At 65.8% G+C, this 110,520-nt stretch carries 103 protein-coding genes, 1 tRNA gene, 1 other RNA gene and 1 pseudogene (1 of these 106 cut by a window edge); 50 read left to right on the top strand and 56 right to left on the bottom strand.

Annotated elements, in window-relative coordinates; genetic code table 11:
- On the top strand, window positions 1-158 hold a 158-nt coding region (locus AB0L58_RS25410), incomplete at its 5' end, for a DUF6879 family protein (protein WP_364390165.1).
- Window positions 139-975, top strand: coding sequence for a helix-turn-helix transcriptional regulator (locus AB0L58_RS25405; RefSeq protein ID WP_364390152.1), 837 nt, complete (start codon window positions 139-141; stop codon window positions 973-975). The genes AB0L58_RS25410 and AB0L58_RS25405, both read left to right, overlap by 20 nt.
- A 51-nt stretch (window positions 976-1,026) precedes the next feature.
- Here AB0L58_RS25405 and AB0L58_RS25400 read toward each other — a convergent pair whose 3' ends face one another.
- Entirely contained in the window at window positions 1,027-2,742 is a 1,716-nt protein-coding gene (locus AB0L58_RS25400; protein ID WP_364390151.1) for an FAD-dependent monooxygenase, read from the bottom strand.
- A 144-nt stretch (window positions 2,743-2,886) separates the two neighbouring features.
- On the opposite strand from AB0L58_RS25400, the gene AB0L58_RS25395 reads away from it, so the two are divergent.
- The 5 genes and pseudogenes from AB0L58_RS25395 to AB0L58_RS25375 all read left to right on the top strand — a co-directional run bounded on the left by AB0L58_RS25395 (window position 2,887) and on the right by AB0L58_RS25375 (window position 6,668).
- Complete coding sequence (locus AB0L58_RS25395) at window positions 2,887-3,519, top strand: helix-turn-helix domain-containing protein (RefSeq protein ID WP_364390150.1); 633 nt, start codon at window positions 2,887-2,889, stop codon at window positions 3,517-3,519.
- Between the two features lie 37 nt (window positions 3,520-3,556).
- Window positions 3,557-4,127, top strand: a pseudogene (locus tag AB0L58_RS25390) (LLM class flavin-dependent oxidoreductase); the annotation flags it as partial.
- A 497-nt stretch (window positions 4,128-4,624) separates the two neighbouring features.
- Window positions 4,625-5,068, top strand: a complete 444-nt coding sequence (locus tag AB0L58_RS25385; protein WP_364390149.1) for a nitroreductase/quinone reductase family protein — start codon at window positions 4,625-4,627, stop codon at window positions 5,066-5,068.
- An 89-nt stretch (window positions 5,069-5,157) separates the two neighbouring features.
- Window positions 5,158-5,649 (top strand): MarR family transcriptional regulator, encoded by a 492-nt coding sequence (locus AB0L58_RS25380; protein WP_364390147.1) that lies wholly within the window; start codon window positions 5,158-5,160, stop codon window positions 5,647-5,649.
- Between the two features lie 122 nt (window positions 5,650-5,771).
- On the top strand, window positions 5,772-6,668 hold the full coding sequence (locus AB0L58_RS25375) for an alpha/beta hydrolase (protein ID WP_364390163.1): 897 nt from the start codon (window positions 5,772-5,774) through the stop codon (window positions 6,666-6,668).
- 5 nt (window positions 6,669-6,673) lie between these two features.
- Here AB0L58_RS25375 and AB0L58_RS25370 read toward each other — a convergent pair whose 3' ends face one another.
- Genes AB0L58_RS25370 through AB0L58_RS25360 form a run of 3 tightly spaced genes read right to left on the bottom strand, consistent with a single transcriptional unit; the run spans window position 6,674 to window position 10,099 of the window.
- Complete coding sequence (locus AB0L58_RS25370) at window positions 6,674-7,573, bottom strand: hypothetical protein (protein ID WP_364390146.1); 900 nt, start codon at window positions 7,571-7,573, stop codon at window positions 6,674-6,676.
- Between the two features lie 28 nt (window positions 7,574-7,601).
- Entirely contained in the window at window positions 7,602-8,561 is a 960-nt protein-coding gene (locus AB0L58_RS25365) for a phosphotriesterase-related protein (protein WP_364390145.1), read from the bottom strand.
- Entirely contained in the window at window positions 8,558-10,099 is a 1,542-nt protein-coding gene (locus AB0L58_RS25360) for a long-chain fatty acid--CoA ligase (protein ID WP_364390144.1), read from the bottom strand. Before AB0L58_RS25360 ends, AB0L58_RS25365 begins: the two co-directional genes overlap by 4 nt.
- Before the next feature lie 199 nt (window positions 10,100-10,298).
- On the opposite strand from AB0L58_RS25360, the gene AB0L58_RS25355 reads away from it, so the two are divergent.
- The 5 genes from AB0L58_RS25355 to AB0L58_RS25335 all read left to right on the top strand — a co-directional run bounded on the left by AB0L58_RS25355 (window position 10,299) and on the right by AB0L58_RS25335 (window position 14,082).
- Complete coding sequence (locus AB0L58_RS25355; RefSeq protein ID WP_364390142.1) at window positions 10,299-10,940, top strand: TetR/AcrR family transcriptional regulator; 642 nt, start codon at window positions 10,299-10,301, stop codon at window positions 10,938-10,940.
- 147 nt (window positions 10,941-11,087) lie between these two features.
- Window positions 11,088-11,843 (top strand): SDR family oxidoreductase, encoded by a 756-nt coding sequence (locus AB0L58_RS25350; protein WP_364390141.1) that lies wholly within the window; start codon window positions 11,088-11,090, stop codon window positions 11,841-11,843.
- On the top strand, window positions 11,840-12,823 hold the full coding sequence (locus AB0L58_RS25345; RefSeq protein WP_364390139.1) for an NADPH:quinone oxidoreductase family protein: 984 nt from the start codon (window positions 11,840-11,842) through the stop codon (window positions 12,821-12,823). The genes AB0L58_RS25350 and AB0L58_RS25345 overlap by 4 nt, the downstream gene beginning before the upstream one ends.
- 35 nt (window positions 12,824-12,858) lie before the next feature.
- Window positions 12,859-13,620 carry a 3-oxoacyl-ACP reductase FabG gene (gene fabG, locus AB0L58_RS25340; RefSeq protein ID WP_364390137.1) on the top strand — a complete coding sequence of 254 codons (762 nt, stop codon included), beginning with the start codon at window positions 12,859-12,861 and terminating at the stop codon, window positions 13,618-13,620.
- 9 nt (window positions 13,621-13,629) lie between these two features.
- Window positions 13,630-14,082 carry a MaoC family dehydratase gene (locus tag AB0L58_RS25335; RefSeq protein ID WP_364390136.1) on the top strand — a complete coding sequence of 151 codons (453 nt, stop codon included), beginning with the start codon at window positions 13,630-13,632 and terminating at the stop codon, window positions 14,080-14,082.
- Window positions 14,083-14,182: 100 nt separating this feature from the next.
- Here AB0L58_RS25335 and AB0L58_RS25330 read toward each other — a convergent pair whose 3' ends face one another.
- The 16 genes from AB0L58_RS25330 to AB0L58_RS25255 form a co-directional block, all read right to left on the bottom strand.
- A complete protein-coding gene (locus AB0L58_RS25330; protein ID WP_364390135.1) occupies window positions 14,183-15,238 on the bottom strand; it encodes a phosphotransferase family protein in 1,056 nt (351 codons plus the stop codon).
- Between the two features lie 15 nt (window positions 15,239-15,253).
- Window positions 15,254-16,483: an acyl-CoA dehydrogenase family protein gene (locus tag AB0L58_RS25325; protein WP_364390133.1), complete on the bottom strand. Its 1,230-nt coding sequence runs from the start codon at window positions 16,481-16,483 to the stop codon at window positions 15,254-15,256.
- Window positions 16,484-16,542: 59 nt separating this feature from the next.
- Complete coding sequence (locus AB0L58_RS25320; protein ID WP_364390132.1) at window positions 16,543-17,193, bottom strand: HAD family phosphatase; 651 nt, start codon at window positions 17,191-17,193, stop codon at window positions 16,543-16,545.
- Entirely contained in the window at window positions 17,190-17,999 is an 810-nt protein-coding gene (locus tag AB0L58_RS25315; RefSeq protein WP_364390130.1) for an SDR family oxidoreductase, read from the bottom strand. Before AB0L58_RS25315 ends, AB0L58_RS25320 begins: the two co-directional genes overlap by 4 nt.
- Window positions 17,999-19,012, bottom strand: a complete 1,014-nt coding sequence (locus AB0L58_RS25310; RefSeq protein WP_364390128.1) for an NADP-dependent oxidoreductase — start codon at window positions 19,010-19,012, stop codon at window positions 17,999-18,001. Before AB0L58_RS25310 ends, AB0L58_RS25315 begins: the two co-directional genes overlap by 1 nt.
- 196 nt (window positions 19,013-19,208) lie before the next feature.
- The gene (locus tag AB0L58_RS25305; protein WP_364390127.1) at window positions 19,209-20,546 is read right to left on the bottom strand and encodes an aromatic acid/H+ symport family MFS transporter; all 1,338 of its coding nucleotides are present in this window, start codon (window positions 20,544-20,546) and stop codon (window positions 19,209-19,211) included.
- 137 nt (window positions 20,547-20,683) lie between these two features.
- A complete protein-coding gene (locus AB0L58_RS25300) occupies window positions 20,684-21,655 on the bottom strand; it encodes a VOC family protein (RefSeq protein WP_364390126.1) in 972 nt (323 codons plus the stop codon).
- 28 nt (window positions 21,656-21,683) lie between these two features.
- Window positions 21,684-22,757 (bottom strand): 4-oxalomesaconate tautomerase, encoded by a 1,074-nt coding sequence (locus tag AB0L58_RS25295; RefSeq protein ID WP_364390125.1) that lies wholly within the window; start codon window positions 22,755-22,757, stop codon window positions 21,684-21,686.
- Window positions 22,754-23,467: a 4-carboxy-4-hydroxy-2-oxoadipate aldolase/oxaloacetate decarboxylase gene (locus AB0L58_RS25290; protein WP_364390124.1), complete on the bottom strand. Its 714-nt coding sequence runs from the start codon at window positions 23,465-23,467 to the stop codon at window positions 22,754-22,756. The genes AB0L58_RS25295 and AB0L58_RS25290 overlap by 4 nt, the downstream gene beginning before the upstream one ends.
- Window positions 23,458-24,270, bottom strand: coding sequence for a DUF1932 domain-containing protein (locus AB0L58_RS25285; protein WP_364390123.1), 813 nt, complete (start codon window positions 24,268-24,270; stop codon window positions 23,458-23,460). The genes AB0L58_RS25290 and AB0L58_RS25285 overlap by 10 nt, the downstream gene beginning before the upstream one ends.
- Complete coding sequence (locus AB0L58_RS25280) at window positions 24,267-25,004, bottom strand: PIG-L deacetylase family protein (RefSeq protein WP_364390122.1); 738 nt, start codon at window positions 25,002-25,004, stop codon at window positions 24,267-24,269. The genes AB0L58_RS25285 and AB0L58_RS25280 overlap by 4 nt, the downstream gene beginning before the upstream one ends.
- A gap of 273 nt (window positions 25,005-25,277) precedes the next feature.
- On the bottom strand, window positions 25,278-25,943 hold the full coding sequence (locus tag AB0L58_RS25275; protein ID WP_364390121.1) for a GntR family transcriptional regulator: 666 nt from the start codon (window positions 25,941-25,943) through the stop codon (window positions 25,278-25,280).
- A gap of 76 nt (window positions 25,944-26,019) precedes the next feature.
- Complete coding sequence (gene yjfF, locus AB0L58_RS25270; RefSeq protein WP_364390120.1) at window positions 26,020-27,033, bottom strand: galactofuranose ABC transporter, permease protein YjfF; 1,014 nt, start codon at window positions 27,031-27,033, stop codon at window positions 26,020-26,022.
- Window positions 27,030-28,073: an ABC transporter permease gene (locus AB0L58_RS25265; protein ID WP_364390119.1), complete on the bottom strand. Its 1,044-nt coding sequence runs from the start codon at window positions 28,071-28,073 to the stop codon at window positions 27,030-27,032. The genes yjfF and AB0L58_RS25265 overlap by 4 nt, the downstream gene beginning before the upstream one ends.
- Window positions 28,070-29,602, bottom strand: coding sequence for a sugar ABC transporter ATP-binding protein (locus tag AB0L58_RS25260; RefSeq protein ID WP_364390118.1), 1,533 nt, complete (start codon window positions 29,600-29,602; stop codon window positions 28,070-28,072). The genes AB0L58_RS25265 and AB0L58_RS25260 overlap by 4 nt, the downstream gene beginning before the upstream one ends.
- A 13-nt stretch (window positions 29,603-29,615) precedes the next feature.
- The gene (locus tag AB0L58_RS25255; RefSeq protein WP_364390117.1) at window positions 29,616-30,575 is read right to left on the bottom strand and encodes an ABC transporter substrate-binding protein; all 960 of its coding nucleotides are present in this window, start codon (window positions 30,573-30,575) and stop codon (window positions 29,616-29,618) included.
- A gap of 239 nt (window positions 30,576-30,814) precedes the next feature.
- On the opposite strand from AB0L58_RS25255, the gene AB0L58_RS25250 reads away from it, so the two are divergent.
- Window positions 30,815-31,885, top strand: coding sequence for a LacI family DNA-binding transcriptional regulator (locus AB0L58_RS25250; RefSeq protein ID WP_364390116.1), 1,071 nt, complete (start codon window positions 30,815-30,817; stop codon window positions 31,883-31,885).
- A gap of 43 nt (window positions 31,886-31,928) precedes the next feature.
- On the opposite strand, the gene mmsB is transcribed toward AB0L58_RS25250, so the two are convergent.
- From mmsB to araB, 6 genes are all read right to left on the bottom strand, one after another.
- Window positions 31,929-33,251, bottom strand: coding sequence for a multiple monosaccharide ABC transporter permease (mmsB, locus tag AB0L58_RS25245; protein ID WP_364390115.1), 1,323 nt, complete (start codon window positions 33,249-33,251; stop codon window positions 31,929-31,931).
- Window positions 33,248-34,801 carry a multiple monosaccharide ABC transporter ATP-binding protein gene (mmsA, locus tag AB0L58_RS25240; protein WP_364390114.1) on the bottom strand — a complete coding sequence of 518 codons (1,554 nt, stop codon included), beginning with the start codon at window positions 34,799-34,801 and terminating at the stop codon, window positions 33,248-33,250. The genes mmsB and mmsA overlap by 4 nt, the downstream gene beginning before the upstream one ends.
- Before the next feature lie 98 nt (window positions 34,802-34,899).
- The gene (chvE, locus tag AB0L58_RS25235) at window positions 34,900-35,994 is read right to left on the bottom strand and encodes a multiple monosaccharide ABC transporter substrate-binding protein (protein WP_364390113.1); all 1,095 of its coding nucleotides are present in this window, start codon (window positions 35,992-35,994) and stop codon (window positions 34,900-34,902) included.
- A gap of 15 nt (window positions 35,995-36,009) precedes the next feature.
- A complete protein-coding gene (locus AB0L58_RS25230; RefSeq protein WP_364390112.1) occupies window positions 36,010-37,404 on the bottom strand; it encodes an L-fucose/L-arabinose isomerase family protein in 1,395 nt (464 codons plus the stop codon).
- Window positions 37,401-38,171 (bottom strand): L-ribulose-5-phosphate 4-epimerase, encoded by a 771-nt coding sequence (locus tag AB0L58_RS25225; RefSeq protein WP_364390111.1) that lies wholly within the window; start codon window positions 38,169-38,171, stop codon window positions 37,401-37,403. Before AB0L58_RS25225 ends, AB0L58_RS25230 begins: the two co-directional genes overlap by 4 nt.
- Window positions 38,168-39,838 (bottom strand): ribulokinase, encoded by a 1,671-nt coding sequence (gene araB / locus AB0L58_RS25220; RefSeq protein ID WP_364390109.1) that lies wholly within the window; start codon window positions 39,836-39,838, stop codon window positions 38,168-38,170. Before araB ends, AB0L58_RS25225 begins: the two co-directional genes overlap by 4 nt.
- Window positions 39,839-40,334: 496 nt before the next feature.
- Between araB and cutA the strand changes: the two genes are divergently transcribed.
- Window positions 40,335-40,643, top strand: coding sequence for a divalent-cation tolerance protein CutA (cutA, locus tag AB0L58_RS25215; protein ID WP_364390108.1), 309 nt, complete (start codon window positions 40,335-40,337; stop codon window positions 40,641-40,643).
- On the opposite strand, the gene AB0L58_RS25210 is transcribed toward cutA, so the two are convergent.
- Complete coding sequence (locus tag AB0L58_RS25210; RefSeq protein WP_364390107.1) at window positions 40,624-41,553, bottom strand: hypothetical protein; 930 nt, start codon at window positions 41,551-41,553, stop codon at window positions 40,624-40,626. The two genes, cutA and AB0L58_RS25210, sit on opposite strands and share 20 nt — an antisense overlap.
- A gap of 513 nt (window positions 41,554-42,066) precedes the next feature.
- Between AB0L58_RS25210 and AB0L58_RS25205 the strand changes: the two genes are divergently transcribed.
- Entirely contained in the window at window positions 42,067-42,330 is a 264-nt protein-coding gene (locus tag AB0L58_RS25205) for a hypothetical protein (RefSeq protein ID WP_364390105.1), read from the top strand.
- Window positions 42,327-42,551, top strand: coding sequence for a hypothetical protein (locus AB0L58_RS25200; protein ID WP_364390104.1), 225 nt, complete (start codon window positions 42,327-42,329; stop codon window positions 42,549-42,551). Before AB0L58_RS25205 ends, AB0L58_RS25200 begins: the two co-directional genes overlap by 4 nt.
- 436 nt (window positions 42,552-42,987) lie before the next feature.
- Here AB0L58_RS25200 and AB0L58_RS25195 read toward each other — a convergent pair whose 3' ends face one another.
- Window positions 42,988-43,830 carry an alpha/beta hydrolase gene (locus AB0L58_RS25195; protein WP_364390103.1) on the bottom strand — a complete coding sequence of 281 codons (843 nt, stop codon included), beginning with the start codon at window positions 43,828-43,830 and terminating at the stop codon, window positions 42,988-42,990.
- A gap of 86 nt (window positions 43,831-43,916) precedes the next feature.
- Here AB0L58_RS25195 and AB0L58_RS25190 point away from each other — a divergent pair, with 86 nt between their 5' ends.
- A complete protein-coding gene (locus AB0L58_RS25190; RefSeq protein ID WP_364390101.1) occupies window positions 43,917-44,525 on the top strand; it encodes a TetR/AcrR family transcriptional regulator in 609 nt (202 codons plus the stop codon).
- A gap of 134 nt (window positions 44,526-44,659) precedes the next feature.
- Here AB0L58_RS25190 and AB0L58_RS25185 read toward each other — a convergent pair whose 3' ends face one another.
- From AB0L58_RS25185 to AB0L58_RS25175, 3 genes are all read right to left on the bottom strand, one after another.
- Window positions 44,660-46,138 carry a glyceraldehyde-3-phosphate dehydrogenase gene (locus tag AB0L58_RS25185; RefSeq protein WP_364390099.1) on the bottom strand — a complete coding sequence of 493 codons (1,479 nt, stop codon included), beginning with the start codon at window positions 46,136-46,138 and terminating at the stop codon, window positions 44,660-44,662.
- 195 nt (window positions 46,139-46,333) lie between these two features.
- Window positions 46,334-47,785, bottom strand: coding sequence for a glycosyltransferase family 39 protein (locus AB0L58_RS25180; protein ID WP_364390098.1), 1,452 nt, complete (start codon window positions 47,783-47,785; stop codon window positions 46,334-46,336).
- A 441-nt stretch (window positions 47,786-48,226) separates the two neighbouring features.
- Complete coding sequence (locus AB0L58_RS25175; RefSeq protein WP_364390097.1) at window positions 48,227-48,964, bottom strand: nitroreductase; 738 nt, start codon at window positions 48,962-48,964, stop codon at window positions 48,227-48,229.
- A gap of 892 nt (window positions 48,965-49,856) precedes the next feature.
- Here AB0L58_RS25175 and AB0L58_RS25170 point away from each other — a divergent pair.
- On the top strand, window positions 49,857-50,771 hold the full coding sequence (locus AB0L58_RS25170; protein ID WP_364390096.1) for an MBL fold metallo-hydrolase: 915 nt from the start codon (window positions 49,857-49,859) through the stop codon (window positions 50,769-50,771).
- Window positions 50,772-50,777: 6 nt separating this feature from the next.
- Here AB0L58_RS25170 and AB0L58_RS25165 read toward each other — a convergent pair whose 3' ends face one another.
- Window positions 50,778-51,443 carry a nitroreductase gene (locus AB0L58_RS25165; RefSeq protein ID WP_364390161.1) on the bottom strand — a complete coding sequence of 222 codons (666 nt, stop codon included), beginning with the start codon at window positions 51,441-51,443 and terminating at the stop codon, window positions 50,778-50,780.
- 144 nt (window positions 51,444-51,587) lie between these two features.
- Here AB0L58_RS25165 and AB0L58_RS25160 point away from each other — a divergent pair, with 144 nt between their 5' ends.
- Entirely contained in the window at window positions 51,588-52,238 is a 651-nt protein-coding gene (locus tag AB0L58_RS25160; RefSeq protein ID WP_364390095.1) for an NAD(P)H-dependent oxidoreductase, read from the top strand.
- Between the two features lie 374 nt (window positions 52,239-52,612).
- Here the strand turns inward: AB0L58_RS25160 and AB0L58_RS25155 are convergent, their stop codons facing one another.
- Window positions 52,613-53,098 (bottom strand): MarR family winged helix-turn-helix transcriptional regulator, encoded by a 486-nt coding sequence (locus tag AB0L58_RS25155; protein WP_364390094.1) that lies wholly within the window; start codon window positions 53,096-53,098, stop codon window positions 52,613-52,615.
- A 422-nt stretch (window positions 53,099-53,520) separates the two neighbouring features.
- Between AB0L58_RS25155 and AB0L58_RS25150 the strand changes: the two genes are divergently transcribed.
- Together AB0L58_RS25150 and AB0L58_RS25145 are read left to right on the top strand one after the other, a co-directional pair.
- Entirely contained in the window at window positions 53,521-53,664 is a 144-nt protein-coding gene (locus tag AB0L58_RS25150; protein WP_364390093.1) for a hypothetical protein, read from the top strand.
- A 93-nt stretch (window positions 53,665-53,757) separates the two neighbouring features.
- Entirely contained in the window at window positions 53,758-54,426 is a 669-nt protein-coding gene (locus AB0L58_RS25145; RefSeq protein WP_364390091.1) for a class I SAM-dependent methyltransferase, read from the top strand.
- Between the two features lie 192 nt (window positions 54,427-54,618).
- Here AB0L58_RS25145 and AB0L58_RS25140 read toward each other — a convergent pair.
- The 4 genes from AB0L58_RS25140 to AB0L58_RS25125 all read right to left on the bottom strand — a co-directional run bounded on the left by AB0L58_RS25140 (window position 54,619) and on the right by AB0L58_RS25125 (window position 56,412).
- A tRNA-Val gene (locus tag AB0L58_RS25140) sits at window positions 54,619-54,690 on the bottom strand.
- Between the two features lie 32 nt (window positions 54,691-54,722).
- Window positions 54,723-55,202 (bottom strand): peroxiredoxin, encoded by a 480-nt coding sequence (locus AB0L58_RS25135; protein WP_364390160.1) that lies wholly within the window; start codon window positions 55,200-55,202, stop codon window positions 54,723-54,725.
- 71 nt (window positions 55,203-55,273) lie between these two features.
- Window positions 55,274-55,696, bottom strand: coding sequence for a DUF3052 domain-containing protein (locus AB0L58_RS25130; RefSeq protein ID WP_364390159.1), 423 nt, complete (start codon window positions 55,694-55,696; stop codon window positions 55,274-55,276).
- Window positions 55,697-55,854: 158 nt separating this feature from the next.
- Window positions 55,855-56,412: a hypothetical protein gene (locus AB0L58_RS25125; RefSeq protein WP_364390090.1), complete on the bottom strand. Its 558-nt coding sequence runs from the start codon at window positions 56,410-56,412 to the stop codon at window positions 55,855-55,857.
- A gap of 298 nt (window positions 56,413-56,710) precedes the next feature.
- Here AB0L58_RS25125 and aceE point away from each other — a divergent pair, with 298 nt between their 5' ends.
- From aceE to AB0L58_RS25085, 8 genes are all read left to right on the top strand, one after another.
- Window positions 56,711-59,530: a pyruvate dehydrogenase (acetyl-transferring), homodimeric type gene (gene aceE, locus AB0L58_RS25120; RefSeq protein ID WP_364390158.1), complete on the top strand. Its 2,820-nt coding sequence runs from the start codon at window positions 56,711-56,713 to the stop codon at window positions 59,528-59,530.
- A gap of 11 nt (window positions 59,531-59,541) precedes the next feature.
- Window positions 59,542-60,876 carry a helix-turn-helix domain-containing protein gene (locus tag AB0L58_RS25115; RefSeq protein WP_364390087.1) on the top strand — a complete coding sequence of 445 codons (1,335 nt, stop codon included), beginning with the start codon at window positions 59,542-59,544 and terminating at the stop codon, window positions 60,874-60,876.
- A gap of 126 nt (window positions 60,877-61,002) precedes the next feature.
- Window positions 61,003-61,917 carry an ACP S-malonyltransferase gene (locus AB0L58_RS25110; RefSeq protein ID WP_364390086.1) on the top strand — a complete coding sequence of 305 codons (915 nt, stop codon included), beginning with the start codon at window positions 61,003-61,005 and terminating at the stop codon, window positions 61,915-61,917.
- A gap of 123 nt (window positions 61,918-62,040) precedes the next feature.
- Window positions 62,041-62,340, top strand: coding sequence for a meromycolate extension acyl carrier protein AcpM (acpM, locus tag AB0L58_RS25105; RefSeq protein ID WP_014982996.1), 300 nt, complete (start codon window positions 62,041-62,043; stop codon window positions 62,338-62,340).
- 10 nt (window positions 62,341-62,350) lie between these two features.
- Window positions 62,351-63,601 (top strand): KasA/KasB family beta-ketoacyl-ACP synthase, encoded by a 1,251-nt coding sequence (locus AB0L58_RS25100; RefSeq protein ID WP_364390084.1) that lies wholly within the window; start codon window positions 62,351-62,353, stop codon window positions 63,599-63,601.
- Window positions 63,602-63,801: 200 nt separating this feature from the next.
- Window positions 63,802-65,235, top strand: a complete 1,434-nt coding sequence (locus AB0L58_RS25095) for a carboxyl transferase domain-containing protein (protein WP_364390083.1) — start codon at window positions 63,802-63,804, stop codon at window positions 65,233-65,235.
- A 159-nt stretch (window positions 65,236-65,394) separates the two neighbouring features.
- Window positions 65,395-66,795 carry a C4-dicarboxylate transporter DctA gene (dctA, locus tag AB0L58_RS25090; RefSeq protein ID WP_364390082.1) on the top strand — a complete coding sequence of 467 codons (1,401 nt, stop codon included), beginning with the start codon at window positions 65,395-65,397 and terminating at the stop codon, window positions 66,793-66,795.
- A gap of 60 nt (window positions 66,796-66,855) precedes the next feature.
- Window positions 66,856-67,326, top strand: a complete 471-nt coding sequence (locus tag AB0L58_RS25085) for a helix-turn-helix domain-containing protein (RefSeq protein WP_364390081.1) — start codon at window positions 66,856-66,858, stop codon at window positions 67,324-67,326.
- 203 nt (window positions 67,327-67,529) lie between these two features.
- Here AB0L58_RS25085 and AB0L58_RS25080 read toward each other — a convergent pair whose 3' ends face one another.
- The gene (locus tag AB0L58_RS25080; protein ID WP_364390080.1) at window positions 67,530-68,225 is read right to left on the bottom strand and encodes a nitroreductase; all 696 of its coding nucleotides are present in this window, start codon (window positions 68,223-68,225) and stop codon (window positions 67,530-67,532) included.
- A 163-nt stretch (window positions 68,226-68,388) separates the two neighbouring features.
- Here AB0L58_RS25080 and AB0L58_RS25075 point away from each other — a divergent pair, with 163 nt between their 5' ends.
- Window positions 68,389-70,224 (top strand): N-6 DNA methylase, encoded by a 1,836-nt coding sequence (locus tag AB0L58_RS25075; RefSeq protein ID WP_364390079.1) that lies wholly within the window; start codon window positions 68,389-68,391, stop codon window positions 70,222-70,224.
- 12 nt (window positions 70,225-70,236) lie between these two features.
- Here the strand turns inward: AB0L58_RS25075 and AB0L58_RS25070 are convergent, their stop codons facing one another.
- The 4 genes from AB0L58_RS25070 to AB0L58_RS25055 all read right to left on the bottom strand — a co-directional run bounded on the left by AB0L58_RS25070 (window position 70,237) and on the right by AB0L58_RS25055 (window position 72,880).
- A complete protein-coding gene (locus tag AB0L58_RS25070) occupies window positions 70,237-70,857 on the bottom strand; it encodes a TetR/AcrR family transcriptional regulator (RefSeq protein ID WP_364390077.1) in 621 nt (206 codons plus the stop codon).
- Window positions 70,858-71,003: 146 nt separating this feature from the next.
- On the bottom strand, window positions 71,004-71,189 hold the full coding sequence (locus AB0L58_RS25065; RefSeq protein ID WP_063040439.1) for a hypothetical protein: 186 nt from the start codon (window positions 71,187-71,189) through the stop codon (window positions 71,004-71,006).
- A gap of 167 nt (window positions 71,190-71,356) precedes the next feature.
- Window positions 71,357-71,872 (bottom strand): gamma carbonic anhydrase family protein, encoded by a 516-nt coding sequence (locus tag AB0L58_RS25060; RefSeq protein WP_364390076.1) that lies wholly within the window; start codon window positions 71,870-71,872, stop codon window positions 71,357-71,359.
- A 48-nt stretch (window positions 71,873-71,920) separates the two neighbouring features.
- Window positions 71,921-72,880 carry a helix-turn-helix domain-containing protein gene (locus tag AB0L58_RS25055; protein ID WP_364390075.1) on the bottom strand — a complete coding sequence of 320 codons (960 nt, stop codon included), beginning with the start codon at window positions 72,878-72,880 and terminating at the stop codon, window positions 71,921-71,923.
- Window positions 72,881-72,952: 72 nt separating this feature from the next.
- On the opposite strand from AB0L58_RS25055, the gene AB0L58_RS25050 reads away from it, so the two are divergent.
- The 3 genes from AB0L58_RS25050 to AB0L58_RS25040 all read left to right on the top strand — a co-directional run bounded on the left by AB0L58_RS25050 (window position 72,953) and on the right by AB0L58_RS25040 (window position 76,482).
- A complete protein-coding gene (locus AB0L58_RS25050; protein ID WP_364390074.1) occupies window positions 72,953-73,720 on the top strand; it encodes an MBL fold metallo-hydrolase in 768 nt (255 codons plus the stop codon).
- Window positions 73,721-73,796: 76 nt separating this feature from the next.
- Window positions 73,797-74,912: an alanine dehydrogenase gene (ald, locus tag AB0L58_RS25045; RefSeq protein ID WP_364390072.1), complete on the top strand. Its 1,116-nt coding sequence runs from the start codon at window positions 73,797-73,799 to the stop codon at window positions 74,910-74,912.
- 40 nt (window positions 74,913-74,952) lie between these two features.
- On the top strand, window positions 74,953-76,482 hold the full coding sequence (locus AB0L58_RS25040) for a serine hydrolase domain-containing protein (RefSeq protein WP_364390071.1): 1,530 nt from the start codon (window positions 74,953-74,955) through the stop codon (window positions 76,480-76,482).
- Between the two features lie 38 nt (window positions 76,483-76,520).
- On the opposite strand, the gene sigJ is transcribed toward AB0L58_RS25040, so the two are convergent.
- Entirely contained in the window at window positions 76,521-77,471 is a 951-nt protein-coding gene (gene sigJ / locus AB0L58_RS25035) for an RNA polymerase sigma factor SigJ (protein ID WP_364390069.1), read from the bottom strand.
- Between the two features lie 145 nt (window positions 77,472-77,616).
- Here sigJ and AB0L58_RS25030 point away from each other — a divergent pair, with 145 nt between their 5' ends.
- The gene (locus tag AB0L58_RS25030; RefSeq protein WP_364390067.1) at window positions 77,617-78,534 is read left to right on the top strand and encodes a cobalamin biosynthesis protein; all 918 of its coding nucleotides are present in this window, start codon (window positions 77,617-77,619) and stop codon (window positions 78,532-78,534) included.
- Window positions 78,535-78,728: 194 nt separating this feature from the next.
- Here AB0L58_RS25030 and AB0L58_RS25025 read toward each other — a convergent pair whose 3' ends face one another.
- Entirely contained in the window at window positions 78,729-79,589 is an 861-nt protein-coding gene (locus AB0L58_RS25025) for an SURF1 family protein (protein WP_364390066.1), read from the bottom strand.
- Complete coding sequence (locus AB0L58_RS25020) at window positions 79,589-80,089, bottom strand: low molecular weight protein-tyrosine-phosphatase (RefSeq protein ID WP_364390064.1); 501 nt, start codon at window positions 80,087-80,089, stop codon at window positions 79,589-79,591. The genes AB0L58_RS25025 and AB0L58_RS25020 overlap by 1 nt, the downstream gene beginning before the upstream one ends.
- A gap of 44 nt (window positions 80,090-80,133) precedes the next feature.
- Between AB0L58_RS25020 and cobC the strand changes: the two genes are divergently transcribed.
- The 7 genes from cobC to AB0L58_RS24985 all read left to right on the top strand — a co-directional run bounded on the left by cobC (window position 80,134) and on the right by AB0L58_RS24985 (window position 96,248).
- Window positions 80,134-81,171: an Rv2231c family pyridoxal phosphate-dependent protein CobC gene (cobC, locus tag AB0L58_RS25015; RefSeq protein ID WP_364390063.1), complete on the top strand. Its 1,038-nt coding sequence runs from the start codon at window positions 80,134-80,136 to the stop codon at window positions 81,169-81,171.
- Window positions 81,172-81,569: 398 nt separating this feature from the next.
- Window positions 81,570-82,691 carry a Nif3-like dinuclear metal center hexameric protein gene (locus AB0L58_RS25010; protein ID WP_364390062.1) on the top strand — a complete coding sequence of 374 codons (1,122 nt, stop codon included), beginning with the start codon at window positions 81,570-81,572 and terminating at the stop codon, window positions 82,689-82,691.
- A 264-nt stretch (window positions 82,692-82,955) separates the two neighbouring features.
- A complete protein-coding gene (locus AB0L58_RS25005) occupies window positions 82,956-83,600 on the top strand; it encodes a hypothetical protein (RefSeq protein ID WP_364390061.1) in 645 nt (214 codons plus the stop codon).
- A 275-nt stretch (window positions 83,601-83,875) separates the two neighbouring features.
- Window positions 83,876-84,613: a C4-type zinc ribbon domain-containing protein gene (locus AB0L58_RS25000; RefSeq protein WP_364390157.1), complete on the top strand. Its 738-nt coding sequence runs from the start codon at window positions 83,876-83,878 to the stop codon at window positions 84,611-84,613.
- An 82-nt stretch (window positions 84,614-84,695) separates the two neighbouring features.
- Window positions 84,696-85,985 (top strand): bifunctional RNase H/acid phosphatase, encoded by a 1,290-nt coding sequence (locus AB0L58_RS24995; protein ID WP_364390059.1) that lies wholly within the window; start codon window positions 84,696-84,698, stop codon window positions 85,983-85,985.
- Window positions 85,986-86,300: 315 nt separating this feature from the next.
- Entirely contained in the window at window positions 86,301-88,775 is a 2,475-nt protein-coding gene (locus AB0L58_RS24990; protein WP_364390058.1) for an FAD-dependent monooxygenase, read from the top strand.
- Window positions 88,776-88,985: 210 nt separating this feature from the next.
- A complete protein-coding gene (locus AB0L58_RS24985; RefSeq protein WP_364390057.1) occupies window positions 88,986-96,248 on the top strand; it encodes an amino acid adenylation domain-containing protein in 7,263 nt (2,420 codons plus the stop codon).
- Between the two features lie 286 nt (window positions 96,249-96,534).
- Here AB0L58_RS24985 and AB0L58_RS24980 read toward each other — a convergent pair whose 3' ends face one another.
- A complete protein-coding gene (locus AB0L58_RS24980) occupies window positions 96,535-96,942 on the bottom strand; it encodes a hypothetical protein (protein WP_364390056.1) in 408 nt (135 codons plus the stop codon).
- 235 nt (window positions 96,943-97,177) lie between these two features.
- Here AB0L58_RS24980 and AB0L58_RS24975 point away from each other — a divergent pair, with 235 nt between their 5' ends.
- Window positions 97,178-97,597, top strand: coding sequence for a pyridoxamine 5'-phosphate oxidase family protein (locus AB0L58_RS24975; protein ID WP_364390055.1), 420 nt, complete (start codon window positions 97,178-97,180; stop codon window positions 97,595-97,597).
- A gap of 4 nt (window positions 97,598-97,601) precedes the next feature.
- Here AB0L58_RS24975 and AB0L58_RS24970 read toward each other — a convergent pair whose 3' ends face one another.
- Both AB0L58_RS24970 and AB0L58_RS24965 read right to left on the bottom strand, forming a co-directional pair.
- Window positions 97,602-98,180, bottom strand: a complete 579-nt coding sequence (locus tag AB0L58_RS24970; protein ID WP_364390053.1) for an NUDIX domain-containing protein — start codon at window positions 98,178-98,180, stop codon at window positions 97,602-97,604.
- A gap of 47 nt (window positions 98,181-98,227) precedes the next feature.
- Complete coding sequence (locus tag AB0L58_RS24965) at window positions 98,228-98,512, bottom strand: hypothetical protein (RefSeq protein ID WP_364390052.1); 285 nt, start codon at window positions 98,510-98,512, stop codon at window positions 98,228-98,230.
- A 293-nt stretch (window positions 98,513-98,805) separates the two neighbouring features.
- On the opposite strand from AB0L58_RS24965, the gene AB0L58_RS24960 reads away from it, so the two are divergent.
- On the top strand, window positions 98,806-99,504 hold the full coding sequence (locus AB0L58_RS24960) for a recombinase family protein (RefSeq protein ID WP_364390051.1): 699 nt from the start codon (window positions 98,806-98,808) through the stop codon (window positions 99,502-99,504).
- Between the two features lie 89 nt (window positions 99,505-99,593).
- Here the strand turns inward: AB0L58_RS24960 and AB0L58_RS24955 are convergent, their stop codons facing one another.
- Both AB0L58_RS24955 and AB0L58_RS24950 read right to left on the bottom strand, forming a co-directional pair.
- Entirely contained in the window at window positions 99,594-100,439 is an 846-nt protein-coding gene (locus AB0L58_RS24955; protein ID WP_364390049.1) for a helix-turn-helix transcriptional regulator, read from the bottom strand.
- Entirely contained in the window at window positions 100,436-100,957 is a 522-nt protein-coding gene (locus AB0L58_RS24950; protein ID WP_364390047.1) for a DUF6879 family protein, read from the bottom strand. Before AB0L58_RS24950 ends, AB0L58_RS24955 begins: the two co-directional genes overlap by 4 nt.
- A gap of 389 nt (window positions 100,958-101,346) precedes the next feature.
- On the opposite strand from AB0L58_RS24950, the gene AB0L58_RS24945 reads away from it, so the two are divergent.
- The 3 genes from AB0L58_RS24945 (at window position 101,347) to AB0L58_RS24935 (ending at window position 102,428) form a co-directional block, all read left to right on the top strand.
- A complete protein-coding gene (locus AB0L58_RS24945; RefSeq protein WP_364390046.1) occupies window positions 101,347-101,580 on the top strand; it encodes a hypothetical protein in 234 nt (77 codons plus the stop codon).
- Window positions 101,581-101,582: 2 nt separating this feature from the next.
- Complete coding sequence (locus AB0L58_RS24940; RefSeq protein ID WP_364390045.1) at window positions 101,583-101,747, top strand: hypothetical protein; 165 nt, start codon at window positions 101,583-101,585, stop codon at window positions 101,745-101,747.
- A gap of 324 nt (window positions 101,748-102,071) precedes the next feature.
- Window positions 102,072-102,428, top strand: a complete 357-nt coding sequence (locus AB0L58_RS24935; protein ID WP_364390044.1) for a hypothetical protein — start codon at window positions 102,072-102,074, stop codon at window positions 102,426-102,428.
- Between the two features lie 153 nt (window positions 102,429-102,581).
- Here the strand turns inward: AB0L58_RS24935 and AB0L58_RS24930 are convergent, their stop codons facing one another.
- Together AB0L58_RS24930 and AB0L58_RS24925 are read right to left on the bottom strand one after the other, a co-directional pair.
- Window positions 102,582-102,674, bottom strand: a complete 93-nt coding sequence (locus AB0L58_RS24930) for a hypothetical protein (protein ID WP_364390156.1) — start codon at window positions 102,672-102,674, stop codon at window positions 102,582-102,584.
- A gap of 11 nt (window positions 102,675-102,685) precedes the next feature.
- Entirely contained in the window at window positions 102,686-102,934 is a 249-nt protein-coding gene (locus AB0L58_RS24925; RefSeq protein WP_364390043.1) for a hypothetical protein, read from the bottom strand.
- Window positions 102,935-103,358: 424 nt separating this feature from the next.
- Here AB0L58_RS24925 and AB0L58_RS24920 point away from each other — a divergent pair, with 424 nt between their 5' ends.
- A complete protein-coding gene (locus AB0L58_RS24920; protein WP_364390042.1) occupies window positions 103,359-104,594 on the top strand; it encodes an erythromycin esterase family protein in 1,236 nt (411 codons plus the stop codon).
- Window positions 104,595-104,801: 207 nt separating this feature from the next.
- On the opposite strand, the gene AB0L58_RS24915 is transcribed toward AB0L58_RS24920, so the two are convergent.
- Together AB0L58_RS24915 and AB0L58_RS24910 are read right to left on the bottom strand one after the other, a co-directional pair.
- Window positions 104,802-106,523: an RNB domain-containing ribonuclease gene (locus tag AB0L58_RS24915; protein ID WP_364390041.1), complete on the bottom strand. Its 1,722-nt coding sequence runs from the start codon at window positions 106,521-106,523 to the stop codon at window positions 104,802-104,804.
- A gap of 17 nt (window positions 106,524-106,540) precedes the next feature.
- The gene (locus AB0L58_RS24910; protein WP_364390039.1) at window positions 106,541-106,873 is read right to left on the bottom strand and encodes a hypothetical protein; all 333 of its coding nucleotides are present in this window, start codon (window positions 106,871-106,873) and stop codon (window positions 106,541-106,543) included.
- Window positions 106,874-107,303: 430 nt separating this feature from the next.
- Between AB0L58_RS24910 and AB0L58_RS24905 the strand changes: the two genes are divergently transcribed.
- Complete coding sequence (locus tag AB0L58_RS24905; protein WP_364390038.1) at window positions 107,304-107,684, top strand: hypothetical protein; 381 nt, start codon at window positions 107,304-107,306, stop codon at window positions 107,682-107,684.
- A 226-nt stretch (window positions 107,685-107,910) separates the two neighbouring features.
- On the opposite strand, the gene AB0L58_RS24900 is transcribed toward AB0L58_RS24905, so the two are convergent.
- Together AB0L58_RS24900 and rnpB are read right to left on the bottom strand one after the other, a co-directional pair.
- On the bottom strand, window positions 107,911-108,837 hold the full coding sequence (locus AB0L58_RS24900; protein ID WP_364390037.1) for a slipin family protein: 927 nt from the start codon (window positions 108,835-108,837) through the stop codon (window positions 107,911-107,913).
- 93 nt (window positions 108,838-108,930) lie between these two features.
- Window positions 108,931-109,346, bottom strand: an RNA gene (rnpB, locus tag AB0L58_RS24895) — RNase P RNA component class A.
- 106 nt (window positions 109,347-109,452) lie between these two features.
- Between rnpB and AB0L58_RS24890 the strand changes: the two genes are divergently transcribed.
- Window positions 109,453-110,340, top strand: coding sequence for an alpha/beta fold hydrolase (locus AB0L58_RS24890; protein ID WP_364390035.1), 888 nt, complete (start codon window positions 109,453-109,455; stop codon window positions 110,338-110,340).
- 162 nt (window positions 110,341-110,502) lie between these two features.
- Window positions 110,503-110,520 carry the beginning of a TrmH family RNA methyltransferase gene (locus tag AB0L58_RS24885; protein ID WP_364390034.1) on the top strand. Its footprint extends 501 nt past the window's final position, so 18 of the gene's 519 nt are visible here — the first part of the coding sequence; it begins with the start codon at window positions 110,503-110,505; its stop codon lies beyond the right edge, outside the window.

The raw sequence follows: 110,520 nt of genomic DNA, 5'->3' as shown, positions 1-110,520 counted from the left end.
TGGGTTTTACCGTATTCGAGCCTTCGGGACGTTGGGCTGGTGCGGCGGTTACTACCGATCCGCGCATTGTTGAATACGCCCGTGAGGTGAAAGAGCGAGTGTGGGCTGAAGCTATCCCGCTGAAGGATTACGCGACCGGTGACCAGTTCACTTCATGAGGCTAAGGAAGCTCTCGGGGCTCGGCTTCGAGAGCTTCGCCTCGAGTCGGGCATGACCGGTACAGATCTTGCCAACCGTGCAGGATGGCATCAAACCAAAGTCTCTAAAATCGAGTACGGGAAGACCAAACCTACCGAGGCAGATATTAGGGTGTGGTGTTCTCATACTGGCTCTGAGAACCAAGTGCCGGATCTTATCGCTACAGTGCGGAATATCGAGTCCGCATATCTCGAGTGGCGACGTGTACTCGGAACAGGTGTGAGACGGCGACAACAAGCCTCGGTCAAAATGGAGGCAGAAACCGGATTCATGCGATGGTATGAGCCATTCTTGATCCCTGGGCTACTCCAAACCGCTGACTATGCGGAAGAAATCATCAAGAACGTCATCCGGTTCTATCGGATCGCTGACGACTTGGATGAGGCGGTATCCAAGCGTCTCGAACGTCAGCAGATTCTCTATCGCCGCAATCATAGGTTCCATTTCGTGATAGCTGAACAAGCTCTCTACACCACGGTCGGCAACGATGATGTCATGATCGGGCAACTCGACCGGCTATTAGCCGTGGCCGGAATGCCTAGAGTCACGTTCGGCATCGTCTCTGCTGGAACTGTCTACCGAGTGCCGATCTCCAACTTCATTATGTTCGACAACCGGAGGGTCATGGTCGAGAACATTTCGGCTGAGGTGACGATTACTCAACCGCGAGAGATTGCACTATATGGTCGAGCGTTCGATGCGTTGGCCGGTCAATCCGTGACCGGCGACGCTGCACGGAGCCTAATCCGCAACGCACTGGAGACACGGTCTGGATAGCAGGGCTTGGAGTATCCAGAGCGCGGTGTCCATGAGTCGGGTTCCGAGCGATCAGGTGTGGGCGCCGCGGATGTGGTCGACGATGGCGAGTGGGTCGGTCGGGGCAGCGTTGCCGCGCCAGGCGACGTGTTGGTCCGGTCGGATCAGGACGAGGTCGCGTTCGTAGAGCGCATGGGCGTGGTCGTCGCGGATATCGACCACGTCGAGGGGAACGCCGCGCCGAACTGCGGCGTCCACGAGTCCGCTGATGTCGCGGTCGGCGAAGCGCAGGAGGGTGAAACCGCGGCCGAACAGGTCGAAGATCGCGCGGTCGTCGCCGAGGTAGACGCTCGGCGGCCTGGCGCCGGGCCAGGTGCTCGGTACATAGTCGTCCATCCGCTGCGGCGGAGCGTGCCCCTCGGGATCTCGGCAGACGATGGGGGAGTCGTCATAGCGGTAGTCGAGTTCGATGCCGAGGGCTTCGTTCTCCAGATTGCCCAGGTCGCTGATCTCGCGGCCGAGTTCGCGCCGGGTGTGTTCGCCGAACCAGCGTTCGCTGTGCATGGCGGTCCAGTCGTTGGTCATGATGGCGACACGGACCGCGGTGTGTCGCGCCGCCGCCGTGCGGTTGCGCAGCGCTACGGTGCGCCGTTCCTGCGCGTAGGCCGTGAGCAGGCCCGGTGCGCCCCAGCCCTGCAACTGCGCGGCGAGGACCCAGCCGAGTCCGACCGCATCACCGACGCCGGTGTTCATGCCGTAGCCGCCGGTGGGGGTGACCTGATGGACGGCATCGCCCGCGAGCCAGACACGGCCGCGGCCGAAGGAGTCGGCGACGGTCAGGCGCGGGGTCCAGGCATTGGCGACCAGGATCTCGATATCGAAGCGTCGGCCGAGTCGTTCGAAGACGAACTCGCGCGGGTCGATCTTCTCGGCGTCGGTGCCGATGCCCAAGGGCGCGTGCATGGTGAAGGTGTCGCGGTCGTTCTGCGAGATGACGGTCCACCCCTCGGGGGACTGGAGGTGCCATACGGTGCCGAAGCGGGTGCGGATCTCGGTGTCTGTCGTCGTGAAGTGCACAAGGTAGAACCGCCCGTCCATGGGGCGTTGCCCGTTGGCGCGGTATGCGCGGATCGAGCTCTTGACGATTCTTCCCAGGCCGAGTTCTCTGACGAGCCTGCCGCGGAGATCTATCTCGTCGAGTCCGATACCGAGCTGCTGGCGGGTGCGGCTGCCCGCGCCATCGCATCCCACGAGGTACTGCGCGCGGACGGTATGCGATTGCCCGGCCTCCCCGGATATCAAATGAGCGGTGACACCATCGGCGTCCTCGGTGAAATCGTCCAGTGCCCAGCCGTAGTGGACGTGGGCGTTCGCTCGGGTTTCGAGCTGTTCCCGCAAGGCCGGTTCGAGTATCACCTGGGATACGCGCATGCCGGGTTCCAGCGGGAGGGTGCCGTCATTGCGTTCGCGGATGAGCCGGAATTGTTCGGCGACGCTGGGGTATTCGAAGCGGGCCAGCTCCCAGCCGACCGCATTGGTAGCCCAGGTGACCCTGGTCCGGGTGCCGTCCGGAATCGCGACCTTGCGCAGTTCGTCGGCGACGCCCAGCCGTCGGTACAGCTCCATGCTGCGGCCATTGGTGATGTCCATTTTCGGATGCCGGGTGCTCGTGGCATTGCGTTCCACGAGGACGGTGTCGACGCCGTGGCGGTCGAGTTCGAGCGCGAGCGTGAGACCTACCGGCCCGGCCCCGACCACCAGTACTGCGGTTGTTTCGGCAGGGGTCATCGCGCCGTCCTTTCACTCCGATGTGCCACGCACCACCTTGAACACTGCTGTTCAATTCATGTCAACAATGATCTGTTTGGATCGCTGTTGACTCATCCGACACGGGGTCGTAGCGTGGTGTCGAACGCCAGGAAGGGGCTGCCGGTGAATGCCACCGAGAAGCGGATCAATGCGGCTGCGATGCGGCTTTTCGCCGAGCGGGGCAGCACGGATCTGACGATCAGCGAGCTGGCCACCGAGGCGGGCGTCGCTCGGGGCACGCTGTATCGCAATGTCGAATCGATCGAGCGGCTTTTCGACCGGGTGCGCGAGCAACTCGCCTTCGATATCCACGACGCGAACGTCCGGGTTATGGACGCCCACGGCGATATCGATCCGCCGCTGCGATTGGCGATCGGGATCCGCTTGCTGGTGCGCCGCGCCCATGAGAACCCCGCTATGGGGCGATTCATGGTCCGTTTCGGTCTGACCGACGAGTCGCTGCGCGAAGTGCTCGGCGGCCCGCCGATGCGCGATATCGAGCAGGGCATAGCGAGCGGCCGCTACACCGTCTCGCCGGGTATGGCCCTGAGCATCGCCGCCATGGTCACGGGCGCAGTGGTCAGCGCGATGTGGATGGTGCTCGAAGGCCATCAGGCCTGGCGCGATGCCGGAGCCGGTGCCGCCGAACTGGTGCTGTGCGCGTTGGGGGTGCCGCGCGAAGAGGCCCGCGAGATGGTCGGCGTGCCGCTGCCGGATCTTCCCGGGCTCCGACCGGGGGATTTGCATTCGAACTGATCGCAAACCTGTTCCGCGGGAGTGGAATACGGTTGTCATTCGCGCCCGCGCGACCGAACTCGGTCGCGCACCCGGCTTACCGCTGATCATGAGTTCATTCCATGCGACGTACGGAGCAACAGAGGACGAGGCGCGTCGGTTGGTCCGCGAGGCCGGCCGAAGCGACCGACTTCGACGCGGGCCGAATCCAATTGGCGGATATGTTCGGCGGCGGAATCGATCTTTCGGAGCTGCCGCTGGATCGGCCGATCCCGGAAACACTACTGCCGGACATCGACTCGGTGCATCGCCGTCGCGGCCGAGTGGAGATTTTCACCAAGCTGGCCGCATCGGGGCGCACGCTGCGCGAGCTGATCGTCGCGGCGAAGGACACCGGACACTGGGCGGCCGCCGGAACACCGGAACAACTGGCCGATGCCATCGAAGAGCGTTACCGCGCAGGCGTTCTCGATGTCATCTCCTTGGGCGGGCTGGCCGATTCGTGAACTCGGGACTTCGTGACCAATGGACTTCTGCCCGAATTGCGCCGCCGGGGCATCGTCGGAAATGACTATGCCGGTGCCACTTTCCGCGAAAATCTGGAACTGCCACCACTACCCGCGCGCTGAGTGCGCCGCGGGTCCGGCACGGAGTCAGGTCGGCGTCGAGGCGGAACCGTTGGCCGATGGCGCCTGCACGATCGTCAGCAGCGAACGTTTGCGCAGGGTGAACCCCAGCGTCTCGTACAGGCTGATCGCCGTCGAATTATGCCCGCACCGGATCGTCGAGCGGGTGCAGTCGGGTATTGATGTCGATGGTCGACTCGGTGGTCATCGCGCACTCCTCCGCAACAGGTCCGACCGGGGAACGTTAGCGAGGCGCACGAATATCGACACCGGTTCTGCTCGGCGGAATTTCTATCCGGGTTTCGCCGATTGCCTTCGCTCGCAGGGTATTTCCCAGCGATCGAGCTGATCTCAACCGGCCGATGGTCTACCGGGGAATGGCGGTCTGTCGACTTGCGCCTGCCGACGAATCACCGAGATCGGTATCGCCGCAACGGCTTCGGAGATGGCGATCCCCATAAGATATGAAACACATACTATCTTGATATAGGATAGTAACCATGAGTGCAGATAGTTACCGTCGGACAACCAACACCATCAACAAGGTCATCGTCGGCCTGCAGCGGATAGGCATCGCGTTCGGTCCTATGCAGTTGCTGACGGTCGCGGGACGGCGCAGCGGACAGTTGCGCACCTTTCCGATCGCGGTGAACAAGCTCGACAGCGGTCGCTTCATCTTCCAGGCCTTCCCCAGGGCGGCGTGGGTCGCGAACGCGCGGGCGGCGGATATCGTCACGTTGACGCGCGGCCGAAAGTCGTCGACAGCGCGCCTGGTCGAGGTTCCGGTAGCTGAGCGCTCGCCACTGCTGCACGAATTGGTGGCGACGAGCCCGAAGAGCGTCGGCAAGCGTTTCGTCACCACCGGACTCGCCGATGCGGCCACCCCGGATGGGGTGGCCGCATCGGCACATCGAATCGCGGTCTTCCGCGTCGTTCCGGTCTGACAGCGCGAACCGCCCACCTCGGCGACCGTGTCCGCCCCTCGTCTACGTATGATACGAAAGTCGTATAAACGTAGGCGAGGTGGCGGGCGATGAGTTCGGTAGCAGGTCGTACTTCGACGCGCGGCCGTCGGCGATTGACCGCTGACGTGCGGGAAGCGCTGCGTGAGTTGAATATTCAGCTGTCGCTGCTCAATCGCCGGTTCGGTGGCCGGGTCGAACTCAAGGACGTCGACTGGACGTGCCTGGATCTGATCAACCGACACGGTCCCATGACCCCGACGGCACTGGCGCGCCGCGCCGGATTGCACCCCGCGACCATGACGGGAATCCTGGATCGTCTGCAGAAGGGCGGCTGGATCGTCCGCGAACGCGACCCGGATTCCGCGGATCGTCGCGCGGTTACCCTGCACGCGGTGCGCGAACGCAATGCCGAACTGTTCGAACTGTTCTCCGGCATGAACAATCGCATGGATGAGCTCTGCTCCCGCTACTCCGAAGCCGAACTCGAGGTGATCGCCGATTTCCTCCGGCGCACCGGCGTGGCGGGCCAAGAATCCGCCCAGGAACTGGCGCAAGGCTGACCATCGCCGTCGCGCCGGGAAAGTTGAACTTGACGTCAGAATCGAATACGGTGTCGAGCTATATTGCCACGGTAGACGAGGTGACCATGGACACACGCAATCTGCTGGACGAGTGGCGGGGACTGGGGAGCCGCCAGGTCGCGACGAATGGGATCGAGTTGCGGGTCGTCGAACACGGCGATGGTCCCATCGTGGTGTTCTGTCATGGCTTTCCCGAACTGGGGTTCTCCTGGCGGCATCAGGTTTTCGCGCTCGCCGAGGCCGGCTTTCGGACGCTGACGCCGGATATGCGCGGCTACGGTGGCAGTTCTCGGCCGAGCCGGATCGAGGACTACGACATGGCCACGCTGTGCGGTGATCTGGTCGGTCTGCTCGATGCGGCCGGTGTCGAGGACGCGATCTTCGTCGGCCATGACTGGGGCGCATCGGTGGTGTGGCAGTTCGCTCTTCGGCATCCGGATCGGGTGCGGGCCGTTGCGGGGCTGAGTGTTCCGGCCACACCGCGGTCGGCAGCGCCGCCGTTGCCGATACTGCGGTCCCGGCTCGGCGACGACTTCTATATGTGCTGGTTCCAGGAACCAGGCCGCGCGGATGCGGAGCTCGCCTCGGATGTGCGCCGCACGCTGCTGCGCGACGATGTGGTCAGTGCTCGGGATCTGTTGAACGGCAACGGTTCCGAGATGGCCGCTCCGGCCTGGCTGAGCGAGGACGAACTCGGCTACTACATAGAAGTTTTCACGACCACCGGCTTCACCGGCGGACTCAATTACTACCGCAACCTCGACCGCAACTGGGAAATGAGCGCACACCTGGCCGAGGCGAAGATCCACCAGCCGGCGCTGTTCATCGCCGGATCGGAGGATGCCGTCATCCGGTTCACCCCGACCGCCAAGATGGCGGCCGTACTGTCGGACCTGCGGGCGTCCATTGTCCTGGACGGGGCGGGACACTGGATTCAACAGGAGCGCGCCGCCGAAGTCAGCGCCGCGCTGATCGACTTCGCCCGCGGCATCGGCTGAAGGGCCTACATCGCGGCTTCGATCGCCTGCCGATAGCGAGCCGACAGCGTGTGCGGGAATCCGAGGTCACCTTCGATTACCCGGATCGCCAAGGGTGCGGCGAGCGCACGCAGGCGCGCGCACCCGGCTTCGCCGATCGCTTCGTACGGATAGACCGAGAGTTCATCGGTCCGGCGCTCGATCGCGGCACGTCGCGCCGATCCGTGCTCGCTCAGCGCGACAGCATCGTCGGCCAGCCAACCCCGCTCGCGAAGCCGCCGCACACCGGCGGTCCAGTCGGCTTCGCTCCAGGATCGGCTGGCGCGCAATACTTCCGGTGGTACCTCGCCGGTCGCACTGTGCGTGATCAATGCCTCGATACCGTCCAGCCCCTCGGTAAGCAATAGCGCGACGTGCCCGTCGCCGCGATACTCCCGCAGCAGGGTCTGCGCGTGCCACAGCACCAGGTGTGGTTCGTCGGGCCACGCCAGCGCCGCATGCGCTGCGAACAGTGGACGCCCCTGCGGGCGCTCGCACGCACGTTCGGCGGCGCGGCGGGCGAGTTCGGCGGCTGCACGAACCTCGGGGCCACCGATGTCATCGCCCCACGCCTGCCGAAGCGACCGATCGACGGCGGCCAGCCGAGCATGGAAAATATCTGCGGGAGTGGCGATTTCCCATGCGGCCGGGATGACGGCCCGCACCGGGTCCGGATTGAAATTGAAGAAGGTGGCGATGGTGACCTCGGCGGGCACCGGCCCGAATGCCGCGGACCGGGACGCGAAATACATCATGCGCGGATCCGTAATGCCCAACTCGCGGTAGACATCCGGGCCGTGCGGGGTGAAGTAGATCATTCCGTGAATCGGCTCCAGCGCGCGGAACGCGAGGTGGGCACTGTGCGGGGTGACGGCAGTCAACGGCATTGCTCCGGTATCTGCTTGTGGTCGTGGATCAAATCTCGAAGTACCGGCGCGGATTGCGCACCAGGATCGCGTCGATATCGTCGTCGGTGAGCCCACCCGCGATCAGCGCCGGGATCACGTCCTCGCTGATGTGGCGGTAGTTCCACCGCGGCGCCACCTGAGCCTTGGCGACGGGGTCGAACCAGTCGATGTGGCAGGCGGCATCGTGCGCGATGACGATCTTGTCCAGGTAGCCGCGCCGCACCAGTTCGACAATGGTGTTGATCCGATCCTCGAACGGCAGCAGGACGTCGAGCCCGAATCGATCCATGCCGAGCAGCGATCCCGCGTCGGCGAGCTCGGTGAGGTAGTCGACATCGGTGGTGTCGCCGGAGTGGCCGATCACCACCCGGCTCAGATCCGCGCCCTCCTCGGCCAGCACCCGCTGCGCCACCAGCCCGGATCGGGTGTGCGGGTTGGTGTGCACGGTGATGGGCGCACCCGTTTGCGCCGATGCCTGCCCGACCGCGCGCATGACCCGCTCGACGCCGGGTGTCAGTCCCTGTTCCTCGATGGCGCATTTGAGGAATCCCGCGCGCACGCCGGTATCCGCAATGCCCTCGGTGAGGTCCTTGACGAACATTTCCACCATGGGCTCCGGCCGATCGAACAGCAAACCCGGCCCGGTGTAGTGGAATTGGAAGGGCACGTCGTTGTAGGTGTAGATGCCGGTGGCGACGATGATCCGCAAATCCGTTCTGGCCGCGATCTTCTCGATGCGCGGCAGATAGCGGCCCAGCCCGAGCACGGTCGGGTCGAGGATGGTGTCGATGCCGAGGGATTTCAATTCGTCGAGCTGTTCGACGGCGTCGTCGACCTTGGCGTCCTCGTCCCAGTCGGCGTAGTTCTGCCGGAATTCCTCGCCGAGTACGAAGACGTGCTCGTGTACCAGGACGCGGCCGAGTTCGGCGGAGTCGACGGTTCCGGTCGCGGTGGGGATTGCGGTCAACGGGATGCCTTGTCTGTGAAGAGGTTCGGATCGAGAGCGCGCTTGAGGATCTTGCCGGTGGCGCCCTTGGGTAGCTGGTCGGTGAAGGCGAAGCGATGCGGCACCTTGTACGCGGACAGCCGCTCCTTGGCCCAGGACCGCAGATCCGCCGGATCGAGTTCGACCCCGGGGGCAGCGGCGACGACCGCGCCGACCTCCTCGCCGTAGTGGTCGTCCGGAATACCGACCACCGCGACCTCGACGATGTCGGGATGCTGGTACAGCACTTCCTCGACCTCGCGCGGATAGACGTTGTAGCCGCCCCGGATGATGAGATCCTTTGCGCGGTCGACGATGTAGACATAGCCGTCGGCGTCGACACGGCCCAGATCGCCGCTCTTCAACCAGCCGTCCGACAGATCGGCGGCAGTGGCATCGGGCAGGTTCCAGTACCCCTTCATGATGCTCGGTCCGCGCAGGAAGATCTCGCCGACGGTATCGGCGGGCAGCACGTTGCCGTCGGGATCGCGAACCTCGATCGACGTCCCCGGCAGGGCCGCGCCGACCGATCCGACCCGCTGGTCGCGATCGAGCGGGTTGTAGGTCGCCGCACCGGTGGATTCGGTGAGTCCGTAGCCCTCGAGAATGGTGCAGCCGAAGCGGTTCGAGAATGCGCGGATCACCTCACCGGGCAGTGACGCCCCGCCGGATGCGGCCAGCCGGAGGCTCGCGAAGTCCGCCGCACCGTAGTCGCCGGCGGCGTGCAGCATGGCATTCCACATGGTCGGCACCCCGGCGACGTGGGTGAGCCGCCGATCGCGGATCATCGCGATCATGGCCTTCGGGTCGAAAGGGGTCACCATGGCGAAGGATGCGCCCGCGTGTAGTGCGGTGAGCAGGCACACGGCCTGCCCGTAGACATGGAACAGCGGCAGTCCGGTGCCGAAGCGATCGTCCGGGCCGAGTCGCAGCTGATCGGTGAAGATCCGGGCGGTCTCGGTCAGATTGGCGACGGTGAGTTCGACGCCCTTCGGTTTGCCGGTGGTTCCGGAGGTGTAGAGCAGTACCGCGGTGTCGTCCGCGCGGCGACGCACGGGTTCGGCCACCGGCTGGGTCGGGTCGGCATGCGCGCCCGGCGCGAGTACGAGGAAGGGCAGATCCCGCTCGGCGGCCGCCGCCTGGGCGGCCTCCTGCGCGCCGTGCCATGCGATGACGATCCGTGCGCCGGAATCATCCAGTAGATAGCCGATTTCCGGCGCGGTGGCCATGGTGTTCACGGTGATGGCGACGGCGCCGAGCAGCTGCGCGCCCAGATATGCGACGACGAATTCCGCGACGGTGGGCGCGACCAGCAGCACGCGGTCGCCGGTGGCGATACCGGATTCGCGCAGCATGCCGCCGTAAGCCGCGCTGCGCCGGGCCAATTCGCCGTAGGAGAGCTGCGCGTCCGCGGTGAGCAGCGCGATGGCCTCGGGGCGTTCGGTGGCGTGCCGCCAGCAGCGGTCGGCGACATTGGTCGGCTGGTCCGATGCGGTAGGGGAAGCCGGATTCGCAGGCATGGCATGCTCCAGATTCATGAGGGACGAGAACTGATGTGACCCAGGCCACGTCAGTGGATCGGAACGCTACTTGAATTTGGCGTCATGTTCAATAGATGTTGTGCCGATCCCGGTTGACTCCGGCGTCGTACGCTGGCGGAAGCGGTATGCGCTGTTACGATCCACCACGTCAGCGAGCCGGACGACAGCGAGTGAGGCAGTGAACGCCCAGGAAGCCACCGAGGACCAGCCAGGTCGGACGCCCCCGCGGAGTAAGCGCGGCATACGCACCAGGTCCGCACTGGTGACGGCGGCGCGCGAGGTGTTCGAACGCGACGGCTTCCTCGATGCCAGGATCAGCGATATCTCCAAGGCTGCCGGGGTCGCCTCCGGATCGTTCTACACCTACTTCGACAGCAAGGAAGAGATCTTCGCCGCGGTCGTCGAGCAGGTGCGCGAGGAAATGCTGCACCCGCACATTCGGGAGCGGGTCGGCATCGACGATCCGCGCGAGCTGATCGCCGCCGCCAATCGCGAGTATCTGCTCTCGTATCGGCGCAATGCGCGGCTGATGGCCGTGCTCGAGCAGGTGTCGAAGATCGACGAGAAGTTCCGGGTGCTGCGCTTCGAACGCGCCGTGGCATTCGTCGAGCGCAATGCCGAGATGATCCGGAATCTGCAGGATCAGGGTCTGGTGGACGCCGAGTTGGATCCCGACGTCACCTCGCTGGCCTTGTCGAGCATGGTGAGCCGCATGGCGTACTTCGTCTTCGTCGAGGGGCGCAAGGTCTCCTTCGAAAAGCTGGTGAAGACACTGAATCAGTTGTGGTTCAACGCCCTTCAGCTGAAGCAAGCCGACTGAGCCGGCGCCGGCCGGGTGGCCGGCGCCGCATCGCGATCGTATGTGTGACCCGTCTCACGTGAGGCACGGCAACATCTGAACTTGACGTCGGAATCAAGTTCGGTGAGTCTGGGTCACGCAGGTCAGGCATCAGGAGAGGCTTACGTAATGGGTCGTTTCGACGGAAAGACGGCGATTGTCACCGGAGCCAGCCGCGGTATCGGGCTGGCCATCGCGCAGCGGCTGGTGGCCGACGGTGCGCGGGTCTGTGTGACCGCCCGCAAGAAGGACGCGCTGGACGCGGTGGTCGCCGAACTCGGCGGACCCGAGCGCGCCATCGCCGTCGCGGGACGAGCCGATGACGTCGAACATCAGACCGAGGCGATCGAGCGCACGCTGCAGACCTTCGGTTCGGTCGACTTCCTGGTCAACAATGCCGGGATCAACCCGGTGTTCGGGCCGATGGTCGAGCTCGATCTGGCGGCGGCCCGTAAAGTCTTCGAGGTGAACTGCCTGGCGGCGATCTCCTGGGTACAGCAGGCGCACAAGGCGTGGCTGGGCGAGCACGGTGGCTCGGTGGTCAACCTCGCGTCGGTGGCCGGAATCAAGCCCGCACCCGGCATCGGGTTCTACGGCGCGACCAAGGCGATGCTGGTGCATATCACTCAGGAACTGGCCGTCGAACTCGGCCCATCGATCCGGGTGAACGCGATCGCGCCCGCCGTGGTGAAGACCCAGTTCGCCACCGCGCTCTACGACGGTCGCGAGGAGCAGGTCGCCCAGGCGTATCCGCTCAAGCGGCTCGGCGTACCCGAGGATATCGGCAGCGTCGCCGCCTTCCTGCTCTCCGATGACGCGGCGTGGCTGACCGGCCAGCTGATCGTCGTCGACGGGGGCGTCACCCTCACCGGAGGCGTGGCATGAAGGGTTGGCGGGTAACGGAATTGGGCGAACCGGCACAGGTGCTGCGGCTGGTCGAACTGGCCGAGCCCGAACCCGGTCCGAACCAGGTGGTGGTGCGGACCCGCGCCGCGGCGGCGAACTTCCCGGATGTATTGATGTGCCGGGGCGAGTACCAGATCAAGCCGGAACTCCCGTTCACGCCCGGGGTGGAACTGTGCGGTGTGGTGGTCGCGGTCGGTGCCGACGTCGACGGCATCGCGATCGGTGACCGAGTGCTCGGTGGTGCGGCGCTGCCGTGGGGTGGATTCGCGGAACTGGCGGTCATGGATGCCGCCGATGTCTTTCCCGCCCCGTCGGCGCTCGACGACGCCGAGGCAGCCGCCTTCTTCATCGGCTACCAGACGGGCTGGTTCGGACTGCATCGGCGCGCCGGTTTGCGGGCGGGGGAGACGCTGCTGGTCCACGCGGCGGCCGGTGGTGTCGGTAGTGCGGCAGTGCAATTGGGCAAGGCGGCCGGGGCCACGGTGATCGGGGTGGTCGGCAGTGCGGCCAAGGCCGAGGTGGCGCGGGCACTCGGCGCCGATATCGTGGTGGACCGCAGCGCGCAGGATTTCGTCTCGGTCGTGCGGGATGCGACCGGCGGTCGAGGTGCGGATGTGGTGTACGACCCGGTGGGCGGTGAGGTGTATCAGCGGTCCACCAAATGCATCGCCTTCGAGGGCCGCATCCTGGTCGTCGGATTCGCGGGCGGGCAGATCCAGTCCACCGCATTGAATCACGCTCTGGTGAAGAACTATTCGATCCTCGGTCTGCACTGGGGCCTGTACCGCGGCAGGGATCCGCGGGCGGTACGCGACTGCCATCTGGAGTTGACCGGGCTGGCCGAGCGGGGTGCGGTGAAACCGCTGATCGGCGAACGGCTGCCACTGGATGACGTGGCCGCCGGACTGCAGCGCCTCGCCGACGGTAAGACCGTCGGCCGGGTGGTCTTCGAACCGTGAACAGTGCCAATCCAATTCGACAAGGGAGAACCGTAATGAGCAGTGAGACAGCCCGTACCGCTATCGTGACCGGTGCCGCCCGCGGCATCGGTGCGGCCGCCGCCAAGCGGCTGGCGGCGGACGGATTCGCGGTCGCCGTCCTCGACCTCGACGAGGCGGCCTGCAAAACCGTTGTCGCCGAGATCGAATCGGCCGGTGGTCGCGCACTCGCGGTGGGCGCGAATGTCGCCGACGAGCAGGCCGTCGCCGCGGCGGTCGAGCGGGTCGCCGCCGAACTGGGCGCGCCGACCGTGCTGGTGAACAATGCGGGCATCATCCGCGACAACATGCTGTACAAGATGACCGTCGACGACTGGGACGCGGTCATGGGCGTGCATCTGCGCGGCTCCTTCCTGATGAGCCGCGCGGCACAGAAGTACATGACCGAGGCGAAATGGGGCCGCATCATCAACCTCTCCAGCACTTCGGCGCTCGGCAATCGCGGTCAGGCAAACTACTCCGCGGCCAAGGCCGGCTTGCAGGGATTCACCAAGACGCTCGCGATCGAACTCGGCAAATTCGGCGTGACCGTGAACGCCATCGCGCCGGGCTTCATCGAAACCGAGATGACCGTCGCAACCGCTGAGCGCATGGGTGTTTCGTTCGAGGACTTCAGCAAGACCCTGGTCGCGCAGATTCCGGTGGGACGCGTCGGCAAGCCCGAGGATATCGCGCACACGGTGTCGTTCTTCGTCAGCGAGGGCGCGTCGTATGTCACCGGTCAGGTGCTCTATGTCGCCGGCGCGCCGACGGTCTGAGGTGCGAACATGAAGGTATTCAACGGAATAGGCGAACTCGAGCAGGCCGTCGGCACCCATCTCGGCTACAGCGAATGGCATACCGTGACCCAGGAGCAGATCGATCTGTTCGCGGAGGCGACCGGTGACCGGCAGTGGATTCACGTCGATCCGGAGCTGGCCGCGCAGGGACCGTTCGGCACCACCATCGCCCACGGCTATCTGACCCTGTCGCTCGTGCCGATGCTGGTCTGGCAGGTGTATCGCGTCGACGGGGTGAAGATGGGAATCAACTACGGCAGCAACAAGGTGCGCTTTCCCTCGCCGGTGCCATCGGGTAGTCGCGTGCGGGCGGGAGTGGAACTGGTGAAGCTCGAGCCGACCAAAGCGGGGGTCCAGGTGACGGCTCTGGTGACCATCGAGCGCGAGGGCGGCGACAAGCCAGCCTGTATCGCCGAAGCGCTGTCGGTGCTCGTGCCCTGATGGTTACCGTCGGACACCCTGTGCCCGGCGGTAACTTCCCGACATGGATATACGAAACGGCCTGTCTCCCTGGTGATATCGGGAGACAGGCCGCTTCGTCTCAGAAACCGGCTTCGGCGGCGATCCGAGCGGCGGTCTGGATGAGTCCGTCGACCAGATCGGTAGTCGGGATGCCCGCGGCCGCGCGGTTGCGGGGATCGTCGAGGGTGCGGCGGAACACACCCTCGGCAATGATCGCGAGTTTCCACAGGCCGAGTGCATGCCAGAAGCCGAGTGCCCGCCGATCTCGTCCGGTGATCGCGAGGTACTCCTCGACCAGTTCGGCGCGGGACGGAAAACCTGGGAGCTGGCACATTTCCGTGCCCGGAATGGCCGCTTCGCCGGGCATCGGCCAGTAGGCCAGCAGGCTGCCGATATCGGCCAGCGGATCGCCGAGGGTGCACAGTTCCCAGTCGAGTACGGCGGCGATCGCACCCGTCTCCGGTGTGGTGATCACATTGCGGAGGTTGTAATCGCCATGCACGAGCGCGAGTTCGCGCTGTTCGGGAATGGCGGCCCTGAGCCGTTCGGTGAGGCGGTCCACCAGCGGCAGGTCCCGTGTTTTCGACTTCTCCCACTGTGCCGACCACCGTTTGAGCTGTCGCTCCGCATACGGTTTGTGACTGGCGAGGTCGGTCAGACCGGTGGCTGCCAGATCGACTGCGTGGATGCGGGCCAGGGTCCGCACCAGTGACAGTCCGGCGCTGTGGCGCAGGTCGGTGCTGAGTCCCTCGGCGGGCTCGACGCCATCGATGACCAATCCGTCGACGAATTCCATGAGCACGAGCGCGATGTCCCCCTCATGTCGGACATCGTGCACGCGCGGCACCGGGACATCGGTAGGCGCCAGGGCCGACATGACGCGGGCCTCCCGTGCGACATCGTGCGCGGACGCCAGCAGGTGGCCGAGCGGCGGACGCCGCAGTACCCAACGCCGCCCGTCCGCATCGGTGATCAGGAACGTCAGATTGGACTGGCCGATCCCCACCCGAACGGCGCGCACCGGCGTGGTACACGCCGAACCGAGCGAGGACACCCAGTCCGCGAACGCGGTCGCATCGATATCGAAGCCGGTCGCGTCCGCGGTGGGCTGAATGAGCCCGTTACTTGTCTGCATTCGTCGCTATCCGTCCTACGCCCCGCCGCCTGCGGTGGCCCTGAACCTACCGAGTTCGGCGCGCGCGATGGCGCGTTTGTGTACTTCGTCCGGTCCGTCGGCCAGCCGCAGTGTGCGCAGGTGCGCGTACATGCTGGCGAGTGGGAAGTCGTCGGTGACACCGGCACCGCCGTGTACCTGGATCGCCCGGTCCACGATCCGCAGCGCCATCTCCGGTGCGGCGATCTTGATCGCGGCGATCTCGATCTGTGCCGCCTTATTGCCGACGGTATCCATCATCCAGGCGGCCTTGAGCGTCAGCAGCCGCGCCTGCTCGATATCGATGCGGGCCTCGGCGATCCAATCCTGGATATTGGCGCGCTCGCTCAGCTTCTGCCCGAAGGTGATTCGCGATTCGGCGCGGGCGCACATCAGCTCCAGCGCGCGTTCGGCCATACCGATGGCGCGCATGCAGTGGTGGATGCGGCCCGGACCGAGCCGGGCCTGGCTGATGGCGAAACCCTCACCCTCGCCCTTCAATACGTCGGTGACGGGGACTCGCACATCGGTGAAATCGATCTCGGCGTGGCCCTCGCGGTCGGCGTAGCCGAAGACCGGCAGATTGCGCATGACGGTGACACCGGGTGCGTCGATGGGCACGACCATCATCGACTGCTGCCGGTGCTTGGGTGCGTCCGGATCGGTCTTGCCCATGACGATGAGCACCTTGCAGTTCTTGTGTAATGCGTTGGAGGCGAACCACTTGCGGCCGTTGAGCACATAGTGGTCGCCGTCGCGTGTCATGCGCAGCTGAATATTGGTGGCGTCGGAGCTGGCGACGGCGGGCTCGGTCATGGCGAACGCGGAGCGGATGGTGCCGTTCAGCAGCGGTTCCAGCCAACGCTCCTTGTGCTCCTGGGTGCCGAAGAGGGTGAACACCTCCATATTGCCGGTGTCGGGTGCCGAACAGTTGCACGCCTCCGGTGCCAGATGCGCACTGCGGCCCATGATCTCGGCCAGCGGGGCGTATTCCAGATTGGTCAGGCCCGGACCCCATTCGGGATGCGGATGGAAGAGGTTCCACAGGCCGCGCGCGCGGGCCTCGGTCTTGAGGTCCTCGACGATCTGCGGATGGTGGTGCGGATCGCCGGAGGCCGCCATCTGCTTCTCGTACTCCGACTCGGCCGGGTATACGCATTCGTCCATGAAGGCGCGCAGATCGCGTTGATACTGCTGGGTGCGCTCGGACGTGGTGAACAGGTCCATCGGGGGCTCCGATCGTCGGTGCGAGCTGTCGAAAGCGACTGCGCCGCAGGGTGGGGGGATCAGCTGGGGGTTCGTAGCGCGGGCCACAATTCGGCCGCAGTCGATGCGGCATCGCGGTGCACGATGCCGCCCAGTCCGAGTAGTTCGGCCGCGGTGATGTTCTGCTCGAGATCGTCGACCATGATGGTCTGCTCGGGCGCGACACCGAGCCGTTCGCAGCCGATGAGGTACGCCCGCCGGGATGGCTTGCGGGCACCTATCTCCGCCGAGATGGTCACCGCGTCGAACATGGCTGGCAGGTCGAAGCCCGCATAGCAGTCGTCGCCCAGCGAATTCGACAGCAGGCCGACGCGATAGCCCGCCGCGCGGACCTGCGCGACGAGTTCGATCATTTCCGGGTCGGGATGCAGTCGGGACTGGATGCGATCCATCAGGCCCTCATCGGCGATATCGACCCCGTGCGCGCGCAGCCGCCGCGCGAACCCGGCCTCGAACGCGCGCTGACCGATTCGCCCCTCCTCGTGATCCACCAGCAGCGCACTGCTTTCCGGATCGCGGGCGAGCAGGCGCAGCGGTAGCCGCGGGTCGCCCAGTTCCGCGCCGAATTCGGTGAAGGCGGCGAGTACGGCCGTGGTGAGCACGCCGCCGAAATCGAACAGGACAGCGCTGCGTCGATTTCCGACGGGTCCATTCCCGACAGGCCCGTTCACGACAGCGACCTCCGGTAACGCTGCATGCCCGCGATCCACCGGTCGTGATCGGAAACCTTGCGGTGCAGGAATTCTCGGACTTCCGCATGCGGCAGCACGAGGAAACGTTCGGCCTCGACGGCCTCGAGCACCCGATCGGCCACATCGAGGGGAGCCAGTACCGCCCCAGCTCCGGTGACGGCTCGGGTGGCCAGGTCACCGTCGGATCCGCCGTCCGTGCCGAGTCCGGTGAGCAGCGCGGTATCGACACCCATCGGGCACAGGCAGCTGACCCGTACGCCGCGGTCCCCGTAGGTCACCGCCAGCCATTCGGCGAAACCGACGGCCGCGTGCTTGGAGACGGTGTAGGTGGCCGAACCGATCTGGGTGAGCAGTCCCGCCGCCGAGGCGGTGCTCACGAAGTAGCCGCTGCCGCGCTCGAGCCAGCCGGGGACGAGCAGCCGCGCCGCCCGTACGTGGGCCAGGGTGTTGACCTCCAGTGCTTGCTCCCACTGTGTATCGGTGGCGTCCAGGCCCGGTCCGCCGCCCACACCGGCGTTCGCGAAGAACATATCGACGGGGCCGAATTCGGCTGTGGCCGTGTCGATGAGCTTGCGCAGATCGGATTCGGATGCGGCGTCACCGGCCTGTCCGGACACCGCGCCGGGAAATGCCTCGGCGAGTCGCCGCGTTGTCGCCGCGAGCCGGTCCGCGTCACGGTCGGTGATCAGGACCCGGGCTCCGTGCTCGAGCAGGCGTTGTGCGATGGCCGCACCGATGCCGCCCGCGGCGCCGGTCACGATCGCGACCGTGTTCTGCACGTGCATCAGTCCTCCTCGGCATTCAGCCGGACCAGCATCTTGCCGGTATTGGCACCGCGCAGCAGGCCGAGAAAGGCATCGATGGCAGTGTCGATACCCGTCAGCACCGTGGTGGGGACGTGGAGACTGCCGTCGCGCACCCAGTCCGCCGCGAGCGCGGCGTACTCCGGTGCGAGGTCACCGTGGTCGGTGACGATGAAGCCACGCAACGACAGTCGGCGCACCACCGCCAGCGCGAGATTCCTCGGGCCGGGCGGCGGGGTTTCGGCGTTGTACCCGGCGACGGCTCCGCACAGGGCGATGCGGCCGAAGTCGCGCATCGAGCCGATCGCCGCCTGCAAATGATCGCTGCCGACATTGTCGAAGTAGACGTCGATGCCGTCCGGGGCCGCCTCGTGCAACCGTTTCCCCAGACTGCCCGCCCGGTAATCGATCGCGGCGTCGTAGCCGAACTCCTCGACCAGCCGCCGTGCCTTTTCCGGGCCGCCCGCCGACCCGATGATCTTCGCCGCGCCGAAGTGCCTGGCGACTCGGCATGCGGCGAGGCCGACGGCGCCCGCCGCACCCGAGATGAAGACGACATCACCCGGACGAACCGGCGCGATTTCCTTGAGACCCACATAGGCGGTCAGCCCGGGGATGCCGAGCGGACCGAGGTAGGCCTCGGCCGGGGCCAGCGCGGCGTCGACCACGCGCGCATGCCTCGCCTGCAGCAGCGCGTACTCGCGCCAGCCGAGATCGTGCAGTACGGTCGCGCCGACGTCGATTCCCGGTACGCCCGAAGCGACCACCGTGCCGACCGCGCCGCCGTCCATGGGCTTGTCGAGCTGGAACGGGGGAATATAGGACTTCACGTCGTTCATGCGGTTGCGCATATAGGGATCGACGGACATCCAGTCGTTGCGGACGAGCAACTGTCCGCTGCCCGGATCGGGGACATCCGTGGTCACCATTCGGAAATCGGATGGTGCGGGTTCGCCGGTGGGCCGGGCCACCAGATGTACCTCTCGGCTCTTCACGACCAGAAACCTCCATGTTCATGCGCGCTGACCGAGGCGTCCGAGATGGAGCGCCGGTTGCCGGATGGCTCAGAGGTTAATTGAAGTTGACGTCGGATTCAATTGTTGGATCACATCGACCGCGTTGTTGTCCCGGCAACCGCACTACGGTTCACGGTCGGGTGCACAGGTCACGGCGCACCCGACCACGATCCGATTATGCGGGCTGTGCGGTGACCGCCGCGCGAGCTTCGGCCGCATTGATGACATCCACCTCGGGATTGCGGCGCACGAAGGTGATCATGAGCAGGGCGATCACCGCGGCCGCGGCGAACATGCCGAATCCACTGGTGGTGAGTCCGTGCGACAGCAGCACGCCGCCGAACCAGGGGCCGAAGATCGAACCCCACCGGCCCACGCTGGAGACCCAGCCCAATGCGGTGGCCCGCACGCTCGGCAGATAGTACGAACTGGTGGCCGCGTAGATCAGGGTCTGCGCGCTGAACAGGAAGCCGCCGGTGAGGAAGACGACGGTGTAGGTCACCAGCAACGGCATGTGGAAAACCAGCAGGCTCACGCCGATCGCGGTCATCGCGAACCAGACCATCGCCACCGGGCGCGGGCCGAATCGGTCGGCCAGCGGGCCCGCGATCAGCATGCCCACGATGCCGCCCAGGTTGATCACCAGCAGGAAGCTGATCGCCGAGCCGAGGTTGTAGCCGTGGCCGCGCATCATGGTCGGCAGCCAGGTGTTCATGCCGTAGACCAGCAGCAGGCCGAAGAACGACGCGACCCAGAACAGCAGCGTGGTCCGCCGCACGGTGGACGCGAAGAGCGCGCGCACATCGCCGCGCCGCGGCTGCGCACCCTGCTCCGGGGTGTAGAACTCCAGCGGCACACCGTATTTCGCCGCTTGCGCGGCAGCACGTTCGGTGCGGCCGCTGGACAGCAGGTAGGTAATCGATTCCGGCAGCAGCGTCACCACCACCGGCACCAACAGCAGGGGTAGCGCGCCGAACCAGTACACCGAACGCCAGCCGAGCGCGTGTACGACCGACATGGCCAGCGCACCGGCCAATGCGCCGCCCGCCTGATGGGCGGTCATCAGGAAGGTGACCGCGAAGGCCTTGCGCCCGGCCGGTGCGAATTCCTGCACCAGTGCGATGCAGGTCGGCAGCAGGCCGCCGAGGCCGTAGCCGGATATGAATCGGGCGAGCGCGAATACGCCGACCGACGGTGCGGCAGCCGCACCGGCCGAGGCGATCGAAAAGATGATCACCCCGGTGATGAGGATCTTGCGCCGTCCGATGCGGTCGGTGAGCAGACCGGCGGTGAGGGCGCCGAGCAGCATGCCGAAGTTGGTGAGGCTGCCGATATCACCACCCATGGCCTTGGTCAGATGGAATTCCTTGTCGTCGAGTACGCCGGGCAGTACGGCGCCGTAGACGAACAGATCGAGACCGTCCAGCAGGACGAGGAACCAGCACAGTGCGATGACGCGTGCCGCCAGTCGGGAAATGGGGGTGTTGCCGCCGGGCAGAGCTATCGAGGACAACGGCGTCTCTTTCGTCCAGAAGTGTGCTTCACAGTGACGCACGTTACAATGCTTGAGATATAGCACACAATATTTTGATCAAAATTGTTAACAATTGGTGCGGGCCAGGGATCGCGGCGCGCCGGTTTGCGAGCTGATCAGTGGGGATCCTCGCGTGCCAGCTCCTCGGCGGTGGGGGTGCCGTGGGTGTGGAACGACTCGATGGTCTTCAGTCCCCAGGCCTGCCCCTTGGCGCGTTCGGTCTCGGTCCAATCCACCCGCTTCCAGTCCGGTGCCAGGATCAGCCGGGCGCCGGGGTTGCACAGTTCGATGCGGTTGCCGCCCGGCTCGTAGACGTAGAGGAAAAACGTCTGCTGGATGGCGTGTTTGTGCGGCCCGGTCTCGATGAATACCCCCTGGTCGAGGGCGACGTCGCAGGCGCGCAGGATGTCGTGGCGGCTGTCGGCGGCGAAGGCGATGTGGTGCAGCCGTCCGGATCTGCCGAGATTGTCCTTGGTGTAGACGATGTCGTAGCTCTTATTGGTGAAGGTGGTCCACGTGCCCGCCACGGTGCCGTTGTCGAGCACGATCTGTTCGGTGGTCATCGCGCCGAGCGTGTCGAGGAGGAAGTCGCGGTTGTCCACGGGGGTCTTGCCGAGGAAGTTGACGTGGTCCAGCCGCCGCGCCGGTACGCCGCCGCTGGGATAGGCCGCGGCCTGGTTCTTCAGCGACGGCCGGACATCGTCACCGCCCTCGAACCACTCGGCTTCGTAATAGAGGCCGAACTCGTGGCCGTCGGGATCGGTGAACAGATAGGTGGGGCCGAAGCCCGGTTCACCGTCGGTCCAGCCGATGCCGCGGCCGATCGCCTCGAGCGCTGCGACTCGTTGCCGCAGTGCCTCCGGACTCGCCGCGCGCAGGTAGGTGCGGGCGATCCCGGCGTGGCGGTGGGCCCGCAAGGTGAGGGTGTGGTGCTGGTAGTCGTCCCAGGCATGCAGGTAGACCAGGTCGCCGTCGGCGCCGACCACCCGCAGGCCGAGGAAATCGGTGCAGAAGCGGACGCTCTCGTCGAGCTTGGGGGTGAGCAGTTGCACGTGCGCCAGATGCGCGATCTCGTGACGGGGTGCCATATTTCGGTCCTCCTTGACCAGCGGCGCATCAAGTGCGGGGGAAAGCCGTACCGGCGAACAGTTTTCGAGCGGTCCGCACCACACCGGCCGAACGCACCAGCGGCGGGGCGACGGTGGTATCGAGGTCGATATCGACCAGCAGATGTCCGGACGGGTGCTCCACGTCCACCCGCCGCGGCCGAGCCGCTGCGGGGTCGTGACCGACCGCTCCCGGAGTCATCATCGCTGTTACCGCGCTGATCGCGGCGAATACGCCGATCGAGGTGTGTGGTTGGACGGGAATGAACGAGCGGGTGCACACTCGGCCGCCATCGCGGGCCGGGGCGAGCAGCACCGTCTTGGGCACCGACGACTGCGACACGTCGCCGAGACCCATCAACTGGGCGGCCTTGCGACGCACCCGGTCTACGCGGTCCAGCAGCGCGGTGTCGGCGGCCAGTTCGGCGTGCGCTTCGTAGCCGGTCAGCCCGAAGCTCGCCGCGGTCGCGACCACGACCGGCATGCCGTTGTCCACACAGGTGACCTCGATCCCGTCGATGCTGTCGCGCAGCCGTCCGGTGGGGAACAGGCCTTGGGTGGCCGAGCCCGCGGTATCGGTGAACGACAGCACCACCGGTGCCGCGGTGCCCGGGACGCCGTCGATGGCGGTGTCGCCGTCGTAGGCGGGCAGCCCGTCGCGAATCGGAAAGGTCGCGGTCGCGAGACCATCGGAATTGACGAGGTGGATGCGGACATTCGCACTGTCACCGGTCGCGGTCACCATTCCGGTCTCCACCGCGAACTGGCCTACACCAGCGAGGATATTGCCGCAGTTCTGCTTATCCGACACCGTCGGCTGCTCCACGCCCAACTGCAGGAACAGATAATCGACGTCGACACCGGGTCGCCGCGATGGCGAAACGATCGCCACCTTGCTGGTCAGCGAGGTCGCCCCGCCCATACCGTCGATCTGCCGCGGATCCGGGGTGCCCATGATCCGCAGCAGCAGATCATCGCGTGCCGCCGGATCCGCGGGCAGATCGACCGCCCGGAAATACCCGCCCCTGGATGTTCCGCCCCTCATCCATATGCACGGAACACCTTGGCCAGCAACCGGATTCATTGCGTCTCCGCGGTGATGTAGTCGTCGTAGGAAAGGTAGGTGATGCCGAATTCGGCGAGACGCTCGCGCAGGCCGTAGCGGTCCAAACCGAGCTCACCCCGCTGGAACGCCTGGCGGCTGGCTTCCTCCTTGGCCACCCTGGCGGCCGAAAGCTCCAGCACCTCAGGAACTTTCCGGCGCGCCACACTGACGACGCCGTCATCGTCGGCGACGATCACATCACCGGGGTGAATCACCTGACCCTCCAACACGATCGGCACATTGATCGCCCCGGCGGTCGCCTTGACCGACCCCTGCGCACTCACCGCTGTCGACCATGCGGGAAAGCCCATCTCCCGCAGCTCCGCGACATCGCGGACGCCGCAACCCAAGACGACGCCGCGCACACCGCGCCGCTGTAGCGCGGTCGCGAACAGCTCACCGAAAAGCCCGTCCGTAGAGGGCGAATTCGTCGCGACCACAAGGACATCGCCTTCGCCGCACTGTTCCACCGCAACATGGATCATCAGGTTGTCGCCGGGCCAGCACACGACGGTGACGGCGGTGCCGCCGATCCGCGCGCCGGGCCAGGCGGGCCGCAGTCGGGGACCCAGGTATCCGACCCGGCCCGCCGCCTCGTGTACGGTCGCGACACCGTATGCACCCAGCTGATCGGCATCCTCGATCGATGCGCGCGGCGGATCGGTCACCACGATGGACTTCATGGGCATTGTTCTCCTTCGCGATGCGTTGTGGTGATGGCCTGCAAGGCATCTCGGGTGGCGGACGCGATATGCGGGGTGATGCCGAGGTCGGCCAGTTGCTGTGCGGCGGCCGTCATCTCCTCGGTGCGGCGGTGCGCGTGCGTGTAGGTGCCGCTGATCAGCCGGTCGATCATGTCCGCGTCGAACTTCACGAACTCGGTGGTCAGGTGCTCGTGGAACCATTCGGCGCAGCCTGCGGCGGCGGCACCGGCCATCGCCTCGACGACGGCCGCCGCCAAGCCCTTGTAGACCACGCTGCGCAGCAGTTTGCGTGCGCTCGCGGCGCCGATCGGGCCGGGGACCGGCTCGATCGCGACCCCGAGGCTGCTCATCATGGTCACGAACAGTGGCGCCGCCGGACCCGCGGCCGCCATCGGGGTGCGCAGGCCTTGTCCCGGTACCGGGGCCATGATCGCCACGTCCACGAGATCGCCGCCGACCTCGTCGACCAGCTCGGCCAGCCGCACCTTCAACGCGGGCGACACCGTATTCGCCTCCGCCCAAACGGTGCCCGGCCGCAGTCCGGGCAGAGCGGCCCGCAGTGCGGACTCGGCTTCGGTTCCGGTGGTCAGGTTGAAGACGAGATCCGCGTCCCGGACCGCGTCGGCGTCCCCGGAGCGCTGCGTAACACCCTCCGGTGCAACGACTTTCGGATCGAACCCGCGCACATCGGCACCGGCCGGCACCAGATCGCGGGCGAAAGCGCCACCGGCTTCACCGAATCCGAGCACCGCAACGCGGAGCTGATGCGCCGGGACGGGGATCTTCACGACAGCCGGGTGGTGACGTGCGGATAGTGGCGCACGAACGCCTCGGCACGGCTGTTCTTCAGCAGGCCCAGGTTCGGGCCCGCATTGCGTTCGAGCTGTACGCCGCGCCGCGCGGCCAAGTCCTCGTAGTAGGTCCACATATGTTCCTGGGCGCCGAGGCAGCGCATCGCCTTGCGCTTGGTCTCGAATGCCTCGGTGATGTCGAGCAGCACGTCGGGGCGGAACTCCGACATCTCCGACTGATGTGGTTCGAAACTGAAGACCGGGGGAGCGCCCAATGCCTCGCCGGGAGCGTCGTAGCCGATGGCTTGGGCCAGGATGCGGGCCTGCAGCGCCATGCGGGCGGCGGCGGGGTGGTCGCCGTTGTACGGGTCGACCAGGGTGTGCGTGAGCACCACGGTGGGGGTGACCTCGCGGTAGACGCGCACCAGTTGGTCGGTCAGCTCCGGCGATTCCAGCAGCGGGTAGTCGCCCGCATCGAGGAAGCGGATTTCGGCGCCGAGCACGTCGGCGGCCGCCTCCGCCTCGCCGCGGCGCAGCGCCTTGATCTCGTCGAGGGTCTTACCCTCCCGCCAGGCCTTGGCCGACTCACCGCGCTCGCCATAGCTCAGGCACACGACCGTGGCCCGCTCGCCGCGCGCCGCGGCCAGCGCGATCGCGCCGCCCGCGCGCCAGACGAAGTCGCCCGCGTGGGCACTTACCACCAGTAGCGATTCGGTTGCGTTCTCGGCCATCGCCTCACCTCACTCGATCACGGATGCCGCACCAGGCGGCGGAGCACGGACATGTGGGCATGTCCGCTACCACGGTAGATTTTTGTCGGCGAAATTGTCAACAATTTTGATGACGAAGTTTGGTGATGTTGTGAGACGTCGCGGCCCCAGCGTGGTCGGTGGCCTGTCGAGCATCCACGGAATTCCAGGACGCGGCACGAGCTCGGACGCGAGTACGCCGGGGTTGCTCACCGCGGCGACGCAGATCCCGTCGGAGCCGAATCGGACTCGTGTTCAGTCGAAGTCGCCGACGGCGGCGATGACACTGTCCAGGTGGGCGCGCATGGCCTGTTCGGCGCCGGCCGGATCGTGCGCGATCACGGCATCGATCACGGCGAGATGCTCGGCCAACGATGTCTGTGGCCGCCCCGGTCGCAGCGACAACTGGAACTGGAACCGCACCACCTGGGTATTGAGCCGCCCGATCAGATCGCTCGCCGTGGACTGGCCGGCGATCTCGGCGAGCACCGCGTGCACCTCATGATTGAGCTCGGAATACTTCAGCGGCGCGCTCTCCCGCACCGCGGCGGTGAGCTGATCGGCATACCTGCGCAGCCGTTCCACATCGGCCGGGCTGGCGTTCTCGGCGGCCTTGGCGGCAATCAGACCTTCCAGCGCCCTACGGCATTCGAGTATCTCGACCGCCTGCTGCTTGGTAACTCGGCGCACCCGCGCACCCCGATTGTGGATGCGCTCGATCAACCCTTCGGCCACCAACTCGTCGATGGCGGCCCGCACGCTACCCCTGGTAACCCCGAACTGCTCGACGAGCTCCGCCTCGACCAGCCGCTGCCCTGGCGCAACCTCCCCCTGTCGAACGGCGCGCCGCAACCGCTCCACCGCAATGGCTTTGCCCTGCGTTCCTCGCTCCAACTCGGAAGTCTGCGACACTGACACCATCCTGTTCAGGCGACCATATTGTTCGAAATTATGCCAACAATTCCCCGAGTCGCCCAACGACACCCCTGCGGAGCCGTTATCCGTCGCGGGTTCCGATGGTGCGTTGCAGCAGGATGAAGGCGAGTAGCAGGACGCCGATGAAGATCTTGGTCCACCAGGAACTCAGGGTGCCTTCGAAGCTGATGATCGTCTGGATCACCCCGAGGGTCAGTACGCCGAGTACCGAGCCGAGGACGAATCCGGAGCCGCCGGTGAGCAGGGTGCCGCCGATGACGACCGCGGCGATGGCGTCGAGTTCCATGCCGACGGCGTGCAGGCTCCAGCCGGACAGGGTGTAGAGCGTGAACAGGATGCCCGCGAGAGCCGAGCAGAAGCCGCTGATCGCGTACACGGCGACCTTGGTCCTGGCCACCGGCAGGCCCATCATGAGCGCCGACTGCTCATTGCCGCCGATCGCGTATGCGGTGCGACCCAGTCGGGTGTAGTGCAGGACGACGAAGGCCGCGGCGACGATCACCAGCGCGACGAGCATGCCCACCGTCAGGAAGACATCCCCGCCGAGCCGGAAGCGGCGCTGCGCCAGATCCGTATACACCGGATCGGTGATGGTGATCGAATCCGTGCTGATCACATATGCCAGCCCGCGCGCGAGGAACATACCGGCCAGCGTGACGATGAACGGCTGGATCTCGAAGTAGTGGATAACCGCGCCCATTGCGGCTCCGAAGAGCGTGCCGCCGACCAACATGAGCGGCATGACCAGCAGCGGCGGCCACCCGTGCGCGGTCACCAGCCATGCCGAGACCACCGTGGACAAGGCCAGCACCGCACCGACGGACAGGTCGATGCCGCCGGTGAGTATCACGAAGGTTGTCCCGACGGCGAGGACGAGCAGAAAGGCGTTGTCTATGAACAGGTTCACGAAAACCTGCGGATAGCCGAATGCCGGATAGCGGATTACCCCGACGCCATAGATGACGGCGAACAGTGCCGCGGTGGCCAGCACCGGGATGTACCGGCTGCCGTAACCGCGCATCGTGGGTCGGCGCAGCACCGGTCGGACCGAGCGGGCCTGGGTCAGCACATTCATGTATTCGCCTCCGTCGGTGTCGATGCGATGACCGGTCCGAGTCGGCGGCGACGGCGACGGCGAAAGACCTTGGCGCGGAACGCCGGTGACTGGACCAGACATACCGCGATCACCACAACCGCCTTGGAAACCAGTGTCGTCTCCGGCGGTACCCCGACGGTATAGATCGTGGTGGTGAGCGTCTGGATCACCAGCGCCCCGAGCACGGTGCCGCCGAGCTGAAATCGCCCACCGGTCAACGCGGTACCGCCGATGACGACCGCGAGAATCGCATCGAGTTCGATCCACAGTCCGGCGTTATTGCCGTCCGCCGCGGAGACATTCGAACTGATCATGAGTCCCGCGACCGCCGCACAGCACGCGCAGACCGCGTACACCGCGACGATCAGGCCACCGGCCCGGATGCCGACCAGACGCGCCGCCTCGGCATTGCCGCCCACCGATTCCAGCAGCAGCCCGAGCGCACTGCGTCGCAATAACGCCGCGAGCCCGGCGAATACCGCGGCGGCGACCAGGACGGGCACCGGCAGGCCGAGCAGATAGCCGCCTCCGATGACCTTGTACGGCGGACTGTTGACCGTGATGATCTGGCCCGACGTAATCAGCTGTGCGACACCGCGTCCGGCAACCATCAGGATCAAGGTCGCCACGATCGGCTGAATCCCGAAGCGCGCCACCAGAATTCCATTCCAGAGGCCGAGCGCGACCGCCACGCCGAGCGCGATCAGCACGGCGACGGCGACGCCGCCGGCGTCGGTCTGATCCGGCATGGTGCTGATGTGCAGACAGGCCAGCGCGCCGGCGATCGCCACGACCGTGCCGACCGACAGATCGATCCCACGCGTCGCGATGACCAGCGTCATGCCGAGCGAGATCAGGACCAGCGGCGAGCCGTAGCGCAGGATATCGATCAGGCTGCCGTAGAGGTGTCCGTCCTGGACGCGGATCGAGAGGAATCCGGGCGTGAACGCGACATTGACGACCAGCAGCGCGATGAGCGCGGTCGCGGGCCAGAACAGGTGGTTTCGGATGATCGTCATGAAACCGCACCGCTCGCCATGGTTTCGGTGAGCCGGTCCATGGTCAAGGTGGCATCGTTGACGAGTTCGGCGACCAGCCGCCGATCGCGCAGGATCGCCACCTTGTGACTGAGCCGCAGCACTTCCTCGAGTTCGGCGGAGATGAACAGCACCGACATGCCTTCCTCGGAGAGTGAGATGACCAGCCGCTGGATTTCCGCCTTGGCGCCGATATCGATGCCGCGGGTCGGTTCGTCGAGGATCAGCAGTTTCGGCCGGGTGGCCAGCCAGCGGGCCAGCAGCACCTTCTGCTGGTTGCCGCCGCTGAGGAATTTCACCGGCGTATCCGGATCGGCCGGAACGATCCGCAGCGCGGTGATGTATCCGGCGACGAGTTCGTCGCGCTTGCGTGCCGACAGCGGCCGGGCCCAGCCGCGCGCGGCCTGGACCGCGAGGACGATGTTGTCGCGCACCGACAGGTCGAGGATCAGGCCCTGGGATTTGCGATCTTCGGGACAGAAGGCGATCCGGTGGTCGATCGCCGTGCGCGGTGAACGTAGCGCCGTCGGTGTTCCTGCCACACGTAGATTCCCGGTGGACGCTCGGTCTGCGCCGAAGAGCAGTCGCGCCACTTCGGTGCGGCCGGAGCCGAGCAGCCCGGCCAATCCGACGACTTCGCCGCCGCGCACGGTGAGATCGAACGGCGCGACGGAATTGCGGCGGCCCCCGATCCCCGTGGCTTGCACCAGCGGATCGTGGCGCGCGACCACCGCCGGATCCGGCTTCTCGTGCTCGATCTCGTCGAGCGCGCTCAGCGCGGTGCCGAGCATGTGCGCGATGAGATCCTTCTGCCTCAGCTGTGCCACCGGATATTCGCCGACCAGGGTTCCGTTGCGCAGCACCGTGGCCCGGTCGCAGATCTCGAAGATCTGATCGAGGAAGTGGGTGACGAACCCGATGGCCACGCCCGCTGCGGCGAGCCCGCGCATTACCGCGAACAGTTGCTCGACCTCACCGGTGTCCAGCGACGAGGTCGGCTCGTCCAGAATGAGGACCTTCGCATCCAGGTCGACGGCCCGGGCGATGGCGATGAGCTGTTGCACCGCAAGCGAATACGAGCCGAGTGGGGCGGCCACATCGATGTTCAGATGCAGCCCGGTGAGCAGCCGGGCGGCATCGCGACGCATCGCGGCGAAGCGGATCAGACCGGCCCGCCGCGGTTCCCGTCCGATGTAGATGTTCTCCGCGACCGACAGATTCGGGCACAGATTCACCTCCTGGTAGACGGTGCTCACCCCGGCCCGCAGCGCCTGCTGCGGGCCGGTGAAACGCACTGGGCAACCGTCGAGTTCGATGCTCCCGGCATCGGCGTCGTGAATACCGGTGAGCACCTTGATGAGGGTGGATTTGCCCGCACCGTTCTCGCCGACCAGTGCGTGTATTTCACCGGGGAACAGCCGCAGGTCCACCTCGGACAGTGCGGTGACCCCGGCGAAATGCTTGACGATGCCCGACATCCGAAGTGCGGGTGTGACAGTCGGTTCCGACATGCACTGCTCCGGCTCAGTACGTCCGGGTGGGCAGCGCCGCGGCGGCCTGGTCCTGGGTGTAGACGCCTTCGTCGGTGACGATCCGCTTGGGCGTCGGGCGACCCGCGACGACGTCCTTGGTGATCTCCATCAGCTTCGGGCCGAGCAGCGGATTGCATTCGACGACCACATTGATCTTGCCGTCGGCCATGGCCTGGAAGGCATCTCGGGTCCCATCGATCGAGATGATCTTGATGTCCTTACCCGGCTTCAACCCGGCCTCCTCTATCGCCTGGATCGCGCCGAGCGCCATATCGTCGTTGTGTGCGTACAGCACGTTAATATCCCGGTGGGCGGCCAGGAATGCCTGCATGACCTCTTTACCCTTGGCGCGGGTGAACTCCGCGGTCTGCGATGCGATGATCTTGAACTTCGGATCGGCGCCGATGACCTCTTGGAAACCTTTCTTCCGATCGGTCGCGGGCGCGGATCCGGTGGTGCCTTGCAACTCCGCGATATTCACGGTGTCGTTCGAGTTCTTGGACGCCTCGACGAGCCAATTCGCCGCCCTGCGGCCCTCTTCGACGAAATCCGAGCCGAGGAAGGTCACGTACAGCGAGGTATCGGCCGAGTCCACCGCGCGGTCGGTGAGGATAACCGGAATCTTGGCGTCCTTGGCCTCCTTCAGGACGGTGTCCCATCCTGATGCGACCACGGGGGAGAAGGCGATGACGTCCACGCGCTGCTGGATAAAGGTGCGGATCGCCTTGATCTGGTTTTCCTGTTTCTGTTGGGCGTCAGCGAATTTCAGCTGGATGCCGGCCGCGGCCGCCGCGTCCTGGATGGACTTCGTATTCGCTGTGCGCCAGCCGCTTTCGGCGCCTACCTGGGAGAACCCGAGTACGGTTTGGTCGCTTCCCGAGCTGCCGCAGCCGGCGGCCGTTGCTGCGGTGAGGACAAGTGCGCTGGCGGTGATCAGAAGCCTCTTCAACACGATCGGGCTCTCCCTCGAATTGTGAAACGTGTTGCACCGAGGTGCGGTAGTCCTGATAGTGTTAGCGCTCACATTCTTCTAGTCAAGAGCTCTCGCGGACGTAATCCGGTGGCCACGACGAGACATCGGTTGCCGAGGTCGGCGCGGCAGTTCGGGTCGTGGTGCGGCGCTCGGCTGTGTGAGCGTTAACCTTGGGGGGACCGGGACGACTGTTCGGCACGACGTTTGGAAGGTGGGATGTGAGGGACAGGGACGGATTTGCCGCCGGGGATACCTCAACGGCGGTTCGGCCGACGGGTGCGCGCCCGGCGGTCATGACCGATGTCGCCAAACTCGCCGGAGTCTCCCACCAGACCGTGTCTCGGGTGCTCAACGGCAGCGCGAACGTGCGCCCGGAGACCCGCGAGCGGGTATTGCGCGCCGTCGAACAACTCGGCTATCGCCCCAACGCCATGGCCAGGGGGCTGGTCAGCAGGCGTTCGAATATGCTCGGCGTTGTCAGTTTCGACACCATCCTGTACGGACCGGCGTGCACCCTGCTCGGCATCGAACGTGCCGCTCGCACAGCGGGTTACGGTGTCAGCATCTCCGCCTTGGAGACGGTGGACCGCTCCAGTGTGTTGGCGGCCGCGAACAGTCTGGCCGATCAGGGTGTGGACGGCATCATCGTCATCGCCCCACAGATGGCCGCCGCCGCGGCACTGCACAATCTGCCCGAGCGCATGCTGGCCGTCGCGGTCGAGGCCGGACAGGACAGCGGCTTGCCGTCGGTTTCGGTCGATCAGATCGAAGGTGCCCGGCTGGCGGTGCAGCATCTGCTCGACCTGGGCCATCGCACGGTATGGCAGGTCGCCGGTCCGAGTGACTGGCTGGAGGCACGCGACCGCATCGAGGGCTGGCGACGCACGCTGGAGGCCGCGGGCGCGCCGATCCCCCCGGTGATCGGCGGGGATTGGAGTGCCCGCTCCGGATACGAAGCGGGCCTGCTGCTGGCCGCGCAACCGGATGTGACCGCGGTATTCGCGGCCAATGACCAGATGGCGCTCGGCATGCTGCGTGCCTTCACCGAACGCGGTATCCGGGTGCCCGCCGATATTTCGGTGGTCGGTTTCGACGATATTCCCGAGGCCGCCTACCTGTCGCCGCCGCTGACGACCATCCGTCAGGACTTCGACGAGGTGGGCCGCCGCAGTATGCGAATGTTGTTGCGGCTGTTGGAATTCGACGGCACCACCGCCGAACCGGCATCGCCGTCGGTGCTGCCGACGCTGGTCACGCGCGACAGCACGGCGGCACCGGCCCAGCGGTGATGCCGACCATTTCGAGCGACCTGCAAGCAGTCGCTACGGAGCCTCAGGCCGCCGCGCGCTTCTTGTTGTAGACGTCGAATGCCACCGCGGCCAGCAGCACCAGGCCCTTGATGACCAGCTGCCAGTCGCTGCCGACGCCGAGCATGGACATGCCGTTGTTCATCACGCCCATCACCAGCGCCCCGACGATCGCGCCGACGACCGTGCCGATGCCGCCGCTGGCCGACGCGCCGCCGACGAATGCCGCGGCAATGGCGTCGAGCTCGAAGTTCTGTCCCGCCTTCGGCGTTGCCGCACCGAGCCTGGCGGCGAAGATGACACCCGCCAGTGCCGCGAGCACGCCCATGTTCACGAAAACCCAGAACGTATTGGCCTTGGTATTCACCCCGGACAGCTGTGCGGCCTTCTCATTGCCGCCGACGGCGTAGATCCGACGCCCGATCACCGAGCGGTTCATCACGAACGAATACAGCACGATCAGCACGATCAGGATGACGCCGATAATCGGAATCCCGTTGTAGGACGCCAAGACGAAGCCGAATGCCAGGATGACCGCGCCGAGCGAGGCCAGCTTCGCGATGAACAGCGAGCGCGGTCCGGCAGGCAGGCCGTAGGAGTGGCGGCGCTGTCGCACCCGCCATTGCGACCACACCAGGGCCGCCACCGCGAGGACGCCGATGAGCAATGTCAAACCGTTCAGCTCACCGACGCGCAGCCGAATGGCGATCCCGTTGAACCCGGCGAACTGAACGGCATGCAGCGGCAGCCAATTCGGGAGGTACCCGGCCGCGATATTCACGAAGCCCTGTGGAAACGGGCCGATCGACTGGCCTTCGAGCACCAGCTGCGCCAGACCGCGGAACAGCAGCATGCCGCCCAGGGTGACGATGAATGCCGGAATCTTGACGTAGGCGATCCAGTACCCTTGCCACGCACCGATGGCCGCGCCCATCGCGACGGCCGCCAGCACCACCAGCGGCCACGGCCAGTGCCACTGCACGATGGCGATACCGGTCACCGCGCCGACCAGTGCGCACAGTGATCCGACCGATAGGTCGATATGTCCGTTGATGATCACCAGCATCATGCCGATGGCCAGCACCAGGATATAGCCGTTCTGCAGGATGACATTGGTGACATTGAGCGGCGTCAGCAGGCTGACGCCATCGGAAAGCTTTGCCGTGGTGAGGATCTGGAAAAGCAGCGTAATCACCACGAGCGCCACGATCATGCCGTATTGGCGCACATTGCCGCGCAGGGTCCGGCGCAGGGCCGCGAGCGCGCCGACCTGTTTCTGTTCGACGGCCTTCGCGATAACCTCGGCGGAGGTGTCGTCGCCGTCTTCCAGCTTGTCCAGCAACGTCATTCGGGTACCGCCTCGACGATGGTGGTTCCGCGTGTCATCAGTTTCATGACAGCCTCCTGTGTGGCTTCGTATTTCGGGAGTTCGCCGGTGATGCGGCCCTGGCTCATCGCGTAGACGCGGTCACACAGGCCGAGCAGTTCCGGCAGCTCCGAGGAGATGATCAGCACGCCCTTTCCGGCGGCGGCGAGCTGGTGGACGATCAGGTAGATCTCGTATTTGGCGCCGACGTCGATGCCGCGGGTCGGCTCGTCGAGGATCAGCAGATCGGGTTCGGTGAAGATCCACTTGCCGAGTACGACCTTCTGCTGGTTTCCGCCGGAGAGGTTGCCCACCTTCTGGAACACCGTCGGTGTCTTCACCGTCAGCCGGCTGCGCAGGCGCTCGGCTTCGACGATCTCGCGGTGGGTGTCGATGACGGTGTGCCGGGAGACCGCGGGAAGGTTGGCGAGGGTCATATTGCGCCGGATGTCCTCGTCGAGGATCAGTCCGTATTGTTTACGGTCCTCCGAGACATAGGCGATCCCGGCAGCGATCGCATCCCGGACCGACGAAACTCGCAGTACCGCACCGTCTTTCCGAATCGTGCCACGAATATTGCGACCATAGGACCGGCCGAAGACACTCATCGCCAATTCGGTGCGCCCGGCGCCCATCAATCCGGCGATACCGACGATCTCACCGCGCCGCACATGCAGTGCCGCGTCCCGGACGATCCGGCGATCGGCAATGGTCGGGTGGTCGACATTCCAATCGGCGATTTCGAAGAACACCTCGCCGATCTGCGGATCCGCCCGCGGCGGAAATCGGTGGTCGAGATCGCGCCCGACCATGCCCTTGATAATGCGATCCTCGGTGACCTCCTCGGCCGCCGCATCCAAGGTCTCGATGGTCCGGCCGTCGCGCAGCACCGTGATCGAATCGGCGACTGCCAGCACCTCATTGAGCTTGTGCGAAATCAGGATCGAGGTGATGCCCTGCTCACGCAGTTGCCGCAGCAGCGCGAGCAGACTCGCGCTGTCGGTTTCGTTGAGTGCCGCGGTCGGTTCGTCGAGGATGAGCAATCGCACCTGCTTGGACAGCGCCTTGGCGATCTCCACGAGTTGCTGTTTACCGACACCCAAGGCGGCGACCAGGGTTTCGGGATCCTCGACGAGACCGACCTGCCGCATGAGCAGCATCGCCTGCCGGTTGGTCTCGTGCCAGTCGACGGTCCGGCTGCGCAGCCGTTCATTGCCGAGAAAGATGTTCTCCGCAATCGAAAGCTGCGGCACCAGTGCCAATTCCTGGTGGATGATCGCGATGCCCGCCGCCTCGCTACCGCGAATATCCTTGAACGCCACATCGCTACCGTCCATGCGCATCTGTCCGCGGTAGGAGCCGTGCGGATAGACGCCGCTGACCACCTTCATGAGCGTGGATTTACCCGCGCCGTTCTCGCCGACCAGCGCGTGGATTTCCCCATCGGCCACCGCGAAATCCACGGCGTCCAGCGCCTTCACACCCGGAAATTCCATGGTGATCGCGCGCATTTCGAGAATGTGCTCGGTCATACTGTGTCCTTCTCTGCATGCCCGAGGGGCCTTCCGTGGCTACGCAGGCTGCCTCCTCCGGGCCCTGACTCGGCCATGCGGGCAACACCTCGTGGTCGTCAGGCGAAGTCGCGTTCGGAGTAGTAACCGGATTCGATCAGCACCTTCCGGTAGTTGTCCTTGTCGACCGATACCGGCTGCAGCAGATACGAGGGCACTTTCTTGGCCCCGTTGTCGTAGGAGGTGGTGTCATTGGTTTCCGGTGTGCCGCTGGTCAGAATCGCATTGACCATCTGCACGGCGCGTTTGGCGAGGTCACGGGTGTCCTTGAAGACGGTCATGGTCTGCTCGCCCGCGATGATCGACTTCACCGACGCCTTCTCGGCATCCTGACCGGTGACGACCGGCATCTTCTTATCGCCCCTGCCGTAGCCGACCGCTTTGAGGGCCGAGACGATGCCGATGCTGAGGCCGTCGTAGGGGGACAGCACGGCATCGATATTCGCGGTGGAGTAGTTGGCGCTGAGCAGGTTTTCCATCCTGGACTGGGCGGTGGCGCCGTCCCAGCGCAGTGTGGTCACCTGATCGACGGCGGTCTGTCCGGAGCGGACGACGAGTTTGCCGGAGTCGAGATACGGGCGGATCACCGACATGGCGCCGTTGAAGAAGTAGTAGGTGTTGTTGTCGTCGGGGGAACCGGCGAACAGTTCGATCGAAAACGGGCCCTTGCCATCCCGCAGACCGAGCCGGTCCACAATGTAATTCGCTTCCAGCACACCGACTTTGAAGTTGTCGAAAGTGGCGTAATAGTCGACATTCTGGGTGTCGCGGATGAGTCGGTCATAGGCGACCACCGCGATCTTGTTCGACTTGGCCTGCTGCAGTACGCCGGTGAGCGATTTGTTGTCGATCGCCGCGATCACCAGGGCTTTGACGCCCCGGGTGATCATGTTCTCGATCTGCGAAACCTGCGTTTCGATGACGTCCTCGGCATATTGCAGATCGGTGTCGTAGCCGAGGTCCTTGAACTGCTTGACGATATTGTTGCCGTCGGCGACCCAGCGTTCGGAGGATTTCGTCGGCATCGCGATGCCGATCATGCCGCCGGCCGCGGACGACTTCCCGCTGTCCTCGACGGAACACGCGGCGGCGGCCAACAGCGCGGCGACACCGGCAGCGCCGGCGAAGAGTCCGCGTCGGTTGATGGTGGGCATGGCACAACTCCTTGACTAGACCTGGACGAACTCGATGCCGGTGAGCTGACAGAAGACCTGCCAGTCGGCGGCGTGGTGGCCGATATTCATGACCTGGTGGTGTGGCCCGCCCGCGGTGAGCCAGCCATCCATGCATTCGCGCACGCCGCTCGCGGGCCGGAACTGGCCATAGGGCATTTCCAGTGCGGGCAGCTGCTGGCTGTCGAGTACCGTGCCCTCGGCCACCACCATGCGGAATTTTTCGCCGCCGAGCGAAACGAGACAGGCCAGCGTCGCGGGCCCCGGCCGGTAGCGGAACAGGAAGGTCGGCGGCTCGTCGAGGTTGCCGATGCCGAGTTCGCGCCGGATCAGCCGGACCGGTTCGTCGGTGCGGGCGATTCGCCAATTCCCCTCGCCCATATGGCTCATCAGGATCGAGTCGGAGGGGAAGTCCATCGCATACATTTCGGTGAAATGGCCGTCGCCGATCAGTTGATGTCCGGCGTAGACCATGGCGGCGGCCATCGCATCGCCCTCGGCGCCATAGCCGTAGCCCTTGGCCATCAGACTCGATGCCGCGGCGAGCGGCAGCCGCTGGAACCGGCCGTCCTCGCCGATCGCATCGAAATGTGTCGAATACGCGCCGTAGCCGCGGTCGGTGAGAATGCGTTCGATCGCGATCTGCATCCGGGCGTGGTCTTCGCGTTCGGCGCCGGTCAGTGCGGGATCGATCGCGAATTCCCGGTCCTCCCACGCCATCAGCGCCGCGACCTCGTCATCGGTCACCGCTTGGCTGCCGCGGTAGAGGTCACCCGGTGCGACGAAGCTGATCTCCGGGCCGAGTGCCCGCAACAGCGCGTTCTCGTCGACGCGGATATCACCCATATCGTTCATGGCGTAGCCGAATACGCCGACCTTCAGTGACCGCCATGCGGTGACCGCGCGTGCGGCTCGCGCCCAACGATCAACGCGCACAGCGAATTCCGGTGTGCGCCAATCGTCGGTCACCACCGTGAACGGACGGTCGGCGCGGACCATTGCGTTCGCGGTGTCCTGTGCACCGTGAATGCCCTGGTTATAGGTCATATCCGCCATATCCCAAGCCGGCGTCACCGCGGGTTCGGGCTGAATATTGGCCAATAGCACGGGAAGTCGGTTCTCGTTGAACAATCGGGCCACCCGCATCGCCGGGCCGTAGGTGAGCATCACCACCATGACGCCGTCGAGATCGGCATTGACGAATTCGCGCATGACCGCCTCGGCGTCGCGCCGGTCCTTGACGGGCCGCCCGACGGTCCAGTCGGCGAGCTCGGCGAGTTGTTCGGCGATATCGTGGGCGTAGCGGTCCTGGCGCTCGGCGATGCCCGGGATCATGTCGTCGTAGAGGGCCTGCATGATGCCGAGTAGGCCGATGCGTGGTTTCGGGTTCATCGAGGACGTACTCCTTTGTCGGTGGCCGGAATTCCGTGCTGGCCGTAAACGTTCTGGTAGCGGTCGTGCAGGCGGTCCACATCGGCCTGCGCGATGGGGACCGGTTCACCGAGCTGGCGTGCGATATGTACGGTGCGCGCCACGTCCTCGCACATGACGGCCGCCTGCACGGCGGTGCGGGCGTCGCGTCCGACCGCGAAGACACCGTGATTGCGCATCAGGACGGCGGGGGAGCGGTGGCCCGACAGCGTCGCGACCACACCTCGGCCGATATCGTCGTTGCCGATGAGCGCGAAGGGGCCGACCGGAATTTCGCCGCCGAACTCGTCGGCCATCGCGGTGAGCGCGCACGGAATCGGTTCCGCGCGTGCGGCCCATGCGCTCGCATAGGTCGAATGGGTATGCACCACACCGCCTATCTCAGGCATCTCCCGGTAGATGTAGGCATGCGCGGCGGTATCGCTGGACGGTGACAGCTCGCCCTCGACCAGGTTGCCGTCGAAATCGCAGACCACCATCGAATTCGGGGTGAGTTCGTCGTAGGAGACCCCACTCGGCTTGATGACCAGCAACTGCTCGCCGGGTACCCGGGCGGAGACATTGCCCGCGGTCCACACCACCAGACCCCAGCGCAACAGTTCCCGATGCAGATCGACCAACTGCGCACGCAACCCGGTGATGGCGGCCGTGACCGTGCGCTGAGCTGTGCCTGGTGTTCGCTCGCTGCGCTCAGCTGTGCCTGTTGTTCGCTCGCTGCGCTCACTCATGCGGTGGCGACTTCCCTTCGTGCGTCGTTACGGATGCGCCGCAGCCGATGCAGCACCTCGGTGCCGCCGCGGCCGAAATGGTCGTGTAGGGCCCGGTATTCGGCGTAGATGGCGTCGTAGGCCGCGGTGCGGTCGGGATCGGGGAGGTAGGCGTTGCGGTGCATCCGGCCCATCGCCTCGGCGGCGGCACGGACGTCCGGGTAGGCACCGGCGGCGACGGCGGCGTGGATGGCCGCGCCGAGCGCCGGGCCCTGATCGGAGCCGATGATCGACAGCGGTAGCCGCGTCACATCGGCATAGATCTGCATCAGCAACGAGTTCTTCAGCAGGCCACCGGCGATCACGAGTTCGCGAACGGGAATGCCTGCGGTATCGAACGATTCGATGATGGTGCGGGTGCCGAAGGCGGTGGCCTCCAGCAATGCTCGATAGATGTCCTCGGGTTTCGTCGCGAGGGTGAGGCCGACCAGGATTCCGGACAGGTCGTGGTCGACGAGCACCGAGCGGTTTCCGCTGTGCCAGTCCAGCGCGACGAGGCCGTGTTCGCCCACCCGCTGCCGTTGCGCCAGCTCACTCAGATAGGCATGGGCATCCATGCCGCGCGCGGCGGCCTCGGCGTGATAGGACCCGGGTAGCGATGAGTCGACGAACCACGCGAAGATATCGCCGACCCCGCTCTGCCCGGCCTCGTATCCCCAACTGCCGCTGATGATTCCGCCATCTACCACACCGCACATGCCCGACACCTCGGCGAGGTGATCGCTGTTCATGACATGGCACGTCGAGGTGCCCATCACGGCGAGCAGCTGCCCATTTTCGACGGCCTGTGCGGCCGGTGCGGTGACGTGCGCGTCGACATTGCCGACCGCGACCGCGATCCCGGGCCGCAACCCCGTCCAGCCCGCTGCCCGCTCGGTCAGGCCGCCGGCACGGCCACCGAGCGGCGACAGCGGGTGGACCAGCTTGCCGACGGCGAAATCGGCGAAGTTCGGATCAAGCGCAGCGAGATAGTCGCCGCTCGGCCAACTTCCGTCTTGGTGAATTCCCTTGTAACCAGCGGTACAGACGTTTCGGGTCTCCCGACCGCACAGCTGCCAGACGATCCAGTCCGCCGCCTCGATGAAACGCTCGGTCCGGGCATAGATCTCCGGATCCTCGTCCAGTATCTGCAGTGCCTTGGCGAACTCCCATTCCGCCGAGATCTTGCCGCCATACCGGTTGATCCACGGCTCACCCCGCTCATGGGCAAGGGCATTGATCCGGTCCGCCTGCAGTTGTGCCGCATGGTGTTTCCACAACTTCGGATAGGCATGCGGTCGCCCCGCGAACTCCGGCACCCGACACAGCGGCGTCCCGTCGGCAAGCGTGGGCAGCACCGTACACGCCGTGAAATCCGTGGCGATCCCGATGACATCGGCCGGGTCGACCCCCGATTCGACCAGCGCGGCAGGCACTGCCGTCCGCAACACATCGAGGTAGTCGCCAGGATCCTGCAGCGCCCAATCCGGCGCGAGCTCGGCACCGGTCACCGGCAGATTCCGATCGATCACCCCGTGCCGGTATTCGGTTACCGCACTGGCGAACTCGGCCCCATCCCGCACCCTGACCACAAGCGCCCGCCCTGACAACGTGCCGAAGTCGACACCGACCACATACTCGTCCGCCACTGTGACGCTCCTAACAATGTTAACGCGAACATTGTTAGCGCGAACATTTGCTCCGTGTCAAGGAGTCATCGGTTTAGTGCGTTGTGATCGCTCACGTCGAGGAGTGGCCGGGCTCGGCCAGCGGCTCGAGGCGTCGATTGTCCGGTCAGGCTATGACCGTGCCGTTGTTGCCGCATGTGGGTCCGATCGACAATTCGGATCATGACAACCGTGGGATCCGTCGGCAGGTCGCGAGGCCTGACCCTCGATGCCGTGCACCGGCACCTCATTCGAGTCGGCGCGAGCCCCGCGCCCATTTCGACGCGTGCCGGGGCAGTTCTGAGCATGAATGCGCTCTTCGTCGCGGGGACGACCTTGGCCTTCTCGTCAACGAGGCGACTCACGAGGCCTTTGGGTGCTCTGTCCAGCACGCGCTGCCGTGGCGGTGCCTGATGGGACCACGGCAGCCCGGCAGCCCGCATAGTGTGGCTGCATGGGAACGGTGAGAGTGTGGTCGGTGACTTCTACGACGCCGTCCGAGGACGACGCGCGATCTATCGCTCGCGCAGCGGTGGCCGAACGGCTGGCCGCCGGGGCAGAGATCACCGGACCGGCCACATCGGTGTTCTGGCACCTCGGAAAGCTCGGCGAAGGCAAGGAGTGGCGGGTCACATTACGCACCTCGGCAGACGCACGTGATCGGCTGGCCATGCGCGTCGCGGAGATGCATCCGTGGGACAGCCCCGAAGTGACCGCGACGCCGGTCGAGTGGTGCCTCGACAGCTATGCAGAATGGATCGAGCGCACTACAGCTGCGCCGGAATAGGCGCGCTGGCAGCGGCGGCCCGACGAGCAAAATCGGCACCGCTGGCCGTCCCGGTGGCCGAGCACCGCTGCGCGACCTCTCGGACACGAGCCAATGGCCGCACCGATGCGACACGGCCCGCTAAGGCAAGTGCGCGGTCTGCTGCCGCTATCGCCTCGGCTTCGTTGCCCGCATCGAGGTAGGCATCGGCCAGCCAGGTCAGATATAGCGACTTGTCGCGTGCCCACTGGTCCGGGTAGCCCGCCAGCGCGCGCTCCAACGGCCCGGTGGCCTTGTCCGGCTGACGCAGCACCGACCAGACCCGACCGGTCATGATGTCCAGCTCCGCATGATCGACCCATGCGCACCAGTGCGGCGCTGCCTGGTCGTTTTCTTCGAGCGCGTCACGAACGGCATCGAGGGCATGGGCCGCGCTGTCACGGTCACCAGCGACGGCACACAACCACGCACGCCGAGACTCCAGGAGCGCTCGCGCTTTCGCGGGCGCACCGATTCCTATTGCAGTGCAGGCTGTTTGGGCGGCAACCACCGAATCGGCTTTTCCGGTGGCGTATGCGATGTGCACGAAGGCGTTCGCCACCAACTCCCGGCTTCCGGCTTCCTCGGCGGCCTCCTGGCTGTAGCGGAACAGTCGCAACGCGGTATCGGTGAATCCAGCGTCGAACGCCGCCCATCCGGCTTGCTGGGCTTGTTCGGCAGCCAATTCGGCCAGGTCGGCGCGCACCTGCAACGTGCCGGTTGCCCGGCTGAGGGTCTGTTCTGTTCGGCCCAGCTCGGCGAAGTACAGACGGAAGGTGTCGGCACCGCCGAGATAGCTGTCCAGATCCACCAGCCGTGCGAACTTGCTGCGTATCTCCTCGACATCGACGGTTCCGATGCGCCGTGGTGTGTCGTCACTGAACATCGGCATGGCGACGCCAGCGGTAAGGACAAGGAACGCTCTACGTTTCGTGGCTTCGTCCCTCTCTGCATCGTGTCGGGTCCGTTTCGGGTACAGCCCGATGGCTGCCTCCGTCTCGGCTCCCAACAGTGCCATGAGAGCTTGCCGTGTCGCACGTCGAGGCCAGCTGATCTCGCCACACTCGATCCGGCTGATTGCCTGCGCGTCGACCGCTGGCCGCTGGCCGGTCGTTCGCTCGACCTCGATGCACACCAGTTCGGCCAGCTCCGCTTGTGTGAAACCACGGGCCAGCCTGCGCGACCTGAAATCGGCGTTCGTCGGTCCACCCCACCAGAGTCGATGCCGTTGTTTGCCTAGAGTTTTGCGCTGTTCGCTCGCCTGGACAAGCGGAACGCTGAGATCAGTCCCGCCACCGGGCCGACGTGGTGCCCGAATCGGCTCTCCGGCAGCGGGTGTCACCAGACTAAGAAGGGGTGAACAATGCGAAATCAGCCAACTGCACTCGGGTGGATCGACTCAGATGTGAGCACCGCACTGGACTGGGACCGTGCTCAGGTTCAGCGGCTAGCGCGACGGTTGGGCTATGTCCTGGTGTGGCCGCCCGACGACACCATTCTCGGCCTGGTCGATGTCGTACGCTCTGCTGACGTCGACGCCGTGATTACCCCCGCGCCGCATCACTTCGACGTCCTGACCCTCGACCGGCTGATGCATGTAATCAACATCGAAACTGTCTGGCCAAGAACATCTTTCGCTCGTTGGTCTGCGGTAGGAAATTGGGCATGAATGCGGCAGAGGTCGCAGTTTTGGCGGCGCTGAGTCCGGGCGGACTGCTATCAGCGACACAAATCCAGCGCGACGCGGTATTGCCCGGGTGGCGCGTCCGCAACGCACTCGCCCAACTGCAAGCGCGAGGGCTGGTCACACCTTGCATCTATCGGGGCCGTTGGCAGATCAGCGAGCGCGGATGGTCGGCACTGGCGACGAAGGCCAAGCGGTTCGCATGAGTGGGGAGACGATGTTCGGGCTTGCGCTGGCAGTCGGGTTGCCACTGGGGGTGTTCATATGCGCCCTGTGCTGGCCCGCCGGGACTCAGAAAGGCAAGTCCGTGGACGAGATTCGGCGGCGTCTCGGAGGGGACGACACCGACTTATAGTCAGGTCCGCGCAGCGCGGGCGGAGTTGATGAAGGAATTCAGATTGGGGAATCCCTTGCGGTACATCACTTCTCGGCTCACCAATGACAAGTCGGCCGACTTGGACCCCGAGGTCGGCCGTCGCGGGAAACCGCTGTGGCCGAACAGGTTCCGGCCGAACGTACAGCTGTGCGGACTACCGCGTGGCGGCCGCCTGATGCCTGCCACTGCGTGAGTCGATCGTCTCGTTGAGAGTCCTCCGGCGGGCCACGGTCCGGTCGACCGTGACCCGCCGACAGTGGTGGTGTTCAGGAGCGGACGAAGTTCAGCAGCGCCTCGTTGACCTCTGCGGCGTGGGTCCACAGCAGCCCGTGCGGGGCTCCGTCGACCTCGACGTAGTCGGCCTCGGGGAAGGCTTCGTGGAAGGGGCGGCCGGTCGCGTCGATCGGCAGGATGTTGTCGTTGGTGCCGTGCAGGATGAGCGCGGGCTTGCCCGCGGCGCGGACCGCGGCGACGTCCGCGCGGAAGTCTTCGATCCAGGAGGAGACGACGGCGTAAGCGGCCACCGGTGCCGAGCCGGTCGCGGTGTTCCAGTTGGCGGTGACGGCCTGCTGGCTGATCCTGCTGCCGAGCGTCTCGCCGAGGTTGTAGAAGTCCTCGTAGAACTTGGTGAACCAGGCGAACCGGTCGGTGCGAGCGGCCTCGACGATGCCGTCGAAGACCTCCTGCGGCACACCGGTCGGGTTGTCGTCGCGCCGCACCAGGAACGGTTCCAGTGCGGCGAGAAACGCCAGCTTGGCGACTCGCTCGTGGCCGTACCTGTTGACGTAGCGGGCGAGTTCGCCGGTACCCATGGAGAAGCCGACAAGGATCACCTCGCGCAGGTCGAGCGTCTCGAGCAATGTATTGAGGTCGGCGGCGAAGGTGTCGTAGTCGTATCCGGTGCCGACCTTGCTCGACTGCCCGAAGCCGCGGCGGTCGTAGGTGATGACGCGGTAACCAGCGGCGATCAGTTCGCGGGACTGCCGCTCCCAGCTGTGACCGTCGAGTGGGTAGCCGTGGATGAGGACGATCGGCTGACCGGTCCCGTGGTCTTCGTAGTAGAGCTCGATCGGTGTGCTGTTCTCGGTTCCGACGGTGATGGTGGCCATTGCCATCCTCCTGAAATCGACTGGAGAACGGTCGTTCTCCGGACTGTGCATTACAGTAGAGAACGAACGTTCTCGGCGCAAGGGGAATGACCATGATCGACGACACAGCAGCTCGGGAGCGGGTGTTGGCCGCGGCCGACCAACTCTTCTACGCGCGCGGAGTCCAGTCCGTTGGCATGGACGCGGTCCGCAGCGAGGCGGGGATATCCCTGAAACGGATCTACTCCCTGTTCCCCTCCAAGGACGAACTGATCGTCGCTGTCCTGCACCGCCGCCGGGCCCAATGGAACGCGGGCATCGCCGCCAGCGCGGAGCACGCGGTCACCGCACGTGCGAAGGTCCTGTCCGTCTTCGACTTCCTCGACGCCTGGTTCCGCCAGCCGGACTTCCACGGCTGTGCCTTCATCAACGTCTTCGGTGAACTCAGCGCCGGCTCACCGAATGTCACCCACGCCGTGCGCGAACAGAAGGACGGCTTCCAGCGCTACCTCACCCAACTGGTCCGCGACGCCGGAGCCCCCGAGGCCGTCGCGGCGCAGATCGCGATCCTCGTCGAAGGTGCCCAGACCACCGCCGCTATCGCAGGGCACCCCGACGCCGCCGCCCACGCCCGCGCAGCCGCGGCAACACTTCTCGACGCCGCGTGCGGTGCTATTCCACCGCCTGAAGCTGACCCCGCCGAACTTACGTCTTAACTGTCGATTCTGCGCTGCTCCCTGGCGTGGCAAGTGATCACGGCCGCGACCGGCGGATCCGGTGTCCGCGATATCCAGGGATACGAAAACCGAGATGGCCGAGCGGGTTTCGGCTGAACGTGCGGCTGTGCGGACTACCGCGCGACGCCCGCAGCCGGTGCGGGAGCGTCGTCGCGCGCGCCCAGCCGCGGATAGGTCGGGTACTCGATACCCGAGATGTACTGCACCGTCCGCACCACCTGGCACGAATAACCGAATTCGTTGTCGTACCACAGGTACAGGATCGCGGTGTCGCCATCGACGATCGTGGCATTGGCGTCGACGATCGATGCCGCGCGGGATCCGATGAAATCGCTCGAGACCACATCGGTGGCCGCGGTATAGTCGAGGTTGCGACTCAGCGGTCCGGACAGCGATACCTGGCGCAGATACTCGAGCACTTCGTTCTTCGTGACCTCGCGCACGAGCTGCAGGTTGAGAATCGCGACCGAAACGTCCGGGGTGGGAACGCGAATCGAGTTGCCGGTGATTTTGGCCTTGAAGTCCGGCATTGCCTTCGCCACCGCGGATGCGGCGCCGGTCTCGGTGAGCACGAGGTTGAATGGCGCGGAGCGACCACGACGGTCGGCCTTGTGGAAGTTGTCCAGCAGGTTCTGGTCGTTGGTGAACGAATGCACCGTCTCCACGTGACCGCGGACGATGCCGAATTCGTCGTCCATCGCCTTGAGCGGCGGCACGATCGCGTTGGTTGTGCACGATGCGCACGAGTAGATCTGCTCCGACAGATCCAGGTCGCGATGGTTGACGCCGTGCACGATATTCGGAACGTCGCCCTTGCCGGGCGCGGTGAGCACGACCTTCGCGATGCCCGGACGCAGGTGCTGCGACAGGCCGTCACGGTCGCGCCACTTACCGGTGTTGTCGATCAGGATCGCCTCGTTGATCCCGTACTCGGTGTAGTCGATCATCGTCGGATCATCGCTGTAGATGAACTTGATGACGTTGCCGTTCGCGATGATCGTGTCACTGTCGGCGTCGACCTTGATCGTTCCGTTGAACTGGCCGTGCACCGAATCCCGCCGCAGCAGCGACGCCCGCTTGGCCAGATCGCCTTCGCCGCCCTTGCGCACTACCACGGCTCGCAGGTTCAGCCCGTTACCGGACCCGACCTTCTCGATGAGCAGCCGAGCGACCAGCCGACCGATCCGCCCGAAGCCGTACAGGACCACATCCCGTGGCCCCTGCGGCTCGGCCTTGTTGCCATCGGTGACATCGGTCAGCACCGCGGCGGTGAATTCGGGAAGCGACAGCCCGCGAACGTCGGTGCGATAGGCCATCACCAACCGGCCGAGGTCGATCTTGCACGGCCCCAGATCCAACCCGCTGAGCGCTTCGAGGAACGGCAGCGTCTCCTCGACCGACAGTTCCTCACCCTCGATCTGCCGCGCGAACCGGTGCGTCCGCAGAATGCTGATCACCGATTTGTTCACCAGCGACCGGCTGTGCAGGAGGATGGTGACCCCCTTCTCGCGATACAGCCTGCCGACGATCGGAATCATCGCCTCCGCCGAAGCCTCGTGAGCATTCCAGCGGTCAAGATGGTCGGTAGTCAACACAAGCCCCTCGGCGTTTCCTCGATCGATACGGCCTCGATGCTATCCAGGACCGCACTATCACAGGTCCCGGCTCCCCCCTTGTGAGGTCGAATCGCAGGCGCGAAAACATTCCGCGCAGCGGGCGCACCACTGCCGTTCTCGGCTCGATTCGGGGCGCCGGCAGGCGTCTGACGGCAACGGCTCGGCGGGATGTCAGGTCATTTCGAGGTGCCGCAGCCGTGGCCAGAGCTCCTGCCACGACTCACGGCGCTCGGTACACAGCCACACGGTCTGATCCGCACCCTCATCGACCAGGTTGCGGCACGATCCGAAATGGTCGCGAAGTTCGTCCGGAGCCGTACCGACGTAGAGCACGTTGCGCGCCGAGTCCGGCGGCGGAGGGAAATAGCCGTAGCTGCGGTTGGTGCTGTACACCGCTGGCAGGCCGCCGGTGTGGGGGTACACCTCGAGGTAGGCGGCGATGATGTAGGACTGGCCGATAACGATCGTGGTATCGCGATCCGCGACCGGTAGCGCGTCGTAGGCGGCGACGGTTCGTCGCGCGATCGCTTGGGGGACATCGGTTTTGTCGGCGACCGCCGCGAGCGCCAGCATGCCGACGGCCGCGGCGATGCTCACCGCGTATGCCGGCCACACCACCCAGCCTTGGCGGCCGCCGTCGAGTCGGCGCTGTTGAAATCCGAGCGCGCCCGCGGCGCACAGTGCTCCGTAGAGCCCGCCGAGATAGTAGGGGCGGCCGACGGTGCCGACGAAGAAGACGAACAGCACCACCGCGGTCACGCCCAGGAAGCGATAGGTGCGCAATTCCTCGGCGCGCAGCAGCCGCCACCATCCGTACAGCGACAACACCGCGCCCGCGACACCGGCCATGATGATCAGCGACACGGCCACGCCCGGTCGGCCGCCGTACAAAGCGTCCGCCTCCGAGGCCACCACCGAACCCATCCGCAGCTGCGGCCAGCCGTGTCCGGCCTGCCATAACAGCGTCGGCAGCGCGATGAGCAGCCCGATACCGGCTCCCGTCCACAGCATCGGCCGTCGCAGCAACTCGCGCGGACCGAAAATCGCCACCGCCGCCATCAGGACGCCACACAACAGCAGCACCTGGAATTTGGTCTCGGCGGCCACCCCGGCCACCACACCCGAGGCGAGCAGCAACCGGTCGTCGCGCACCCGAATCCACCGCACCAGCAGCCAGACGAGCGTCAGCCACTGCACCGGCTCCAGCGTGTACGGGGTAAGCCAGTGGCCAGCCAGGGTTACCCACAGCGCGGTCGCCTGCGCAGCCGCCGTGCGGGTCTGTGCTCGCCGATCACCGCCGAATTCCCTGGCGATCAGGGCCGCGACGACGACCGCGGCCGCGGTCGCGAGGACTGCGGGCAATCGAAGCACCAGGATCGACCCCGGGGCGAGCCGATCCAGTGCGGCCGCCAACGCCGGTGCCAGCGGCGGCTGGTCGGCGGATCCCCAGTCCAGGTGATTGCGGCCGATCGCCAGCATGTAGGCCTCGTCGAACCAGTAACCACCGCCGAAACTCGTGACGAATTGGGCCAGTGCGACCACGGCAGCGATCACGAATACGGCCCGGCCCGCGAATGTGGGAACGAGCTGGGCGGATGGGCGGGGTAGTACCGATGCGCGCACGTTCGACCTCCGTTGCTGGATCCGTCACGAGAATTCTGTCCAGCGACAGCGCCCGGCACATCGCCCGGCGCGCGCGGCCGTCGGTACAACCGGAGTAGGACCTCGACGCCGAACCCTCATCCCTGGTGATGAGGCCGAATCCGATCCCTGGGCGGAATCCACCAGACCGCCGGTGTCGGAGTACCGGCGTTGCACCCCAGCGCATTTCCCGAGTACCGACATATGCTCCGGCCCTGTGGCTCGGACCCGGCGAACTCGGCGCCTGGCCGAGACGGCAACGAATCCGAAAACTGCAGCACTACAGTGATATTCGCGCAGAAGAAGCAGGTCGTGAATTTTCACCGGGCAATGCAATCCGGATGGCTGAATCAACGAAATGCAATTCGGCCAGGAGCAGGGAGACTCGGGTTCCGACCCAGCCACGTGCGCGCGTCATCGACATCACTCGTGACTGTCGGTGACGTAATCCGCGACGCTGGGACCGCTGATACGTCGACGGCCTTCATCCGGTGCCCGCCGCTCGACGAACGTGACCGTCTCGTCGAGCGGCGCCCGCCCGGTCCGGGCGTAACCCACCCTGACGTCCTCGAACCCGATCGACATGCCACAGAAGAGAATGAGCTCGTCTGGGGGTGACACGACCTCCGCAACGGTCTTGCGGTAGACCGACCACGCCATCTGTAGGCAACTGTGCAGCCCTTCGGCGCGGAGCAGCAGCATGATTGTCTGCAGATACATGCCGACGTCGGCCCATTGGGGTGGGCCCAGGTCGCGGTCGATGTAGCAGAACAGGGCGGCGGGCGCGCCGAAACAGTCCCAGTTCGCGGCAGCCGCCCGCTGGCGCGCCTCCATGTCCTCGCGCGAAATGCCGAGTTCGCCGTAGCGCTCCTTGCCGAAGGCGGCTCGGCGCTCGCGGTAGGGGGATTTCAATGCGGACGGGTACATTTCGTATTCGCGCTCGTCCCAGGGGTCGCCTGCGGCCACGCGCTCGCCGGCGAGCTTCTTGAGCTCGGCCAGCGGTGCGCCGGTCAGTACGTAGGAGTTCCACGGCTGGAGGTTGGATCCGGACGGGGACCAAGCCGCGGCGGCCAACACGCGCTCCAGCACTTCCTTCGGGACAGGCCGGCTGGTGAATCCGCGTACCGCCCGTCGGCTCGTGACCGCCTCATAGACGTCCAAGATTGTCTACCTCCCGGTCCGCAGGGCTGACCATGTCTACATCCGCTGAGCCTTACGGCGGTGGCATTCGACGCTGGATAACCAGGTCCCGACTGACCGGCCGATATGCGTCGAGATGTGTCGGCCCCCGCGAGTCCCTCCGCTCCACAGGCTCAGGCGGTATTGCGTGCCGGCCATTCCGTGAAGCGGGTCTGGAATATCCGGGCGTCATCGGCAGCACCGGGGACGAGAATGCGCTCGCCGGGCACCACTGCTCCGTAGTAGGGAGCACCGGAATCGGTGACGACGCGGCGCGGATCATTACGGCAGGCAGGACCGGTGCGGACGAATTCGTCGAGGCCGAACTTTTCCGGCCGGTGCCGCCGACAACTACAACTCGGGCCATGATGACGGACTCTCCTACGAATGTCGATCGGTACGAGTTTCCGGATCCACGCCTTCCGTAGATAGATCGTCCTACGACAAATTCGACCAGTCAAATGAATGCAGCGGTTGTTGGAAGCGTTGAAGTGATTGGTGGGATTCGGTGCGATGGTGGTTGGAAACAGCTACAGGACAGCGTTTTACGCCGGTTGGGTACGTAGTCCACGAGGGTCGCGAATGCCGTTCCGGCAGATCCCACTCGGGGAGCAGCGGTCCGAACAGCGCCCACTGCTCGTCGCTACACGAGGTCGGATACGCCGGACACGACGACGTCGGCGACACACCGTGGGCCGGGCATGACGAACACAGACAACTCGGCAATACTGCAAGCGCGCCGCTCTGCCTTTAGACGTCCAACGCCGGAAGAAATCACGCATCACCTGACCGGCATTCCTGCCAGGAACCACGTTGGAGGCCACATCACGCCGCCAACCTCGATCCCTACCAACTGATCAGGAGGGAGACGAACGTGAACTTGGACAACACCGCACACTCCAGTAGGCCGGGACCCGACGAGTTGACTCCGTCGCGCTACGCGCTGCGGGTCGGCGAGATCGACGTGCTGGTGATCAGCGATGGGGTGTTGCCGCTGCCAGCCGAGGTCTTGTCCACCAACGCCGATCCTGGCGTCCGCGTGGCCTATCTGGATGACATGTTCCTGCCGCGAGACGTGCTCGAGTTGCCGCTGAATGTGGTCGTGGTGCGTAGCGGCGGCCGGACCGTACTCATCGACGCTGGACTAGGGGTGGAGTTTCCGGACTTCCCGCGGGCCGGGCGGTTGGCCCTGCGACTGGAGGCTGCCGGCATCGATCCCGCATCCGTGACCGACGTGGTGCTTACCCACTTACACATGGACCACGTCGGCGGGCTGCTCGCCGACGGGCTGAGGGGCCGGCTGCGTCCGGACCTGCGGGTCCACCTGGCGGCCGCCGAGGCCGAGTTCTGGGAGTCTCCCGATTTCTCCCACACCTCCATGCCGCCGGAGGTGCCGGACGTGCTTCGGTCGGCCGCCTCGCGGTTCTTGGACGAGTACCGCAGCCAGCTGCGGCCGTTCGAGGCGGAATACGAGGTGGCGCCGGGGGTCGTCGTCTCTCGCACCGGCGGCCACACCCCCGGGCACAGTGTGGTCCGCCTGGCGTCCGGCGGCGACCGGCTGACGTTCGCCGGCGACGCCGTGTTCTCGGTCGGGTTCGAACACCCCGACTGGTTCAACGGCTTCGAACACTATCCCGAGGAGGCGGCCCGCGTCCGGGTCGATCTTTTGCGGGAGCTGGCGGCGACCGGCGAGCCGCTGGTGGCTACTCATCTGTCGTTCCCGTCCCTCGGCCGGGTGGCGGTCGCCGGCGACGTCTTTCGTTGGGTACCGGCGTGGTGGGGTTACTGACCGCGACTAATCCTCGACGAAGGTGACCGTCTCGTCGAGCGGCGCCCGGCCCGTACGGGTGTAATCCATCGTGTCGTCCTCGAACCCGATCGACATGCCGCAGAAGAGGATGAGTTCGTGCGGGGGTGAGAGGACCTCCGCGACGGTCTTGTGCAGCTTTGCCCATGCCATCTGCGGGCAACTGTGCAGCCCTTCGGCGCGGAGCAGCAGCATGACGGTCTGCAGATACATGCCGACATCGGCCCATTGTGGCGCGCCCATGTCGCGGTCGATATAGCAGAACAGGGCGACGGGCGCGCCGAAACAGTCCCAGTTCGCGGAGGCGGCCCGCTGGCGCGCCTCCAGGTCTTCGCGCGGGATACCGAGTGCGCCGTAGCGCTGCTCACCGAACGCGGATCGGCGCTCGCGGTATGGGGACCTCAGTGTGGAGGGGTACTGCTCGTACTCCGGCTCATCCCAGGGGTCGCCGGTAGCCAAGCGCTCGCCGGCGCGCTTCTTGACCTCGGCCAGCGGCGCACCGGTCAGCACGTAGGTGCGCCACGGCTGCATGTTCGATCCGGACGGCGCCCAGGCCGCGGCGGACAGCACGCGCTCCAGCGTCTCCCGTGAGACATCCCGGTCGGTGAATCCGCGCACCGCCCGTCGGCTCGTAACCGCCTCGTAGACGTCCATGATCACCCACTCTCCAATCATCTCTTCTGCGACCGTAGTAGTTGTTATAGTATCATTCAATACCATCTTGTGTTAGATTATTCCCCAGCACGAGTTCTCAGCCCTCGGTATCCCACCCCGGGCATCGTTCTTTGGAGAAGCCCCATGGCCACACTGCTGCATATCGACTCGTCCGTATTCGCGGGCGAGGCATCCTCGTCCCGTTCGATTACCGCTGCCTTCCGTACGACGTGGGAGGAGCAGCACCCAGAGGGCGTGGTGATCTACCGCGACCTCGCCGCCAACCCTGTCCCGCACGTCACCGCCGCCGCCTGGTCCGCCGGCTACGCCGCCTCGTCCGAGCGCACCCCGGAGCAATCCGCCGCGTTCGCCGCGCGCGTGGAACTCATCGAGGAATTGGAGCAGGCGGATGTCGTCCTGATCGGCGCCCCCATGTACAACTACTCGATCCCCTCGACTCTCAAGGCATGGCTCGACAGTGTGCTTCTGCTCGGCCGCACCGCGGGCGAGACCCCCTCCGCCCAGGGCACTCCGGTTGTCGTCGTCGCAAGCCGCGGCGGCTCCTATGCGCCAGGCACCCCGCGCGAAGGTTACGAGTTCGTGCAGAACTACCTGCGAGCCGTCCTCGGTGGCACCCTCGGCCTCGACCTCGAATTCATCGTCCCGGAACTCACCATGGCTCCCCGCAACCCAGCCATGTCGGAACTGGTCCCCCTCTATGAGATTTCCCGCGAGCGCGCCTTCGAGGCCGCGACCACCAAGGCCAAGGAACTCACGCAGCGCCTCGCCTCGTGAACTCGCGGGGCATGGGTCGCCGTGTGAGGCATGCCCGAGACCGTCACATGTCGCCTGGTTGCCTGCGGCCGCTTCCGACGGTGACGGTGGCGCTCTGGCATCGGGGCCCGTGGTCCGGCCGGGCTGTTCGGCCTGCAGCGTGCCGCGCATCGACATGACGGCGATGTCGGCCGGGGCGAAGAGCGCACCGCCGACCAGGTATGTGGTGCTGCAACCGCGCGGCAAGCTCAGTCCAAGTCGGCGACGAAGCCCAGACCGCACCTCGCGGCCACAGCCGGTGTGTAGCTGTAGCTCTCGAGGCCGGGCCGGCTTCGCCGCGAAAGCGCAAGATATGAGGCGGGGGCCAGGCGCAGGCAACCGGTGTCCGGGCCTGCTTATGCCTCGCTGTCTGGGGGATAAGCTATGCGGGTCAGCAGATCCGTCAACTGCTCGGGCTCGCCGGGCCCCAATTCGGCAACCAGATGTTCGGCCAGCGGCTCCGCCGCCACATGGGCCGCATCGAAAAGCTCGAGCCCCTGAGGTGTGATCTCCACCGCCCGCACCCGACGGTCCCCCGGAACGGTCTTACGTGTGACCAGACCCTTACGCTCCAGGTCGTCGACGATTCGCATGATTCCCGCCTTGTCCGACCCCGTCGCCGTCGCCAAGTCCCGCTGCACCGTGGGCCCGTGGTTGACCAGCGCGATCAGCACGGCGAAGTGCCGCAACTCTATGCCGAGTGGTCGAAGTGACTCTGTCATGACCGCGGCCGCGCGCCAGTGTGCCCGGCGCAGCAGCAAGCCGAGAGCGAAAGGCGAGGCATCCCCAGGGCCGTCGGTCGCGCGCGAGGCCGTAGTTCGGTTGGGAATGTCGGCAGGCACGAACGCGACATTACCAGCTACCCGCTTATTCGATACGGTATCGATTGAAACCAAGTGTGATCGGAAGCCGTGCCGATTGGCTTGACACCGCTACACGATCCGCAATCGCGGTGGCTTGTCGGCGACACGGACAACCCCTCCCGGCTTGCCCGTCCGCGACCGTGCAGTGTCGCAGTCGCCAGCGCCGTTGCACAACAGCGTCGCGCGTGGCCGGCCGTTGCATTCCGTGGCGGCCGCGGTGTCGCATGCGTCGGGTTCATCTTCGGCGCCGTGTTGTCCGCGGCCAACTGGCTACCCACGTGGCTCGTGGACGAGGAGGCCCTGCGCGGTGAGCCGCTGGCGCGGACGGTGTGCAATCAGCCGCACGTGGACGATCGCTGCCGCCGACCGCGTCGGAGCAACCGTTCCGGATCACGCCCTGGGTGCTGGCCGCGTTCGCGACGGACATGAACCTGGCCGACACCGACTTCTTCGAGATCAGGCACGACGTCGCGGAAGACGGCATGCTGCGCAAACAGTTAGGAGCCTGGCACAGGCGGAGTACCTCAGCCAAGGCGCACCGGTGACTGCCGCCGCCCTGCCGAATCTCCGGCGGCTGCGCGCCCTGCTCGACGAGCTGGACATGCATGACGAGGCCCGCCCGGCGTACCGTCGAGTCTGTGAGCAGTGGCGCCGTGCCAGCGGCAGCGGTGGAGGGCTCGGACCTCTGGGCCCGAGTGTTCGCGGCGCTGTACGACCCTCTGCTGTGGGTGGGTGAGCGGGCGGGTATGGCCGCTCGCCGACGGGATTTGCTCGGCCGCGCAAGGGGGCGGACTGTCGAGCTCGGCAGTGGCACCGGTCTTAATCTGGAGTACTACCCTGACGGTCTCGACGAGCTGATCCTGACCGAACCGGAGCCCGCGATGCGTGCGCGGTTGGCGCGGCGGCTGCTTCGCAGTCGACGTCGCGCGCGTGTGCTGGACGCATCGGCGGAACAACTGCCGTTCGCGGATGAGACCGTGGATACGGTCGTCTCAACGCTCGTGTTGTGCACTGTCGACGACCCTGATCCGGTGTTGCGTGAGATCGGGCGCGTGTTGCGCCCCCGCGGCCAGCTGCTGTTTCTCGAGCACGTGCGTTCCGAGTCGCCGCGACTTGCCCATTGGCAAGACCGCCTCGCCGGCCCCTGGCGCCGGTTCGCGGAGGGCTGCCACTGCAACCGTCCCACCCTCGAGCTGATCCGGGCGTGCGGACTGGAGCTCGAAGACATACAGGAAGCGTCGTGGCGCGGAGAGCCTCCGATCGTTCGACCGCTGATCCTGGGTGCGGCCACCAAAAGCGGTATCTGACCGAAGCTGCGCCGCACTCGGCCGCGTAACTGCGAGCTGCCGCAACGGCCTGCCGGTGGAACCAACCTAACGAGACAGCAGCTAGGCGAAGTACTTCCGCGAGACGTACGCGTGCGCCCCGTTGCTCGACAAGTTGGGCGCGGCGCAAGTTGCGACCGACCGCAAACCGCCTTGCAGTTGCATCTTCTTCGGTGGGCGCAGAGGGGTTCGAACCCCCGACCGCTGGTGTGTAAAACCAGAGCTCTACCACTGAGCTATACGCCCGGGATCCGTCGGTGGGTGACCGACGGGCCGGTCTAGGACTCTAGCGCGGCGAGCGCTTTCTCCCAAGCCGCCTGGTCACGGGGCTCTCCGGGACCGTTCATTTCGGAGAAGCGGATGACGCCGCCGCGGTCGACGACGAAGGTGCCGCGGTTGGGGTAGCCGGATTTCTCGTTGAAGACGCCGTACGACTGGGCGACGGCGCCGTGCGGCCAGAAGTCGGACAGCAGCGGGAAGATGTAGCCCTGTTCGGCGGCCCAGATCTTGTGGGTGGGCGGCGGGCCGACCGAGATGGCGAGGATTTCCGCATCGTCGTTCTGGAATTTGGGCAACTCGTCGCGGACCTTGCACAACTCGCCCTGGCAGATGCCGGTGAAGGCGAGAGGATAGAACACGAGCAGCACGTTCTTCTTGCCGCGGTAGTCCGAGAGCGTGACTTCCTGGTTGTTCTGATCTTTGAGTGTGAAATCCGGCGCGAGCGTGCCGACTTGCAGCGGGCCAACCTCGACTGGCATCACTGATCCTCCATCGTGTCGGGCAACACCGGGCGGTGGCACACCGCCCGGCGAAACCATAGCGAAAGCGGTCAGCGCTGTTTCGAGGGTGCCTTGGGCTGCACGAGGCGGCTGCCGGACCAGGCACCGAGGCTGATCGCCGAGGTTTGCGTCAGACCCGCGGTGGGTGCCGCTTCGGCGATATCGCTCGGATCGACATGACCAGGTTGTCCGGTCTTGGGGGTGAGAACCCAGATGAAGCCTTCGTCGGCCAGCGGGCTGATGATCTCCATCAGCTCATCCGCCAGATCGCCGTCGCCTTCTCGCCACCACAGCAGGACAGCGTCGACTACCTCGTCGGAGTCTTCGTCGACCATCTCCCCGCCGCTGGCCTCTTCGACATCGGCCCGCAGGTCGTCGTCGGTGTCCTCGTCCCAGCCCAGCTCCTGGACAACCATGCCGTGTGTAATGCCAAGCTTCTGAGCGTAATTCTGCGCGTCCGCCGCGGCGACCACGGTGGTGTCCTCCTCAACTCCAGACAATAGGTAGTTGCAAGCGAACATGGTTATCGCCTCGAGCGCAAGCTGATCGGACGAAATACCCATGGAATGTCGCGTGACAACCTCGTGTCATTGGCCGATTTTCGCCACCCGTCCCGGTGCGTGGGACGACTTCAGCGTTTCGGGCAGGCGTCCTTGACCGCATTGCGCGCATCGTTGACCCGCTTGCTCGCATCGTTGAGTGCGCCGACCGGGGCGGTATAGGTCATCTTGCGGGTTTCCGCAGCGAGTTGGCGCGCGGCGGCGACGTATTCGGCGAACTTCGCCTGCAGGTCCGCGGGCAGCGCACCGTTGGCGTTGTTCACCCCGGTCTCGACCTTGTTCGCGGCATCCTCGAGGGTCTTGGCGGCGGTATCGCGCTTGGCGTTGTAGTCCGCGGCATTCGCATCGTGGGCATCTACGAATTCGTTGTACTTCGAAACGCCGACACCTGTAGTTGTGGGGAATTGATTACAGTTGTCGCCGATCGCCTGCGCCTGGGCCGCGGCCTTGCGCGAGGAGGTCGCCGCCGCGGAGGAGGAGGCCGCCTCGGTCTTGTAGGCGGCCAGCTCCGAGGCATTCGGATTGGCAACGCCGTCAACGTGTTTCGCGCATCCCGCGATCGTCAGGCCGACCACGACCGCCGCTGCCGCGCACACCGCTGCGAACCCGCGTGGGTCCAGCACCTTCATCGTCCTCCGTGCCTCTCTTTGTCACCGGCGGTCCTCGACTCACGTTCCCTGCGGAACCGTACTGCAGATGCCCCTGACATGATGACCTGGGCCACAACTTCCGCAAGGATGGAGGTGCGCCCGGAACCTTTCGTAAAACGGGTGGTCCGCCAACCAAGTGTGCCGCCCGGGGAAACAGACGCCTATCAGCTTGTCCACCCCTGTACGAGGAGCAGATTTGACCGACCTGATCCACTCTTCCGCGCCAGTGAAACCCGCTGGCACCGACTCCGCGCCGCGCGATCCGAATGGATCGCAAGTGCCGCCGACGGGCGGCCGGGTGCGGGTTATCCGCGAAGGGGTGGCGTCCTACCTACCGGACATCGACCCGGAGGAAACCTCCGAATGGCTCGAATCGTTCGATGACATGCTCGACCGGGAAGGTCCGGGCCGCGCGCGTTACCTCATGCTCCGGCTGTTGGAACGCGCCGGTGAGCGTAGAGTCGCCATCCCATCCCTGACCTCCACCGACTACGTCAACACCATCCCCACCGAGAACGAGCCGTGGTTCCCCGGCGACGAAGAGGTGGAGCGACGCTTCCGCGCCTGGATCCGCTGGAACGCGGCGATCATGGTGCACCGGGCGCAGCGTCCCGGTATCGGTGTCGGCGGCCATATCTCGACCTACGCCTCCTCGGCGGCGCTCTACGAGGTCGGCTTCAATCACTTCTTCCGCGGTAAGGACCATCCCGGCGGCGGCGATTCGATCTTCATCCAGGGGCACGCCTCACCGGGCATCTACGCCCGTGCCTTCCTCGAGGGCAGGCTGTCGACCGATCGGCTCGACGGCTTCCGGCAGGAGTACAGCCACGGCGGTCCGGGCCATGGCCTGCCGTCGTACCCGCACCCGCGGCTGCTCAACGACTTCTGGGAGTTCCCGACGGTGTCGATGGGCCTCGGCCCGATGAACGCCATCTACCAGGCGCGGTTCAACCACTACCTGCATGACCGCGGCATCAAGGACACCTCGGATCAGCACGTCTGGGCCTTCCTCGGCGACGGTGAGATGGACGAGCCGGAGTCGCGTGGCCTGATCCAGGTGGCCGCGAACGAGGGGCTGGACAACCTCACCTTCGTGATCAACTGCAATCTGCAGCGTCTCGATGGCCCGGTGCGCGGTAACGGCAAGATCATCCAGGAGCTCGAGTCGTTCTTCCGCGGCGCGGGCTGGAATGTCATCAAGGTCATCTGGGGCCGCGAGTGGGACGCGCTGCTCGGCGCCGATCGCGACGGCGCGCTGGTGAACCTGATGAACAGCACCCCCGACGGCGATTATCAGACCTACAAGGCCAATGACGGCGCCTACGTGCGCGACCACTTCTTCGGCCGTGACCCGCGCACCAAGGCCCTGGTCCAGGATCTCTCGGATCAGGAGATCTGGAACCTCAAGCGCGGTGGTCACGACTACCGCAAGGTCTACGCCGCCTATGCGGCCGCGATGGCGCACAAAGGGCAGCCGACGGTGATCTTGGCCAAGACCATCAAGGGCTACACCCTCGGCAAGCACTTCGAGGGCCGCAATGCCACACACCAGATGAAGAAGCTGACCCTGCAGGACCTCAAGGACTTCCGTGACCTGCAGCGGATTCCGATCTCCGATGCCGAACTGGAGAAGGACCCCTACCTGCCCCCGTACTACCACCCGGGCATGCAGGCGCGCGAAATCCAGTACATGCTCGATCGCCGCAAGGCGCTCGGCGGCTTCCTGCCCGAACGGCGCACCGCGGCAAAGCCGCTGCAACTGCCCGGCGATGAGGCGTACAAGTCGGTGCGCAAGGGTTCCGGCAAGCAGAACGTGGCCACCACCATGGCCCTGGTTCGGCTCATGAAGGAACTGCTGCGGGATAAGGAGATCGGCAAGCGGATCGTGCCGATCATTCCGGACGAGGCCCGTACCTTCGGTATGGACTCGTGGTTCCCTTCGTTGAAGATCTACAACCGCAACGGGCAGTTGTACACGTCTGTCGACGCGGAATTGATGCTTGCCTACAAAGAGAGTGTTGTCGGGCAGATTCTGCACGAGGGCATCAACGAGGCCGGATCGACCGCATCGTTCACCGCGGCGGGCACCTCCTACGCCACCCACGGCGAGCCGATGATCCCGCTGTACATCTTCTATTCGATGTTCGGTTTCCAACGCACCGGCGACGGATTGTGGGCCGCGGCGGACCAATTGGCCCGCGGCTTCGTACTCGGCGCAACCGCCGGGCGAACCACGCTGACCGGTGAGGGGCTGCAGCACAACGACGGCCATTCGCTGCTGCTGGCCTCCACCAACCCGGCCGTGGTCACCTACGATCCGGCGTTCTCCTTCGAGATCGCGCACATCGTGCGGGACGGTCTGCGTCGTATGTACGGCGGCGGCACCCAGCAGCCCGGTCCCGGCGCACTGCCCGGCACCCATCCGCACGGACCGGCGGGCGAGTTCGGCGGTGAGGACATCTTCTACTACATCACCCTCTACAACGAGCCGTATGTACAGCCCGCCGAGCCCGACGATCTCGATATCGCCGGACTGCTCGAGGGCATCTATCTGTACAAGCGCGGCGGCGAGGGCAGTGTGCGCGCCCAGATCCTGGTCTCGGGCGTCACGGTGCCCGACGGTGTGCGCGCCCAGGCGCTGCTCGCCGAGGAATGGGGTGTGCAGGCCGATGTCTGGTCGGTGACCTCGTGGGGTGAGCTCCGCAAGGAGGCACTCGACAAGGAGATCGCCCAGCTGCGCAATCCGGGCACCGATGCGGGCGTCCCGTACGTCACCCAGGCACTGGCCAGGGTCGAGGGTCCGTATGTGGCTGCGACGGACTGGATGCGCGCGGTGCCGGATCAGGTGCGCAAGTGGGTGCCCGGCGACTTCACCACGCTCGGCACGGACGGTTTCGGTTTCTCCGATACCCGCCCCGCCGCGCGTCGGGTCTACAACGTGGACGCGCAGTCGATCGTGGTCGCCGCCCTGGCCGCACTCGGCCGCACCGGCAAGATCGATCCGGCCAAGGCCGTCGAGGCGGCGGCCGAATACCGCATCGATGATGTCGCCGCCGCGCCGAAGTCGGCTCCCGGCACCGAAGACGAACTCGCGTAGCGGACGATTGGATGGTGGAACGTAAACCGCCGCGGCCGCGTCGGATCTCCGATGGCTCCTCCGAGCACGAGGTGTATCTGCCGACGGGCGCACTATCCCCGAACCGGCAAACTCGCGACCCACTGCCGGACACGCTGCTCAAACGCGTGAAGCAGTTCTCCGGACGTCTCTCCACGGAGGCGGTCGGGTCGATGCAGGATCGGTTGCCGTTCTTCGCCGATCTGGACGCCGCGCAACGCGCGGGCGTCCAGATGCTGGTGCAGACCGCGGTGGTGAACTTCCTGGAATGGCTACAGGATCCCGATAGCGATATCCGGTTCAGCCTGGACGCCTTCCAAGTGATCCCGCAGGATCTGGCGCGGCGGCTGACGCTGCGCCAGACCGTGGACATGGTCCGCGTGGCCATGGAGTTCTTCGAACAGTGGCTGCCCGCGCTCGCGCGCAACGACCGGCAGCTGGTCGCACTCACCGAGGCGGTATTGCGCTACGGGCGCGAGCTCGGATTCGCCGCCGCCTCGGTGTACGCGAGCGCCGCGGAATCCCGCGGCGCCTGGGATACCCGACTCGAGGCACTGGTCGTGGACGCCGTCGTGCGCGGCGATACCGGCCCGGACATGCTGTCGCGGGCCGCGACCCTGAACTGGGACGCGACCGCCCCGGCGACGGTGCTGGTCGGCACGCCGCCCGGGGATCAGGGCGTGTCGATGGTCGGTTCGGTGCACACCATCGCCGCACGGCACGGGCGTGCGGCGCTGGCCGTCGTCCAGGGTTCGCGGCTGGTGATGGTGGTCAGCGGGAATCTGGGCGATACCTCATATGCCTCCCCATTTCTCGCGGATCTGTTGGCCGAGGTGTTCTCCGACGGTCCGGTGGTGATCGGACCGACCATGCGCACCCTCGGTGCCGCGCATGCCAGTGCGGTGGAAGCACTGGCCGGAATGGAGGCCGTCGTCGGCTGGCGTGGGGCCCCGCGGCCGGTGCACGCTGCGGAATTGTTACCGGAGCGGGCGTTGTTGGGTGACCGAGCTGCAATCGACGCGTTGAACGAGTATCTTGTCCTACCGTTGGCCGCCGCGGGATCCGCGCTGGCCGACACTCTCGAGGCCTATCTGGATTGCGGTGGCGCGGTCGAGACGTGCGCACGTCAGCTGTACGTTCATCCAAATACCGTTCGCTATCGACTCAAGCGGATAGCCGAGATAACGGGGCGTGATCCGATGAATCCGAGGGATGCCTACGTGCTCCGGATCGCCGCGACAGTAGGTCGTTTGACACGAACCCGTAACGAATCGTCAACTCCTACCCCAGAAGTCACTCAATTCCCGGTGAGTCACGAAGGCCTGTAACGGAACCGGCGAACGGTCGATCGGGACAGCCCACATGCGCTTTTGTGGGACCTCCACAAAAGCGCTCCGCAAGGTTCATTCGCGTCGACATCTCGTGCGGCGCACCTCACAGTGTTTTCTAGAGGTGTGATCGCGTTGTTCGCCCCTGGACAGGGGTCCCAGACACCCGGCATGCTCGCGCCTTGGCTCGACCTTCCCGGCGCGACTGATCGCCTCGCCCTCTGGTCCAAGGCCTCCGGCCTGGATCTGGTCCGCCTCGGCACCACCGCCACGGCGGAGGAGATCACCGACACTGCCGTTACCCAGCCGCTCGTGGTCGCCGCCGCACTGCTGGCCTTCGCGGAAATCGAGCCGGATGCACTTCCGGCCGATACCATCGTCGCTGGGCATTCGGTCGGTGAGCTCGCCGCCGCCGCGGTCGCCGGAGTCATCTCCGCCGACGATGCGGTGCGGTTGGCCGCAATCCGCGGTGCGGAGATGGCCAAGGCGTGCGCGCTGGAGCCGACTGGCATGTCCGCGATGCTCGGTGGCGATGAGGCCGCCGTGCTCGCGCGGCTCGAAGAACTCGACCTCGTCCCGGCCAACCGCAATGCCGCGGGTCAGATCGTGGCCGCCGGACGATTGACCGCCCTCGCGGAACTCGCCGCCAACCCGCCCGAGAAGGCGCGGGTGCGTGCGCTGCCCGTCGCGGGCGCCTTCCACACCGCGTTCATGGCCCCGGCCCAGGACGCTGTGACGGAAGCCATAGCCACGATCACGCCGAACGAGCCGACTCGGACCCTGCTTTCGAACTTCGACGGCAAGCCGGTTACCTCCGGCGCCGATGCGGTCGCTAAGCTCGCGGCGCAGGTCACCCGGCCCGTCCGGTGGGACCTGTGCACCGAGACCGTCCGACAGGCGGCGGTTTCGGCGGTGGCGGAGCTGCCGCCGGCGGGCACGCTCGTCGGCATCGCAAAACGGGAACTGAAGGGCACCCCAACACTGGCCCTGAAGACCCCTGAAGACCTCCCCGCGTTGGCCGGGTTCACCATTTCCGGCTAGCTTTCCCCCGGCGATTGTGTAACCAAATGCACGATCGTGACCGAGCAGGCGGTAACCATCGGCTCGCTCGATTCGAAAAACAACAGTGAAGCCCTACAAAGTAGATAAGAAGGGAGCCACGAAGTGGCCGCTCTGACCCAGGAACAAATCGTCGAGGAACTCGGCAAGATCATCGAAGAGGTGACCGGTATCGAGCCCTCCGAGGTGACGATCGAGAAGTCCTTTGTCGATGACCTGGACATCGACTCGCTGTCCATGGTCGAGATCGCGGTTCAGACCGAGGACAAGTACGGCGTGAAGATCCCGGATGAGGATCTGGCCAGCCTGAAGACGGTCGGCGACGCTGTCGCCTACATCCAGAAGCTCGAGGCCGAGAACGCTGACGCGGCCGCGGAGCTCAAGGCCAAGTTCGACGCCGAGTAGGGCCGACACTGTGACCACTCCTTCCACCTTGAACGGGAACTTCCCCAACGTCGTCGTTACAAGCCTGGCGGCGACCACGTCGATCGCTGGTGATGTCGATGCGACGTGGAAGGGACTCCTCAACGGCGAGAGCGGAATCGACACTCTCGAGGATTCGTTCGTCGAGGAGTACGACCTTCCGGTCCGCATCGGCGGTCACCTGAAGGTTCGGCCTGAGACCCTGCTGAGCCGTGTCGAATGTCGGCGCATGGCCTACGTCGAGCAGCTCGCGACCGTACTCGGTCGCGAGGTCTGGCAGAACGCGGGCAGCCCCGAGGTCGACCCGGAGCGTCTGGGTGTGGCGATCGGCACCGGGCTCGGTGGCGGTGATGCGCTCATCGACTCGGTCGACAAGCTGAAGAACGGTGGCTATCGCAAGATTTCGCCGCTGGCTGTTCAGATGGTCATGCCGAATGGTCCGTCGGCTGTGGTCGGTCTCGAATTGAAGGCCAGGGCAGGAGTGGTCACTCCGGTCTCGGCGTGCTCATCGGGCTCCGAGGCCATTGCCAATGCATGGCGAATGATCGTCATGGGTGACGCCGATATGGTCGTCACCGGTGGCGTGGAGGGTTTCATCGACGCGGTGCCGATCGCGGCATTCACCATGATGCGCGCGATGAGCACCCGCAATGACAACCCGAAGGGCGCCTCGCGCCCGTTCGACAAGGATCGCGACGGTTTCGTCTTCGGCGAGGCCGGTGCCCTGATGGTCATCGAGACCGAGGAGCACGCCAAGGCCCGTGGCGCGACGATCCACGCGCGCCTGCTCGGCGCCGGTATCACCTCGGATGGCTTCCATCTGGTCGCACCCGATCCCACCGGTGACGGTGCGGCTCGGGCGATGACGCGGGCGATGCAGACCGCGGGTCTGACGCCCAAGGACGTCACGCACATCAATGCGCACGCGACCGCCACCCCGATCGGCGATACCGCCGAGGCGAATGCGATCAACAAGGCCGTGGGCAACCACGCTTCGGTGTACGCGCCGAAGTCGGCACTCGGCCACTCGATCGGCGCCGTCGGTGCGCTCGAATCCGTGCTTACCGTGCTCAGCATCCGGGACGGCCTCGTACCGCCGACGCTGAACCTGGACAACCAGGATCCGGAGATCGATCTGGATGTGGTGCACGGCGAGGCCCGCCGCCAGGAGATCGAGTACGCGATCAACAACTCGTTCGGTTTCGGCGGGCACAACGTCGCGCTCGCCTTCGGTAGGGCATAACCGCGCGGTATCCGATTGGCCGGTGCGGAGCCCTCCGTGGTTACGCGCGCTGCCTCCTCCGGGCTCGACCGCGCAGACCGGGCAGACTGCAACAACGATCCCGGTGGGGTCGACCAACCGAGCGTCGGTCGACCCCACCGGTGTTTCGACATACGCAGCCGCGGTAGCGGCGTACTTCCCTGAGGTGAGGAGAAAACGCGATGACAATTGTGGCTCCCGCGTTCCGACCAGAAACTGCGACCGATCCGCGTGATCCGCTCGGTCGGCTCCAACGCTTCTTCGACCCCGGAACCGTGCTACCGCTGCACCCGCGCGACAAGTCCGGCGTGCTGGCCGCGATCGGCGAGGTGGACGGTGTCCGCACCGTTGCCTACTGCTCCGATGCCACCGTCATGGGTGGCGCGATGGGCGTGGAGGGCTGCAAGCACATTGTCGACGCGATCGACACTGCCATCGATTCCGGTATTCCGGTGGTCGGCATCTGGCATTCCGGCGGCGCCCGCCTCGCCGAGGGTGTCGAGGCGCTGCACGCGGTCGGTCTGGTCTTCGAGGCCATGGTCCGCGCGTCGGGTCTGGTACCGCAGATCTCGGTGGTGCTCGGCTTCGCCGCCGGTGGTGCCGCCTACGGTCCCGCACTGACCGACATCGTGATCATGGCGCCCGAGGGGCGGATCTTCGTGACCGGTCCCGATGTGGTGCGCAGTGTGACCGGTGAGCAGGTCGATATGGCCACCCTGGGTGGTCCGGAAACCCACGGTAAGAAGTCCGGTGTCACGCATATCGTCGCCAACGACGAGGCCGACGCGCTGCACCGGGGTCGGCGTCTGGTGTCGATGTTCGCCGAGCAGGGTGAATTCGATCTGGTCGCGGCCGCACACGGTGATGTCGATCTGAAGGCGATGATGCCGGAATCGGCCAAGCGCGCCTACGATGTGAAGCCGATCGTCCACGAACTGCTCGACAACGTCGACGGTGAGTCCTCGTTCGAGGAGCTGCAGGCCGGTTACGCACGCAGCATTGTCACCGGTCTCGGACGGCTCGGCGGGCGCACCGTGGGTGTGCTCGCCAATAACCCGATCCGTCTCGGTGGCTGCTTGAACTCCGAAAGTGCCGAGAAGGCAGCGCGTTTCGTGCGCTTGTGCAATGCGTTCGGCATTCCGCTGGTGGTGCTTACCGATGTGCCCGGGTACCTGCCCGGCGTCAGCATGGAGTGGGAAGGTGTGGTGCGCCGCGGCGCGAAGCTGCTACACGCGTTCGCCGAGGCGCGGGTGCCGCGGGTCACGCTGGTTACCCGCAAGATCTACGGTGGCGCCTATATCGCGATGAACGCCCGTTCGCTGGGCGCAACCGCGGTGTACGCCTGGCCCGGCTCCGAGGTCGCCGTGATGGGCGCCAAGGCCGCGGTCGGCATCCTGCACAAGAAGGCCCTCGCGGCCGCGCCGGAGGAGGAGCGTGCGGCGCTGCACGAGCGTCTGACGGTCGAGCACGAGCGCATTGCCGGTGGTGTCGAGCGGGCCATGGCGATCGGTGTGGTGGACGAGGTCATCGACCCGGCCAAGACCCGCAGCACCATTGCCGCCGCTCTGGCGGCGGCGCCGGTGCGCAAGAGTCACCACAAGAACATTCCGCTGTAGATTCGGCGGCAAGAGCGGGCCTCGGGATTTCCCGGGGCCCGCTTTTCGTTCGTATAGTTCTCGGTGTCGGACCTGGGGCGACGGGCATATATCGATCGGGTTTCCGCACGGCAATAAAGTTGAAACTTTGGCGATACGAATAGCTCGTACGTTGCGCGCATGAGCGTGACGATCGAAACCACCGCAGCATCGGATCCGGTGCGCAGAACGCCCTGGTACCGCTCGCTGTTCCTGCAACTGCTGGTGGCGATCGTGGCCGGAATTCTGGTCGGCAAGCTGTGGCCCGACTTCGGCGCGGACCTCAAACCGCTGGCCGACGGGTTCATCAAGCTGATCAAAATGGTGATCGCGCCGATCATCTTCTGCACGGTGGTGCTCGGCATCACCCATGTGGGCGATATGAAAGCGGTCGGACGGATCGGTGTCAAGGCGCTGATCTACTTCGAGGTGATCACCACTTTCGCGCTGCTCTTCGGTTTGTTGGTCGGCAACCTGGTGAAGCCGGGTGCGGGCTTCCACGTCGACGCGCAGACCTTGGCGACCGGTGCCGAGAAGATCGCCAAGACCACCAAGAACGGCGAGCTGCCACATGCCGTCGATTTTTTGCTGAATATCATTCCGACGTCGGTGATTTCGGCATTCGCGGAGAATGCGCTGCTGCAGGTCTTGTTCTTCGCGGTGCTGTTCGGATTGGCGCTGGCGAAATTCGGTGAACGCTCGGGGACGGCAACCGGCGGGGTGGGTAAGGGTAGCCCGCCGGTGATTCTGGAGGCGGTCGATCACATCGGGAAGATCTTCTTCACGATTATCGGCTGGATCATGAAATTGGCGCCGCTGGGTGCGTTCGGGGCGATGGCCTATATCGTCGGGCAGTACGGACTTTCCGCGCTCGGCAGCTACGGCAAGTTGATCGCCTGCTGTTATGGGGCGGCGATGCTGTTCCTGCTGGTGCTCGCCGTGGTGGTGCGGGTTTTCGCGGGGGTGAGTCTGTGGAAGCTCGTCAAATACATCAAGGATGAGCTGTTCCTCGCGCTCGGTACCGCGTCGACCGAGGTAGTGCTGCCGCGGATCATGATCAAGTTGACCGAGGCGGGCTGCTCGCGGGCCACCACCGGGCTGGTGGTACCGACCGGGTATTCGTTCAATCTCGATGGTGCGACGCTGTATTTATCCATTTGCGTGCTGTTCTTGGCGCAGGCACTCGGGGTGGATCTGAGTCTCGGCGAGCAGATCACGGCGGTCGGCGTGCTGATGTTGACCTCGAAAGGTATGGCGGGCGTGCCTGGTTCGTCATTCCTGGCGCTGTCGGCGACGATCAGTGCGATCGGACACGGGTCGATTCCGGTGGCGGCGGTCGCGTTGCTGCTCGGCGCGGATCGATTGATGGATTCGATGCGGGTCACGGTGAATCTGCTCGGCAATTGCGTCGCGACATTCGTGGTCGCGAAGTGGGAGGGGCAGTTGGATTCGGAACGGATGCGCAAGGTGCTGGACGGGGAAGAGGTGCCGCCGTTGGAAGACAAGGACCCGATGGTCGCCTACGCGGCGGCGAAGGATTGAGCGTTGCTGCCCGGCGTGGAATGCCGCCGCGGGGTATCGCGGTATCGGTAGCATCGACAGGTGCGCTACGAGGAACTTGCCGATGAGCCGTGTTCGATCACGCGGCCGCTGGTGATCCTGGGCGACCGCTGGACCTTGGTGATCCTGAAATACTCGTTCGCGGGCATCCGACGGTTCAATGCATTTCAGAGCGCGCTCGGGATCTCCCGGAGCCGGTTGCAGGATCGGCTCGATCGGTTGGTCGAACACGGGATCCTGATCAAACAGAAGGCGGCCGTCGGAGCACACGAGGAGTACCGGCTGACGCCGAAGGGGCATGATATCTATCCGATCCTCATGGCGATTCGGGATTGGGGCGATACCTATATGGCACCCGACGGTCCGCCGGTGCGCTACCGCCATCGCGACTGCACGGGCGAAGGACACATCAAGTTCGAATGTGACTCGTGCGGAACCGAACTCACCGCGCGCGAGATCTCCGCCGAGCCCGGTCCGGCCTTCACCGCCGAAAGCGGACGTCAAGCCGGGTAACCCGCCGGAACTCCCACACCAAGTGTTGGTGAGGGCCGCAGACAAGCTATGGCACTCACTCGTCATGCGACAGGCCCAATTACGAACCGAGGCGCCCTTTTCGGCGGGGTCGTCGTGGCCGACGCCCTCTTGGTAGGGGTTCGGGGTTGGTCGAAGGGGCCCGATGATATGGACGGATCTGCCGGGGGCGAGGACTCAGGATGTCAGTCGGTGTGCCAGGTCGCGACCTGGTCCACGTCTTCGCGGGCGGTGCGGAAGGTATTGACCGGGTGGTCGGCGTCCGGATAGCCGAAGGAGATGGCGGCGACCACTCGGCGGTGTTCGGGCAGGTCGAAGTAGGTGCGCAGGAAAGGGGAGTAGGAGGCGAGGGCGGCTTGGGGTGCGGCGCCGAGGCCAAGGCTCTGGGCGGCGAGGAGGAAGGTACCGATATAGAGGCCGCAGTCGATGGCGCCGTAGCTGCCGAGATCGGCCTCGGTGGTGACGATCGCGACGTGCGGCGCGTCGAAGAGTTCGAAGTTGCGCATGGTCTGGCGCATGGTGCCCGCGTGATCGCCTTTCACGATGCCGACGCTGTCGTAGAGTTGCAGGCCGCATGCGCGTCGCCGATCGCGGTAGGCGCCGGTGTACTGCGCGGGAAATGCGAAATCCGGTTCCGGCGCCGCGGTTGCGACATGTTCGAGGAGTTCCCTGCGGAATCGTTCGGTGCCCGCGCCCTCGGTGAGGACGACCTGCCAGGGTTGGGTGTTGCACCAGGACGGAGTGCGTTGGGCCAGTCGCAGGAGGGTTTCGATGGTGTCGCGGGGAAGTCGGTCGGATTTGAACTGACGGCAGGTCCACCGGTTGTCGAGGATGCGGCTCAATGCCGTGAACTCGTCGGTCTGCAGGCTGGTCGGGCTCATGGGCACCCCTCAATTTGGTCTTATTTCGAGACTGAACGCTAGCATTCGTGGTCTTGTTTCGGAACTGGCCACGTGGGATGTTCCCGGTCCGCCGGCGACGACGCGAGATCCGGTCGACCGCGTTCTCGCCGCGGTTGCGCCGTGACGAGGCAGAATCCCAGGCATGAATCCCGGCGAGCCGGCCGCGCGCGAACGCAAACGGCACGGTAGGCACTACACGCCACCCGCCTTGGCGCGCTTTCTCGCGCAGCGGCTGCTCGAACATGCACCGGGTGGCGGGGTATTGCGGGTGCTCGATCCGGCCTGTGGTGATGGTGAATTGCTGCTCGCCCTGGATGGGGTGGTGCGGGAGCTATTGCCGGGGGTCCGAGTGGAGTTGGTGGGGTACGACCTGGATGCGACCGGGGTCGCGGTGGCGCGGGAGCGTGCGGTCGCCGCGGGGGTCGCGGTCGACTGGCATGTCGGGGATTTTCTGACCGAATCCGACGGGATCGCGGCGGGGTCGTTCGATGCGATCATCACCAATCCGCCCTATGTGCGGACTCAGCAGTTGGGTGGGCCGACCGCGCAGTTGCTCAGCAAGCAGTTCGGGTTGCAGGGGCGCATCGATCTCACCCATCCGTTCGTCGCGGTCGCGCCCCGGTTGCTCCGGTCGGGTGGGGTGCTCGGGTTGCTGTGTGCCAACCGGTTTCTCACCACCAAGGCCGGAGCGAATATCCGGAGCTTGCTGCGCACCGAATTGGCTCCGGTGGAGCTGTACGACCTCGGCGATACCAAGTTGTTCGAGGCGGCGGTGCTGCCCGCGGTCACCATCGCCACCCGCACGCCAGCACGCGCGGTCTGCCGCTATGTTTCCGCCTACGAGGTGGACACCACCGAAATCATCGGTGGAACGAATCTTTTCGAGGCACTTGCGGCCGAACGCAGTCACTGCGTCGAGCACGGTGGGCGCACTTTCGCGGTCGAGGTCGGCACATTGGCAACGGGTGATCAGGCGGTGATCCGCGCGGCGCCCGCCGGTCGGTCAGCGGCGGCGCCGGGCAGGCGAGCGGGGCGCGGCGATCCGGCGGCTTCGGGCTCGGTGGTTGCCTGGCAGGTCGCCGCTTCCGATCGAGATGGGGTCGCGGGGTCATCGGGAACCGTTGTCGACGCGGATAAGGACAACGGCGCGTGGCGGATGTCTCGCCCGGAAGTCGACAGATGGCTGGCGGAGGTGGAGGCGGGGACCTGGCGGACATTCGGTGCCGTGGGGCGGATTCGAGTGGGGATCAAGACAACTGCGGATCGGGTATTCATTTCCGATCGGTGGGCGCAGGTGCGGCCGCGGCCGGAGGGGGAGTTGCTATTCGATTTGATCACCCATCAGGATGTCGATCCGTGGCGGATCTCCCGGGAGCGCGATGTGCGCGTGCTGTATCCATATGACACGGCCGAACCCGCGCGGATGCCGGTCGACCTGCGGGAATTTCCCGGGGCCGCGGCATATTTGGAGACGCATCGACAGACGTTGGCCGGTCGCAAATATCTGACCGACAGCGGCCGGGAGTGGTTCGAGATCTGGGTGCCGCAGCGGCCGCATCTGTGGCGGGTGCCGAAGGTGGTCTTTCCCGATATCAGTGAGCGGCCGCGATTCGCCCTGGATCGGTCCGGGGCGGTGGTGAACGGCGATTGCTATTGGATGTCGCTGGCCGATCTCGGGGTGGACGGTGCCGCCGAGCGGCTGGCGTATTTGCTGATGGGCGTGGCGAATTCGGCGCTGGGGTTGCGGTTCTACGATGCGGTCTGCGGGAATCGGCTGTATTCGGGTAGGCGGCGGTGGATCACCCAGTATGTGTCGCGGCTGCCACTGCCGGATCCGACCACGATGCGGGCGGATGGTGTCGTCGAATTGGTGCGGGATTTCGTCGACGGCGGCCGGGCGCCCGACCTGAATTCGCTTCGGCTGCTAGACGAGTGGGTGGCGGCCGCATTCGGCACCCGAGTATTCGAAATGCGTTGAGCTCGCGAATCGCTATGCCGTGGCGCGGACACCGACCATGGGCAGGAGTGTGCGTCGCGCGAAGTCCCGGCCCGCCGCCACATCATCGATCGGAATGAGCCCGTCGGGCGTCAATGCCAGCGACAGGGCCAGTCGCGCCATGATCTCGGCGACGAGTTCGAAGTCGAAGTCGTCATCCGCACCGCTGCGGAGTTCGCGCAGTTTCTCCGCCAGATAGGTGCGCCCGACCGCGATGATCGGTCCGGCCTCGGTGGTCAGTCGGGGCAGGATGAGATCGGGTTCGGTGCGCAGCAGCCGCCGCAACAGCTCGTTGCCCGCGATCTCGGTGATGACCGCGACGAAGATCTCGATCAGCTGTTCCTCGACGCCTTCGACCTTCTGCACCCGCTTATCGATCTCGGCGACGAAACGCTGTGCCTCGCGCACGCTGACCGCCTCGACCAGCTCGTTCTTCGATTCGAAGCGGCGATACAGGGTGGCCGGGCTGATTCCGGCGCGGCGGGCGATCTCGCCCATGCTGGTGCGTTTGATGCCGAAGTCCAGAAACGCCGACAGCGCGCTCTCCAGCAGCTTCTCGCCATCGCTGACGGGCTTTTCCAGGATGCGCTGGAGGATGGGCGGAACGGTCGGCATCGATGCTCCAGTCGAATCGGCTCGCGGCGCCTATGGTGCCTTGGCGTCGCGACGGTGCGGGTGCGTGCCGTTCATTATTTCACCGGGTCGCGGCGGTTCGACCGCGGATCGGTACCAGAGCTCGACAGACGACAGGCGGGCGCGCGTCAGGTGCGCGGCAGATCCAGTTCCGCCATTTCCTTTTCGATCGCATTGGCGGCGAAATCCACTCCACTGGAGCGCAACTCGTGCACACGCCGCTGCAGCGCCTCGATCCCACCCGGCTGGGCCGCGATATCGGCCACGCTGATCCGCCCCGACGGCCGGTGCATACTCTGCTGCACGTACGCCACCGTGATACCTCCTACCTGCACGCTCCGCGGCCACCAATCCCGGTGGGCTCGCCGTCCGCGTTACAGATGACTCGACAGCTGTGTCGGCGGGAGATCCCGGGATACCGGGCACGCTGGCAAAATGCTATCAGCGATTCAGGCTGGTCAATTGATCAGTGTGCGCTGTCTCACACCTGCTTCGCATCTCGGTGGTTGGCCATGTTGTGCAGGTACACAGCACCATTCAGCCGGATGCGGTCCAGCTCGGCCGCGCTCAGTTCGCGTCGCACCTTGCCGGGCACGCCCGCGACCAGTGAGCCGGGCGGAATCTGCGCACCCTCCGGAATCAGCGCATTGGCGGCGATCAGGCCGCCCGCGCCGATGACCGCGCCGTTGAGCACCGTGGCGCCCATGCCGACGAGCACATCGTCGCCGACGGTGCAGCCGTGCAGGATCGCATTGTGCCCCACCGAAACTCCGGTGCCGACGGTCAGCGGGAAGCCCGGATCGGCATGCAGTACGCAGCCGTCCTGAATATTGGTGCGTGCGCCTACGCTGATCGCTTCGAGGTCGCCGCGCAGTACTGCGCTGTACCAAATGCTCACCTCGGCGGCGAGTTGCACGCGTCCGATCACGGTGGCGTTCGGTGCGATCCACGCGCTTTCGTCGATTTCCGGCGCATGTCCGCTTATCTCGATCCTCATGCCGGAAACCTACGGGGATGGACACAGACGGCGATCGTGGGGTGGGTGCTATTGCGCGGGGACCGGTGTGCCCGCGAACAACGCGCGGTGCGCGGCCGGGCTGGTGCCGAGGATGCGGTGGAAATGGTGGCGCAGGCTCACCGCGGTGCCGAAGCCGGTTTCGGCGGCAATGCGATCCATGGTGTCGGTGGTGGATTCCAGCAGTAGCCGGGCGCGGTCGGTGCGTTGGTGCAGCAGCCATCGCTGCGGACTGTTTCCGGTGCGTTCGCGGAAGCGCCGGGTGAAGGTGCGTCGGGACATGAGGGCGATGCGAGCCCAACTGTCGAGGTCGATCGGTTCGCCGAGATTCGTTCGCGCCCAGACCATTGCGCGTTCGATCGGATCATCGTCGGCGGCATCGGGTACAGCCACCGGAATGTACTGGGCCTGGGATCCGCTGCGGTGCGGGGCGGTCACCAGCGACCTGGCCAGCTCGGTGGCGGCCCGGCTGCCGAGATCGTCGCGGACCAGGTGCAGGCAGCAATCGAGTGCGGCGGCGACGCCCGCGGAGGTGACGATATCGCCCAGGTCGGTCCAGAGGGTATCGGCGCGGACCCGGACCTTCGGATAGGCCGCGGCCAGCTCGGCGGCCGCGGCCCAGTGGGTGGTGATTTCCCGGCCGTCGGCCAGACCGCTCGCCGCCACCGCGAAGGAACCGAGGCACAGACCGACGATTCGGGCACCCCTGGCATGTGCTCGGTGCAGTGCCTCGCGCAATTCTGCCGAGACGCCCATATCGCGCCGCCAGCTCGGGATCACCACCAGGTCGGCCCGTTCGAAGGCGTCGAGTCCGGATTTCACGACGATGTCGAAACCGGCCGGGGTCCGCAGGGCGCCGGGATGTTCGGCACACACCTCGACGCGATAGTCGGGCGTGCCCTCGACGCCGACTCGGCCGAAGACCAGCGTCGGTACCGACAAATGGAAGGGGATGACGCCATCGAAGGCCAGCGCGGCGACGGAACGCATGGCCCGATCTTATCGCTGAGCGGCTCACGGGCCACTTATTTGTCGGATATCGCGTCGGCCAACATTGGTCCCATGACCGAAACGATTGCACGCACCACCATCGAAGCCCTGCACATCGGCGGGCCGACCCTGCGCTTCCGGTACGGCACCCTGACCTGGCTGACCGACCCCACCTTCGACGCTCCGGGTGACTACCCCGGCCCGATCACGCTGCACAAGCTCACCGGCCCGGCGGTATCGGTGGACCAGGTGGGACCGGTGGACGTGGTGCTGCTGTCACATGACCAGCACGCCGACAATCTCGATAACTCCGGCCGCGAATTCCTCGCGACCGTGCCGACCGTCTTCTCGACGCCGGACGCCGCGGACAACATCGAAGGTGTTCGGGGACTGGCGAATTGGGAGACTGTCACGGTCGGTGACGTGCGCGTGACCGGGGTGCCCGCACTGCACGGGCCCGAGGGTTGCGAGCCGCAGACCGGCGTGGTCACCGGATTCGTATTGCAGGCCGAGGGGCTGGCGACCGTTTACGTATCGGGTGACAATGCCTCGGTCGAGGTCGTCGAGCAGATCGTGGCCCGCATCGGCCGGATCGATATCGCGATCCTGTTCGTCGGTGCCGCGAACGTCGGCCGGTTCGGCGATATCGATCTCACGCTGAACGCCCGTACCGCGGTGCAGGCCGCCGAGGCGTTGGGTGATGCGGTGATCGTGCCGGTGCATGCCGAGGGGTGGGCGCACTTCAGCGAGACGCTCGAGCGCTTGGAGCGGAATTTCGGGTACGCCGGCCGCAGCGACCAGCTTCGCATTCCGAATCCGGGTGAAACGTTCGCCGTATAAGTGCTTCCTCGGAAACCGACGGTGCGTTCGCGCGGCGTTCATGGCGCCGGGACCGTTGGTGGTCCACGATGGCGATATGAGGATCGCAGTTCCACGGGAGGTCAAGGAGCAGGAGTTTCGGGTGGCGCTGACCCCGGCCGGCGCCGGGGAACTGGTACGGCACGGGCACGAGGTGCTGATCCAGGCCGGCGCGGGGGTAGGGTCCGGATTTTCGGATGCGGATTACATTGCCGCAGGTGCTCGGCTGGTGCCCGCCGCCGAGCAGGTGTGGTGGGAGGGCGAGCTCGTCCTCAAGGTCAAGGAGCCGATCGCTCCGGAATATCCGCGGATGCGGCGGGACCAGGTGCTGTTCACCTATCTGCATCTGGCCGCATCGCGAGAGTGCACCGATGCGATTCTGCGGTCCGGAATCACCGCGATCGCCTATGAGACGGTGCGGGCGGCGGATGGGTCGCTGCCGCTGCTCGCACCGATGAGCGAGGTCGCGGGCAAACTCGGCCCACAGGTCGGTGCGTATCACCTGATGGCGCCGCTCGGTGGTGCCGGGCTATTGCTCGGTGGGGTACCCGGGGTGCTTCCGGCCCATGTGGTGGTGCTCGGCGGTGGTGTCGCGGGGACGAACGCGGCCGCGGTCGCGGCCGGGATGGGTGCGAAAGTCACTGTGCTGGATACGAACTTGACGCGGCTGCGCGAGCTCGACGCACGGTTCGACGGGCGCGTGTCGACGGTGGCCTCGAATGCGGTCGAGATCGAGCGGGCCGTGCTGGCGGCGGATCTCGTCATCGGTTCGGTGCTGGTTCCGGGAGCACGGGCGCCGAAGTTGGTGTCCGAGGAACTGGTTCGCGGTATGCGGCCGGGGTCGGTGCTGGTGGATATCGCCATCGATCAGGGTGGGTGTTTCGCCGGTTCATATCCGACGACGCATGCGAATCCCACTTTTCGGGTGGCCGATTCGCTGTATTACTGTGTGGCGAATATGCCAGGTGCGGTGCCACACACCGCGACCGTGGCGCTCACCAATGCCACCTTGCCGTATGCGCAGGCGATCGCCGATCACGGGTGGCTGGAGGCGTGCAGGGCGCATCCCGATCTCGCCCACGGGGTCACCGCGGATAAGGGACGGCTGCTATCGGCCGAGGTCGCGGCGGCGCACGGATATTCGATATCCGAACCTGTTGGTTTGGCAGGCTGACGTGGTGCGATGGTGGTTCCGGTATGGACCCGCGGAGACGATGAGAAGGGCGAAAGCGTTGACTGCGGGATATCTGCGGCGGGCAGTGATAATGGCAATATTCCTGGTGCTGTTTCCGTCGGTCGGCGCGGCGGTTGCGGCACCGGCGGCGGAGGGCGTCGACCCCGCGGCCGTGGACAGGTATATGTCCGAATACCTTTCGCGGACCCGGTTGCCAGGGGCGTCGATCGCCATTACCCACGGGGATCGGGTGGTGTACGTCGCGGGGTACGGTCACGATTCGGGCGGTGCGGCGATCACCGCGACGACGCGCATGCCGATCGCCTCGGTGAGCAAATCCATGACCGCGTTGGCCGTCATGCAGTTGGTCGATGCGGGGAAGGTGCGTCTCGACGCCCCGGTGCGCCAGTACGTCCCGGATTTTCGGTTGGCCGATTCGCGCGGTGACCGGATCACCGTGCGGGAGTTGCTGAATCAGACGTCCGGAATGTCGGATACCGCATTTCCCGATCTGCGGCGGCCGCAGGCGGATTCGCTGGCCGGGGCGGTCGAGCGACTACATGCGGCGAAACTGGCCGCCGATCCGGGGACGGAATTCCACTATCACAATCCGAACTATCAGGTGGCCGCTCGGTTGGTGGAGGTGGTCAGCGGGGCACCGTTCGCGGACTATATGCGGCGAAATGTATTCGGGCCCATCGGGATGCGCGATAGCACGACGGTGGATACCGCGCGTGACGCCGCGGATGTGACGCACGGATATATCCGGGCATACGGCTTCGCGATACCGGTGGTAGAGCCCGACTGGTTCGTCGGCGGCAGCCACGGCGTGCTCACCACGGCCACCGATCTGGCCGCGTGGCTGATCACCCAGAACAACGATGGTGTGGCACCGGACGGGCATCGGGTGGTGTCCGCGGCCGCGGTAGCGCAGATGCACACGCCCTCGGGAGTCGGCGACGACAAGTACGGAATGGGGTGGCAGTGGGAACAATCCGATCAGCTCTCGCACAATGGGGACTGGTTCACCTACACCGCCGCACAGGTTCTGGTGCCCGACACCGGATACGGGATCGCTGTCATTGCCGATACCGGCATGGCACTCGAGGACGATCCCAGGATTATCGCGCAGGGCTTGGTCCAGCTGACCCGGGGCGAGTCGCCGGATGTGCACCGACCGTGGGGCATCTACGCCGACTGGGGAATGGCACTGCTGACGCTCGCGACTGTCGCTCTCGGGGTGCTGTGCTCGGTGCGATCGCGCCGCTGGGCCGGTCGGCAGACCGCCCGCCCCGCCTGGCTGATCGCCCTGCGCCAATTGCCATATCTCGCTCCGATCCCGATCCTGATCGCGCTGCCGCAGCTCGCCGGTCTGGTCTTCCGCGGGCGAGCTGCGACCTTCCGCCAGGTGACTTACGTTTGGCCCGCTCTCGTGGTGTTTCTCGGCATTGCGGCGCTCGCGGGTGTGTGTCTTCTCCTCACCCGCGGTGTGTGGCTCATCGTGTTGCGGCGCAACCGATCCGGGCCCGATGTCGATCGAGCGGCGCCGGTGGCCCAGGCACCTGCCTAGCGGACGGCCCGCACATCGAAATGTGCGGGCCGCGTGGATTATTCGGCGTTCGGGCCGAGGTACCAGTCGGGGGCGCCTTCGGTGGGCAGATCGTGCAGCTTGTCCGGGTTGCGCACGACGTTGATGGCGACGATGCGGCCGCTATCGATGGTGAAGGAGAAGACGCCGGTGTGCGTGCCGTCGAAGACGACCAGACCGGGAGCGCCGTTGACCAGCACCGCGCGGCCCCAAGCGCCCGCCGCGGACGGTGCGTGGTACCAGCCGAGCAGCATCTTCGCGATGAGTTCGGCGCCGCGCACCGGCTGGCGGATGGCGGGGACCTTGCCGCCGCCGTCGGCGGTGAGGCTGACATTCGCGTCGAGCACACCGAGGAGTGCGCTCAGATCACCGGAGCGCCAGGCGACCGCGAAGGCCGAGACGACCTTCTCCTGTTCGTCGGGTGAGGCGGGGAAGCGGGGCGTGCCGTCCTCGACGCGCTTGCGTGCGCGCGAGGCCAGCTGTCGCACGGCCGCCGGCGTGCGCCCGACGACTTCGGCGACCTCGGGACCGCTCATACCGAACACATCCTGCAGCACGAAGGCGGTGCGCTCGGCGGGCGAGAGGGATTCCAGCACGACCAGCAGCGCCGTGGTGACGCGCTCATCCTGGGTGATCCGATCGGCCGGGTCATCCCAGCTGGTGACCTCGGGCTCGGGCAACCACTCACCGACGTACTGCTCGCGCCGGGCACGGGCCGATCCGAGTTGATCGAGGGCCAGCCGCCCGGTGACGGTGGAGAGCCAGGCCCGCAGATTCTCGATCTCGCCCGCGGTCCCGGCCTCGTACTGGCGCTGCAGCCGCAGCCACGCCTCCTGCACGACATCGTCGGCATCGGTGAGACTGCCGAGCGTGCTGTAGGCGAGCCTGCGCAGATACGGCCGATGCTCCTCGAAACGCCGAGCCAACTCGGCCTGGTCGATGGGTTCGGAGGATGGCTGGTCTGCGGTCACTGGTCTCGCCGTTCGGTCGTGCGGCCCCGTCAGGGGCGAGCTTATGCCTCGTCGCCGTGATGACGACGCAGGGCTGGCGAGTGTGACATCTCGGCTCCCATACCGGGCCGACGGGTTGCTCGTGGCGACCGGCTACCCTCGCCGGGTGCGAACGGGGACTTCGACGGCGGCCGGGTTGGTGCTCGGGTTCGCGCTCGACCGCGTGTTCGGCGATCCACGCCGGTGGCATCCCGTGGCCGGATTCGGTGCGGCGGCAAATGCCCTCGAGCGGGTGACCTATGCCGACAGGCGTTCGGCCGGGATGGTGCACGAACTGGTGTTGGTCGGTGCGACAACGGTGTTCGGGTTCGGGCTACGGCGCGGTGGGGTAGTCGCAACGGCACTGGCGACGTGGACGGTGCTCGGCGGGCGCAGTCTGGTGCGCACCGGACGGGAGATGGCCGACCGGCTCGAATCCGGTGATGTGGTCGGTGCGCGGGCGCTGCTGCCTTCGCTGTGCGGGCGGGATCCGGAGGTGCTCGATGCGGACGGATTGGCCCGTGCCGCAGTGGAGTCCATTGCCGAGAACACCTCGGATGCGACGGTTGCGCCGTTGCTGTGGGGTGTGGTCGCCGGGACACCCGGGTTGCTCGGATATCGCGCGATCAACACTTTGGACGCGATGATCGGCTACCGCAACGACCGGTACCTGCGCTTCGGTTGGGCCGCCGCCCGCGTCGACGATCTGGCGAATCTACTGCCCGCGCGTGTCACCGGCATGCTCACCGCTGCTCTGGCGCCTGCGGTGGGTGGTCACCCGGCCGACGTGCTGCGCGCATGGCGACGAGATGCGGGCAAGCACCCCAGCCCGAATGCCGGGGTCGTCGAGGCCGCGATGGCAGGTGCGCTCGGCGTCCGCGTCGGCGGGCGGACCCAATATCGGCATGGCATCGAACTACGGCCGACTCTCGGTGACGGGTCCGCACCTCGAGTCGCGGATCTTCGTCGTGCGGTACGCATGTCGGAGGCGGTGCAGTTGGGCGCGGTCCTGAGCGCCGCGCTCTGGTCGATCCTGCGTCGCTGATCCCGCACGCTTCCGGTTCAGGGCTTACACATTTCGCACATGGGCGGTTGTGACCCGCTGATGGAAGTCAGTTGTGAAACTGTGCGCTCGGATCTGCTATCGGATGAATCGGTGCAGCTTCGGGGTGGCCAGCACGGTTCCCTCGTCCGATAGTGTGACGATCTGCTCCCGGACCTCGCGTGTCGGCCGTGCGGTCAGCGAGTACCGCCGTAGCGATCGGCCAAGCGCTGCTCATTGGTGGATACCGGGGCAGGGGCCGGGGTTTCGGTTGGGGCCCGTTCCGGGGTGGCAGTCGCCTTTTCCTTGCGGCGCTCGCGGATCTCGGCGTAGATGAAGTAGCCGAGGCCAAGGGGAGCCATGATGCCGAAGGCCAGCCATTGCAGGCCGTAGGAGAGGTACGGACCGGCATCGAGTTGCGGAAGCGGGGTTGGGGTGAAAGCGCCGGGCTGATTTTCGCTGAGCTGCAGGTAGCCGCCGCGTTCGCCGGTGGGGATGGCGGTGAGAGGCTCCTGCAGGACGGTCATCTCCTGGGTGGTGTCCACCGAGTACACCTGGCGGTAGCCGTCCTGGACCGTCGGGTCCTTGCCGGGGGTGACGCCCTCGGACATCCGGATTCGCGCCTCGATCCGCTGGGGCCCGGTGGGCGGGTCCGGAATCTGCGGTGGGCGGGAGCCGTCGACGGCCGCGACGAGACCGCGATCGATGAGCAGGATGTGGCCGTCGTCGAGTTTGAAGGTGGCCAGCACCGAGTAGCCGGGCGCGCCGTCGAGGTGGCGCAGCCGGACCAGGACGGTCGAATTCGGCAGGTAGCTGCCGGCCGCGCTGACACGTCGCCATTCGGCGTGCGAATCGGTGCCCGGGTCGTCCAGGACGGTGGTGATATCGATCGGGGCGGCGTCCACCGAATCGGCGATCAGCTGGTTGCGGTGCGAGGTGGTGGTGTTCTTGCCGAGTTGCCACGGTGCCAGCACGGTGAAGCAGAGGTAGGCGAAGGCCGCCACGAGTACCGCGAGGATCAGCCAGCTCGGGCGCAGCAGGAAGGTCAGTCGTCGCATCACGGGCGTCCGTCGGGTATGCGCGCGGCGAGGGTGGTGCGCACCCAGTCCATCAGCCCCGGGATGGCGGCTTCGATCTGGTCGTGGACCAGGTCGAAGTCGGCGGTGTCGCCGTAATACGGGTCGGGGACGTCGAGGGTGTCGGCATCGGGGTCGAAGCTGCGCAGCAGGCGGCGGCGGTCGGAGGGGATGCCGAGCGTGGCGAGGCGGCGTTCGTGGCCCGAATCGAGGGCGACCAGCAGGTCGGCGTCGCGGTGTTGGCTGCCGAATTTCGCGGCGATGTGGCCGGTCGGGTAGCCGTGGCGGCGCAGAGTGGCGTTGGTGCGGGCGTCGGCGTCTTCTCCGGTATGCCAGCCGTCGGTGCCCGCGCTGCTGACCCGCACGTGGTCGGCGAGCCCCGCGCGGTACAGGTGTGCCGCGAACATCTTCTCCGCCATCGGCGATCGACAAATGTTGCCGGTACAGACGAACGACACGTGCAACTCACCCACGACAGCCATTCTGGCCGGTCGTCCCGATGGACCGCCACGTAGGGTGTTTTCTCGTGCCCGCCGAGAGTGTCGATCACGCGAAACTGCGTCACCACGGTGACGTCGACGCGCGCCCCGGCATGCTCGACTTCGCGGTGAATGTGCAGGGCAGCGCGCCGCCGGACTGGCTGCGCGACCGCCTGGCCGCGCGACTCGACGACCTCGGCAAATATCCGAGCGTGGCCGAGGAACTCGGCGCGCGCAGTGCCGTGGCCGCCCGCCACGGTCGCACCAGCGACGAAGTACTGCTGCTTGCGGGCGCCGCCGAGGGGTTCGCGATGTTGCCCCGACTCGCACCGCGACTGGCCGCGGTGCTGCACCCCTCGTTCACCGAACCCGAGCTGGCGCTGCGGGAGGCCGGTATCCCGGTGACCCGCGTCGTACTCGAACCGCCGTACACCATCGACCCGACGCTCGTCCCCACCGCGGCCGACCTGGTGGTGCTCGGCAACCCGACCAACCCCACCTCGGTCCTGCACCCCGCCGACACCATCCGCGCGCTGCGTCGACCGGGCCGCATCATCGTGGTCGACGAGGCCTTCGCCGATGCGATTCCCGGCGAACCGGAGTCACTGGCCGCTTCGGCGACTCCCGACATCCTCGTCCTGCGCAGCCTCACCAAGACCTGGGCATTGGCGGGCCTGCGCTGCGGCTACTTCCTCGGCACAGCCGAACTGCTGACCCGCCTGAATCACGGCCGCGCACACTGGCCGCTCGGCACACTGCAACTGGAAGCGATCACCGCGACCGCCGAGCCGGACGCGGTCGCCGCGGCACAACAGTGTGCGCACACGATCGCCGCCGACCGCGATTCGATGATCGAACGACTGATCGCGCTGGACATGCACGTTCATACCCCCGCCCGCGGACCGTTCCTCCTGCTGCGCGTGTCGGACGGTGAACTTCTGCGAAAGCACCTGGCAGACCAAGGAATTGCGGTCCGCCGCGCCGACACTTTCCCGGGCCTCGGGCCGGATTACGTGCGTGTTGCCGTTCGCGGTCCCGCCGAGGTCGATCGGTTGGTAGCGGGAATCCGTGCGGCAGGAATGTGATGCCCGCCCAGCCGGGTTGTCGTCGTGCGACGTGCGTCGTCTGCGACCGTGCGGGCGCGTGCCGGCGAAACGGATCGTCGGGCGTGCCGGATTCGTATCGGGCGTTCGGTGGCGGGCCATCCCCGGCGGCACACAAGTGCCGCCTGAGCTGGGCGCACGGCGGTCTTTGGGGGTGCGCCCACGGTGGGCCGCCGTGGCGGCAGGTGCGGCGAGTTCGTCGGCCACGCTCGGATACTTGCCGAGTTCGTCGAGTCGCGTGGCCAGGTGGTTGCACAGCCGGTCCGGCGCGCTTGTGCCAGCTGGCGCGGGGCGCTCATCCCGGACCGTCGGACGTTGGTGCGCCGGATGACCGGTGATCGTGCTGCGGTCGGAAGTGGTCGAGAAATGGAGGTAGGCGGATGACGACGCTGGCGGATCTCATCGGGGTGCTCGACGCGGCCTATCCGCCGAAGCTGGCGGAGTCCTGGGATTCGGTGGGGTTGGTGTGCGGTGACCCTGGCGATGAGGTGACTCGGGTGCTGTTCGCGGTGGACGCCACCGCGGCAGTGGTGGATGAGGCGATCGATCGGCGGGCACAGGCTTTGGTGGTGCACCACCCGCTGCTGTTGCGCGGGGTCGACACTGTCGCAGCCGATACCCCCAAAGGCGCTCTGCTACATCGGCTCATCCGATCCGGGTGCGCGTTGTTCGCGGCGCATACCAATGCGGACTCCGCGGATCCGGGAGTTTCCGATGCGCTGGCCGATGCGCTCGGGCTCACTGTCACCGGGGCGCTGGACTCGAAACCGCAAACCGCCGTGGATAATTGGGTGGTGCAAGTACCGCGATCGCATGCGAATGCGGTACTGGCGGCGCTGTTCGCAGCCGGTGCCGGTGGCAGCGGAACCTATCGTGACTGTGCGTTGCGAGTGCCGGGAGTCGGACAGTTCCGTCCGGTCGAAGGGGCGAATCCGGCGATCGGTGCCATCGGGGAATTGCAGTTGGTCGACGAGGACCGCCTGGAGGTGATCGCGCCGCCCTCGGCGCGCGCGGCCGTGCTGGCGGCGCTGCGGTCGGCCCATCCCTACGAAGATCCGGCATATCACGTCACCGAGCGCGCGGCGCTGCCATCGGGCCTCGGCATCGGTCGGGTCGGCACCCTCCCCGAAGCGGAGTCATTGCGCGAGTTCACTTCTCGGGTCGCTGCCGCGTTGCCCACGACCACCTGGGGCGTCCGCGCGGCCGGTGACCCGGACCGCATGATCCGGACCGTCGCGGTATGCGGTGGCGCGGGCGACTCCTACCTGAATGCGGTGGCTCGTCTCGGCGTCGACGCCTACGTCACCTCCGATCTACGCCACCACCCGGTCGACGAACACCTGCGTCGCCACGGCCCCGCCCTGATCGATGCCGCCCACTGGGCAACCGAATTTCCTTGGTGCGCACAGGCGCAGACAGTGGTCCGAACCGCCCTGCCCGATCTCGAAACCCGAATTTCCACGCTGCGGACCGATCCCTGGACGATCAGCGCTACCGCATGACCCGCCGATCAGCCCATGCCCGATGGGTGAACTCCGTTGGGGCGAGCGACGATCGGCAACTCCGGTGCCACCAGGTCGCACTCCGCGGTGCCTCGAATGCCCGGATCGGAGGTACCGCTGCGCATGTGAGATGCGGGTGTGGTGCAGGAACGGCAGCGCCGAACCATCCAGTGCCACGGCGTGTTCGGGGCGTGTCGCGATAGTTGCCGGACGTGGTATCTGGTTCAGGTGGGTTGACGCGTCCGCTCGGGGTACAACTACCCCATGAACTTCCCGGTGGACTTCGGGATCGTGCAGATCGGCCTGATGCTGATCATCCTGGTCGCGATCGCGTTGCTGATATCGGCGCTCGTCATGGTGCGCAAGGTCGGATTGCGGGTTTTGATCGGGCGCGGCGCGGGCGGATTGGCGCTGCTGATCGTCGCGGTACTGCTGCTGTGGGTGGTGACGCTCGTTCAGTCATTCCTCGGACTGAGCGGGGAGATCAAGGCGGCGCACTTGGTGGTGAATCAGGTCAAGGGCCAAGACCACCGGCTCGAGGTCGACCTCACCCTCTACGGGGACGACCACCATCCCGACAAGCACGAGAAGTATCAGGTCGAGGGTGACCTCTGGGTGCTGCAGGCCAATATCGTCGAGTTGGAGCCCTGGGTGAACGCCCTCGGCTTCCACTCCGGTTACAAGGTCACCCGCCTCTACGGCCAACGTCTCGACGGTGTCGCCACCACCCAGAACCAGATCTTCGTCAACGGCGACGACCAGGACTTCTTCAACGATATGCGCGACCACAAATGGTGGACCGACCCCTTCGTCCGCTCCGCCTACGGCAACGCCGTCATCTCCACCCCCGGCACCTACGACGTCTTCATCTCCCGCGACGCCATCAAGACCCGTGCCCCTGGCAGCTGACGCAATTCTCGTTGGGAATCGCGGTCCGGGACCTCGAGTGATGACGGGTGGGGAGGTCGGCACTGCCCTGGGGTTGACGACATTGCCGGTGCTCAGCGCCGGGAAGGCCGTCACATCGCCCAGGTTCCTGTGACACGCGTTTTCCCCGGCCCACACCTGCCGACGTGGCCTCGGACCGAATCGCCCACCATTCGAGGTACGGTTGAAGACTGGCATCGCTACCTTCCGTGGTTCGCATGCCCCATCCGTCCACAGCGTCCAGGAGTTTGTCCGAGTTGAATGTCGAACCACCGGTCCAGGCCAAGCTGCTCCAGCTCGCCGCTGTCGACGTCGAGCTGACGCGGATCGCGCATCGGCGCACTGTGCTGCCCGAGCAGCAGGAGGTGGCGCGGCTCGAGGCCGAACGGAATACGCACAAAGATGCGGCGGTGGCGGTCGAGATCATGCTCGACGATCTCGACCGCGATATCAGCAAGCTGGAGGGCGAGGTCGAGGCGGTGCGCAAGCGCGAGGAGCGCGACCGCGGCATGTTGACCGCCGGTTCGGTGGGCGCCAAACAGCTTTCGGAAATTCAGCACGAACTGGGCAGCCTGGAGCGGCGCCGTTCGGTGCTCGAGGACGAACTGCTCGAGGTGATGGAGCGGCGCGAGGCGTCGGCCTCCGATCATGATCACGCTGGTGCGCGGCTCAGCAAGACCGAGCAGGAGTTGGCCGACGCGCAGCGCCTGCGCGATGAGGCGCTGGCGGATCTCGATGTGGCACAGGACCGTTGCGATTCCGATCGCAAGGATCTGGTCGCGCTGTTCCCGGACGAACTGCTGAGCGTTTACGACCGACAGCGCACCCAGCACGGCGTCGGCGCCGCGCTGCTGCAGGCCCGTCGGTGCGGCGCGTGCCGGATCGAACTCGACCGCGGTGAGATCGCGCGGATCGCCAAGACCGCGCCGGATGTGATCGTGCGGTGTCCGGAATGCGGTGCGATCCTGGTGCGCACCAAAGAGTCGGGTTTGTGAGGTTTCCAGTGCGGGTATCAGTACTCGCGTCGGTCCGCTTCCAGCGACGGATGGTCGGCTGTCGAGGAGGACGAGGGAAACAATGACCGAGCGCGAGGTGATCGTCGAGGCCGACGGCGGTTCTCGGGGCAATCCGGGCCCGGCCGGTTACGGCGCGGTCGTCTTCGGCGCCGATCACACCCGAATCCTCGCCGAACGCAGGGAATACGTCGGCATCACCACCAATAATGTCGCCGAATACCGCGGGCTCATCGCGGGTTTGGAGGCGGCGACGGAGTTGGGTGCGCGCGTGGTGTCGGTGCGCATGGATTCCAAGCTGGTCGTCGAGCAGATGTCCGGACGCTGGAAGGTCAAGCACGCGTCCATGATTCCGCTGGCCGACCGGGCTCGCAGACTGGTCGCCGGATTCGACTCGGTCACCTTCACCTGGATTCCACGTGCCGAGAACTCCCATGCCGACCGGCTGGCGAACGAGGCGATGGATGACGGCACGCTGATCGGCGAGGTGCATGCCGCCGAGCGCCAGTCACTCGACGCGGGCGCGACCGCCGCCACCGTGGCGGAGGAAGTGCGTGACGCCGAAGAACAACTGCTCAGCTGGACCGACGAACCCCCGATGCCCGCGCGCGGCGTCGACGAAGAGCCACCGAGCTGGATCGATGAAGCCAGGGACGCGCAGTCGACGGCGGCCGATTCTCCAGTCGCCGAAGGCCGGCCGCCGACCGCCGCCGAAAAGGCGCCCGGCTGGACCGGTGCGACCGGCCGCCCGACCCGCTTCCTGCTGCTGCGCCACGGCCAAACCGCGCTCTCGGTCGAGCGACGCTACTCCGGCCGCGGCAATCCGCCGCTCACCGATCTCGGCCGTGAACAGGCCGCCCGCGCCGCGAAAATGCTGGCCGCGAAGGGCGGTGTCGCCGCAGTGGTCACCTCCCCGCTCGGCCGTGCCCGCGAGACCGCCGAAGCCGCCGCCACCGCGCTCGACGTGCCGATGCGGGTCATCGATGGCCTTACCGAAACCGACTTCGGCGCATGGGAGGGCCTCACCTTCCTGGAAGCGGCGCAATGTGATCCGCAGCTGCATGCCCGCTGGCTCGGCGATCCCTCGGTGCCCGCGCCGAACGGTGAGAGCTTCGACCAGGTCCGGGAGCGAGTCGAGGCGGCCCGCCGCGATCTGGTCGCACTGTATCCGGGCCAGAACATCGTGGTGGTCAGCCATGTGACCCCGATCAAGACCTTGCTGCAGCTCGCACTCGGTGTCGGCCCGTCATTGCTGTATCGCCTGCATCTGGACCTGGCGTCGCTGTCGATCGCGGAGTTCTATCCGGACGGCGGTTCGTCGGTCCGATTGGTCAACGACACGTCCTACCTCTGAGGAGCCTGGGCATCCGACCAATCCGTATGTTTGTGCGAACCGTGAATTATGGCGTATAGCAATGGATTCGGCCTGTCGAAACGACCCCTTTGGGGCGAATCTCACACGGTAACGTTTCAGACACGGTTATAGCGGTAGGCTTCGGATCGGTCAGGCACAGGCATCCCGCCCCGCCTGTCTGGTCGGGGATAACGAAGGTCTTCGAACAGTGCTGCTCGGGGGGATGAGAGCCGACGGGCAGCGTTGCCCGGTGGTCGCTTCGAACGATGAAGTCGTCCTGTGCGGTCGAGGGATTCGTTGGAAGCGCAGGTTCGAATGAGTAGTCCGATCAAGGTTATCGTGCTCGGTGCGGGGATCGGAGGGCTCACCACGGCCGCCGCACTGCGACAGACGGGCTGCGCGGTCGAACTCTATGAGGCGGCGCCCGAACTGCGTGGCCAGGGATTCGGACTTTCGGTGCAGGCCAATGGGATCAAGGCGCTGCGCGCAATCGGCCTCGGTATCGAGGAGGAACTGTTCGAGCGCGGCGGCAAGGTCGAGACCTTCCGCTTCAACAACCCGGACGGCACCCCTATCCGGGTGCTTCCGGTGCACCGCCAGGACGAGCGGCTCGGCGCGTCGAGCGTCGCCCTGCACCGCAAGGATCTGCATGCGATCCTGCTGCGCGCGATCGGCGATACCCCGACCCATGTCGGCGCACAGGCGACTCGGTTCATCGATGACGGTGAGCACGTGCGCGTCGAATTCGCCGACGGCCGCATCGCCGAGGGCGATCTGCTGATCGGTGCCGACGGCATCCACTCCGTGGTGCGCGCCCAGTTGCACGGTCGCGCCGAACCGCGGCCCGGCAATTTCGTCGCCTGGCTGGCCTGCATCCCGTTCGAACATCCCGCCGTGCCGCGCGGCTACTCCGCCCACTATTGGGGCACCGGAATGCGTTTCGGTATCCATGATATCGGCCACGGTCGGGTGTACTGGTGGGGCACCATGACCATGCCGGGCGACGAGGCCGCCGATTGGCAGGGCACCAAGGAAGATCTGCAGCGGATTTATGCCGATTGGGCGCCGGAGGTGCGCGCCTGCATCGATCAGACCGAATGGGCCGATGTGCTCGCCGTACCCTGCCAGGACCGTCCGCCGTTGGCGGGCTGGGGGCGGGGTCGGGTCACCCTGCTCGGTGATGCCGCGCATCCCATGCTGCCCAGCCTCGGCCAGGGTGCCAACTCGGCCATCGAGGACGCGGTCGTACTGGCCCACAGTCTGACGACTTCGCTGGATCCCGTTGCGGGCCTGCGTCGTTACGAGCAGGTGCGCGCCGAGCGCACCGCCATGTTCGTCAACGGTTCGTGGTCGCTCGGCAAGATCGAGCAGACGACCGACCCCAGGCTGGTGCGGGTGCGCGACACCTACTTCCGGCACGCTCCCACCGAATTCTTCCTGCGCGAATTGAGTAAGCCGATGTCGTTCCCTCCGCTGGAGGGACCGACCGCGCGGCTGCCACGCCAGCTGTCCCCGGTGGAGCGCTGGCACTGGATCGCGGATCAGCTTGCGCCGCTGCATATTCTGGCCCGCGTGCGGGTGCACGGCTCGATTACCGCCGAACAGGTGCGCACCGGCCTCGACGATGTGCAGCACCGACATCCGCTGCTCGGTGTCGCGGTGGCGGCCGAACCCGACGGCACCGCACCGCGTTTCGTGCCGGTGCCGACGCCGATTCCGCTGCGCGTCGTCGAATCCGCTGATCCGGATGCCTGGCTGACCGAGGTCGACGACGTCGAACTGCGCGAACCCTTCGACTGGCACTCCGGTCCGCTCGCGCGCGCCGTGCTCATCACGGATACGACCGGTGAGACCAGCGATCTGATCATCACTCTGCACTACGCCATCGCCGACGGCGAGAGCGCGATGTCGGTGGCCAAGCAGGTGCTGCTGGTCGCCGCGGGCGATGCCACCGAGCTCGAATCCGCCCCGATCCGGCCGGGCCCGGAGGAACTGTTCCCGGCGAAGTTCCAGGGTGTCAAGGGCTTCGGCCGCACCGTGGGATCGCTGCTGCGCGACCAGAAGTCCCAGCTCAAGCGTCCGCGCCGACTGGAGCCGACCCGACTTGCCCCGCCGTCGCAGCGCCGCAGCCGGGTCGTGCACCGCAGCTTGGACGCCGATCAACTCGACGCATTGATGGCAGGCTGCGAACGCCATGGCGTCGGCCTGCAGGCCGCGCTTTCGGCGGCGCTGCTCAGCGCGGCGGCACGCGAGTCGGGCACCTACACCGAATCCTGGTACACCGTAGGCAGTTCGGTGAACTTCCGCGGTCACCTCGACGGTGCGGTCGCCGATACCGAGGTCGGGACCTACCAGGGCATGATCGCGACCCCGGCCGAGTACGCGCCGTGGTCCACGCTGTGGCAGATCGCGGGCGAGATCGAGCGCGAGTACGGCGCTCGGATGGACCGTCGCGACCATCTCGCGGCATTGCGCCTGCTCGAGGTGGCCGCGCCGAAATCGGTCGCCGCCAGTGCATCCACGGTAAAGCTGATGGACACCCGCGGTCCAGGTCACCTGTGTATGACCTACCTGGGGCGCTACGCCTTCCCGGACAAGATCGGCGCATGGCAGCTCTCGGGCGCGCAATTCGTCTCGGGCATGTCGGTGAGCGGCTTCATCATGGCCACCGCCAATGCGACGCACGGCGAATTGGCGTTCAACGTCGGCTATGTCGAGCCCGCGGTGTCCCGCGAGCGTGCCGAGCGCCTCGCCGATGAGAGCGTGCGCGCATTGCTGTCGGCGATCTGACGGGTCGGGCCGTGGCGACCGTGCGGGTCGTTCGAAAAGGTCAGCACCGATAGACAAGGGCGAATCCCGGCATCGATGTCGATGCCGGTAATTCGCGCTATCTGAAAACTGGATACAAGTGGTAACAGCTTTGCGTTTCGGCGTCATCAAGGGTGGGTCCTGGACAGTTTGCGCACGGTATGTGCCGCGACCGTCGCGATAGGAGTGACTGTGACGTCGGAAACCAGCACAAATCCCGAAAGACCCATCGAGGCATGGCCGGTCAGCGCGTATCAGCGCGATGTACTCGGCCTGGCATTCCGCCTCGCGCCGGAACCCGTTGCGCAGCAAACCTATAGCCTGCGCATGGACGAGCCGCTGGATATCGAGCGGTTGCAGGCCTGCTGGCAGCGGGCGCTGATGAGCGACGACGCACTGCGGCTGCGCTTCGCCTTCGCGAACGGCGAATTCCGCCAATGGATTTCGAATGAGATTCCGCCGGTCGAGGTCATCGATCTGACCGGTGCACCGGATCCGGAGGCGGCGACCCAGGAGTGGCTGTGGCGTGAGGTCGGCGCGCCCGAGCGGCCGGATCGGCCCGCGCGGCTGGCCGCGGTGGTGGACCGGCCGGACCGGTTCTTCCTGTTCATATCGTTCCATCACGCGCTGGCCGATGGCTATGGCATGAATCCGGTCATCGCCACGCTCGATACCAGCTACAAGATGAAAGCCGTTCCGCTCGAACAGCTCGCGGTGCCCGAGCCCGCCGATGAGCACACCGATCGTTCGGTGGCCACCTATCGGGGGATCATCGAGGACGACGAGGCGTACCGGGCCTCCGAGCAGTACACCGCCGACCGTGACGGTCTGCTCGCCGCGCTCGACGGCGTCGAACCCGCGCTGTTCCCCAACCGGACCAGCTCGCCGAGAATCGCCCGCGGGCACTACAACACGATGATCTCGGGGGAGTACCTCGATCGCGTCCGCGCCACCGGCGTCACCGTCTTCGCATATCTGACCGCCGCGGTGGCAACCTATCTCGCGACGATCCACCGCACCGATCAGGTGGTGATCGGCGTCCCGATGCTGAACCGGCATTCCGCGCAGACCTACCGCACGCAGGGGCATCGCGCCAATGTCGTCCCGCTGCCGGTGCGCATCGATCGTGACGTGCCGCTCGCGCGGATCGCGGAGCAGGTGACCCAGCAGATTCGAAAGCTCAAGAAATATCAGCGCTTCCCGTACGGCGAGCTGACCCGTGCGCGGAATCCGGATCCGGCCGCGCCGCCGCTCTACGATGTCGCCTTCTCCCACACGAAGCTGCCGGATGCCGATTACGTCCACGAGCTGATCTCGAAATGGACGGTGCACAACCCGGGTTCGGTGACCAACGCGCTGACCATCGTTACCGCGGAAAACGGCCGGGACGGCTCGTTCAGCCTCCAATTGTTCTACGACAAGGACATTTTCGACGCGAGCTTCCCGATCGAGTCGGCGCTGCGCAGCATCGGTGCGATGGTCACCGCGTCGCTGGACCGACCGGAAACCCCGGTGCGTGCGCTGCCGCTGCTTTCGAAGCGGGCGAGGGCCGAAGTAGCGGCCTTCGAGGCGGGGCCGCGCATCGAGTTCCCCTACACCACCATTGATCGGCTCTTCACCGAAACGGCCGCTGGTCATCCGGACCGGGTCGCGGTCGTGTCCGCCGACTCCGGCGAACTGACCTACGCCCGATTGTCCGGTCTGGTGGACGGTTTCGCCGCCCGGCTGCACGAGCTCGGTGCCACCGGCAACGAATGCATTCCGGTGGTTCTGCCTCGATCGACCGACATGCTCATCGCGGTGCTCGGCATCCTGCGCGCTGGATGCGCGTACGTGCCGCTCGATCCGGACTACCCGGCGGCGCGCATCGAAACGGTTCTCACGGACTGCGAAGCCCGCTTCGTGGTCGCCGGAAGTGACCACGCGCGGGTCTACCAGGACCTCGGCATCACCCGCGTGACGGTGGCCGACACCCGGCCCGGTGCCGTCGAAAACGTCTCGCATCCACACGATTTGAGCTATCTCATCTACACCTCGGGCTCGACCGGTGTGCCCAAGGGGGTGATGATCGAGCACCGCTCGGTGGTCAACCGGCTGACCTGGATGCAGCGCCGCTATCCGCTGTTCGCCGATGATGTGATCCTGCAGAAGACGCCCGTCACCTTCGACGTTTCGGTGTGGGAGTTGTTCTGGTGGGCCAGCACCGGAGCGAAGGTCGCGCTGCTCGAGGTCGGCGGTGAGCGCGATCCGCGCCGCATCGCCGAGGCCGTCGAGGCGAATGCGGTGACCGTCCTGCATTTCGTGCCGTCCATGCTGGGGGCCTTCGTCGACGAACTGGAGGCCGATCGCACCAACGTGGCGCGCATAGCGGGCCTGCGCCGGGTGTTCAGCAGCGGTGAGGCGCTGCCACCCGCGCTGGTCCGCCGCTTCTATGCCGCCTTCGCCGCGGTCGGGCAGCGGCCGCCGCAGTTGGTGAACCTCTACGGCCCCACCGAGGCTACCGTCGACGTCTCGTATTTCGATTGCCCGGCCGCTGGCGACTCCTCGCAGGTCGCTCGAAAGGGTCAGGATGATTCGCGCGAGCTCGTGCCCATCGGCCGCCCGATCGACAATATCGACCTGCTGGTGCTCGACGAATCCGGTCGACGGATGCCCATCGGCGTACCCGGTGAACTCAATATCGCCGGAGTCGGTGTCGCGCGCGGCTACCGCGGTCGCCCCGACCTGACCGCTGCCGCATTCGTCGACGATCTGACCGTGCCCGGCCGTCGCCGCTACCGCACCGGTGACCTGGCGCGCTGGCTGGCCGACGGCACCCTGGAGTACCTGGGCCGATTCGATGATCAGGTCAAGATCCGCGGCAACCGGATCACCCTCGGCGAGGTGCAGAACGCCATCCTCGGCTGCACGGGGGTGCGCGCCGCGGTTGTCGTCGATGAGCGGTCCGAGGCGCATGGACTGCACCTGGTCGGCTATTTCGTCGGTGACGGCGTCAGCGGTGCCGAGATCGCCGAACAGATCGCGATTCGCCTGCCCCGCTATATGATCCCGACCCGGCTGCTGCGCGTCGACCGGATTCCGTTGACGCCCAATGGCAAGACCGATCGCCAGGCATTGGCGCGGGCCGCGGCGGTTGCCGAGCATGCGGACGTCGCCGGCGTGCCGACCGAACCGCGGACACCGGTCGAGGCCGAGCTGGCGCGGGTCTGGCGGACCGTGCTCGGTATCGACTCCATCGGTGTACACGACAACTTCTTTACCCACGGTGGCGACTCCATACTCGCGCTATCCGTACGCACCGCCGCTGAACGCGCCGGACTGTTCTTCGATGTGGATGCGTTCTACGCGCATCCGACCATTGCCGCATTGGCCCAGATCGTTTCGGATGGCCCGGACGGTAGTCGGATTCGCATTGCCGATCGATTGGCGACGGTGCCACTGATCGACCGCGCCGCACTGCACCGCGCCGAGGATGCCTTCCCGGCCACCGCGCTGCAACTCGGCATGCTCTTCCACAGCATCGAGCGCGCGGATTCGGTGACCTATAAGGACGTATTCCGCTACCGGCTCGAAATGCCGTGGGACGCTGTGGAATTCAGTGCCGCATTCGACCGGCTCGTACGCCGTCAGCCCGCGTTGCGCTCCTCGTTCGAGCTGAGCAAGTACTCGGTCCCCCTGCAGGTCGTGCACACCGCGATCGAGTACGAGCTGGAGATCGTCGATGTCTCCGATCTCGTTCCGGTGCTGGCCGATCAGGAGGTCGAGGACTACACGCAGGAGCGCAGGCGTGCCGAGTACGCCCTCACCCGGACCCCGCTGCATGCGGTCCGGGTATTCCTACGGCCGTCCGAAAGCGGGGTCCAAACCGTCGATCTGGTGCTCAGCTTCCACCACGCTATCCTCGACGGCTGGAGTGTCGCGACCTCGGTGCTCGAACTGCTGGTCGACTATCTGCACAAGCTGGGCCTGCTCGAAACCGGTTGCGACGACACGCCGCACGCGGCCACCGTCCTCGCCGAGTACGCCCAGTCCGAAATCGCCGCGGTGCACGATGATTCGGCCCGTGAGTTCTGGCGCGCGGCGCTGGCTGGAGCCGAGCCGACCGCGCTGACCGCCTTGGGGGTCCACCAGGGCGCGGGCGCGGAGGAACCACAGGCCGCCGCCGTGGTGCCGCGGCGGCTCGCCGAGCGGGTCACCGCGTTCGCGGCCCGGCACCAGCTGCCCGAGAAGGCGGTCTACCTGGCGGCGCACTGCTTGACGCTGCGGACGGTGACCGGTCGTGCCGATATCACCACCGGTGTGGTCGGCCACGGCCGCCCGGATCGCGCGGGCGCGGAAAGCATTGCGGGCCTGTTCCTGAACACGCTGCCGATGCGACTGGACGATACCGCGACGACCTGGCGCGCGGCTGTCGAACAAGTAGCGCGCCGGGATCGCGACGCCTACCCGCACCGACGCTATCCGCTGCGGTCGATCCTGGCCGATGGCGGGCCCGCCTTCGAGACGGCATTCAACTTCATCAACTACCACGTCTTCACGCCGATCCTCGGTGCGGACCGGGTCACTTTGCGCGAGTTCGACGTTCGCGAGGACACCAATTTCCAGCTGCTGGTGACGGTGGCCCATGATCCGCGCGACGGCCGAATGTGGGTGCGGGTCAATGGCGACCACACACTGACCAAGGATCAATGCGAAACCGTCGCGGTGACGCAGCTGCGCATGTTGGCGGCGATCGTCGCGGATCCGGACGCGGCGATCGATCGCGGCACCGGTCCGGCGACCGCGCGCGATGTCGGCACCTTGGTCGCCGACGCGGCCGCGCTCAATCCGCACACCATCGCCGTCCACGGCGACGAGTCCAGCATCACCTACGACGATCTGATCGAGCGCAGCGAACGACTCACCCGGCGGCTCGGCGGTTTCGGTATCGGGCCCGGCGACCGGATCGGCATCCTGATGAGTCGCCGCCCGGAATCGGTGCTGCTGGTGCTGGCACTCATGCGCATCGGCGCGGCCTGCGTACCGCTCGATGTCAGCTACCCGAGGGCCCGGCTGAATCTCATGATCGACCGGGCCCGCCCGCACTGGGTGATCGCCGATCCCAATTACGCCGAGATCGTCGACAATGTTCGACTGGTGCTGGACACCGCAGAGGTTTTCGATCCGACAGACGATAGTGACATCGAATTCGCTGTCCCCGATTTCATTTCGCCCGACGCGGTCGCCTACGTTCTGTTCACCTCCGGCTCGACCGGCGAGCCCAAGGGCGTAGCGATGCCGCACCGCGGCCTGACCACGCTGGTTGATTGGCAGAACCGCAGCCGATCGGGTCTGAACCTGGCCAGCACACTGCAGTTGGCGCCGTTGAGCTTCGACGTGTCGTTCCAGGAGATCTTCACGACCCTCGCGGCGGGTTCCACGCTGCGGGTGAGTTCTGCGGACTTGCGCGCCAATGTCGAAGAATTGCTGAATACCGTGGTCGACGAGGGCATCGAGCGACTGTTTCTGCCCTATGTCGCACTGCAGGCCTTCGCGGAGGCCGTGGTTGCCCGGCGCAAGTTCCCGGTCGACCTCAAGGTGCTCGCGTCCTCCGGTGAGCAATTGCGCATTACCGACGAGATCCGCGCACTGTGCAAGGTGGTGCCGGGGCTTCTGCTGGAAAACCAGTACGGCCCAACGGAATCCCATGTCGCGACCATATTCACACTCGAGGGCTCGCCCGACGACTATCCGGCGCTGCCGCCCATCGGCCGTCCGGTCGACGGCGATACCGTCGAATTGCTCGACAGCGCGCTGCGCCCGGTGGCCGACGGTGTGATCGGTGAGATCTATCTCGGCGGCCGTTCGCTCGCCCGCGGCTACCAGGGCCGGGCGGCACTGACCGCGCAGCGATTCGTGGCTGCTCACGGCGGTGGCATCCTTTACCGTACGGGGGACCTCGGTGTGCGACTGGCCTCCGGCGACCTGGTCTGCCTCGGCCGCAGTGATAGTCAGGTGAAGATCCGCGGCTTCCGGGTGGAGCCCGCCGAGGTGGAGCTGTGCATCCTCGGCCTGGTCGAGCAGTATCCGACCATCACCGAAGCGGCAGTGGTGGCACGGGGATTCGGCGGCATCGACGGTGCGCTGATCGTCTTCCTGGTCGGCGACGCCGAGCAGACCGATCTCGCCGCGCTGCGCCACGATCTACGTGGCGTATTGCCCATGCATATGGTGCCGTCCCGATTCGTCTTCCTCGCCGAACTGCCCCGCACACCCAGCGGTAAGCGCGATGACGGCGCATTGCGCTCGATGGTCGAATCGACACCGGAATCTGCTGCCGCACAGCGGGAACCGGTCGACGAATACGAGCACTCCGCGGTCGAACTGCTCGCCGAATACGCCGGACTGCGCTCGATCGGTCTCGACGACGACTTCTTCGCCGCGGGCGGCACTTCCATCGGCGCTATGCGCGTCGTGATGGGGTTGTCCCGGCGCTTCGGCGCCGACGTGCCGTTGGATTCCTTCATCGGCGCGCCGACTGCCGCCCAACTAGCGGCGCTGATCCGGTCCGGAAATACCCGGCGCACCTTCGATCCGCTGGTGCCCATCACCGTCGGCGGCGGTAAGCCGCCGCTGTTCCTGGTGCATCCGATCGGCGGAAATGTGCTGTGCTACTTGGCGCTTGCCCGCTACCTCGATCCGGATCGCGCGGTCTACGCCCTGCAGGCCGCCGGCGCCGATGCGGGCAGCACACCGGAGAAGACGATCATCGGGATGGCCGAGTCCTATCTGGCGGCGGTGCGACGAGTGCAGCCGGAAGGGCCCTACCACCTGGCTGGCTGGTCCTTCGGCGGCAATGTCGCGCTCGAGATGGCGCGGCAGCTGCCCGAGCGAGAGGTGGCCAGTGTGACGCTGCTGGACACCATGGCATTGCGTCAGCACGCCCGCGAACCCATTGCCGAGGAACAGCTCATTCGCTGGTTCTTCCTCGAATTGCTGTGGTACGCCCGCGGAAATCAGGCCGCGCTCGTCGATTTCGAACCCGACGTGCACGGATCCGAGGAGCTTTTCGATGCGATGCTCGCCGAGGCGATCCGGTCCGGCATCCTGCCCGCCGACAGTTCACCGCAGGCGATCCGGCGGCTCTACGAGGTGTTCTACGCCAACTACACGGCATTGTTGGAGTACCAGCTCGAACCCTACGACCGCGATATCACCCTGTTGCGCGCCGAGGAGGGGCTGCCACCGGGTGTGGATCTGGCGCATCGGGCCGTCGGCAGCATGTTCGACAGTGCGAACAACGGGTGGCAGCAATACGCGGCCCGGCGCTTCACACTGGTCCCGGTGCCCGGCGACCACCTGCACATGATGACCGAACCGCACGTTCGCGAGGTCGCGGTGCAGTTGGATTCGGCACTCGCGGCAGCCGATCCGGATCTGGATAGAGAGCTGGGCGTCGAGATGCTCGACGCCTGACGTTCAGGCGAACTGATCCGCCGACGACCTGTTCATCGCCGCGAGTCCGCGCACGGCCGCGGCGGTGAATTCGTGACCTCATCGCCTCCGCTGTCGATGCCCCGATGACCATACCCGCGCGTGTGACGGCGGGCCGCACCTGGATCAGTCGGGTGCACCGGCACAACGAGAGCTCCCACTGGATACCCGGCGCATGGACACCTGCCGTGGAGCCGCGAGCCTGCACGGTTGTCCGGCCGTCTTGGATGCTGTCCCGATCCCGAACGATATGCGCTGGGTGGTCGGCTCAGCGCAGTCGTCCGCGACGATTCGTCAGTCGTCCGTCATGCCTAGCTTGGTTGTGCAGCGATTCGGTCGTCTCGGTGTCCCGTTCATGGGCGAGATCCAGCATGGCGAGCCCGGTTTCGCGGATCAGTCCATCCAGATCGTCGAGCATCGCGGCAATCGCATCGCTGGCCGTCCGCAGTTCGGCGGGGCTCGGATCCGGGCGATCGAAAACCATGCGGAGTTTGTGCAGCCGCAGCCCGGTATCGAAGAGGCGGCGCACCAGCCGATCGCTGGAATCGGCGAACGCGGTGGCGGTTCCGGATAGCTCCTTGCTGGGGCCGAAGGATCGTCGCGGCCTACGCCACGTGCCTCGATTGCTGCCCACGCGGGCGCCGGTCCGAGAGCTCGACCGCACATCGTCGGGCATTGAAAATCCTCCTGAGTCGTTGATTCGTATTGGTGGCCACGTTTCGGGACCTCGGAGACGTGGCCATTCGGGCCGCGCCCGATTTCGGCGGCGACGAACGGTTTCCTCGGAAGACCGATACCTGTGTATCCTTCGTACCGCGTAATTGCTTGGTAGGCAACAGGATCACTACCCATCCGAAGTAAGGCGATCGATTGGGGCTGCTTCGTGTGGGGAACGGGTGGACAATGGGGAGATGGCAGTAGACGGTGTGCGGGAGTCGCGCGAACTGTCGGTCGATACCGCACTGCACCTACTGGGCACGATCGGATTCGGGCGTGTCGCGTTCTCGCGCTATGCCTTACCCGCAATTCGCCCGGTCAGCCATGCGGTGGTCGAGGACCACTTGGTCATCTACGCCGACGCCGCGACGACCGGTTCGCTGGATCGTCAGGTCGTGGCGTATGAGGTGGACGCGATCGATCACCAAACCTCGCTCGGCTGGTGTGTGATCGTGACCGGCATCGCCGACACCGTCCGCGACCAACACGAAATCGTGCGCTACCAACAGTTCTTGCCCCCGCGCACCGTCGGCGCGGGTGATCGAGTGACCAGGATCCTGCCGGATATTGTCACCGGAATCGAGTACGTAGGGCCGCAAGACGCCGATCGGTAGTTGCTCAAAGATCCGGAATCCTTTCAGGGAGTAGCGGTTCGAGTTTCGCGAGGAAGCGTGCGAAATGTGGATCGGTGTCGGTGCGGTCGAACGTGGCGATATCCCACCAGCGCGCTGCACCGAATTCGCCGGGGTCCACAGTGTATTCGCGGGTGCGGTCGCCGCGGATGACGTACCAGAGGCTGACATCCTGGTGACCGCTGTGCGTCCCGACCGTCGTCGTGACCGTGAGGAACAGCGGTTCGGTCCCGATGACGGTGAATTCGGGATCGATGCCCAACTCCTCCGCGGCCTCGCGTCCGGCCGCGGCCAGCGGATGTTCTCCCGGCGAGATGTGCCCGCCCGTCGGCAACCACAGTCCGGCGAGCAGATGTCGGCCGAGCAGAACGCCGCGCGCTCGCGGGTCGACGAGCACCACATACGAGACGAGATGCCGTGGGGGAGTGTCCGGTTTGACGCGCCGGAACACATCATCGGTCGAGGCCAGCCAGGCGCGGGTGTCCTCGATATGCTGCCGCTCGAGCGCATCGAGTGGCGTGATCCCGTCGATGATTTCGGCGACGGTAGCGGTCGCGAGGTTCATAGCTGACGACGGTAGCCGCAGGCACCGACAGGTTTGCGCAGCGTGGACTACTCGAGGACGACCGGGCGTAGTCGGGTGGTGTAGACACCGGCGCGCTCGAGCGCATCGGCGGCGGCGTCGAGTTCGATCATGGTCTCCTCGAAGACTTCTCGCGCCCCGGCTATGCAGTAGGCGGGGGTCGTGAGTGCCCCGATCCCCTCGGTATCGACCAATATCCCCGACGCCTGCAACGCACCGTAATCGCCGTCGAGCTCGGCCAATTCCCCGCGTAGTTCCCGGAGCCGATGAAACAGCCGTTGCCGCCGAATCTCCAGTGTCAATGGATCGCTCATCGCACGTGCCCCACTTCCGAGGTGAATTCCACCGCAATCTACCGCGACCTACGTCGAGGGCTCGAACTTCCGCGCCACCGGGTCGGCAGAGCCCGGCGAGTTCGTAGCGCACGAGGGATCCCTCGGAGTTCTCCGGCTATGCAAGCTGGGGATAGCGCCTAACCAGGGGTTATCTACTGTGACGCACATGCGTGTGTTCGGTTGTCTCGGTTCTCTGATGAGTCCAATTCCGTGGAGCGCCAACGCGAGATTGTCGAGCGCTGGGCCGAGGCCATCGGACACCAGGTGATCGGATGGGCCGAGGACATCGACGTGTCCCGGTCTGTCGACCCGTTCGACACACCGAAGCTCGGGCCGTGGTTCGGGCTGAGCAACGGGACGCATGGGACGTCGTTGTGTGTTGGAAACTGGACCGGTTGGCTACCGGTTCCATCTACCTGAACAAAGTGGTGGCGTGGTGTAACGACCGTGGCAAATCCATGGTCTCGGTCACCGAGAATTTCAACCTGAGCACATGGGTAGGTCGACTGATCGCGAATGTGATTGCCGGTGTCGCCGAGGTTGAGCTGGAAGCCGTCGAAGAGCGCACCAAGGCGGCCGAGGATCATCAAACCGAACTCGAGGCCGCTGTAGAGGCCATGGACGAACTGACAGCGCTACTTGGCACAGTCGGGAGCCGGACCGCCAAAGAACGGTTCACGAAACAGATTGCGGCCCTTGATGCTCAGATTCAGGAGCTTGAACAACTCCCGATGTCTGAGGCTCGGACCGAGTACCGGCCGACCGGCCGTAGCTACGCTGACGTTTGGAATGGCGAGGACACCACAGGCCGACGTGATCTGTTGGTGCGGTTTGGGATCACAGCCAAGTTCAAAGTCTCGGGACGTGGCCGCGCAGCTGGTGCGGGCGGCTCAATGTGGTTCGAGCTTCGGATTCCCGAGGACATCCGAGAGCGCGTGAAGCAGGGGGAGTCCGCCACCGAACCTGCCTGAGCGATCGTGCACGGGTATGCAAGTCGACGAGCCACCATGATTACCGCTGCCGTCGTGTGCGAGTAATCAGGCCGATAGCCCCCGGTTCGTCATTCCGGGGGCCGTCGGCGTCGTTTGTCGAGTGCTGCCCTGATCAGCTTTCGCGCAGCCTCGCCGATAACAGACTGTCCGGCAAGGGTTTTGAATGCGCGGCCGTAGGTCGCTATTTCGCGTGGCTGCGTGATGGTCAGCTCCGCGGCTGTTCCTTCCACCATGACCAGCCGGTTGTCGAACATGGCGAAGTTGGTGGACACCACAAGGGCCTCGGCCGTGGCCGGAACGATGCCGATAGTGACCCTGGGCATTCCGAGGATTGAGGCCAGCCGGTCAAGCTGACCGATCATGACGGCATCCGTGCCAACGGTGGTGTAGAGCGCTTGCTCAGCAATCAGGAAGTGGAACAGGTGGTCACGCTGATACAGGATGCGTTGCCGTTCCATCCGCTTCGACACGGCTTCGTCTACGTCGTCGGGTACCTGGTGGAACTGGATACCCCGGCGTAGCTTGGCCTCGGCGTACTCAGCCGTCTGCAACAGGCCGGGAATGATCTGCGGCTGATAGTCGCGGATGTGGGTTGCTTCCGCTTCGAGCTTCAGCGACTTCTGTTGCCGACGCTTCAGCCCGGTTCCGAGGATCTTCCGCCATTCGAGGTATGCAACCTCGATGTTGTGGAGGGTGGCCAGCAGGTCTGGGAGTTGGTCACTGGCGTTTGCATGTTCGCAGTACGCCCGAATGTCGTCATCGGACGGTTTGATCCGTCCGAATTCGATCTTGGACACCTTCGACTCATGCCAGCCTGAGAGCTGGGCCAGCTTGCGGTTGGTCAGCCCGGCCGTACGGCGAAGCTCCCGGAGACGCACCCCGAGAGCTTCCCGCGCATCGTGGACACTGCTCACTGGCTGACGTACTCCGTGTACGGGGTAGCCAGCTCCCACAGTCGTTCTTTCACACCCCGGGAGTAGCCGACGATTCCCGGGTCAGCGGTCACAGCCAGACCCGATGGCTTCCCTTGCTCGTTCACAAGATTGTAGACAACGCGCTCGCTGTCGATGAGCCACCAGTCATCCGGGGGTACTTCGCCAGCGAGATGCCGGGGCACGTACCGGATGTCCTCACCTGCCGCGGTGTTCGTATCGGTCACCGACAGCAACCAACGGTGATAGTCGGTGTGCGGAACCGTGACCACACGTACCCGGCTGACAGTCACACCCCGTCCGGTCGTCTCCCGGATGAGATCGTTCCAACGGTTCTTGTGCTCGTCCGGCAACGCGGGCTCTCCGGCGAGGAACCGGCGAAACCGGTCCGACTCAGTCGGTACGGCGTAGGCGTCCCGAACTTCAAGGGGGAACGCTTCGGCCTTGCAATCGCGGAACAAGGCAAACCAGTCCGGCGGCTCATGCTGAAGGTAGAGCACCGTAGAACGTCCTCCTGATCTTCGGAACTTCAATCGCTGTCTCGTTGGGGGCAAGGTCGAGCTGAGCCAGGGTCTCAGGCTCGGCGACTGGTCGGCCGGACAGGGTGAACGTGCCCCGGCCGGTGTCGGACATAGCCGACCCGATGAACGTATCGGGTTCGGCGAATCCCGTTAGCAGGTGTGGGATTTCGATGATTTCTGGGGTAGCTGTCTCCCATACATGATCCCCGGTTTATCCGACTTTGTGGACTGATAGATAAATCTGAGCACAGTTGTGCACACTCCTGGCTGTTATCCGCTGCGGCTCCTTAGCGTCGGAGCTGGCCCCCGTGACATGTGACGCCAACCGGTCACGGGGTGCCTACCAGCACCGGACTACAGGAGTCGAGATGGACAGGCGCACAAGACTGTTCGTGTTTCCAGGTGGGTTGTTGGAGATCACCGACTACGGCGAGGAGGACAACGACGAGGGGCAAGGGTTCTATCTGGAGTCGGGCCTTCAAGGGAGTCTCCCTCGCAGGGTTCCGGGTGCTGCCGTCGTGAATCACGATCTCAGCCCCGTCGAACCCGCAGCCGCCGAGACATGCGCCAAGGTGCTGCGACTGCTCCGAGACTTGCCGTGATCATGCTCGGGTGGGTCGTGTGCTTCGGCCTGCCGCTTGCGGTGATGGTCGGAGTGATCGTGTGGCCGGAACGGATTTCGCAGGACCGCACCGTCTGGGGCATCCGCGAACGGATCGAACGCGAGGACACGGGCGGGATGAAGCCCGACCCGTCACGGGAGTACTGATCGGCTCCCGGCCGGTCAGGCACCAGGAATGAGGAAATTCCTTGCGGTACAACATTTCGCGACTCGTTTTTGTTGTTGCAGCCGCTACTGCTGTGCTGGTGTTGCTGACCTCCCCGGCATCGGTAATCACGATCGAAATGTGCGAGCAGTCTGGCGGGATAGTGGTCCGCTGCGCTGAGCAACCGGTGACCAGGGAGGACAAGGTGATGTGTCCGGCACCGGGGAGGGCCATTCGGATTTGGTGTGTCGGAGGCCGCGAGTACAACGGGTGGGAGATCTTCGAGTCCAGCGGCAATAGCCGCTACGGCCGATAAGGTGTCGGCCATGGCCGAACATCAGTCGGTAACCACGATCACTGGGGCAAACGCCAGCGTCATCGCTGCGTTGCGTCGCGCCGTCGAGATAGCCGCAGAGCAAGGGCACGGGGACGTGATCTGCTGGGAAGATCTTTTGCTGGCACTGCTCGATACGGCCGACAATCCACCCTCACCGCTCGAATACCATTGGAAACAAAGAGGTTTCGACGCATTGACGCTTGACGGACTTCGAGAGCTGGCAAGGTCCATCGTCCCAGGTGGTCCGGAGTCCGATGGTGACGCGGCGGAACCGGCAACGGTCACGTTTGAGGTCACGGGACCGTACGCCGAGGAGTTTCGGGTGGTGGCCGAGCGCCGTCCCTGAACGGTCTCACAACGATCGCTCGAACCACTCGGATACCGATCCGCGAATGCACCGGCGACGGCAACCTCGAGGCTGTGCCCGGTGCCTACGGTCGGGATCGCGATGGCCATATCCAGCGGTTCCACCCCTTCCGGTGGATACCGGTGCCGGGCGTCAGACGGGGTTGTCGAAGCTGATCTTGCGGGCGACGGGGTCGGCGGCGACCAGGCGCACCGGGACCTGCGCGCCTTCCGAGGGCGCGCCGATGCAGGGGCCGACTACCGGTGGGTCGGCGATGAAGACCTCGGCGGGGCGGGTGCCGTCATGGTCTCCTCGAAGACTTCTCGCGCCCCGGCTATGCAGTAGGCGGGGGTCGTGAGTGCCCCGATCCCCTCGGTATCGACCAATATCCCCGACGCCTGCAACGCACCGTAATCGCCGTCGAGCTCGGCCAATTCCCCGCGTAGTTCCCGGAGCCGATGAAACAGCCGTTGCCGCCGAATCTCCAGTGTCAATGGATCGCTCATCGCACGTTCCCCACTTCCGAGGTGAATTCCACCGCAATCTACCGCGACCTACGTCGAGGGCTCGAACTTCCGCGGCACCGGGTCGGCAGAGCCCGGCGAGTTCGTAGCGCGCGAGGGATCCGGCGAAAACGGGTACGACAACAGCATGTCGCTGCGCCAGCGGCAGGGACCGCAACTCCTCGGGGCTGCGATCTCTGGGCCGGACCGACCAGCCGGGGCATGAGCAGCGGCAGTATCGCTCGAGCCGCGTCGTCGGTGTCCGGTCCTGCTGAATCCGATCCCGATTCCGTCGTTGACAGCTGCTTCACCGCCAATTACCTTTGTCTCCAAAGTTAATTGGCTTTGCGATTAAAGGCATTTTTCGTAGCTACTCAGCTGCCCCGTCCCGCACGGCGGGGCCGTTCGCTCACTGTAGGAGGACATCATGTCGTACCCGGCACCCGACGCCGCCGAGGTCAGGCAATGGATTCACGACACGGCCCAGCCGCTCGATGTGGTCGAGGCCGACGGGCCACTCGCCGATCTCGAAGTGCTGGCTGATCGGGCCGCCGGTGACATCACCGTCGCCGGTATCGGTATGACCACCCGCGCCGGGCACGAACTGTCCGCAACCGCGCATCGAATACTGCGGATGTTGGTGGAGCAAAAGGGGTTTCGGGCGCTGGCGCTGCTCGACGACGTCGCCGTCATCGCGGCCGTCGACGAGTATGCGCGCACGGGTGTCGGTGACCCGCGCACATTGCTCGACGACGTCTGGGTCCCGTGGCGCAACTCCGAGACACTCGCGGTGCTGGAATGGGCGCGGGCCTTCAATTGCGCGCACCCGGATGATCCACTGCGGCTGTTCGGCCTGACGTCCGAGGCCGCGAAGCCTGCACACTATGGGCAAGTGACGGCGTTCGTCAGAACTGTTGCGCCGGAACGGCTCGGCGAGCTGAGCTCGCATTACGACCCGATCGTCACCGCCCACCGGTTGGGCGAGCACATACAGCGCGCCAACGGTACCCACCCCGGGCGCCCGTTCGTCGACTACGCCCGAGATGCGCTGACACTGGTCGAGTCGTTGCCCGGTGCGGCCGATGCGCCCGCCGTGTTGGACGCAGCCCGTCTCATCGTGCGATACCACGAGTTCAGCACCGCCTCCGGACGTCGTGACTTCGCCGCCGAAAGCGCGGACGCGGCCGACCGCATCGCCGATTGGCACGATCGCACCGGGCAGCGCATCGTGTACTGGGAAGGGGTGTCGAATACAGCGGTCGCGAACCGGCTCACCCTGGCTGCGATGTCGCAAGAGTTCCCGACCACAGGATCTCTGCTCCGGAAACGGTTCGGCACCGGCTACCTATCGGTGGCGGTCACCTTCCATCACGGCCAGGTCCGTGCCGACACGGTCATCCCCGCGCCGGCGAAAGATTTCGCCGACACAATGCTCGACCTGCCCGGACGCGAGAACTATTTGCTCGATTTGCGAAATCCGCCTGCAGACGCGGTACAACGATGGCTGCGCGAGCCCGCGAAACTCCGTCTCGTGATCGGAACCTACGACCCGGACCGCGATGCCAACCATTACATCGCTGGTGCCGGCCTGGGTGAATGGTTCGACATCCTGCTCCGGATCCGCTCCATCACCCCGACGCAATCACTGCTCGGTTCACAATGACTCTCTGTGTGGCATCCGCACATCGGCCTTTCCGGACGGATCCGCCCGGCGGTCGCGGTCCGAGAGGCCATGCCGCTTTCCGCAACTCGACGATCAACTCATCGTCGGCGCGCACCGGAGTGAGATCGCGACGTATCCGCGCCTGGTCGGCGAGTGATGGCCATATCCAGCAGTTCCACCCCCTCCGGTGGATACCGGTGCCGGGCGTCAGGCCGGATAGCCGAAGCTGATCTTGCGGGCGACGGGGTCGGCGGCGACCAGGCGCACCGGGACCTGCGCGCCTTCCGGCGGTGCGCCGATGCAGGGGCCGACTACCGGTGGGTCGGCGATGAAGACCTCGGCGGGGCGGGTGCCGTTGGCTTCGCGGACCACAACGGCTTCGAAGATCGAGCCGCTGCGTTCGGCGAGCAGGGTGGCTTCGGTGAGGTCGATGCAGGCGCGTTCCACCTTGCCTGCGAGGCTGTCGCTGCGCTTCATCGACTCGGCGGTGGAGAACAGGCCGTCGCGGACCCATTGCGGTACTTCGGTTCCGGCGCAGCGGGCCAGGCAGATCTCGGTGGCGAAGCGGTCGGCGAGGCGACGCAGCGGTGCGGTGACGTGCGCATAGGGGGCACCGATCGCGCTGTGCTGCAGTTTGTTCATGGTCTGTGGGTGATTCGCAGGCTTGGCGCCGGTCCGCCCGCCGCGCACCGAGCCCGCACCGCTGATCGAACCGGCACTGCCCACCGAACCTGCACCGCCGATCACGCCCGAACTGCCCGACAGGCCCGCGCCGCCCGACGACTCGGCATCACCGGCCGACCGCAAACCGGCGCCCGGCTCCGGGCCGTCCGCAGACCGCGCACCGCCCGCCGATGACACGTCGTCCGCCGATGGCGAACCCGCTACCCCGGCACCATTCGCGGCCGCGGCAGCCACACCGCCGAGCACCGTATACCCCGTACCACGCAGCAACCCGGTCGCCTCCGACATCAGCACCAATGTCGCAGGCGCATTCGGATCGAGCCCGGCCAACATCCGGCCGACGGACTGATCCGCGGGCCAGACCACCCCCAACGCCGCGGCCGTCCTGCGCATCGAATCGATCGCCGAATCGGCGGGCGGCGGCATCGTCCGCAACATTGCGATGCGCTCACCGCCACGCGGCGCACCGTCGGATGCACTGCCGTCCAACATGATTCGCGCCGCACACATGCCGGTCAGCAGGGAAATCTGTTCGTTCCAGTCATCGGCGGCGGTGCGCGGTTCCACTACCAGCCGCCAGTGCCCGACGGCCCTGTCGTCCCGGATCACACTCTGGGCGGGCAAGCGCAGCCCGATCGCACCGCGGGCCAGCCCGGCCTCGATGCGCCGCGTGCCGAATTCCGGCAGGGCCGCGATCGAGGGATGCAGACGGTTCGCGTCGGCGTCGGCCTGGACGCTCGCATAGTCGAGTCGGGCCCGCGAGCACACGGTGGCACGGACCACCGAGTATCGCTGCGGCTCCGCGTTCTCATCGCATTCGATGATCCACAGGGCGACGGGTCTGGTCTGGTCGGGCAGCAGGCTCGCGGAATTCTCCGAAAGCACTGGCGGGTGCAGCGGCACGGTGCCGTCGGGGAGATAGAAGGTCTGGCCACGCGCGCCCGCTTCCTCGGCCAGCGGGCCGACGGGATCCACTACGGCGGCGACATCGGCGATCGCGTAGTGGACGGTAAAACCGGAAGAGGTGCGTTCGATATGCACCGCCTGGTCCAGATCCATGGCACCGGGCGGGTCGATAGTGACGAAGGGAATATCGGTGCGATCGGCGCGAGCGCCCGCGAACGCGTCGATCGCGTCGCGGGCCGCCGCGGTGGCCTCGGCGGGATAGGTCGAGGCCAATCCGAATTCGGATCGAATGGCGCCGAAATCGACCGGCGCCGACACGATCCGCTGGTGGAGTTCCACGTTGTCGCAGTCGGTCGCTACTGCAATGCCAACATGGTGCCGTTCAATTCATTGAGCGGGCCGTACACGGTAAAGGTCACCCGTCCACCCGGGACGCTGGCGGAAACGTCCGCCGCCGCGTCGAGCGCCTCGCCGAACGACGCCGCGGACGGATGCGGCAGACCGGCGATGGCCTGCCCGATGTGGTTCTGGTGTACCCAGGCGGTGTCGGCCGAGTTGAGGTCGACCTGGACCCCACCCGCCAGCGGGGTGACCGCGACCGCTGCGGCGGACCCGGTGCCCAGCATGGCGAAAACCGATGCGGCCCCGGCGATGAGCGCACCGGCGACCAGTGAACGAACAATCCGCATAGAGTTGTGACCTGCTTCCGTGATCGAAGAATGTGAGATTCGTGGCGGACCGCCAAGCGGGTCTTACCAACGGCGCCTACTCTATGACGTCGCTCACGTTCTAGGCCAGTACCACCCCAATCGCCATGCCGGCCACGCCGAGCCCGGCGACGTCACACACCGGCTGCTATGGTTCCCCGGCGTGGCGGGGTCGAGTTTGTCCCGCACATTCGCAAGTCACCTGTACGTCGACAATTGGGAGTTATCCACTGATGTCAACGATTCTTTTCGATTACCTGATGCCGCTGCTCGGCCCCGAACAGGCGGCTTATTGGGCTCAGGTCTTCATGGTCAACCCGCTCTGACCTCACCGTCACCGATGCGGTGCTCGTCGCCTTCCGTTAACCACACGGGAGGCGACGTTTCCCAAGTACCGCTACCATCCCGCAGCGTGACCAGAACTACCGCCGCAATCGCGGCCAGCTTCACCGTATTCGCCCTGCTCCTTGCCGGTTGCGGCGATGATAAGGACTCCTCCGCCGCGCCCGCTTCCGCGACGACGTCGGCGACCAAGGCCGCAGGCGGCGAAACGTTGGACAACGTCAAGGCGGGGACGTTCGTCGTCAGCTACCGCAGCGCCTTCCCCAAGCTCGCCGAGGGCAAAGACGACGCCAAGATCCGCGACATCCTGGTCGAGACCTGCAAGGACATCAAGGCCGGCAAGGGCGAGGACGAGGTCGTCCAGAACGTCATCAAGCGCACGAAGGGCACCACCGAGGCCTCCAAGGAAGAGGCCCAGGCGATCTATCAGATGGCGAAGATGCTCTGCTGAGCTGGAACCTTCAATCCTTCAGCCACGGCAAGTAATTGGGCAGGTATTTCAAGACATACCCCACGACAATCATGACAATGATCGCGATCACGGGAATCAGTATGGACATCGGCCCGGTTTCCTTACGTTGTGCTACCGATGCGGTCGTACGGCGCAATCGGCCGTAGCGATCCTTGCGGTCGCTCGAAATGGTCAGCCGTACCCGTATCGGTATACGCCCGTTGTGTTACGGGCGAATACCATCTTGGTCGGCCACTGGCGTGTTGCCCCGATCGAGCGCCGGTGTCGGCTCGGGCGGAGTGATCTCCGGTGTGGTTTCGGATCCGGTCGGGGTGGACTCGGATGCGGTCGGGGTGGACTCGGCCGCGGTGTCGGCGGCGCTCGCCCCGGACGGCGTGCCGCGTTCCAGGAACCGCAGCAACTCCACCGGGAACGGCAGCACCAATGTCGAATTCTTTTCCGCCGCAACCTGAACCACAGTCTCCAGCAGCCGCAATTGCAGTGCCGCCGGCGATTCCGACATCTGGGCGCCCGCCTGCGCCAACATCTTCGACGCCTGCAATTCGCCCTCGGCGGAAATAACCCGCGCCCGCCGTTCCCGTTCGGCCTCGGCCTGCCGCGACATCGAGCGCTTCAGCGAATCCGGTATCGACACATCCTTGATCTCCACCCGATCGATATGAATACCCCAGGCGAGCGCCGGGCTATCGATCATGATCTCCAGCCCCTTGTTCAACTCCTCGCGATTGGACAACAGGCTGTCCAGATCACTCTTTCCGATAATCGACCGCAAGGACGTCTGCGCCACCTGCCCAACCGCGAACAGATAGTTCTGCACCTCCACTACCGCACAGACCGGATCGATCACCCGGAAATAAACCACGGCGTCGACGCGCACAGTCACGTTGTCGCGGGTGATGCCGTCCTGTGCGGGCACCGGCATGGTGACGATCTGCGTGGAGACCTTGCGCATCCGGTCCACGAACGGAATAAGCATGCGCAGTCCGGGATCTCGGGTTCCGACCACCCGGCCGAACCGGAATACCAGCCCCTTCTCGTATTGGCTGACCACGCGCGCGCTCAACGCGGTGAGCACCCCGCCCGCGACCGCTCCCACCCCGAAAATTGCCCCGATGACGGCAAGAATATCCATGGCTTACACCCTGTGCGAAGTGCCTGACCGCACCGAATTCCGGCTCAGCGGTCCACTTCCATCATGGCACCGGCGAGCACCGGATTGCAGGGGCGGACGAGTTGGCCTGTAAGCCGGATCCTGTCCCCGGTTCTCACCGGGTGACGGCCATCCATCTGGACACACCGTTGCCGGGTGCCTCGAGCGGTCCACCCGCAGGCTCGGGCGAGCAGCCCTCGAACACCTGCGCAGCCGCACCGCGAACGATGCGACCTTCGACCTTGCTCCGGGCGGGGTTTACCTAGCCGCCCCGGTCACCCGGGGCGCTGGTGCGCTCTTACCGCACCGTTTCACCCTCACCGCACGATCCCGAGGGATCATGGGCGGTCTGTTTTCTGTGGCACTTTCCCGCGGGTCACCCCGGGTTGCCGTTAGCAACCGCCCTGCTCTGTGGAGTCCGGACTTTCCTCGGCGACAGGCTGCGGCACTCGTGTGCCCGTTCCCGTCACCGCGGCCGCCCGGCCAACTCGTCCGCAGCGTTTAGCCTACTTCGATCAAGGGGTACCTTGATCACTGGCCTGACCTCATGACCGGTCGGGGGGCAGAAGTGCGGACCGAACAGTACGGTGAGGTGCCATGGAACGTGTCGAGGTCAGTTTTCCCTCGGGTGGCGAGCAGTGCGCTGCTTGGCTGTATCCGCCCGCCGGCATCCCCAAGCCCCGCCCGCTCGTCGTCATGGGGCATGGTCTCGGCGCAAACCGGGAGATGGGACTGGATAGGTACGCCCGGCGCTTCGCCGCCGCCGGAATGGGCGTGCTGGTATTCGATTACCGGCATTTCGGGGCCAGTCAGGGTGCGCCGCGTCAGCTGCCACACATCGCCCGGCAGCGCGAGGACTGGCGCTCGGCCATCGCTTACGCGCGCACGCTGCGCGGCTTCGACGCGACCCGAATCGCGCTGTGGGGCACCTCTTTCGGCGGCGGCCATGTGTTGGCGGTCGCGCCCGACGACGACTACATCGCGGCCGTCGTCGCCCAGGTACCGTTCACCAGCGGCTGGGCCTCGGCCATAGCCAAGGGTCCGACCAGCCTGACCAAGGTGGCCACCCTCGCGGCCACCGATTTGCTCGTCGGTTCGATCCGGCGCAAGCCCATCGGCATCCGGCTGGCCGGGCGCAAGCGGGCGGCGGCGCTGATGAGCGCACCGGATGTGCCGGAAGGTTTCGGCAGGCTCGCCGAGGAGAGCGAGACCTACGAACCGAAAGTCGCTGCCCGAGTCGCATTCTCGACACTGTTCGATTCCCCTGGGCGCCGGGCCAAGGCATTGAAGATGCCGGTCTTCTACGCGGTCGCCGACAACGACAGCATCGCACCGCCGAAACCGACCCTGCGCGCCGCCGAACGCACCAAGCACGCGATCGTAAAGCGTTATCCGGTAGGGCATTTCGATGTCTACTTCGACGATATCTTCGAGCAGACGGTGTACGACCAGACCGAGTTCCTGGTGTCGGTGCTGCGGCCCTAGCTTCGGCGCGCGGTCGCACCGACGGTATGCTGGGACCGTAGGGCCGGTCGTTCGGATGACCGGCCACGTCGATGGCCCGGATGCGCCGCGAAGCATCACCGTGATGGAATTCCTTGTCTGCCACGACCTCCGCGCCCTCGGGAAGGGGATTCCCGCGCGCCGATGACGGCCGCGCGGGTA

This window comes from Nocardia sp. NPDC052112 (genome assembly GCF_040680135.1).
In the GTDB taxonomy this organism is placed as follows: Bacteria; Actinomycetota; Actinomycetes; order Mycobacteriales; family Mycobacteriaceae; genus Nocardia.
Note: the sequence above shows the minus strand (reverse complement) of the source record. Positions and strands in the feature narration are given on the sequence as shown.

Excerpts from the sequence above, each read along its gene's own strand:
- AB0L58_RS25400 (WP_364390151.1), bottom strand. The coding sequence starts at position 2,742 with ATGACCCCTGCCGAAACAACCGCAGTACTGGTGGTCGGGGCCGGGCCG.
- AB0L58_RS25385 (WP_364390149.1), top strand. The coding sequence starts at position 4,625 with ATGAGTGCAGATAGTTACCGTCGGACAACCAACACCATCAACAAGGTC.
- AB0L58_RS25380 (WP_364390147.1), top strand. The coding sequence starts at position 5,158 with ATGAGTTCGGTAGCAGGTCGTACTTCGACGCGCGGCCGTCGGCGATTG.
- AB0L58_RS25370 (WP_364390146.1), bottom strand. The coding sequence starts at position 7,573 with ATGCCGTTGACTGCCGTCACCCCGCACAGTGCCCACCTCGCGTTCCGC.
- AB0L58_RS25360 (WP_364390144.1), bottom strand. The coding sequence starts at position 10,099 with ATGCCTGCGAATCCGGCTTCCCCTACCGCATCGGACCAGCCGACCAAT.
- AB0L58_RS25350 (WP_364390141.1), top strand. The coding sequence starts at position 11,088 with ATGGGTCGTTTCGACGGAAAGACGGCGATTGTCACCGGAGCCAGCCGC.
- AB0L58_RS25345 (WP_364390139.1), top strand. The coding sequence starts at position 11,840 with ATGAAGGGTTGGCGGGTAACGGAATTGGGCGAACCGGCACAGGTGCTG.
- fabG (WP_364390137.1), top strand. The coding sequence starts at position 12,859 with ATGAGCAGTGAGACAGCCCGTACCGCTATCGTGACCGGTGCCGCCCGC.
- AB0L58_RS25335 (WP_364390136.1), top strand. The coding sequence starts at position 13,630 with ATGAAGGTATTCAACGGAATAGGCGAACTCGAGCAGGCCGTCGGCACC.
- AB0L58_RS25330 (WP_364390135.1), bottom strand. The coding sequence starts at position 15,238 with ATGCAGACAAGTAACGGGCTCATTCAGCCCACCGCGGACGCGACCGGC.
- AB0L58_RS25325 (WP_364390133.1), bottom strand. The coding sequence starts at position 16,483 with ATGGACCTGTTCACCACGTCCGAGCGCACCCAGCAGTATCAACGCGAT.
- AB0L58_RS25315 (WP_364390130.1), bottom strand. The coding sequence starts at position 17,999 with ATGCACGTGCAGAACACGGTCGCGATCGTGACCGGCGCCGCGGGCGGC.
- AB0L58_RS25300 (WP_364390126.1), bottom strand. The coding sequence starts at position 21,655 with ATGGCACCCCGTCACGAGATCGCGCATCTGGCGCACGTGCAACTGCTC.
- AB0L58_RS25295 (WP_364390125.1), bottom strand. The coding sequence starts at position 22,757 with ATGAATCCGGTTGCTGGCCAAGGTGTTCCGTGCATATGGATGAGGGGC.
- AB0L58_RS25290 (WP_364390124.1), bottom strand. The coding sequence starts at position 23,467 with ATGCCCATGAAGTCCATCGTGGTGACCGATCCGCCGCGCGCATCGATC.
- AB0L58_RS25280 (WP_364390122.1), bottom strand. The coding sequence starts at position 25,004 with ATGGCCGAGAACGCAACCGAATCGCTACTGGTGGTAAGTGCCCACGCG.
- AB0L58_RS25275 (WP_364390121.1), bottom strand. The coding sequence starts at position 25,943 with ATGGTGTCAGTGTCGCAGACTTCCGAGTTGGAGCGAGGAACGCAGGGC.
- yjfF (WP_364390120.1), bottom strand. The coding sequence starts at position 27,033 with ATGAATGTGCTGACCCAGGCCCGCTCGGTCCGACCGGTGCTGCGCCGA.
- AB0L58_RS25265 (WP_364390119.1), bottom strand. The coding sequence starts at position 28,073 with ATGACGATCATCCGAAACCACCTGTTCTGGCCCGCGACCGCGCTCATC.
- AB0L58_RS25260 (WP_364390118.1), bottom strand. The coding sequence starts at position 29,602 with ATGTCGGAACCGACTGTCACACCCGCACTTCGGATGTCGGGCATCGTC.
- mmsB (WP_364390115.1), bottom strand. The coding sequence starts at position 33,251 with ATGACGTTGCTGGACAAGCTGGAAGACGGCGACGACACCTCCGCCGAG.
- mmsA (WP_364390114.1), bottom strand. The coding sequence starts at position 34,801 with ATGACCGAGCACATTCTCGAAATGCGCGCGATCACCATGGAATTTCCG.
- chvE (WP_364390113.1), bottom strand. The coding sequence starts at position 35,994 with ATGCCCACCATCAACCGACGCGGACTCTTCGCCGGCGCTGCCGGTGTC.
- AB0L58_RS25230 (WP_364390112.1), bottom strand. The coding sequence starts at position 37,404 with ATGAACCCGAAACCACGCATCGGCCTACTCGGCATCATGCAGGCCCTC.
- AB0L58_RS25225 (WP_364390111.1), bottom strand. The coding sequence starts at position 38,171 with ATGAGTGAGCGCAGCGAGCGAACAACAGGCACAGCTGAGCGCAGCGAG.
- AB0L58_RS25210 (WP_364390107.1), bottom strand. The coding sequence starts at position 41,553 with ATGCCGATGTTCAGTGACGACACACCACGGCGCATCGGAACCGTCGAT.
- AB0L58_RS25200 (WP_364390104.1), top strand. The coding sequence starts at position 42,327 with ATGAATGCGGCAGAGGTCGCAGTTTTGGCGGCGCTGAGTCCGGGCGGA.
- AB0L58_RS25195 (WP_364390103.1), bottom strand. The coding sequence starts at position 43,830 with ATGGCCACCATCACCGTCGGAACCGAGAACAGCACACCGATCGAGCTC.
- AB0L58_RS25190 (WP_364390101.1), top strand. The coding sequence starts at position 43,917 with ATGACCATGATCGACGACACAGCAGCTCGGGAGCGGGTGTTGGCCGCG.
- AB0L58_RS25165 (WP_364390161.1), bottom strand. The coding sequence starts at position 51,443 with ATGGACGTCTACGAGGCGGTTACGAGCCGACGGGCGGTGCGCGGATTC.
- AB0L58_RS25160 (WP_364390095.1), top strand. The coding sequence starts at position 51,588 with ATGGCCACACTGCTGCATATCGACTCGTCCGTATTCGCGGGCGAGGCA.
- AB0L58_RS25135 (WP_364390160.1), bottom strand. The coding sequence starts at position 55,202 with ATGCCAGTCGAGGTTGGCCCGCTGCAAGTCGGCACGCTCGCGCCGGAT.
- AB0L58_RS25125 (WP_364390090.1), bottom strand. The coding sequence starts at position 56,412 with ATGAAGGTGCTGGACCCACGCGGGTTCGCAGCGGTGTGCGCGGCAGCG.
- AB0L58_RS25115 (WP_364390087.1), top strand. The coding sequence starts at position 59,542 with ATGGTGGAACGTAAACCGCCGCGGCCGCGTCGGATCTCCGATGGCTCC.
- AB0L58_RS25095 (WP_364390083.1), top strand. The coding sequence starts at position 63,802 with ATGACAATTGTGGCTCCCGCGTTCCGACCAGAAACTGCGACCGATCCG.
- dctA (WP_364390082.1), top strand. The coding sequence starts at position 65,395 with ATGAGCGTGACGATCGAAACCACCGCAGCATCGGATCCGGTGCGCAGA.
- AB0L58_RS25080 (WP_364390080.1), bottom strand. The coding sequence starts at position 68,225 with ATGAGCCCGACCAGCCTGCAGACCGACGAGTTCACGGCATTGAGCCGC.
- AB0L58_RS25075 (WP_364390079.1), top strand. The coding sequence starts at position 68,389 with ATGAATCCCGGCGAGCCGGCCGCGCGCGAACGCAAACGGCACGGTAGG.
- AB0L58_RS25070 (WP_364390077.1), bottom strand. The coding sequence starts at position 70,857 with ATGCCGACCGTTCCGCCCATCCTCCAGCGCATCCTGGAAAAGCCCGTC.
- AB0L58_RS25060 (WP_364390076.1), bottom strand. The coding sequence starts at position 71,872 with ATGAGGATCGAGATAAGCGGACATGCGCCGGAAATCGACGAAAGCGCG.
- AB0L58_RS25055 (WP_364390075.1), bottom strand. The coding sequence starts at position 72,880 with ATGCGTTCCGTCGCCGCGCTGGCCTTCGATGGCGTCATCCCCTTCCAT.
- AB0L58_RS25050 (WP_364390074.1), top strand. The coding sequence starts at position 72,953 with ATGACCGAAACGATTGCACGCACCACCATCGAAGCCCTGCACATCGGC.
- ald (WP_364390072.1), top strand. The coding sequence starts at position 73,797 with ATGAGGATCGCAGTTCCACGGGAGGTCAAGGAGCAGGAGTTTCGGGTG.
- AB0L58_RS25040 (WP_364390071.1), top strand. The coding sequence starts at position 74,953 with ATGAGAAGGGCGAAAGCGTTGACTGCGGGATATCTGCGGCGGGCAGTG.
- AB0L58_RS25025 (WP_364390066.1), bottom strand. The coding sequence starts at position 79,589 with ATGCGACGACTGACCTTCCTGCTGCGCCCGAGCTGGCTGATCCTCGCG.
- AB0L58_RS25020 (WP_364390064.1), bottom strand. The coding sequence starts at position 80,089 with ATGGCTGTCGTGGGTGAGTTGCACGTGTCGTTCGTCTGTACCGGCAAC.
- AB0L58_RS25010 (WP_364390062.1), top strand. The coding sequence starts at position 81,570 with ATGACGACGCTGGCGGATCTCATCGGGGTGCTCGACGCGGCCTATCCG.
- AB0L58_RS25005 (WP_364390061.1), top strand. The coding sequence starts at position 82,956 with ATGAACTTCCCGGTGGACTTCGGGATCGTGCAGATCGGCCTGATGCTG.
- AB0L58_RS24995 (WP_364390059.1), top strand. The coding sequence starts at position 84,696 with ATGACCGAGCGCGAGGTGATCGTCGAGGCCGACGGCGGTTCTCGGGGC.
- AB0L58_RS24990 (WP_364390058.1), top strand. The coding sequence starts at position 86,301 with ATGAGTAGTCCGATCAAGGTTATCGTGCTCGGTGCGGGGATCGGAGGG.
- AB0L58_RS24980 (WP_364390056.1), bottom strand. The coding sequence starts at position 96,942 with ATGCCCGACGATGTGCGGTCGAGCTCTCGGACCGGCGCCCGCGTGGGC.
- AB0L58_RS24975 (WP_364390055.1), top strand. The coding sequence starts at position 97,178 with ATGGCAGTAGACGGTGTGCGGGAGTCGCGCGAACTGTCGGTCGATACC.
- AB0L58_RS24970 (WP_364390053.1), bottom strand. The coding sequence starts at position 98,180 with ATGAACCTCGCGACCGCTACCGTCGCCGAAATCATCGACGGGATCACG.
- AB0L58_RS24965 (WP_364390052.1), bottom strand. The coding sequence starts at position 98,512 with ATGAGCGATCCATTGACACTGGAGATTCGGCGGCAACGGCTGTTTCAT.
- AB0L58_RS24960 (WP_364390051.1), top strand. The coding sequence starts at position 98,806 with ATGGGCCGAGGACATCGACGTGTCCCGGTCTGTCGACCCGTTCGACAC.
- AB0L58_RS24945 (WP_364390046.1), top strand. The coding sequence starts at position 101,347 with ATGGACAGGCGCACAAGACTGTTCGTGTTTCCAGGTGGGTTGTTGGAG.
- AB0L58_RS24940 (WP_364390045.1), top strand. The coding sequence starts at position 101,583 with ATGCTCGGGTGGGTCGTGTGCTTCGGCCTGCCGCTTGCGGTGATGGTC.
- AB0L58_RS24935 (WP_364390044.1), top strand. The coding sequence starts at position 102,072 with ATGGCCGAACATCAGTCGGTAACCACGATCACTGGGGCAAACGCCAGC.
- AB0L58_RS24925 (WP_364390043.1), bottom strand. The coding sequence starts at position 102,934 with ATGAGCGATCCATTGACACTGGAGATTCGGCGGCAACGGCTGTTTCAT.
- AB0L58_RS24920 (WP_364390042.1), top strand. The coding sequence starts at position 103,359 with ATGTCGTACCCGGCACCCGACGCCGCCGAGGTCAGGCAATGGATTCAC.
- AB0L58_RS24910 (WP_364390039.1), bottom strand. The coding sequence starts at position 106,873 with ATGCGGATTGTTCGTTCACTGGTCGCCGGTGCGCTCATCGCCGGGGCC.
- AB0L58_RS24900 (WP_364390037.1), bottom strand. The coding sequence starts at position 108,837 with ATGGATATTCTTGCCGTCATCGGGGCAATTTTCGGGGTGGGAGCGGTC.
- AB0L58_RS24890 (WP_364390035.1), top strand. The coding sequence starts at position 109,453 with ATGGAACGTGTCGAGGTCAGTTTTCCCTCGGGTGGCGAGCAGTGCGCT.